Source organism: Klebsiella sp. SYXHC3, assembly GCF_057196925.1.
Window position 1 is genome coordinate 1 of sequence record NZ_JBXUNG010000001.1, and the last position, 115343, is coordinate 115343.

General features: G+C 55.2%; 105 protein-coding genes, 3 tRNA genes and 2 pseudogenes (1 of these 110 running past the window's edge). 49 read left to right on the forward strand and 61 right to left on the reverse strand.

Annotated elements, in window-relative coordinates; translation table 11 throughout:
• A partial coding sequence (locus AC2CGP_RS00005) for an IS3 family transposase (protein WP_484502314.1) occupies window positions 1-132 on the forward strand: 132 nt, incomplete at its 5' end.
• Here the strand turns inward: AC2CGP_RS00005 and AC2CGP_RS00010 are convergent.
• Entirely contained in the window at window positions 129-947 is an 819-nt protein-coding gene (locus AC2CGP_RS00010; RefSeq protein WP_213759698.1) for a phage integrase SAM-like domain-containing protein, read from the reverse strand. The two genes, AC2CGP_RS00005 and AC2CGP_RS00010, sit on opposite strands and share 4 nt — an antisense overlap.
• A 130-nt stretch (window positions 948-1077) precedes the next feature.
• Here AC2CGP_RS00010 and AC2CGP_RS00015 point away from each other — a divergent pair, with 130 nt between their 5' ends.
• Together AC2CGP_RS00015 and AC2CGP_RS00020 are read left to right on the forward strand one after the other, a co-directional pair.
• Window positions 1078-1794, forward strand: a complete 717-nt coding sequence (locus tag AC2CGP_RS00015; protein WP_126027474.1) for an amino acid ABC transporter permease — start codon at window positions 1078-1080, stop codon at window positions 1792-1794.
• Window positions 1781-2503 carry an amino acid ABC transporter ATP-binding protein gene (locus AC2CGP_RS00020; RefSeq protein ID WP_047740733.1) on the forward strand — a complete coding sequence of 241 codons (723 nt, stop codon included), beginning with the start codon at window positions 1781-1783 and terminating at the stop codon, window positions 2501-2503. Before AC2CGP_RS00015 ends, AC2CGP_RS00020 begins: the two co-directional genes overlap by 14 nt.
• Before the next feature lie 54 nt (window positions 2504-2557).
• On the opposite strand, the gene AC2CGP_RS00025 is transcribed toward AC2CGP_RS00020, so the two are convergent.
• Window positions 2558-3757 carry an MFS transporter gene (locus AC2CGP_RS00025; protein WP_026612337.1) on the reverse strand — a complete coding sequence of 400 codons (1200 nt, stop codon included), beginning with the start codon at window positions 3755-3757 and terminating at the stop codon, window positions 2558-2560.
• Between the two features lie 257 nt (window positions 3758-4014).
• Here AC2CGP_RS00025 and AC2CGP_RS00030 point away from each other — a divergent pair, with 257 nt between their 5' ends.
• Window positions 4015-5178 carry a M20 aminoacylase family protein gene (locus AC2CGP_RS00030; protein ID WP_015366979.1) on the forward strand — a complete coding sequence of 388 codons (1164 nt, stop codon included), beginning with the start codon at window positions 4015-4017 and terminating at the stop codon, window positions 5176-5178.
• A gap of 55 nt (window positions 5179-5233) precedes the next feature.
• Window positions 5234-5725, forward strand: a complete 492-nt coding sequence (locus AC2CGP_RS00035; protein WP_015705161.1) for a 2-thiouracil desulfurase family protein — start codon at window positions 5234-5236, stop codon at window positions 5723-5725.
• Window positions 5726-5829: 104 nt separating this feature from the next.
• Here the strand turns inward: AC2CGP_RS00035 and AC2CGP_RS00040 are convergent, their stop codons facing one another.
• The 3 genes from AC2CGP_RS00040 to AC2CGP_RS00050 form a co-directional block, all read right to left on the reverse strand.
• On the reverse strand, window positions 5830-6576 hold the full coding sequence (locus tag AC2CGP_RS00040; RefSeq protein ID WP_015705162.1) for an SDR family NAD(P)-dependent oxidoreductase: 747 nt from the start codon (window positions 6574-6576) through the stop codon (window positions 5830-5832).
• Between the two features lie 70 nt (window positions 6577-6646).
• On the reverse strand, window positions 6647-7336 hold the full coding sequence (locus tag AC2CGP_RS00045) for a helix-turn-helix transcriptional regulator (RefSeq protein ID WP_015705163.1): 690 nt from the start codon (window positions 7334-7336) through the stop codon (window positions 6647-6649).
• A gap of 39 nt (window positions 7337-7375) precedes the next feature.
• Window positions 7376-8275 (reverse strand): LysR family transcriptional regulator, encoded by a 900-nt coding sequence (locus AC2CGP_RS00050; RefSeq protein ID WP_100279862.1) that lies wholly within the window; start codon window positions 8273-8275, stop codon window positions 7376-7378.
• Between the two features lie 295 nt (window positions 8276-8570).
• On the opposite strand from AC2CGP_RS00050, the gene AC2CGP_RS00055 reads away from it, so the two are divergent.
• From AC2CGP_RS00055 to AC2CGP_RS00070, 4 genes are all read left to right on the forward strand, one after another.
• Entirely contained in the window at window positions 8571-9800 is a 1230-nt protein-coding gene (locus tag AC2CGP_RS00055) for an MFS transporter (protein ID WP_045361216.1), read from the forward strand.
• Window positions 9801-9813: 13 nt separating this feature from the next.
• Window positions 9814-10842 carry an alpha/beta hydrolase gene (locus AC2CGP_RS00060; protein WP_047036654.1) on the forward strand — a complete coding sequence of 343 codons (1029 nt, stop codon included), beginning with the start codon at window positions 9814-9816 and terminating at the stop codon, window positions 10840-10842.
• A 204-nt stretch (window positions 10843-11046) separates the two neighbouring features.
• Window positions 11047-11700 carry a LysE family translocator gene (locus AC2CGP_RS00065; protein ID WP_015366973.1) on the forward strand — a complete coding sequence of 218 codons (654 nt, stop codon included), beginning with the start codon at window positions 11047-11049 and terminating at the stop codon, window positions 11698-11700.
• Between the two features lie 236 nt (window positions 11701-11936).
• Window positions 11937-12833, forward strand: coding sequence for an alpha/beta fold hydrolase (locus AC2CGP_RS00070; RefSeq protein ID WP_047066577.1), 897 nt, complete (start codon window positions 11937-11939; stop codon window positions 12831-12833).
• A gap of 190 nt (window positions 12834-13023) precedes the next feature.
• Here AC2CGP_RS00070 and AC2CGP_RS00075 read toward each other — a convergent pair whose 3' ends face one another.
• Window positions 13024-13914 (reverse strand): GNAT family N-acetyltransferase, encoded by an 891-nt coding sequence (locus AC2CGP_RS00075; RefSeq protein ID WP_045361265.1) that lies wholly within the window; start codon window positions 13912-13914, stop codon window positions 13024-13026.
• A 330-nt stretch (window positions 13915-14244) separates the two neighbouring features.
• Here AC2CGP_RS00075 and AC2CGP_RS00080 point away from each other — a divergent pair, with 330 nt between their 5' ends.
• The gene (locus AC2CGP_RS00080; protein ID WP_101739697.1) at window positions 14245-14865 is read left to right on the forward strand and encodes a histidine phosphatase family protein; all 621 of its coding nucleotides are present in this window, start codon (window positions 14245-14247) and stop codon (window positions 14863-14865) included.
• Between the two features lie 322 nt (window positions 14866-15187).
• The gene (locus tag AC2CGP_RS00085) at window positions 15188-15772 is read left to right on the forward strand and encodes a helix-turn-helix domain-containing protein (protein WP_117025648.1); all 585 of its coding nucleotides are present in this window, start codon (window positions 15188-15190) and stop codon (window positions 15770-15772) included.
• Window positions 15773-15791: 19 nt separating this feature from the next.
• On the opposite strand, the gene AC2CGP_RS00090 is transcribed toward AC2CGP_RS00085, so the two are convergent.
• Both AC2CGP_RS00090 and AC2CGP_RS00095 read right to left on the reverse strand, forming a co-directional pair.
• Complete coding sequence (locus AC2CGP_RS00090) at window positions 15792-16235, reverse strand: acetyltransferase (protein WP_047036659.1); 444 nt, start codon at window positions 16233-16235, stop codon at window positions 15792-15794.
• Window positions 16236-16602: 367 nt separating this feature from the next.
• A complete protein-coding gene (locus AC2CGP_RS00095; RefSeq protein WP_020079038.1) occupies window positions 16603-18204 on the reverse strand; it encodes an aldehyde dehydrogenase family protein in 1602 nt (533 codons plus the stop codon).
• Window positions 18205-18483: 279 nt separating this feature from the next.
• Between AC2CGP_RS00095 and AC2CGP_RS00100 the strand changes: the two genes are divergently transcribed.
• Window positions 18484-19491: an AraC family transcriptional regulator gene (locus AC2CGP_RS00100; RefSeq protein WP_072259371.1), complete on the forward strand. Its 1008-nt coding sequence runs from the start codon at window positions 18484-18486 to the stop codon at window positions 19489-19491.
• A gap of 216 nt (window positions 19492-19707) precedes the next feature.
• Here AC2CGP_RS00100 and fdhF (AC2CGP_RS00105) read toward each other — a convergent pair whose 3' ends face one another.
• Window positions 19708-21858, reverse strand: a complete 2151-nt coding sequence (fdhF, locus tag AC2CGP_RS00105; RefSeq protein WP_015705180.1) for a formate dehydrogenase subunit alpha — start codon at window positions 21856-21858, stop codon at window positions 19708-19710.
• Between the two features lie 244 nt (window positions 21859-22102).
• On the reverse strand, window positions 22103-23194 hold the full coding sequence (locus AC2CGP_RS00110) for a malate/lactate/ureidoglycolate dehydrogenase (RefSeq protein WP_015705181.1): 1092 nt from the start codon (window positions 23192-23194) through the stop codon (window positions 22103-22105).
• A gap of 486 nt (window positions 23195-23680) precedes the next feature.
• Between AC2CGP_RS00110 and AC2CGP_RS00115 the strand changes: the two genes are divergently transcribed.
• The 4 genes from AC2CGP_RS00115 to AC2CGP_RS00130 all read left to right on the forward strand — a co-directional run bounded on the left by AC2CGP_RS00115 (window position 23681) and on the right by AC2CGP_RS00130 (window position 28216).
• A complete protein-coding gene (locus AC2CGP_RS00115) occupies window positions 23681-23947 on the forward strand; it encodes a hypothetical protein (protein WP_020079035.1) in 267 nt (88 codons plus the stop codon).
• Window positions 23948-24169: 222 nt separating this feature from the next.
• The gene (locus AC2CGP_RS00120) at window positions 24170-25258 is read left to right on the forward strand and encodes an ABC transporter substrate-binding protein (RefSeq protein ID WP_020079034.1); all 1089 of its coding nucleotides are present in this window, start codon (window positions 24170-24172) and stop codon (window positions 25256-25258) included.
• A gap of 125 nt (window positions 25259-25383) precedes the next feature.
• Window positions 25384-27153, forward strand: coding sequence for an ABC transporter permease (locus AC2CGP_RS00125; protein ID WP_020079033.1), 1770 nt, complete (start codon window positions 25384-25386; stop codon window positions 27151-27153).
• On the forward strand, window positions 27146-28216 hold the full coding sequence (locus AC2CGP_RS00130) for an ABC transporter ATP-binding protein (protein ID WP_086557273.1): 1071 nt from the start codon (window positions 27146-27148) through the stop codon (window positions 28214-28216). The genes AC2CGP_RS00125 and AC2CGP_RS00130 overlap by 8 nt, the downstream gene beginning before the upstream one ends.
• 7 nt (window positions 28217-28223) lie before the next feature.
• Here AC2CGP_RS00130 and AC2CGP_RS00135 read toward each other — a convergent pair whose 3' ends face one another.
• On the reverse strand, window positions 28224-28595 hold the full coding sequence (locus tag AC2CGP_RS00135; protein WP_045361196.1) for a VOC family protein: 372 nt from the start codon (window positions 28593-28595) through the stop codon (window positions 28224-28226).
• A gap of 511 nt (window positions 28596-29106) precedes the next feature.
• On the opposite strand from AC2CGP_RS00135, the gene AC2CGP_RS00140 reads away from it, so the two are divergent.
• From AC2CGP_RS00140 to AC2CGP_RS00160, 5 genes and pseudogenes are all read left to right on the forward strand, one after another.
• On the forward strand, window positions 29107-29856 hold the full coding sequence (locus AC2CGP_RS00140) for a gluconate 2-dehydrogenase subunit 3 family protein (protein ID WP_026612334.1): 750 nt from the start codon (window positions 29107-29109) through the stop codon (window positions 29854-29856).
• A gap of 2 nt (window positions 29857-29858) precedes the next feature.
• Complete coding sequence (locus tag AC2CGP_RS00145) at window positions 29859-31643, forward strand: GMC family oxidoreductase (protein ID WP_015366945.1); 1785 nt, start codon at window positions 29859-29861, stop codon at window positions 31641-31643.
• Between the two features lie 10 nt (window positions 31644-31653).
• Window positions 31654-32997, forward strand: coding sequence for a c-type cytochrome (locus AC2CGP_RS00150; RefSeq protein WP_026612333.1), 1344 nt, complete (start codon window positions 31654-31656; stop codon window positions 32995-32997).
• Between the two features lie 79 nt (window positions 32998-33076).
• Window positions 33077-35236, forward strand: a pseudogene (gene ccmI, locus AC2CGP_RS00155) (c-type cytochrome biogenesis protein CcmI); the annotation flags it as partial.
• 27 nt (window positions 35237-35263) lie between these two features.
• Window positions 35264-35782: a tetratricopeptide repeat protein gene (locus AC2CGP_RS00160; RefSeq protein WP_484502315.1), complete on the forward strand. Its 519-nt coding sequence runs from the start codon at window positions 35264-35266 to the stop codon at window positions 35780-35782.
• A gap of 184 nt (window positions 35783-35966) precedes the next feature.
• Here AC2CGP_RS00160 and AC2CGP_RS00165 read toward each other — a convergent pair whose 3' ends face one another.
• Genes AC2CGP_RS00165 through budA form a run of 3 tightly spaced genes read right to left on the reverse strand, consistent with a single transcriptional unit; the run spans window position 35967 to window position 39228 of the window.
• On the reverse strand, window positions 35967-36737 hold the full coding sequence (locus tag AC2CGP_RS00165) for a (S)-acetoin forming diacetyl reductase (RefSeq protein WP_213759691.1): 771 nt from the start codon (window positions 36735-36737) through the stop codon (window positions 35967-35969).
• Between the two features lie 22 nt (window positions 36738-36759).
• Window positions 36760-38439: an acetolactate synthase AlsS gene (alsS, locus tag AC2CGP_RS00170; RefSeq protein WP_015366941.1), complete on the reverse strand. Its 1680-nt coding sequence runs from the start codon at window positions 38437-38439 to the stop codon at window positions 36760-36762.
• A gap of 9 nt (window positions 38440-38448) precedes the next feature.
• Entirely contained in the window at window positions 38449-39228 is a 780-nt protein-coding gene (gene budA, locus AC2CGP_RS00175; RefSeq protein ID WP_015366940.1) for an acetolactate decarboxylase, read from the reverse strand.
• Between the two features lie 106 nt (window positions 39229-39334).
• On the opposite strand from budA, the gene AC2CGP_RS00180 reads away from it, so the two are divergent.
• A complete protein-coding gene (locus AC2CGP_RS00180) occupies window positions 39335-40207 on the forward strand; it encodes a LysR family transcriptional regulator (RefSeq protein ID WP_015366939.1) in 873 nt (290 codons plus the stop codon).
• Window positions 40208-40299: 92 nt separating this feature from the next.
• The gene (locus tag AC2CGP_RS00185; RefSeq protein WP_015366938.1) at window positions 40300-40692 is read left to right on the forward strand and encodes a cell envelope integrity TolA C-terminal domain-containing protein; all 393 of its coding nucleotides are present in this window, start codon (window positions 40300-40302) and stop codon (window positions 40690-40692) included.
• Window positions 40693-40740: 48 nt separating this feature from the next.
• Here the strand turns inward: AC2CGP_RS00185 and AC2CGP_RS00190 are convergent, their stop codons facing one another.
• The 6 genes from AC2CGP_RS00190 to AC2CGP_RS00215 are packed head-to-tail and all read right to left on the reverse strand — an operon-like array spanning window position 40741 to window position 46465.
• Window positions 40741-41511, reverse strand: coding sequence for a 3-hydroxybutyrate dehydrogenase (locus AC2CGP_RS00190; protein ID WP_015366937.1), 771 nt, complete (start codon window positions 41509-41511; stop codon window positions 40741-40743).
• A 23-nt stretch (window positions 41512-41534) separates the two neighbouring features.
• Window positions 41535-42926, reverse strand: coding sequence for a GntP family permease (locus AC2CGP_RS00195; protein WP_015705189.1), 1392 nt, complete (start codon window positions 42924-42926; stop codon window positions 41535-41537).
• 47 nt (window positions 42927-42973) lie between these two features.
• Window positions 42974-43897: a 3-hydroxyacyl-CoA dehydrogenase family protein gene (locus AC2CGP_RS00200; protein WP_015366935.1), complete on the reverse strand. Its 924-nt coding sequence runs from the start codon at window positions 43895-43897 to the stop codon at window positions 42974-42976.
• A gap of 11 nt (window positions 43898-43908) precedes the next feature.
• Entirely contained in the window at window positions 43909-45090 is a 1182-nt protein-coding gene (locus AC2CGP_RS00205) for an acetyl-CoA C-acetyltransferase (RefSeq protein ID WP_125992036.1), read from the reverse strand.
• Window positions 45087-45755, reverse strand: a complete 669-nt coding sequence (locus AC2CGP_RS00210; RefSeq protein ID WP_015366933.1) for a CoA transferase subunit B — start codon at window positions 45753-45755, stop codon at window positions 45087-45089. Before AC2CGP_RS00210 ends, AC2CGP_RS00205 begins: the two co-directional genes overlap by 4 nt.
• Window positions 45756-45757: 2 nt before the next feature.
• Entirely contained in the window at window positions 45758-46465 is a 708-nt protein-coding gene (locus tag AC2CGP_RS00215) for a CoA transferase subunit A (RefSeq protein ID WP_047739843.1), read from the reverse strand.
• A 140-nt stretch (window positions 46466-46605) separates the two neighbouring features.
• Here AC2CGP_RS00215 and AC2CGP_RS00220 point away from each other — a divergent pair, with 140 nt between their 5' ends.
• Window positions 46606-47496 (forward strand): LysR family transcriptional regulator, encoded by an 891-nt coding sequence (locus AC2CGP_RS00220; RefSeq protein WP_015366931.1) that lies wholly within the window; start codon window positions 46606-46608, stop codon window positions 47494-47496.
• Window positions 47497-47542: 46 nt separating this feature from the next.
• Here the strand turns inward: AC2CGP_RS00220 and AC2CGP_RS00225 are convergent, their stop codons facing one another.
• Entirely contained in the window at window positions 47543-47683 is a 141-nt protein-coding gene (locus AC2CGP_RS00225; protein WP_015705194.1) for a hypothetical protein, read from the reverse strand.
• Between the two features lie 354 nt (window positions 47684-48037).
• On the opposite strand from AC2CGP_RS00225, the gene AC2CGP_RS00230 reads away from it, so the two are divergent.
• On the forward strand, window positions 48038-50437 hold the full coding sequence (locus AC2CGP_RS00230; RefSeq protein WP_411303286.1) for a membrane-bound PQQ-dependent dehydrogenase, glucose/quinate/shikimate family: 2400 nt from the start codon (window positions 48038-48040) through the stop codon (window positions 50435-50437).
• Between the two features lie 329 nt (window positions 50438-50766).
• On the opposite strand, the gene AC2CGP_RS00235 is transcribed toward AC2CGP_RS00230, so the two are convergent.
• From AC2CGP_RS00235 to AC2CGP_RS00270, 8 genes are all read right to left on the reverse strand, one after another.
• On the reverse strand, window positions 50767-51312 hold the full coding sequence (locus AC2CGP_RS00235; RefSeq protein WP_015366928.1) for an anti-virulence regulator CigR family protein: 546 nt from the start codon (window positions 51310-51312) through the stop codon (window positions 50767-50769).
• A gap of 123 nt (window positions 51313-51435) precedes the next feature.
• A complete protein-coding gene (locus AC2CGP_RS00240) occupies window positions 51436-52404 on the reverse strand; it encodes an ABC transporter ATP-binding protein (protein ID WP_015366927.1) in 969 nt (322 codons plus the stop codon).
• Window positions 52401-53381, reverse strand: a complete 981-nt coding sequence (locus tag AC2CGP_RS00245) for an ABC transporter ATP-binding protein (protein ID WP_015366926.1) — start codon at window positions 53379-53381, stop codon at window positions 52401-52403. The genes AC2CGP_RS00240 and AC2CGP_RS00245 overlap by 4 nt, the downstream gene beginning before the upstream one ends.
• On the reverse strand, window positions 53378-54325 hold the full coding sequence (gene opp4C, locus AC2CGP_RS00250; protein ID WP_015366925.1) for an oligopeptide ABC transporter permease: 948 nt from the start codon (window positions 54323-54325) through the stop codon (window positions 53378-53380). Before opp4C ends, AC2CGP_RS00245 begins: the two co-directional genes overlap by 4 nt.
• A 2-nt stretch (window positions 54326-54327) precedes the next feature.
• A complete protein-coding gene (locus tag AC2CGP_RS00255) occupies window positions 54328-55284 on the reverse strand; it encodes an ABC transporter permease (RefSeq protein WP_020079022.1) in 957 nt (318 codons plus the stop codon).
• 43 nt (window positions 55285-55327) lie between these two features.
• Entirely contained in the window at window positions 55328-57031 is a 1704-nt protein-coding gene (locus AC2CGP_RS00260; protein ID WP_484502224.1) for an ABC transporter substrate-binding protein, read from the reverse strand.
• 183 nt (window positions 57032-57214) lie between these two features.
• Entirely contained in the window at window positions 57215-57865 is a 651-nt protein-coding gene (locus tag AC2CGP_RS00265) for a CatA-like O-acetyltransferase, family 1 (protein ID WP_047040997.1), read from the reverse strand.
• A 29-nt stretch (window positions 57866-57894) separates the two neighbouring features.
• Window positions 57895-58278, reverse strand: a complete 384-nt coding sequence (locus tag AC2CGP_RS00270) for a glyoxalase/bleomycin resistance/extradiol dioxygenase family protein (RefSeq protein WP_015366921.1) — start codon at window positions 58276-58278, stop codon at window positions 57895-57897.
• A gap of 92 nt (window positions 58279-58370) precedes the next feature.
• Here AC2CGP_RS00270 and AC2CGP_RS00275 point away from each other — a divergent pair, with 92 nt between their 5' ends.
• The 3 genes from AC2CGP_RS00275 (at window position 58371) to AC2CGP_RS00285 (ending at window position 63148) form a co-directional block, all read left to right on the forward strand.
• Window positions 58371-59141, forward strand: coding sequence for a DeoR/GlpR family DNA-binding transcription regulator (locus AC2CGP_RS00275; protein ID WP_015705204.1), 771 nt, complete (start codon window positions 58371-58373; stop codon window positions 59139-59141).
• A 289-nt stretch (window positions 59142-59430) separates the two neighbouring features.
• Entirely contained in the window at window positions 59431-62646 is a 3216-nt protein-coding gene (locus tag AC2CGP_RS00280; RefSeq protein WP_411303287.1) for a molybdopterin cofactor-binding domain-containing protein, read from the forward strand.
• A 43-nt stretch (window positions 62647-62689) separates the two neighbouring features.
• Window positions 62690-63148: a (2Fe-2S)-binding protein gene (locus AC2CGP_RS00285; RefSeq protein WP_015366918.1), complete on the forward strand. Its 459-nt coding sequence runs from the start codon at window positions 62690-62692 to the stop codon at window positions 63146-63148.
• Window positions 63149-63336: 188 nt separating this feature from the next.
• Here AC2CGP_RS00285 and AC2CGP_RS00290 read toward each other — a convergent pair whose 3' ends face one another.
• The 4 genes from AC2CGP_RS00290 to AC2CGP_RS00305 are packed head-to-tail and all read right to left on the reverse strand — an operon-like array spanning window position 63337 to window position 67362.
• On the reverse strand, window positions 63337-63564 hold the full coding sequence (locus AC2CGP_RS00290; RefSeq protein ID WP_225672919.1) for a hypothetical protein: 228 nt from the start codon (window positions 63562-63564) through the stop codon (window positions 63337-63339).
• A gap of 37 nt (window positions 63565-63601) precedes the next feature.
• Window positions 63602-65749, reverse strand: a complete 2148-nt coding sequence (fdhF, locus tag AC2CGP_RS00295) for a formate dehydrogenase subunit alpha (RefSeq protein WP_080624896.1) — start codon at window positions 65747-65749, stop codon at window positions 63602-63604.
• Between the two features lie 11 nt (window positions 65750-65760).
• On the reverse strand, window positions 65761-65889 hold the full coding sequence (locus AC2CGP_RS00300; protein WP_015366915.1) for a hypothetical protein: 129 nt from the start codon (window positions 65887-65889) through the stop codon (window positions 65761-65763).
• Window positions 65890-65892: 3 nt separating this feature from the next.
• Window positions 65893-67362 carry a nucleobase:cation symporter-2 family protein gene (locus AC2CGP_RS00305; RefSeq protein WP_015366914.1) on the reverse strand — a complete coding sequence of 490 codons (1470 nt, stop codon included), beginning with the start codon at window positions 67360-67362 and terminating at the stop codon, window positions 65893-65895.
• Window positions 67363-67894: 532 nt separating this feature from the next.
• Here AC2CGP_RS00305 and ygfT point away from each other — a divergent pair.
• Complete coding sequence (ygfT, locus tag AC2CGP_RS00310) at window positions 67895-69832, forward strand: formate-dependent uric acid utilization protein YgfT (RefSeq protein ID WP_020079017.1); 1938 nt, start codon at window positions 67895-67897, stop codon at window positions 69830-69832.
• A complete protein-coding gene (locus AC2CGP_RS00315) occupies window positions 69832-70308 on the forward strand; it encodes a 4Fe-4S dicluster domain-containing protein (RefSeq protein WP_020079016.1) in 477 nt (158 codons plus the stop codon). The genes ygfT and AC2CGP_RS00315 overlap by 1 nt, the downstream gene beginning before the upstream one ends.
• Before the next feature lie 133 nt (window positions 70309-70441).
• On the opposite strand, the gene ssnA is transcribed toward AC2CGP_RS00315, so the two are convergent.
• From ssnA to AC2CGP_RS00330, 3 genes are all read right to left on the reverse strand, one after another.
• The gene (gene ssnA / locus AC2CGP_RS00320; protein WP_020079015.1) at window positions 70442-71776 is read right to left on the reverse strand and encodes a putative aminohydrolase SsnA; all 1335 of its coding nucleotides are present in this window, start codon (window positions 71774-71776) and stop codon (window positions 70442-70444) included.
• Window positions 71773-74877, reverse strand: a complete 3105-nt coding sequence (gene ygfK / locus AC2CGP_RS00325; RefSeq protein WP_047064262.1) for a putative selenate reductase subunit YgfK — start codon at window positions 74875-74877, stop codon at window positions 71773-71775. The genes ssnA and ygfK overlap by 4 nt, the downstream gene beginning before the upstream one ends.
• 269 nt (window positions 74878-75146) lie before the next feature.
• Window positions 75147-75716: an NTP transferase domain-containing protein gene (locus tag AC2CGP_RS00330; protein ID WP_032707889.1), complete on the reverse strand. Its 570-nt coding sequence runs from the start codon at window positions 75714-75716 to the stop codon at window positions 75147-75149.
• 34 nt (window positions 75717-75750) lie between these two features.
• Between AC2CGP_RS00330 and yqeC the strand changes: the two genes are divergently transcribed.
• Window positions 75751-76509: a selenium cofactor biosynthesis protein YqeC gene (yqeC, locus tag AC2CGP_RS00335; RefSeq protein WP_047064261.1), complete on the forward strand. Its 759-nt coding sequence runs from the start codon at window positions 75751-75753 to the stop codon at window positions 76507-76509.
• 42 nt (window positions 76510-76551) lie between these two features.
• Window positions 76552-78177: a selenium-dependent molybdenum cofactor biosynthesis protein YqeB gene (gene yqeB / locus AC2CGP_RS00340; RefSeq protein ID WP_042892307.1), complete on the forward strand. Its 1626-nt coding sequence runs from the start codon at window positions 76552-76554 to the stop codon at window positions 78175-78177.
• An 80-nt stretch (window positions 78178-78257) separates the two neighbouring features.
• Here yqeB and arcC read toward each other — a convergent pair whose 3' ends face one another.
• From arcC to ygeW, 5 genes are read right to left on the reverse strand one after another with little or no spacing between them, the layout of a single operon-like run.
• Window positions 78258-79190, reverse strand: coding sequence for a carbamate kinase (gene arcC, locus AC2CGP_RS00345; RefSeq protein WP_015366905.1), 933 nt, complete (start codon window positions 79188-79190; stop codon window positions 78258-78260).
• 11 nt (window positions 79191-79201) lie between these two features.
• A complete protein-coding gene (gene hydA, locus AC2CGP_RS00350) occupies window positions 79202-80608 on the reverse strand; it encodes a dihydropyrimidinase (protein ID WP_020079013.1) in 1407 nt (468 codons plus the stop codon).
• Window positions 80609-80659: 51 nt separating this feature from the next.
• Window positions 80660-81871, reverse strand: a complete 1212-nt coding sequence (locus AC2CGP_RS00355) for a YgeY family selenium metabolism-linked hydrolase (RefSeq protein ID WP_015705213.1) — start codon at window positions 81869-81871, stop codon at window positions 80660-80662.
• A gap of 54 nt (window positions 81872-81925) precedes the next feature.
• Entirely contained in the window at window positions 81926-83125 is a 1200-nt protein-coding gene (dpaL, locus tag AC2CGP_RS00360) for a diaminopropionate ammonia-lyase (protein ID WP_015705214.1), read from the reverse strand.
• A gap of 59 nt (window positions 83126-83184) precedes the next feature.
• Window positions 83185-84372 carry a knotted carbamoyltransferase YgeW gene (gene ygeW / locus AC2CGP_RS00365; RefSeq protein WP_015366901.1) on the reverse strand — a complete coding sequence of 396 codons (1188 nt, stop codon included), beginning with the start codon at window positions 84370-84372 and terminating at the stop codon, window positions 83185-83187.
• Window positions 84373-84857: 485 nt separating this feature from the next.
• On the opposite strand from ygeW, the gene AC2CGP_RS00370 reads away from it, so the two are divergent.
• The 4 genes and pseudogenes from AC2CGP_RS00370 to AC2CGP_RS00385 all read left to right on the forward strand — a co-directional run bounded on the left by AC2CGP_RS00370 (window position 84858) and on the right by AC2CGP_RS00385 (window position 90135).
• Window positions 84858-86636 (forward strand): sigma-54 interaction domain-containing protein, encoded by a 1779-nt coding sequence (locus tag AC2CGP_RS00370; RefSeq protein ID WP_015366900.1) that lies wholly within the window; start codon window positions 84858-84860, stop codon window positions 86634-86636.
• Between the two features lie 280 nt (window positions 86637-86916).
• Window positions 86917-88566, forward strand: coding sequence for an OFA family MFS transporter (locus AC2CGP_RS00375; RefSeq protein WP_042892316.1), 1650 nt, complete (start codon window positions 86917-86919; stop codon window positions 88564-88566).
• A gap of 148 nt (window positions 88567-88714) precedes the next feature.
• Window positions 88715-89350, forward strand: coding sequence for a carbonic anhydrase (locus tag AC2CGP_RS00380; RefSeq protein WP_015366898.1), 636 nt, complete (start codon window positions 88715-88717; stop codon window positions 89348-89350).
• Between the two features lie 110 nt (window positions 89351-89460).
• Window positions 89461-90135: pseudogene (locus AC2CGP_RS00385) on the forward strand (carboxymuconolactone decarboxylase family protein).
• Between the two features lie 89 nt (window positions 90136-90224).
• On the opposite strand, the gene AC2CGP_RS00390 reads toward AC2CGP_RS00385, so the two are convergent.
• The 3 genes from AC2CGP_RS00390 to AC2CGP_RS00400 all read right to left on the reverse strand — a co-directional run bounded on the left by AC2CGP_RS00390 (window position 90225) and on the right by AC2CGP_RS00400 (window position 91607).
• Entirely contained in the window at window positions 90225-90434 is a 210-nt protein-coding gene (locus tag AC2CGP_RS00390; protein ID WP_015366896.1) for a YdgH/BhsA/McbA-like domain containing protein, read from the reverse strand.
• Between the two features lie 114 nt (window positions 90435-90548).
• Window positions 90549-90899, reverse strand: coding sequence for an antibiotic biosynthesis monooxygenase family protein (locus tag AC2CGP_RS00395; RefSeq protein ID WP_015366895.1), 351 nt, complete (start codon window positions 90897-90899; stop codon window positions 90549-90551).
• Between the two features lie 21 nt (window positions 90900-90920).
• On the reverse strand, window positions 90921-91607 hold the full coding sequence (locus tag AC2CGP_RS00400; protein ID WP_020079008.1) for a B3/B4 domain-containing protein: 687 nt from the start codon (window positions 91605-91607) through the stop codon (window positions 90921-90923).
• A 43-nt stretch (window positions 91608-91650) separates the two neighbouring features.
• Between AC2CGP_RS00400 and AC2CGP_RS00405 the strand changes: the two genes are divergently transcribed.
• A complete protein-coding gene (locus AC2CGP_RS00405; RefSeq protein WP_042892320.1) occupies window positions 91651-92253 on the forward strand; it encodes a cupin domain-containing protein in 603 nt (200 codons plus the stop codon).
• 101 nt (window positions 92254-92354) lie between these two features.
• Window positions 92355-92672, forward strand: a complete 318-nt coding sequence (locus AC2CGP_RS00410) for a putative quinol monooxygenase (RefSeq protein WP_020079007.1) — start codon at window positions 92355-92357, stop codon at window positions 92670-92672.
• Window positions 92673-92725: 53 nt separating this feature from the next.
• Here the strand turns inward: AC2CGP_RS00410 and AC2CGP_RS00415 are convergent.
• The 3 genes from AC2CGP_RS00415 to AC2CGP_RS00425 form a co-directional block, all read right to left on the reverse strand.
• Window positions 92726-92802 (reverse strand) — tRNA-Val (locus AC2CGP_RS00415).
• A 3-nt stretch (window positions 92803-92805) separates the two neighbouring features.
• Window positions 92806-92882: transfer RNA gene (locus AC2CGP_RS00420), tRNA-Val, on the reverse strand.
• 3 nt (window positions 92883-92885) lie between these two features.
• Window positions 92886-92962: transfer RNA gene (locus AC2CGP_RS00425), tRNA-Val, on the reverse strand.
• 249 nt (window positions 92963-93211) lie between these two features.
• On the opposite strand from AC2CGP_RS00425, the gene AC2CGP_RS00430 reads away from it, so the two are divergent.
• Window positions 93212-93781, forward strand: a complete 570-nt coding sequence (locus AC2CGP_RS00430; protein ID WP_015366891.1) for an LOG family protein — start codon at window positions 93212-93214, stop codon at window positions 93779-93781.
• A gap of 55 nt (window positions 93782-93836) precedes the next feature.
• Here the strand turns inward: AC2CGP_RS00430 and mdtK are convergent, their stop codons facing one another.
• A complete protein-coding gene (gene mdtK / locus AC2CGP_RS00435) occupies window positions 93837-95210 on the reverse strand; it encodes an MdtK family multidrug efflux MATE transporter (RefSeq protein ID WP_015366890.1) in 1374 nt (457 codons plus the stop codon).
• 230 nt (window positions 95211-95440) lie between these two features.
• Between mdtK and AC2CGP_RS00440 the strand changes: the two genes are divergently transcribed.
• Window positions 95441-96076 carry a riboflavin synthase gene (locus tag AC2CGP_RS00440; RefSeq protein WP_015366888.1) on the forward strand — a complete coding sequence of 212 codons (636 nt, stop codon included), beginning with the start codon at window positions 95441-95443 and terminating at the stop codon, window positions 96074-96076.
• Window positions 96077-96127: 51 nt separating this feature from the next.
• Here AC2CGP_RS00440 and cfa read toward each other — a convergent pair whose 3' ends face one another.
• Both cfa and punC read right to left on the reverse strand, forming a co-directional pair.
• The gene (gene cfa / locus AC2CGP_RS00445) at window positions 96128-97276 is read right to left on the reverse strand and encodes a cyclopropane fatty acyl phospholipid synthase (RefSeq protein ID WP_020079006.1); all 1149 of its coding nucleotides are present in this window, start codon (window positions 97274-97276) and stop codon (window positions 96128-96130) included.
• Window positions 97277-97574: 298 nt separating this feature from the next.
• The gene (punC, locus tag AC2CGP_RS00450) at window positions 97575-98759 is read right to left on the reverse strand and encodes a purine nucleoside transporter PunC (RefSeq protein ID WP_032711519.1); all 1185 of its coding nucleotides are present in this window, start codon (window positions 98757-98759) and stop codon (window positions 97575-97577) included.
• Between the two features lie 112 nt (window positions 98760-98871).
• Between punC and punR the strand changes: the two genes are divergently transcribed.
• Window positions 98872-99783, forward strand: coding sequence for a DNA-binding transcriptional activator PunR (gene punR, locus AC2CGP_RS00455; RefSeq protein WP_015366885.1), 912 nt, complete (start codon window positions 98872-98874; stop codon window positions 99781-99783).
• 19 nt (window positions 99784-99802) lie between these two features.
• On the opposite strand, the gene purR is transcribed toward punR, so the two are convergent.
• Window positions 99803-100828, reverse strand: coding sequence for an HTH-type transcriptional repressor PurR (gene purR, locus AC2CGP_RS00460; RefSeq protein WP_015366884.1), 1026 nt, complete (start codon window positions 100826-100828; stop codon window positions 99803-99805).
• 295 nt (window positions 100829-101123) lie between these two features.
• On the opposite strand from purR, the gene cydH reads away from it, so the two are divergent.
• Both cydH and AC2CGP_RS00470 read left to right on the forward strand, forming a co-directional pair.
• Window positions 101124-101213 carry a cytochrome bd-I oxidase subunit CydH gene (gene cydH / locus AC2CGP_RS00465; RefSeq protein ID WP_032705726.1) on the forward strand — a complete coding sequence of 30 codons (90 nt, stop codon included), beginning with the start codon at window positions 101124-101126 and terminating at the stop codon, window positions 101211-101213.
• A 159-nt stretch (window positions 101214-101372) separates the two neighbouring features.
• A complete protein-coding gene (locus AC2CGP_RS00470) occupies window positions 101373-102539 on the forward strand; it encodes an MFS transporter (RefSeq protein ID WP_020079003.1) in 1167 nt (388 codons plus the stop codon).
• A gap of 50 nt (window positions 102540-102589) precedes the next feature.
• Here AC2CGP_RS00470 and sodB read toward each other — a convergent pair whose 3' ends face one another.
• A complete protein-coding gene (gene sodB / locus AC2CGP_RS00475; RefSeq protein WP_020079002.1) occupies window positions 102590-103171 on the reverse strand; it encodes a superoxide dismutase [Fe] in 582 nt (193 codons plus the stop codon).
• A 478-nt stretch (window positions 103172-103649) separates the two neighbouring features.
• On the opposite strand from sodB, the gene AC2CGP_RS00480 reads away from it, so the two are divergent.
• Window positions 103650-104105 (forward strand): helix-turn-helix domain-containing protein, encoded by a 456-nt coding sequence (locus AC2CGP_RS00480; protein ID WP_015366880.1) that lies wholly within the window; start codon window positions 103650-103652, stop codon window positions 104103-104105.
• Here AC2CGP_RS00480 and AC2CGP_RS00485 read toward each other — a convergent pair.
• On the reverse strand, window positions 104102-104977 hold the full coding sequence (locus AC2CGP_RS00485; protein ID WP_026612328.1) for a C40 family peptidase: 876 nt from the start codon (window positions 104975-104977) through the stop codon (window positions 104102-104104). The two genes, AC2CGP_RS00480 and AC2CGP_RS00485, sit on opposite strands and share 4 nt — an antisense overlap.
• A gap of 339 nt (window positions 104978-105316) precedes the next feature.
• Between AC2CGP_RS00485 and AC2CGP_RS00490 the strand changes: the two genes are divergently transcribed.
• On the forward strand, window positions 105317-105664 hold the full coding sequence (locus AC2CGP_RS00490; protein ID WP_015366878.1) for a Grx4 family monothiol glutaredoxin: 348 nt from the start codon (window positions 105317-105319) through the stop codon (window positions 105662-105664).
• Window positions 105665-105717: 53 nt separating this feature from the next.
• Here the strand turns inward: AC2CGP_RS00490 and rnt are convergent, their stop codons facing one another.
• From rnt to AC2CGP_RS00510, 4 genes are all read right to left on the reverse strand, one after another.
• On the reverse strand, window positions 105718-106362 hold the full coding sequence (gene rnt / locus AC2CGP_RS00495; RefSeq protein ID WP_015366877.1) for a ribonuclease T: 645 nt from the start codon (window positions 106360-106362) through the stop codon (window positions 105718-105720).
• 104 nt (window positions 106363-106466) lie between these two features.
• Window positions 106467-106874 carry a lactoylglutathione lyase gene (gene gloA / locus AC2CGP_RS00500; protein WP_015705221.1) on the reverse strand — a complete coding sequence of 136 codons (408 nt, stop codon included), beginning with the start codon at window positions 106872-106874 and terminating at the stop codon, window positions 106467-106469.
• 79 nt (window positions 106875-106953) lie between these two features.
• On the reverse strand, window positions 106954-108051 hold the full coding sequence (nemA, locus tag AC2CGP_RS00505; RefSeq protein WP_015366875.1) for an alkene reductase: 1098 nt from the start codon (window positions 108049-108051) through the stop codon (window positions 106954-106956).
• Window positions 108052-108103: 52 nt separating this feature from the next.
• Window positions 108104-108703 (reverse strand): TetR/AcrR family transcriptional regulator, encoded by a 600-nt coding sequence (locus tag AC2CGP_RS00510; RefSeq protein ID WP_015705222.1) that lies wholly within the window; start codon window positions 108701-108703, stop codon window positions 108104-108106.
• Between the two features lie 133 nt (window positions 108704-108836).
• Between AC2CGP_RS00510 and AC2CGP_RS00515 the strand changes: the two genes are divergently transcribed.
• The 3 genes from AC2CGP_RS00515 (at window position 108837) to sodC (ending at window position 110616) form a co-directional block, all read left to right on the forward strand.
• Window positions 108837-109079 carry a DUF1289 domain-containing protein gene (locus AC2CGP_RS00515; protein WP_161799874.1) on the forward strand — a complete coding sequence of 81 codons (243 nt, stop codon included), beginning with the start codon at window positions 108837-108839 and terminating at the stop codon, window positions 109077-109079.
• Between the two features lie 48 nt (window positions 109080-109127).
• Complete coding sequence (locus AC2CGP_RS00520) at window positions 109128-110024, forward strand: aldo/keto reductase (protein WP_020079000.1); 897 nt, start codon at window positions 109128-109130, stop codon at window positions 110022-110024.
• 70 nt (window positions 110025-110094) lie between these two features.
• Window positions 110095-110616 (forward strand): superoxide dismutase [Cu-Zn] SodC, encoded by a 522-nt coding sequence (gene sodC / locus AC2CGP_RS00525; RefSeq protein ID WP_015366871.1) that lies wholly within the window; start codon window positions 110095-110097, stop codon window positions 110614-110616.
• On the opposite strand, the gene AC2CGP_RS00530 is transcribed toward sodC, so the two are convergent.
• The 3 genes from AC2CGP_RS00530 to AC2CGP_RS00540 are packed head-to-tail and all read right to left on the reverse strand — an operon-like array spanning window position 110609 to window position 113776.
• Window positions 110609-112633 carry an FUSC family protein gene (locus tag AC2CGP_RS00530; protein ID WP_411303049.1) on the reverse strand — a complete coding sequence of 675 codons (2025 nt, stop codon included), beginning with the start codon at window positions 112631-112633 and terminating at the stop codon, window positions 110609-110611. The two genes, sodC and AC2CGP_RS00530, sit on opposite strands and share 8 nt — an antisense overlap.
• Complete coding sequence (locus AC2CGP_RS00535; protein ID WP_015366869.1) at window positions 112633-113529, reverse strand: efflux RND transporter periplasmic adaptor subunit; 897 nt, start codon at window positions 113527-113529, stop codon at window positions 112633-112635. The genes AC2CGP_RS00530 and AC2CGP_RS00535 overlap by 1 nt, the downstream gene beginning before the upstream one ends.
• A 10-nt stretch (window positions 113530-113539) precedes the next feature.
• Window positions 113540-113776 (reverse strand): DUF1656 domain-containing protein, encoded by a 237-nt coding sequence (locus tag AC2CGP_RS00540; protein ID WP_015366868.1) that lies wholly within the window; start codon window positions 113774-113776, stop codon window positions 113540-113542.
• 172 nt (window positions 113777-113948) lie between these two features.
• Between AC2CGP_RS00540 and slyA the strand changes: the two genes are divergently transcribed.
• Window positions 113949-114389 (forward strand): transcriptional regulator SlyA, encoded by a 441-nt coding sequence (gene slyA / locus AC2CGP_RS00545; RefSeq protein ID WP_020078997.1) that lies wholly within the window; start codon window positions 113949-113951, stop codon window positions 114387-114389.
• 37 nt (window positions 114390-114426) lie between these two features.
• Here the strand turns inward: slyA and AC2CGP_RS00550 are convergent, their stop codons facing one another.
• Window positions 114427-115343: the 3' portion of a sensor domain-containing diguanylate cyclase gene (locus tag AC2CGP_RS00550; RefSeq protein WP_032707903.1), read on the reverse strand. 442 nt of this gene lie beyond the right edge of the window; only the last 917 of its 1359 coding nucleotides appear in the window; its start codon lies beyond the right edge, outside the window; the stop codon is at window positions 114427-114429.

Here is a 115343-nt window from a genome sequence, read left to right on the forward strand (position 1 = left end):
GAAGAAGCCCGCAGCGATATTTTTGATTACATCGAAATGTTTTATAACAGTAAGCGTCGGCATGGTTCAAGCAATCATATGTCACCGACAGAATATGAAAACCAGTATTATCAACGGCTCGGAAGTGTCTAGATTATCCGTGGCGATTCATGATGCATTACAGCCATCATCCATTTAATAGGCTTCTCTGCGTCATGCTGAAGCAGGTTAAACACATGCTCAAAGTCATTGTGATTCATTGGCGTTTTGATGTTGATCACTTCAGCGCTTTTGAATGCAAGCCCATTAAACGGATTCTTTTCAATCCATTCTTTATCGTTCACCATGTAATTAAACCACTGCTGATTTTTATTGTAGTAGCTCTTCTTACTTCCCGGTGCAAAGTCTGAATCATCAAGGTATTGCTTAAAGCCTCTTACGTGATCTTTCGTCACATCCTCTACGTACATCACGCCATTAGTAGCAAGATAGGCCATCAGCTTGTTAGAGCTATTCTTAAAGCCGTTTAAGGTCTTAGGCCGCCAGTCTGATAGGTTAGCGTCTATCCATGCCTGTTTTGCTTCTTCAAAGCCGTGTTTAGTGTTAGCCGCTTGTGCCTGTTCAGCAACGTGCAAAGCCACCGCTGATACTTGCGCCACTGCCGGGATCGGCATAGCCGGATTATTCAGATCGTATCCTGTAGCCGCTAAGGTGGCTCGTAGCTGGTTCATCTTGTCTGCTGTAGTCATGGTGTCACGATATTTCTTGAGCGTCTCAGCCATCGCAGCAAAGCCCCATTCATGCGCGGCGTATTCGATGAACTTCATGGTGAGCAAGGTAGAACGTCTTACTGCTGTGTTGTGATCTTTGGTCAAAAGGGCAATGCTCATGGTGCTACCTACGTAGCGCTTACGCCACGTATAACCGTTTTTAGCTGTGTAGGAAGTGTGCTCAATTTTTGCAGTCATCGTAAGGCCTCATAAAACAAGGGATATAGCTTAACCCTTGCCATTGCTGGATTCTAAGCCCTGCGTGTTGTCCTGATTATGTAGTGGCCTCTTTCGTTGGGAGATCATCGAGGAGTACGGCCCGCTGTTTATGGACGGCGCCTTGATGACGATTAAATGTACCATTATCTGCGTGATCCTCGGGACGTTGTGGGGGTTAACGCTTGGGCTGGGGCGGATGGCGAAGGCCGAACACGGGCCATGGAAATATATTCTGCGTTATCTGGTGCAGTTTCCGGTGCGCTTCTACGTCAGCGCCTTCCGCGGTACGCCGCTGTTTGTGCAGATTATGGTGGTCCACTTTGCGCTGGTGCCGCTGTTTATTAACCCGCGCGACGGCCTGCTGGTCACCAGCGGGATAATGAGCGCCGATTTCGCCCGCGAACTGCGTTCTAACTACGGCGCGTTCCTCTCCTGTATCGTGGCGATTACCCTTAACGCCGGGGCCTACGTGTCGGAGATTTTCCGCGCCGGGATCCAGTCTATCGATAAAGGGCAGATGGAAGCTTCGCGCGCGCTGGGTATGCCGTGGTGGAAAACCATGCGTAAAGTGATCCTGCCGCAGGCGTTTCGCCGCATTCTGCCGCCGCTTGGCAACAACGCTATCGCTATTGTTAAAGACTCATCGCTGGCCTCGGCGATCGGGCTTGCCGATCTGGCCTACGCGGCGCGAACCGTCTCCGGCGCTTACGCCACCTACTGGGAACCCTACCTGACGATCTCGCTGGTCTATTGGGTGATTACCTTCCTGCTGGCGCAGCTGGTTAACCGTCTGGAAAAGAGGTTTGGCAAAAGTGATTCACATTAATAATTTACATAAGCGCTTTGGCGATAGTCACGTGCTGCGCGGCATCAGTTGCGATATTAAACCGCAGGAAGTGGTGTGCATTATCGGGCCCTCCGGCTCGGGCAAAAGCACCTTTTTGCGCTGTATGAATGCGCTGGAAACCGTGAGCGAAGGCGAAGTGGTGGTCAACGGCTTTGCCGCCCATGACCGGACGACCGACCTCAACAAGATGCGTGAAAGTGTTGGCATGGTGTTCCAGCGCTTTAACCTGTTTCCGCATATGACGGTGCTGGAAAACCTGCTGATGGCGCCGATGAATTTGCGCAACATGCCGCGCCAGCAGGCGGTCGACCTGGCGGATGCCTTGCTGGCGAAGGTGGGACTCAGCGATAAGCGTGACGCCTGGCCTTCCAGCCTCTCCGGCGGTCAGCAGCAGCGGGTAGCGATTGCCCGCGCGCTGGCAATGAAGCCATCGATCATGCTGTTTGATGAGCCCACATCAGCGCTGGATCCGGAACTGGTAGGGGATGTGCTGGAAGTGATGAAAAATCTCGCCAGCGAAGGGATGACGATGGTGATCGTGACCCACGAAATGGGCTTTGCCCGCGAAGTGGCCGACCGGGTGATTTTCATCGATCAGGGGGTGATTCAGGAAGAGGGTAAACCGTCGCAGATCTTTAGCGCGCCGACCAATCCGCGCACCGCTGCCTTCCTCAGTAAGGTGCTGTAGCCATAAGCAAAACGGGCAGGTGGATCCCCGCCTGCCCGTTATCAACAACCTCCGCTATTGCGCGGTCTCGGTAGCCTCTTCCATGTCTTCTTCCTGCTCATTGGCGAGCAGCGTTTTTTCATTCTTGCTAAGGCACTGGATTAGCAGGAACAGCACGCCGCTGGCGAACAGGGTGATGATCAAGCCGTCATAGCCGGAGACGCCAATCAGCATGCCGCTGACAATCGGCCCGGCCACGCTACCGGCGGACCAGAAAAAGCCAAACAGGGCGTTAATCATGATGAGCTTTTGCCCGCTAAAGGTTTTCCCCGCTCGCACCAGCGACAGGGTGTAAAGCGCGCCCGCCGCGGCGCCGAGCAGCAGGCAGATAGCCATCAGCTGTACGCGCGAGGCGAGCATAAACGGCAGCGCCAGTAGCGACAGGCTAAAGACAACCGCGCAGATAAGATGCACGCGACGGATGCCGAAGCGGTCGGCAACCCAGCCCAGCGGCGCCTGAAACATGGCGTCGCCGGTGAGGACGACGGTGACCAGCAGTACCGCCATCGTTTCATTTAAACCTTTATCGATGCCGTACAGCGGCAGTAGCGCGAGAATACTGGCGTCGAAGAAGGCAAAGCAGAATACCCCAGAGGCCAGCACCGGCAGAAACGCCCCCAGGCTGCGCCAGCTCGCGCGCTCGGCAAGGCTTTCGCGACTGCCGCGCGGCAGATGACGCAGCATTAGCAGGCAAACGGCGGTAATGGCGACAATGGCCATCAGCGCCGCGTGTTGCCAGGCGGGGCCGACGGAGATAAGCAGCGGGCCGGCGAGCTGGCAGCCGGTAAAGGCCGAGGCATAGATGCCGGTGAGAGTAGCGCGATTACTGCCCGCCGCGCCGCCGGTTATCCAGCTTTCCCCCAATACGATAATGACGCCGGAGGCGAGTCCGGTCAGCAGACGCGGCACCAGCAACAGCGTCATGTCGGTGGTCATGCAGGAGGCGATGGTCGCCAACGCCAGCAGAATCAGGCTAACGCTGAGCAACGCACCCATTTCAAAACGACGGCACAGCGCGGGAGAAAGAAAAGAAGAGAGCATCATTCCAGCGGGCGGCAGCGCGGCCAGCAGGCCGACATAAAGCGGAGCAACTTGCTGCTGCGCCAGCTCGAGGCTGATTAATGGCACCGTATAGCCGGTGATAAATCCCACAAGTGAAGCGGCCATGATCATCGCCAGCGTGGGGGCCAGGCGATTCTGGTCTGGGTTAAACATTGTATTCCCGATAACGGAAGGTTGCAGGTGGATAATCCGGCAAGACGCCGACCAGTCTGCATGATAATTAATCAGCTGACGGAAGTCACCGCTGAAATAGCTACTATTTTTGATATCGATAAAACGATCCGCTGGTGAATAGACAAAAATCATCATCGCTGAAGTTGTCAGCCGCGGGGGCGAAAGGATATAACGAAGGGTGCCGCCTGGAAGCAGCAGGACGGGGACCACTCATTCAGTAATGGAAGGAACAGGACATGGCGGTATCGTCTTCACTGATTGCCGAAGCTATCGGCTGGCGTCGCGATTTTCATGCTCATCCGGAGCTCGGGTACCAGGAGCAGGAGACCTCGCGTCGGGTTGCCGGGCTACTGGCTTCGTTCGGCCTGCAGGTACATGTCGGGCTGGCAGGTACCGGGGTCGTCGCGACGCTTGAGAACGGCCCGGGGCCGGTGATTGGCCTGCGCGCCGATATGGATGCGCTACCGATCGCTGAACAGGGGACGGTGGAATATCGTTCGCGTCGTGCTGGCGTGATGCATGCCTGCGGTCATGACGGCCACACCGCCATGCTGTTGGCTGCCGCCGCGCACCTTGCCCAGACCCGCAACTTTGGCGGCACCGTGCATTTTGTCTTTCAGCCCGCGGAGGAGAACCTCGGCGGCGCGCGCAAAATGGTGGAAGAGGGGTTGTTCGAGCGCTTCCCGATGGACGCCATTTACGCGTTGCACAACTGGCCAGGCTTGCCGCTGGGGCATGTGGCGGTGAATCCCGGGGCAATGATGGCCTCGCTTGATGCCTTCGAGATAACGCTCACCGGTAAAAGCTGCCATGCGGCGATGCCGGAGAGCGGCGCCGACCCTATCGTCGCCGCCGCACAGCTGATTATGGCGCTGCAGACGATTCCGTCACGCCGCCTGTCGCCGCAGGATTCCGCAGTGGTCAGCATTACCCAGATCAACGGCGGTGAGGCGATCAACGTGCTGCCGGACCGCGTGGTGTTGCGCGGGACTTTTCGCTGCCTGAGCAATACGGTGCGCGAGCGGGTAAAAAACCTCATTGAGCAGTACGTGCATACGCAGCCGCAGGTTTCCGACGTTGACGGTCAGATTGCGTGGTATCCGGGCTATCCGGTGACCAAAAATGATGCGCAACAGGCGCTGAAGGTGCGCGAGGTGGCGCAGGCCGAGCTCGGCGAAGCCGCGGTGCGCTGGCAGATCAATCCTTCCATGGCGTCGGAGGATTTTGCCTGCATGCTGGAAGTGTGTCCCGGCGCCTATTTCTGGATAGGGACAGACGGCGAAACGCCCTCCAGGCCGCTACACAATGCCAGCTACGATTTTAACGACGATCTGCTGGCGCCCGGCGTGGCGCTGTGGACGGCGCTGGTGGAATCACTGCTGCCTGCCGGGCAGGGCTAAGTTTTCGTGTGCCGCGGAAAGCGCGGGTGAACGGTCTCCGGGGGCCAACAAAGAAATGATAAATAAAATATTGGTCAGTGCCTGCCTGATGGGCCTTAAAGTCCGTTATAACGGAAAAGAGAAAGCGCAGATGACCCATCAACTTGCTCGCTGGCAACGGGAGCAGCGCCTGGTAATCCACTGTCCTGAGCTGGCTGCCGGGCTACCTGTTCCGCGACCACCTGCCGAGATCGTGTCGGCTGATGGGAGAGACGTAATGAGTGGACAAGCCAGAATAATTGAAAATACGGGAAGGGATGTTACGCCGCATTATCAACTGGGAGCCTGGCTGGCTCTGCGAGCAGCACAAGAAGCAGGTTGTACCGCCGCATTGTTAACTGATGGTAGTCCTACGTGCGGCAGTCAGTTTATCTATAATGGTTCTTTCAGTAATCAGCGTAAATCGGGTATGGGAGTGGCGGCGTCACTGCTCAGTGAGCATGGCATCGCGGTATTTTCAGAAGCTCAGTTTGCGGAGCTTGTGAGCTGGATAGAAGAACGGGAATGAGCGGTTCCCCAGGGTTAACGTCGAACTGTATGAGGTTCACACCTCGACATAGCCGACGTTAAAGCCTTATGAAACTCTTGCGGTTTAAAAGCACTGGGGGAGTTTCACTCAGCTAAATAACCACCATCGATGGGATAAACGCCGCCGGTACAGAACGCCGCATTTTCTGACAGCAAAAACAGTATGAAGTCTGCTATTTCCCGCATTTTTGCCATCCTCTTCATAGGGTGGCTATTGGCGAAACTACGTACGATATTGTCAGGAAATTCACTCATTCGTGGCGTTTGGACATAGCCCGGAGCGACGGCATTGATTCGAATGCCTTGCGTTGCAAACTCTAATGCTGCGGTTTGGGTCAAACCGATGATACCGTGTTTAGCCACGGTGTAGGGCGCTAATCCTGGAATACCAACCAGACCATTGACTGCAGATAAATTAACGATAGAGCCGCCAAACTTCATCATTGCAGGTATTTCGTATTTTAGGCAGTAAAAAACGCCGCTCAATGAAGTGGCAATAACTTTGTCCCAGTTTTCAACCGTCTGTTCTGTTATATTTTTACCATGCTCACCTGTTATGCCCGCATTATTTACAGCATAATCAAGTCTGCCGAAATGTTTGATCACTTCAGCAATCATTTTCTGTACTTGTTCAGGTTGCGACACATCGCATCCGATCCCCAGCGCCTGTTGCCCCTGTGAAGATAATTGTTTCGCTTTTTTGATGGCCTGCTCTGGCGAGCGGGAGACAATAACGACCTTAGCACCATGTTGGTGTAATTGCTCTGCGACTGCCTCACCTATCCCTGTCGTGCTTCCTGTGATGACAGCAACTTTATTCTGGAAATTCATCATTCCCCCTATGATGTAGAATTGAGTTTTGCATCAGAGGGAGTATACAAAATAGCTGTGACAGTTTTTGTCAGTACTCTTTCTCCTCGGCGATCCCTTCTTTTATTCTCCATTTTTTCAATAAAGCCATCCGGCTTTCCCTGTATATAGAGTCCAGTTGTGCCATCTCTGCAATTTTGTCAGTTCTAAAATGACGAAAATCATTTCTCATCTCACACCATGCGACCAAAAGCCAACATGACTGCATATATGCCAATCCGATGGGCCATATAACACGAGAAGAGTCAGTGCCTTTCTTGTCACAATATTTTATTTGGACTCTCTTTTGCTTTTTAATAGCATCGCGAATGTCTTTGAAAAAGACCTCATTACTTTCTGAAGGGCCGATTAAATAAGATTGGCTTTCGATAAGGCTTTTTAATTCGTCGGGGATGACGGCGTGTATTTTAGCAAGCGCATTCCTTGCTGTGTTTTTGAAATCATCATCTGTGTTATGAGATACCCAATTTAGCCCAAGGGTAATAGCATTGATTTCTTCATGCGAAAAATTTAAGGGTGGCAAATGAAAGTCAGACTTAACGATATAACCCATTCCGGCCCCACCTTCAATGCGCACCCCTTGATGCTGCAGCGTTTTTATATCTCTATAAAGTGAACGTACGCTTATCCCTAATCTTTCTGAGAGCGTGGATGCCGTGATGGGATATCTTTGCGCTCTTAATATCTGTAGTAACTCGAGAAGCCTCTCTGTTCTGGTCATTTGATAAGTCCATTCTGATACAGCGAAAAAATCTTAAACCTAAAGTTTCCCGTTCATGCGCAGCGCATCAACAACGAGTGAGAAGGCTGGGGAAGGCTGTTTGCGGCTAGGATAATAAAGATAGTAGCCCGGAAAAGGATGACACCAGGACTCAAGCACGCGTACGAGACGACCTTCTCTGATGTGTGAGCCGAATTCCTCTTCAGGTAAAAAGGCGATGCCTAACCCTGCCAGGGCGGCGTCGACAACATGATCCGACGTGTTAAACGTCAACTGTCCATTAACCCGGACCTTCAACTCTCCTCCCTCGTGATCGAATTCCCAGACATAAATCCCGCCGGAGCGGACCATGCGCATATTAATACACTGATGCTGCGTCAGATCATGAGGCGTTTTCGGCACCGGGTATCGTGCGAAATAATCTGGCGAGGCGGCTGCTGCCATGCGCAGTTTCGGGCCGATTGGCATCGCTATCATATCTTTATCAATCGTATCGCCAAGCCGCACGCCCGCATCAAACCGATCCGCCACGATATCCCGGAATCCGTGATTAGCATCGAACTCAATATGAATATCCGGATATTCGCGGAGCAGCGGCGCCAGCTTGGGCAGCAGAGTCGTTTTCAGCACGTTCGGCCCGCAGGTGATGCGGACGATTCCTGCAGGCTTGTCCCGCAGTTCAGTCAGCATGTCCAGCTCAGCCTCTATCTCATCAATACGCTGGCCCACCGATTGCAACAGGCGTTCCCCGGCCGCCGTCGGGGACACACTGCGGGTGGTCCGCGTCAGCAGGCGGATTTGCATTCGCTCTTCCAGCCCGGAAATCGCCTGGCTCAGCGCAGGCTGGGTCACGCCAAGCTGCGCGGCGGCACGCGTGAAGCTGCCTTCCCGCGCCACGGTGACGAAAGAGAGTAAATCGTTGAGGTTGCGTCTTGCCATATTGGTTTCCGGGCTATTTATAAATTTTACTTATAAGGCTGTTAAGCATTCATTAGCTAGTTTCACCGCTGCCTATTGGTAACAATAATGCGATGAAAAAGTCAACGCTAAACGAGATGGAAAATGCTCACCGTAAGACGTCCCTGCTGATGCTCCTCTCTGCCGGGCTCAGGGCTGCGGATTGAGCCGTCGCGCCTTCCATATCCATCGTTCTCTTTAACTCACGCGCTTATCCCCCACGTCGCCGTTTCAGAAGGGGAAGGGCATTCCATTATCAACGGAAAAGAAAGGCTAAATGCGTAATCAGAAAACTGAAACCAAAAACCAGAACGGAGCAAGTGAAAAACAACAGGCGCACTGGGGCGGCGTGTTTGCTATGACGCTGTGCGTCTTCGCCCTGATCGCCTCCGAGTTTATGCCGGTCAGCCTCCTGACATCGATGGCGCAGTCCCTAAACGTCACCGAAGGCATGGCCGGGCAGGGGATCGCTATTTCCGGCGCGTTTGCGGTGGTGACTAGCCTGTTTATTTCCCGACTGGCAGGCACGCTTAACCGGAAAAACCTGCTGCTTGGCCTGACGTGCATCATGGCACTTTCGGGGGGCGTCATTGCGATGGCACCTAATTACCTGACCTATATGACCGGCCGGGCCCTGATTGGCATCGTGGTCGGCGGGTTCTGGTCGATGTCGGCGGCGACAGCGATGCGTCTGGTGCCGGTGCACCGTGTTCCGCTGGCCCTGGCCATTTTTAACAGCGGCAATGCGCTGGCAACCGTTGTGGCCGCGCCTCTGGGCAGCTGGCTGGGTTCCGTCATCGGCTGGCGGGGAGCCTTTTTCTGCCTGTTACCCGTCGCCATCGTCGCGTTTATCTGGCAATTGCTCAGCCTGCCTTCCATGCAGGTTACCCGCCAGCCAGCGGGGGCCGGCAACGTCTTTGCACTGTTACGCCGTCGGGTGGTCATGCTGGGCATGCTCGGTGTGGGGATCTTCTTTATGGGGCAGTTCACGCTCTTTACCTATATCCGGCCTTTCCTTGAGACGGTCACGAAGGTGGACGCCTCAGCGGTGACTCTCATCCTGCTGGTCATCGGGAGCGCGGGTTTCATCGGCACCACGCTGATTGGCCGGGTATTGAAGCGCGGATTCTACCCGACGCTAATGGCCATTCCTGTGCTGATGGCGACCGTCGCGCTGGCCCTGATCGCGTTTGGCAGCCAGGCGGCCATCGTGACGGCCTTGCTCGGGCTGTGGGGGTTTATTTCAACTGCCGCGCCCGTGGGATGGTGGGCATGGGTTCCACGCACGTTCCCGCAGAATGCCGAAGCGGGCGGCGGGCTGATGGTGGCGATGGTGCAGTTGTCCATTGCGCTGGGATCCACCGTGGGGGGCGTGCTGTTCGACCATCATGGCTACCAGAGCACCTTTCTGGCTAGCGCCGCGATGTTGATTATCGCAACCGTACTGATTTTCCTGACCTCACGTGCAGACGCCTCTGCCGAGGGTCTTTCATCACACTCGTCCTGACAAGGAAACTATCATGAATAAATTTGCGTTAGCCCTGGGAATGTTCATTAGCGCATTTGCCGCCTCGGCGGCGGATATGTCCAGAGGCGCTGATAACTTTTATAAAAGCGAAAAAGTGACGCAGCAGAAAGTCACTTTTAAAAATCAGTATCAAATGAACGTGGTCGGCAATCTGTTTATCCCGAAAACGATGAATCAGAACGCCAAAAACCCGGCGATCGTCGTTGGCCATCCAATGGGCGCGGTTAAGGAACAAAGCGCAAACCTGTATGCGCAGAAGCTGGCGGAGCAGGGGTTTGTTACGCTGGCGATCGATCTCTCGTTCTGGGGGGAAAGCGAAGGCAAGCCGGGGCACCTGATTTCACCAGAAATCTACGCGGATGATTTCAGTGCGGCGGTGGATTACCTCAGTACACAATCGTTTATTGATCCAGAAAATATCGGCGTGCTGGGCATCTGCGGCAGCGGAAGTTTTGTCATCAGCGCCGCGAAAATTGACCCGCGTATGAAAGCTATCGCCACCGTCAGCATGTATGACATGGGAGCCGCGTTTCGTAACGGCCTTAACCACTCCCAGACTCTGGAACAGCGTAAGGCCTTTATCCAGTCGGCCATTGAGCAGCGGTTTGCCGAGTTCAAAGGAGGAGAGAAAGCATACATTCCGGGCACGGTGAATAAGCTGGATGCTTCCACGCCGGAAATTCAGCGCGAGTTCTTTGATTTCTACCGTACCGAACGCGGCGGTTATACCCCGCAGGGCGAGAAAGAGGAACTGACGACAAAACCGATGCTGAGCAGTATCGGTAAGTTTATGAACTTCTATCCATTTAACGATATTGAAACCATTTCGCCGCGTCCGATGCTCTTTATTACCGGTGACCAGGCCCATTCAAAAGAGTTCAGCGAGGACGCCTTTAAACGCGCCGGTCAGCCTAAAGAGCTGTATGTCGTTCCGGGGGCAGGGCACGTCGATCTGTATGACCGCACTGACGTGATCCCTTTCGACAAGCTGACGGACTTTTTCCGCAACAACCTGAAATAACGCGTGGTAATGGGTTGTATCAACAGCTACCGGCCTTCGGGTCGGTAGTGGGGCGTAATTTGATCAAAAGGACAAAATGCTGCCGCATCACTGAGAGTTGAAATGTCTGTGTAGCGCCACAGGCGGACGCTGCAATATATTCCGCTTTCGGCATGAATCGGACTGAGGTAACGTAGCGGAAATATTTTTCTGGACTCAATCACGATGCCTTCCATCGAAACGTTTATAACTTTCCTTCTCGCGCTGACGCTGCTGGAGATTTCTCCTGGGCCAGACATGATGCTGACTATCGCCAGAGGTGTCGGTCAGGGAAGACGTATTGCGCTGCTTACGGTCCTGGGCAATGTATTTGTAGCAGGTTTTGTGCAAGTTTCTTTTCTTGTCCTCGGGCTGGTAACCGTTGTTCATGCCTGGCCGGTTGCGCTGGATCTGTTACGGTGGGTCGGTGCGGCTTATCTGATGTGGCTGGGCATAAAAATGATTGCGACTTCAGGTACTGATACGCGGCTGCGAAAAACGGCAAAAATTTCTGACTGGAATGCCGTTAAGGAAGGCGCTCTGAACAGCCTGACTAACCCAAAATCCCTGCTGTTCATGTTTGCTTTTCTTCCTCAATTTGTTGATCCCGCAGCGGGTCCAGTTTGGCTGCAATTGCTTGTCCTTGGCAGTATCCAAAAGCTGGCAGGAATCGTGTCTCTGGGGTCAGTCGCGATGGCATCAGGCACATTTGGTAACTGGCTAGGTAAACACCCTGGCGTTATCAAATGGCAGGAACGATTTACAGGTGTTGTCATGATTGGCCTGGGTATCCGCATGTTGTTTAGCGGGTCCGGCATAGTATCAAAATCTATCCGTTAGGTTATACAGAACCGGTAAATCCTGTGTCCGCTTCTCGCTCAGACAGGATTTTAAATTCAGTTGGTTGGTTCGCTTTGTACCAGGAGCGGAAGTTGAAGATAAGGAGCAAGAAAGAAGTTAGGAGGAATTTTTTGAAGAAAATTCCCCCAGTATGAGTTCTGAAGAAAAAAAAACAGTGCATACTTTGAGCAAAACATTCTTAGGATACCGAACTTCATCTGCATGGATTTTTTGACGTGATTGATTTCATAAATTTTAACGACCGCTATAAACAACTCAGAACTTTATTACCACTTGCTAAAAATGTAGCTGAATATTTGATAGCAGGACTAAACATTCGCATCTTTGAACCCGCAAGCGCAGTTGAGGATGTTCTTATCGTTTACCACGGTGGTGGAGTCAACTCAAATGCTGGTTACGATATCCTTGCTCATCAGATAAGTCATCGTGGAGCTATTTGTACATGCCTCATAGATATCCGTGGACACGGGAACTCATTGGGTAACAAAGGTAGCGTTTCTAATCCGGAGCAGGTCTGGCAGGATATCGACACTGTTCTTGCACATGTTCGCGTAAAGTTCCCCTGGGCCAGAGTTCACTTGCTTGGCCATTCAAGCGGAGGGGGGATGTTGATCAATTATTTTACTCGCTTCACCCCCTCTCAACAAAGTGACAGCCTGATTTTACTTGCGCCTGAGTTTGGGCCTTTTGCGCCAGCTAAAATTTGCAGAAGAACAATGGTTCCATTCGCGTCGGTGAGCAAGTGGCCTTTCGTACTAAATGCGCTCAGTTTGGGATTACTATGCGGTAACCGTTATGCAGTGACTCTTAATTTTCCCAATGAGGTTATGCTATTAAGACCTGAATTTGTTCAGCGATACAGCGTGAATATGGCGAATGCTTTGACGCCGCGTCAACCTGCAAGGCAAATTGCAGCATTGCCATTACCTGTAACTGTTCTGATAGCTGAAAAGGATGAGCTATTTGATGCAAGACAAATGTCAGAGTTTGTAGAAGGATGTGGTAACCCGAATTTACATAGTAGAATTATTGAGCACAGTAAGCATTTAGACTGCATCTTTTATATTAGTGAAGAAATTCTTCAACATTTGAATAGATGTACGTCAAATTAAAGCATATCTTAAGTATTTAGTTCTGCTCAATACGTACTGATCATTATTGAAAACTATTCCCGTGTCCGCTTCTCGCTCATAGCGGACCTTAACGCTACTTATCTTGTCTGCCTTGTGCAGCAAGAAAAGAGTTATATAGACATATTTCATATCACACGCAGCAACAGATTTAACGTTCAGGTTCAGCAGATTAACTAAACATCACAGGTAAATACTCAAATCTGAGAATGCATGTCCGCCCCGCTTTTTCAGCTGTCTTTATCGACGGCAAATTTTCCGGAATGATAGTCCCTATCATTAGGCAGGGTTCCCGGCTGGAGCGTTGAAGATGGTTACAAAGCAGGCGCTGAGCCCGGGAGGCCAGAGAGCGTCCGCGAAAGGCAGGAAGGATTACCTCTTCAGAAATCCTGTGGCCACTTAAAAAAGCGACGCCTCCTTTTTCGCAAATTATTAGTCCGACGCGCACTCCTTCTTCATAAACAATATGTGCAACGCCTTCTGAAATATAATCACTGAGTTCTTCGTCATCGACAGAGCACAGATTGCCTCTTAAGGCTGGGATAGCTGACAACGAATTCTGATAGGCATCCATGAGCGCCTTTCGACACCATTCAAAATCGGCGTGTTTAGCCAGCCTCAGGGTTACTGTGTCATCCTGATATTCTGAGGCACCTGACAGGCAGGATGCATAGATGAATTGATCTGTTATACCCTGATTTTTATGATGGCCGGGCGTGAGAATTCGAATGTACAGCGGCTTTAGCTGCGCCCACTCTTGGCAAACGTATTTGAGTACAGAACAATCTATACTGGAGTCTGAAGCGACAATGTCAATGAAAGGGCTATTGATATCGCCCCCACGGTAACGCGGACCAGTAAGAAAATGCTGTCCATCAATATTAAGTTTTCGCTGTAAAAAATACTCCTGTGGCAAGCCAGTTTCTTTCCACGGGAACCTTGCTGAAAAGGTGCTATCCACACAGTATTTTTCCTGCTCAGAAATCCATTTTTCAAGCCAGCTATGGAGAATATCCTGTGGTACGGGCAGTTGAGCATACTGAGAAAGCATGAATTCTAGCATCATATTTGTCTGGCATAATTCCATGGTTCAGCTGAGGCTACACAGATTGCACTACCTTTCGCTCAAATAGCAAGCAGCTTTCGGAACTAAAGAATCCACTTCTGGTCTATGGCGCGTTGCGCCGCTAAAGTTCTGTCCGCTTCGTGCCAAAAGCGGAAGTTAACTACGGATAAAATTCAGCGCCCCACACCCAGAGCCGCTGCATAACGGCAATAAGCTACACTTGTTCATTATTTCCACAACAGAAAAGCCTTCCGCTGCTTCAACGGTGTGTGTTTGACATCGCGCAGTTGGGACATTTTGATCAACAACGAGCATGGCCAGCTAACAATGAAATTGATACTTGTTCGACACGCAGAAACAGAGTGGAATTGGGAAGGAATTATTCAGGGGCACAGCGATAGCTCCTTGACCTGTCGGGGTTTGCGTGAAACATCCCTCCTACTAGCAGCGTTTAGTGCAAGTGAGTATCAAATAGAGCGTGTTTACGCTTCTCCGCTTGGGCGTGCCTGGCAAATGGGGCAAAGCCTGGCTGAACACTTTCATTGTTCACTGACGGCTGAACCGGCCCTTAAAGAGCAGGCCTTTGGTCAGTTTGAAGGTATGCCGTTAGAACTACTCAGACAAAAACATCCAAACTATGCAAATGCATTATTCAGGCTTGATGCAGAGTATTGTCCACCAGGGGGGGAGTCACTGGCGCATGCTTCTCAGCGAGTTATGCGTTTTTTACAAAACCTGGAAGATACCTCATCACATCAACAAACAATATGTATTGTGTCTCACGGGCATGTCAGTCAGGGCACTCTGGCAATTCTTAAAGAAGGGACTGTCAATAGTTTCCCTCGCTATGCTCATCCCAATGCAAGTTATTCTGTTATCGACCTGATTAATGGAAAATGTATTGGCCTAAAGTGGGGGATTGCTACACATTTACGTCACCTGAATTAGTGGCTACCTTCCAGGCATTGAAAACCCATCCTGCCAGAGTCATCATTATTTAAGCACAATGTTCACTCCTCGCTGTGAGTTCAACGGGTCGATGCAACGCTATCCTTAATCAAGGGGGGACGTTGCTATGAAACGAAGAACTCGGATTAACTTACCCGCGTTGTGCCGGGAGTGCGCATCGCAAACTCATGCTCTTCTGATGACGTAGGTACTTAAAATGATTGTCCAGCTATTGAAACCTGACTTTTTCACACTGACACAATCAATGATTCCAGCCTAATTTAGGTAATGGCATAATCAGGCTGGCGAAAGTGAGGGTGAAATGGATAAAACAGCGAAAAATCAGATAGTAGATAGCGACATTGCACAGTTATTACTAAAGCACAGGAAAGCTCGTAACTGGACGGTAACGGAACTTGCTCAACGCTCAGGCGTCAGCCAGGCGATGATTAGTAAGATTGAACGAGGCGTGTCAAGTCCCAGCGCGACTATCCTTAGTCGTTTAGCCAACGCCATGAATATTACGCTATCAAAACTTTTCGCCGAGCTTGAGCAACATCAGAATTCGCTGGTTCGTTTCGCTCACCAGCAGCAGCATTGGACAGATGAACAATCAGGCATTATTCGTTGGACATTGTCCCCGGCGGGCGCCAGCCCGGAACTGATAAAAGTTGAAATCCCTGCACTGGGTCAACTGACGATCCCCGCTTCCGCTATTGAGCATCTTTGTGGGCAAACACTTTGGATGCTGAGCGGCAACCTTGATTTTAGGATCAATCATCAGACTCATCATTTGCAAGCGGGTGATTGTCTTGCTCTTACCTTTGCAGGCGAGTGCCAAATGACTAACCCGGATAGCGAACAGAACTGTACATACATCGTTGCGTTTAGCCAAAAAAACAGATGATATTTCCCCTGCTAAACGGTTAGACGCCATTCCCTTTACGCAGGTGCAGCAGGGGATAAGGTCTTCCCTGACTATCCTGCCCGGAGCGTCCTGAAACCTGAAAGCCCATATGGTGATAAAACCCGACAGCCTGTTGGTTTTGTTCATTGACGTCGACGCTTAAATCAGGATGAAGAGCAAGGGCATGGGATATCAACTGTTTTCCGACGCCAAGCCCGCGAGCAGCAGCATCTACGAACAGGGCCTCCAGGTGACCATCATGTAAGAACATAAATCCGAGTGGCTGGTCTTCATCATTTGTGGCTACCCATACAGGAGTTTCCGAAAAAAAGCCGACCACCTCTTTTTCGATCTCTTGCCGGTCGTGTGCTGACAGAAAATCATGCGTAGCATCGACAGAACTTTTCCAAATTTGGATGATGTCTTCCGCTTCAGAAGGTCGTGACATTCTGATTTTTATCATCTTTTTTTCCTTAAAATGGACATGTTTTTGGGTAATTACCTACAAAATGAATTCACGTAATTTACTATGGTATAATTAAATTCACAATAGTGAAGGTGTCGTCAAGTCTATCGTTGCTAGACTCACTTTCAGGTGCAGAATGCCACGACCGGCGCTGGCCTGATAGCGCTCGAACTGGCGTACAAGCCGTTCGAGCACCACGATTTATTGTGGAAAGCCGCGATGAGTTCCGATTTATTGTTGTGGAGCTCACCCTATGCATGTCCTTAAGGTCACATTCACTGCTCAGGCTATGAAGCAGACTCGCTAGAAGATAGTCGAGTAAGGGGCAATGGATAAGGCCTTTCAGGCCGATGCGTTCTACTACTCAGAAATCTTTTTTACGGAAGCTATCGCGGATGGCGTCCCCCATCAGACAGGTCAGGTTCATCCAGGTAGGCTCGACTGCGAAATTCGCCATGTTTCCAGCCATATTGTCGAACGCTCGCTTGTTGGTGTACAGCATGTGCCCTGGTGACATAAACTTTGCCTCCATGATCGATTTCTCAACGTTCTCGTAATTGAGTAGGTTGCCAAAGTTGCCGCGACCAGAAACGAACGTCTTGCCTGCCTCATTTCCACCCCAGGTCAGATAGGGGTTGAGAAAAATGAAGGACGGCATGCTGTTGATGGCGACCGCACCATATTCCAGGTCAGACACCGCCTGCTCAAGTAATTTCTGATGGGCCTTTCTGGTGTCCTCATCGATAAGTATCGCACTGGCGAGCGTGCCCAGGAGCTGGGTGTTGGCGAACTTGACGGCGCCGGGGAGGAAGTGCGCGGCAGTGGCTGGCAGGTCAAGCGGCACCTCAGCGAGCACCAGGCTGAACGCTTCATGTGAAGTGGCGTAGCCACCGGGCTCAACGTCTGTTAGTAATATGACATCGGTATGCGGATACTTGCCGCCCTCGGGGCTTAGTACTTCCGCATCGGGATAGGCCTGTCGAAAACCATCCACGACCTTGTCGGCGCCGGGGTAGTACATACCCATGGCCGGAGTAGTCTCCGAGATAGCGACCCGCAGCGCGTCGAGGAATTCCTTGCGCTGCGGCCAGAGCTTGCTTGTCACCAGAGTTTGGGGACGACCGCAGTTCGCGCCACCATTGAACTTTGCCATGGTGGCTATCTGCACTGCCTGGTGTTCAATTTCCTTCTTTGTCCATGGCCGGTCGCCCGGCACGATGATGCATGGGTTATTACCGCCGCATTCGGAGATCAGCGGCGTCTCTGTCGCTGACATGATAGCCTCGGCCGTTGCGGTTCCACCAGTAAAGTAGATCCTGGAGAGGCGGGGGTCTACTGTCAGATCTTGTCCCCGATCGGCATCGCAGAAGCTCAGAACGCGCCGATCAATCAGCGGCTGCATGATCTTTGCCCAAATCCTGTCGGTTTCTTCGTTCAGGTGATGCGGTTTGTGTACGATCGCACAGTTCTCGAAGAAGATCGCTTTCAACACCTCGAGCGCTGAGCTGTAGTTACCGGCACCCAGCACGGCAATAATACCCGCGGGCTTTTCCATCGGATTGATTTGTTTCGGTGCGCCTTTCACACGAATGCGACTCTTCTGATCCGCGTACATCAACTTGTCTTTCCGCTCCTGCGGAAAGACATAAATGTCGTAGAGATCCTCACTCACTTTTTCCACGCTCAGCGGCTGTGGCATCTTGCCGTCGAGAATGGATTCATAAAGGATGATGGCTGCCGAGACGGTACTCGCCATAGGAACGACGGTAGCAACCTTAGACATTGGGTATGAAAAAAGAGGCGCCCCGAGGATGCCATTCTTCATCTTGCTGTCGGCGAAGGCGAGGTCATCACCGTACTTCTTCAGGTTTGCACGGATTTCCTCCAGCAGACGCAAACGTTCTGCGGGAGATGTTGTGGTCCATTTTTGGGGATCCAGTTGGTCGATAGCTTCGGTAGCATTCATGGGGATTTCTCTATTGTTCAGATTGGACCGCCAGGACAGGTGGAACGTGTCCTGGCTGGTGTGATGTTTACATCTCACTATAGGAAGCAAGCCACGACAACGCTCTGGCAATCCGCGCCAATTTTAATGCGAGAGATGCCAGCACAGGGAGTTGAGTCGCGGATGTTACAGATTGGCGCAACGTGCAGTCATTGTGGCGCGGTTTGACGGGGGTTAAGCGCACGACTGCTCTATACTCTGAGCGTCGGTTGAATGAGCAATAGTGACGGAGTTCTGAAGGTGCAAAACAAAACTTTTCCCATGGATATTGGCTGGCTGGCAATACTGAAGGACTTAGGTGTTCAGCCTGGCCATGTATTACGTCGGGCCGGCCTTCCAGACGATTTACTCTCCCGTACAAGACAGGGGCTTTCTGGCGAAGACTATTTTCGTTTCTGGCGCGCTTTAGAGGCTGAGGCAAGTGATGCCATGTTTCCCTTACGCCTCGTCGAGACTCTCTCGGCTGATTCTTTCAACCCACCACTGTTCGCTGCCCTGTGCAGCGCGAATCTGGTACAGGCTTTGCAGCGCCTCGCCAAATACAAGCAACTGGTGGCGCCCATGAGCCTGGAAGTCAATACGGGTGACGCAGGCGAGCTGGTCGTGACGCCTCGCTGGTTGTCGATACAAACCGAGGTACCTTACTCGCTGCAAGTGGCCGAGATTGCGTTTTTCGTGCGACTAGCCAGACTGGCTACCCGTGAGCACATTAAGGCGCATCGCGTTATCCTGCCGCAACTTCCGTCCAGTCGTTATCTCCGGCGTTACGAGAATTTCTTCGGCGTACCTGTGCAAAAGGGAGAGTATCCAGTTATCGCTTTCGCCGCTGTGGATGCTTTGCGTCCATTCCTGACGGTCAACGAAAGCATGTTTCACGCGTTCGAACCCGATCTTCGCCGACGGCTCAGTGAACTTGATTCGACGGCGTCGACGGCGGAACGCGTGCGTGCTGTCTTACTGGAGCTGTTGCCTGGTAACGCGGCTACCATTGAGAAGGCCGCGGAACGACTGGGCTTGAGTAAGCGTACGCTTCAACGTCGGCTTGAGGAGGAGGGGGAAAACTTTCGCGCCCTGGTCAATATGGTGCGGGAGAGCCTTGCCCGACACTACCTGGCAAATACCACGATGTCCGGCGCAGAGATCGCTTTCCTCCTTGGATTCGAAGATCCCAATTCCTTTTATCGCGCATTCCAGGGGTGGACTGGAAAAACACCTGACAGCGTCCGTCATGCCATGCGCTTGAATTGAGGAAAACACACCATGTCTAAACTTACCGAACAGGAGAAAACCCTGTTTGCCGGCGTCACAGGACGGGGGGGGCGGCTTCATACTTCAGTCCCTGCTGGCAGCTCCCTGAGCGGTACAAAAGATTTTCAGCTGTCCTGCCAAAGAAGACCTATTTTTATGTCAATCCGGTCAACGTCAGATATCAGGGAGAAGCTAAGCCTCTCCCTGAATTCACCCTCAGGCGTTAGCTGCCGCCTTTAACCGCGCCTTCATCAGGCTATAGGTCGTCCACGCGTACCGTTCCGCCCAGTCCTGGTCGGCAATAGCCTCTACCTTCACCGCGCAGTACTTGGTTTCCGGGGTTTTCGAGATAGGATCCAGATTATCCTGGGTCAGCTCGTTACAGGCGCCAACCCACCACTGGTAGGTCATATACACCGCGCCGGGGTTGATTCGCTCGCTGAGATCGGCGCGAGTCATCACTTTGCCGCGCCGCGAACTCACCCATACCAGCTGACGATCGGCGATACCTGCCCGCTCGGCATCGGCAGGGTGCATCTGGATCCGGCCAGGTTCGTCCGCCAGCGACTGCAGCGCCGCGCAGTTGCCGGTCATTGAACGGCAGGAGTAATGGCCGACTTCGCGCACCGTGCAGAGCACCAGCGGGAAATCATCGTCCGGCGTTTCCGCCGGCGCGCGCCACGGCGCGGCGAACAGTTGCCCTTTGCCCGATGGAGTATCAAAGTGATTATCCTGATACAACCATGGCGTACCGGGGTGATCGAGCGTTGGGCACGGCCACTGCACGTGGCCCATGTCGCCCATTTTCTCCCAGGTTACGCCGTAGAACAGCGGACAGAGTTCGCGCATTTCATCCCAGATTTGCTGGTTACTGGCGTAATGCATTGGATAGCCCATCTCGCTGGCCAGCAGGCTGATAATTTCCCAATCGCGTTTCACGTTACCTGTGGGCGGAATAGCCTGTTCGAAACGCTGGAAGCCGCGGTCGGCGCAGGTAAAGACGCCGCCGTGCTCGCCCCAGGACGTCGCCGGCAGCAGCACGTCAGCCACTTCCGCCGTTTTGGTCATAAAAATATCCTGCACTACCACAAAATCCAGCGCTTCCATCCCTTTGCGTACCAGACCCAGATCGGCCTCGGTTTGCAGCGGATCCTCGCCCATGATGTAGTAGGCTTTGATTTCTCCCGCCAGCGCTTTATGCGGGACTTCGGTGATACGGGTGCCGATTTGCGTATCCATCAGCGCCGGATCGATGCCCCAGGCATTGGCGAATTTGGCGCGCACCGCGGCGTCGGTGACGTCCTGATAGCCCGGGAACTGGTTGGGTAACACCCCCATATCGCAGGCGCCCTGAACGTTATTTTGTCCACGGACCGGGCCGACGCCGACGTTAGCCCGCCCGAGGTTGCCGGTCAGCAGCGCGAGGCTGGCGAGACCGCGGACGACATCAACCGCCTGGCCAAACTGGGTTACGCCCATTCCCCACATAATGGTGGCGGAAGGGGCGGCGGCGAAGGTGCGCATCGCCCGGCGAATGGCCAGCGCCGGGACGCCGACCAGCGCTTCCACGGCTTCGGGAGAGTAGTCTTTCACCGCCTCACGATAGGCCTCAAGCCCTTCGGTATAACGCTCAACGTAATCGTGATTGTAGAGATCTTCTTCCAGCAGGACATAGGCGAAGGCGTTGACCAGCGCCATATTGCTGCCGTTGTTGAGCTGCAGATGCTGGTCGGCGATGCGGGCGGTTTCAATGCGCCGCGGATCGCAGACGATGATTTTCGCGCCGTTGTCGCGGGCTCTCAATACCCTTCGCGCCACGATAGGGTGAGAATCGGCGCAGTTATAGCCAAAGACCAGCAGACATTTTGAGTTCTCAATATCGCTTATCGAGTTGCTCATCGCGCCATTGCCGAGCGAAGCCTGCAGCCCGGCGACCGACGGCCCGTGGCAAACGCGGGCGCAGCAGTCGACGTTATTGGTATTGAGTACCGCACGGGCGAATTTCTGCATCACGTAATTGGTTTCATTCCCCGTGCCGCGGGACGAACCGGTGGTCATGATGGCGCGCGGGCCATATTTGGCCTTGATCTCGCGGAGCTTAGCGGCGGTGTAGCGAATCGCTTCTTCCCAACTGACCGGAGTGAACGGGCCGCCTTTCTGATAACGAATCATCGGCTGCTTCAGGCGAGGCGTGAGAAGCTGCGTGTCATTGAGGAAATCCCAGCCGTAGTAGCCTTTCAGACATAGCTGGTTTTGATTGGTGACGCCGTCGGCGGCCTCGGCGCGAATGATTTTATCATTTTCGACAACCAATTTGAGTTTACAACCCGCCCCGCAATAGGGGCACACGCTGGTAATTTTATTCATCAGTAACAGACCTGTTAACAGTGAAGATAGGGCGATAGCGCGCCGGGCCCGGCAGGCTACCGTCAGCAAACGCGCGACGTCGATCGTCGTGCGATGCAAATCGATTGCATAATGCGTGCCAAAGTGAAGATAGCGCTGATGACGCGGGATGAAGGTGATGAAGACGCGGGAAAATCATGGATGTCGTCATAAGTGACGATGACGCGGGACGCTGTGGCTGACGATCGCCCCGCGGGGATTGAGGTTAAGCGTTGACTTCCATGTTCTGCTGCAGTTGATTCAACGTCTCCTGCGACATCCCGGCCTGCCGCGCGGCGGCGCAGATCGCCTGCCAGCTACTGGCATCGAGCGGAATACCGTTTGCCAGCCGCTGCTGACGATTGGCCGCTTCCCACTCACCCGGCGCCAGAATAGGTGTATCGGCATCGTGCGGCGACTGTTTACACCAGTCGATAAAGGCCTCGGTTTCGCGCTGCATCTGCGGCGCATCGAAGGCTTCCGGGCTGAGAATAATGGTAGTCATGCAGTTGAAGATGGCGTCGACGCAGCCCTGCAGGCTATCCTGGTGGGTCGTTTGTCCGCCCGAGACCGCACCGCCGAGCACCTCGCACAGCGTCGCCAGGGCATAGCCTTTGTGTTGGGCAAAGGTGAGCAGGGCGCCAAGCGGCGAGGTCTGCATCACCGCCGGATCGGTGGTCGGTTCGCCGCGAGAGTCAATCAATGAGCCGGCAGGCACCGCTTCGCCTTTATGCCATGCGACGCGGGTTTTGCCAAAAGCGATGGCGCTGGTGGCGTAATCGAGCAGCAGCGGCGGGTGGCCTTCACGCGGGAAGACCACGCAGAGCGGGTTGGTGCCGAAGCGGCTATCTTTGCCACGAAATGGCGCCACCATCGGATCGCCGACGACGCTAACGAAATGAATGGATATTAACCCCTGCGCGGCGCACTGTTCCGCCCAGTAACCGATGCGCCCGATATGGTGAGCATTGCGCAGCGCTACCGCGGCCAGGCCGTGCTGTTTGGCTTTTTCAATCCCCAACTGCATGGCTTCATGGGCAACGACCTGACCGAAGCCGGCGTTACCGTCAAGGGTGACGACGGCGCCGGCGTCTTTCATCACGCTGGCATGGCGGTTAAGCTGTAAAAATCCTTCGCTATGGGATTTTACGTAACTCGGGATCATGCCGACGCCGTGCGAATCGTGTCCGGCAAGGTTGGCGGCGATCAGGTGGTCTGCGACCAGCGCGGCTTCGGTTGGTGTACTGCCCAGCTGCGTGAACAGGGTGGTGACGAAGTGGTGCAGCTCCGTGGGGCGAAAGCGATGTCCTGTAGGCACGAATAGTCTCCTCGATGTATGTTGTTGTTTTGTTGCGTTTGCCATTCCATGCTGCGCCGCAAGGCGCAGAAGATCAAGGCGATAAATATCTCTCACTGAATAGGGAGATTATTGGCATGGTTCATTTTGACGAAACCGCCCGGCAAAATGGTGTTGAATGTAATATGAGGTGAATATGTAAAAGGTTCATCTATTATTATCAGGGAAAAATTAAATATTGCTTTGAATAGCGTTATGTGATGGTTCTTTATTTGAGCAATTTTATTGTGATGGAGCGATAAAAGAGGTATTGTATTGATTCCGTTCAGTTGATGTAATAAATACCAAGCCTGATAGAGTAATGGAATACATGTATAACATTTGTGGATAGAAATGATTTTTATAATGTTAGGCAAACATTATTGAGAACATCTAAAGTGAAAGTACCGGGTTCTCGATCGGGTTTATTGGCTTATGGTTACGTAGATGTTCAGGGGAGCCGAGACTATGCCAGTTGTGAAGTACATTAAGAATTCATTACTATTTGCGGTATGTTTTCTTTTTGCCTTATGGCTCAGCAGCTATGGTAAACCTCTAAATGGCATCACGCTTTGGGTGATAGATCATACCTGGTGCCTGTTTAACTCCCGTCTCAGTCAACCATATGAATCAGGAGCAGATCCCATTTCTTTTATTACCATCCTGGTAATGGCGCTGCTGTATGCGCTGCTCCTGTTTTTCTTTATTCGAATGGTCCTGAAGAAATGCAAATAAAAGGCTTTGCCATTGGCGGTAATCGCTTCGTGACGCTGCGGCATTAATCTGTGACCTCGCTCGCTGTTTTCTCTATTCGCTGAATAAACTCCATAAACACCACTTTTTAAACTACGCCACTGTCACAAAAGCCATAAAAATCCTTCCCCCAGCGTTGCAGAGGGGGTTGTAGCACTATATGTTAAATTTGTGTTTAATTATTGATGCTTAAGGGTTGATTTTATGTATAAGAAAATCGGCGGTTTAGTGGTTTCACTGACGACAGTCTTCTCGTACTCCGCGCTGGCGGAGGTGCCGCAGGGCTACCCGGCAGATTATCAAAAAGTCGTTGATGCCGGGGTGAAAGAGGGCAAAGTCGTGGTTTATTCCACAACGGACACCAAAGCGGCAGGGCCGTTAATTAAAGGCTTTGAAGCGCAATATCCTGGGATTAAAGTTGAATATAACGATATGAACAGCACCGAGCTGTACAACCGTTATATTAGTGAACAAGCTGCCGGCGGCGGGAGCGGCGACGTGGTGTGGAGCTCTTCCATGGACACGGCGCTGAAATTAGCCACTGATTATGCGCAAGAGTATGCTTCACCAGAAGTCGGCAAGCTGCCGAAATGGGCGGTCTGGCAGCAAAAAGCCTACGGCACAACCTATGAGCCGGTGGTCTTTATCTATAACAAACGGCTGATCCCACAAAATGAAGTGCCGGATTCACATACCGCATTGGCCAAACTTATCGCCGGGCAGGCTGATAAATTTAAAGGCAAAGTCACCACCTACGATATCGAGAAATCGGGGCTTGGTTTTATGCTGGCGGTGCAGGATAGCAAGGCTGACGGCAATTACTTTGCCGACCTGGCGAATATCGCCAAAGGCGGCCTGACGGTGCAATCCTCTACCGGCACCATGATGGAGCGCGTCTCCTCCGGTGAAAACCTGATCGGCTATAACATCCTGGGATCCTATGCCGAAGCGCGCGCTAAAACCGACCCGTCATTAGGCATCGCCTATCCGAAAGACTACGTGCTGGTGCTGTCCCGCGTCTCATTTATCACCGCGGAAGCAGGGCATCCTAATGCGGCGAAACTGTGGTTCGACTATGTACTGTCGGAAAAAGGGCAAACGATTCTTGCCTCTCAGGGCGATATCCCGTCAATTCGCAACGACATTGAAGGTAAAAATGATATCGACGGGATGACCAAATTACTGGGCAATGCGCTGAAGCCGATTCCGGTGGATGAAAGCCTGCTGCAATATCTGCAACCCAAACAGCGTCTGGAATTTATTAAGCAATGGCGCGCCGCTGCTGCGAAATAAAGTAATTACCTGTGAAACTTCCCCTGGAATGTATCCGGGGGAATGATCGTATCAGTATTCAGTAAATAAGTACTCATTATCTCTTCTTGATAATTTATCTCTGCACTTTGCCAGGGGAATTAAAGATGAACATTTTACGCAGAAAGTGGCAAGGGCTACCGCGTGGCATGGTGGTATTGATAGCGGCACTGGTAATTTACGTTCCGCTATTATTTATCGTGGCGCAAAGTTTTCTTTCCGCACCATTTTTTGCCCGCTCGAAAGAGTGGAGCCTCGAAGCCTTCGGTTTTATTTTTACCGACCCGGATTTTTACCTGGCCTTACGCTCTGGATTTATCCTCGCTTTTGGTCTGGTCATTATCGCGATTCCGCTGGGCGGCATTCTGGCCTTTTTAATGGTACGTACCGATTTACCCGGCAGGCGCTTTATTGAGCCGCTGATCCTGGTGCCGATTTTCGTCTCGCCGATGGTGCTGGGCTTTGGTTACGTGGTGGCCGCCGGGCCGGTCGGTTTCCTGTCGCAGTGGGCGCAAGCGTGGCTTGGTTTTGTGCCCTGGAATATCTACTCGATGTTCAGCATCGTGGTAATCGCCGGTTTAACGCACGTCCCGCATGCCTATCTTTATATCTCCTCGGCGCTGCGCAGCGTCGGTTCGGATGTGGAAGAGGCGGCGCGTACCGTCGGCGCCACGCCGCTTCAGGTGATGACCTCGGTGAGCCTACCGATGGTACGGCCGTCCATCCTCTACGCCTGCGTGCTGCTGTTCTTCCTCGGCCTTGAGGTCTTTGGCCTGATGCTGGTGCTCGGCGATCCGGAAGGCAACATGGTACTGGCGACCTATCTCTATAAGTTGACTAATAAACTGGGAACGCCTTCTTACCATCTGATGGCGGCGGTCGCGGTGGTGTTAATCTGCATTACCATTCCGCTGGTGATGTTGCAGCGCCGGTTGATGCGTACCGCCAACCGCTTCGTGACCATGAAAGGTAAAGCGTCGCAGTCGCGCGCCTTGCCGCTGGGGAAATGGCGTTGGGTCGCGGGCGCGGTCGTGGTGGCGTGGTTAACCGTGACCATCGGCGTCCCGCTACTGGGTGTGGCGCTACGGGCCTTTATTTCCAATTGGGGCGTTGGCGTTTCGCTATGGGATGAGCTGTCGCTGGCGACTTTCCGCAACATCTGGCAGCAGCCGAACCTGCTGCGGGCGATCGTCAACTCGATGGCGATCGGGATTATCGGCGGCGCGCTGGCGGTGGTCTGCTATCTGTTTGTCGGTATCGCCATGCACCGTAAACCGGATAACGTCACGCGCTTTCTCGACTACAGCGTGCTGGTACCGCGCGCGGTGCCGGGCCTGTTGGCTGGTCTGGCGTTTCTGTGGGTGTTTCTGTTTGTGCCGATGTGGCTCGATCAGTCATTGAAAAACGGCTGGCTCTCGGCGCTGCCGATCGCCGACTGGCTGCGCGAACACCTTATCGTGCAACTGCGCGCGCTGCGCAACACCATTTTCAGCGTCTGGTTGGCCTATACGGTGGTGTGGATGGCCTACGGCCTGCGCCTTATCTCATCAACGCTGCTGCAGGTGGCGCCGGAGCTGGAGGAGGCCGCGCGCAGCACTGGCGCCTCTCGCGGGCAAATCACCCGCCACGTCACCGTTCCGCTGGCGCGCTACGGGCTTATCGGCTCCTGGCTGCTGATGTTCCTGATCTTTGAACGCGAATATTCAACCGGCGTTTATTTGTTGTCGCCAGGCACCGAAACGATCGGGTCGATGCTGGTCTCTCTGTGGGCGGCGGGCGCCATTGATATCGTCGCGGCGCTATCGTTTATCAATATTCTGCTGGTGGTAGTCGGTCTGGGTATCGCCCTGCGCTTTGGAGTGAAATTACATGATTGAGTTATCGGTAGACAATCTGCATCTGACCTATGGCGACAACCCGGTGCTGAAAGGGGTGTCGATGGAGCTCAAACGCGGGGAGGTGGTGTCGCTGCTTGGCCCTTCAGGTAGCGGGAAAACCACGCTGTTACGCGCGGTCGCCGGGCTGGAGAAACCGACCGCCGGGCGGATCACCATCGGCAATAACGTGGTTTATGACGGCAGTCCGCGTAGCGAGATCCCGGCGGAAGAGCGTAATCTCGGGCTGGTGTTCCAGTCCTACGCCCTGTGGCCGCATAAAACGGTATTCGACAACGTGGCCTATCCGCTGAAACTGCGTAAGGTGGCCAGCGGCGAGATTAAACAGCGGGTGCAGAGCGTTCTCGAGCAGCTAGGTCTGGGACATCTCGGTAATCGGCATCCGCATCAGCTATCCGGCGGCCAGCAGCAGCGCGTGGCTATAGGACGGGCGCTGGTGTATAACCCACCGGTTATTCTGCTGGATGAGCCGCTATCTAACCTCGACGCCAAGCTGCGCGAAGAGGCGCGGGTATTCCTGCGCGAGCTCATTATTAAGCTGGGCCTGTCGGCGCTGATGGTCACCCACGATCAGAATGAAGCGATGGCGATCTCCGATCGCATTTTGTTGCTTAACAACGGCGTGATTGAACAGCAGGGGACGCCGCAGGAGATGTACGGCAATCCGGCCACCCTGTTCGCCGCCGAGTTTATGGGCAGTAATAACCGCCTGCACGGTAAGGTGACGGCGCTGGAGGACGGACGCGCGCGAGTTGAAGGCGCCAGCTGGGCGCTATGGGGACGCGCGGGCGAGGGGGTCAGCGTCGGTCAGCCGGCGACGGCGGTGATCCGCGTCGAACGGCTGCGCCTTGACTGCTCGCCGCAGGATAACAGGCTGGAACTTCCGCTGCTGACCAGCATGTACCTCGGCGATCGGTGGGAATATCTGTTCCGCACCGAGGGCGATGACTTTGCCATCCGCGCCTACGGCACGGCCCTGCGTGATGCCGAACATTGTCATCTGACGCTGCCCGCGGATGATGTGTGGGTTTTTCCGCAGCGATAAACTTTGCTCAGGGCGTCAGATGACACACCGCTTCGATATTGTGTCCATCTGGCGCAATGACAAAGGCGGCGTAGTAATTGGCGTGGTAATTAGGTCGTAATCCCGGCGCGCCGTTATCCTTGCCTCCGGCGGCCAGCGCCGCGTGCCAGAAGGCGTCAACCTGCTCGCGGCTCTCGGCGCAAAAGGCGATATGCAGCGGCGCGGGTTTATCTTCGCTTTGATAGAGGCATAAAGAGGCATCGTTCGCCCCGGCTAGCTCCGCGCCGTAAGCCGGCTCGCCTTCGCCCGCCAGCGTCACGCCGAGCGGCGCCAGCGCCTGTAAAAAGAATGCCTTGCTCGCGGCATAATCACTGACGCCAAATTTGACATGATCGAACATAAATTCTCCTTGTGGTTGGGAATATCTGTACGACATCACCGTGTCGTTAAATTGATAAGGGAACCAGTATCGATTTAATTAACAACGGTGATTAACTAATTTAACAGCTCGAATTGTTTAATTATTCATTAAGCGAGTATTTACAGGTGCTTAATCTGCCATGTACCATAAACAAAAAATAACAAATGTGATACATATCACCCTTTATTGGCGCTTTGGTAAAACCAAAGGCGCGAAATTTCCGCATGACTTACCGCACTCAGGTTATTAAATGCCCGATCTTATCGTGACAACCCGGTGAATATTTGCGCCATTTTCCCGCGTTGCGTTGAGAATCGTCTAATATCCAAACGATAACCCTATAAATCTTATCGCTATTGGCGATTTATTGTACGTCTTATTGGCCAAAGCCAGACGGTCTGTTTCGCAACAGTTCAATGGTATCGGTACCAGAGCGGGATTTGCTGGGCTTGTAAGCGACAAAACAGTATTTTTAATTGACAGGAATGTGATTATGTCGAGCGAGAAAACCAACAATTCAAGGCGTGATTTTTTAGTAAAATCAATGGCCTTGATTCCAACGGTAGTCATCGGCGGCGGCAGCGTGGGCGCCATTGGCGTGGCGGCGAGCGCCACGGCACAGGCGGCCTCCGCACCCTCAGCCGGTGGCAACGCGACATCCAGCGACTGGAAGCCGCAATTCTTCAACGATCGCGAGTGGCTGTTTATCAACGCCGCCGTCGCTCGCTTAATCCCGGCCGATGAACTCGGTCCCGGCGCCAAAGAGGCCGGTGTGCCGGAGTTTATCGACCGCCAGCTTAACACCCCTTATGCCACCGGTTCCATCTGGTATATGCAGGGGCCATTTAACCCCGACGTGCCGAAAGAGATGGGCTACCAGCTGCCGCTGGTACCAAAACAGATTTATAACCTCGGTATCGCCGATGCCGAAGAGTGGTGTCAAAACCAGTATCACAAGAGCTTTGCTGAACTGAGCGGCGAACAGCAGGATGAGGCGCTCGGTCTGTGGGAATCCGGCAAGGCGCAGTTCAAACAGCTGCCAGCCTCGCTGTTTTTCTCCTATCTGTTGCAAAACACCCGCGAAGGCTTCTTCAGCGACCCTATCCATGGCGGCAATAAAGGCATGGTCGGCTGGACGCTGATTAATTTTCCCGGCGCGCGCGCCGACTTTATGGACTGGGTTGAACGAGGCGAACGCTATCCCTTCCCGCCGGTATCAATTAATGGGGAGAGGGCGTAATCATGGCGACCGTATTGAAAAAAACCGATGTAGCGATCGTTGGCTTCGGCTGGGTTGGCGCGATCATGGCCAAAGAGCTGACGGAAGCGGGGCTCAACGTCGTCGCGCTGGAGCGCGGCCCGATGCGCGATACCTGGCCGGACGGCGCTTATCCGCAGGTTATCGATGAGCTGACCTATAACATCCGCCGCAAGCTGTTCCAGGATCTCTCTAAAAGCACGGTGACGATTCGTCACAACACCAGCCAGCAGGCGGTACCCTATCGCCAACTGGCCGCCTTCCTGCCGGGCACCGGCGTTGGCGGCGCGGGTCTGCACTGGTCCGGCGTGCATTTCCGCGTCGATCCGATCGAACTGCGTATGCGCAGCCATTATGAAGAGCGTTACGGCAAAAACTTCATTCCCCAGGATATGATCATCCAGGATTTCGGCGTCACCTACGACGAACTGGAACCGTTCTTCGATAAAGCGGAAAAAGTCTTTGGCACCTCCGGTACCGCCTGGTCGGTTAAAGGGAAGGTTGTCGGTAAAGGCCGCGGCGGTAACGCCTTTGCGCCGGATCGCTCGGACGATTTCCCGCTGCCGGCGCAGAAAAATACCTGGTCGGCGCAGCTGTTTGAAAAAGCGGCGCTGGAAGTGGGCTATCATCCCTATAACCTGCCTTCCGCAAACACCTCCGACTCCTATACCAACCCGTATGGCGCGCAGATGGGGCCGTGTAACTTCTGCGGTTTCTGCAGCGGCTACGCCTGCTACATGTATTCGAAAGCCTCGCCGAACGTTAACATTCTGCCGGCGCTGCGCCAGGAAAAACGCTTTGAACTGCGTACCAACGCCAACGTGCTGAAGGTCAATTTGACCGACGATAAATCCCGCGCCACCGGTGTGACCTATGTCGACGGTCAGGGCCGTGAAATGGAACAGCCGGCGGATCTGGTGATTATCGGCGCCTTCCAGTTCCATAACGTGCATCTGATGCTGCTTTCCGGGATCGGTAAACCGTACAATCCTGAGACGGGCGAAGGGGTGGTCGGGCGTAACTTCGCCTATCAGAACATGACCACTATCAAGGCCATTTTCGATAAAGATACCTTCACCAACCCGTTCATCGGCGCGGGCGGCAACGGCGTCGGCGTCGATGACTTCAACGCCGATAACTTCGATCACGGCGCGGCGGGCTTCGTCGGCGGTTCGCCGTTCTGGGTCAACCAGGCGGGGACCAAGCCTATCTCCGGCGTGCCGGTGCCTCCGGGTACCCCTGCGTGGGGCAGTAAATGGAAATCGGCGGTGGCCGACACCTACACGCACCACCTGTCGATGGATGCTCACGGTGCGCATCAGTCCTATCGGCAGAACTATCTCGATCTCGATCCGAACTACAAAAACGTCTTTGGTCAGCCGCTGCTGCGCATGACCTTCGACTGGCAGGAAAACGACATCAAGATGGCGCAGTTTATGTTCGACAAGATGGCGCCGATCGCCAAAGCGATGAAGCCGAAATATATGCTCGGCAGCCCGAAAAACGCCAATAGCCACTTTGACACCACCAGCTACCAGACCACCCATATGAACGGCGGCGCGGTGATGGGCGAAGATCCGAAAACCAGCGCGGTGAACCGTTATCTGCAGAGCTGGGACGTGCATAACGTCTTCGTCATAGGCGCTTCCGCTTTCCCACAGGGGCTGGGCTACAACCCGACGGGGACCGTTGCCGCGCTGGCCTACTGGTCGGCGAAGGCTATCCGCGAACAGTACCTGAGAAATCCGGGTCCATTGGTGCAGGCATAAGGGAAAGCAAATCATGAAAATGCAATGGTTATCGGCACTGGTTCTCGGTGCGTTAAGCTGCGCGGCGTTCGCCGAAGAGGCGCCTGCGGACAGCAATCTGATTAAGCAGGGCGAATATCTGGCGCGCGCCGGCGACTGCGTGGCCTGCCACACCAACGGTAAAGAGGGCAAACCTTTTGCCGGCGGTCTGCCGATGGAAACGCCGATCGGCACCATTTATTCCACCAACATCACGCCGGACAAAGCGCACGGTATTGGCGGTTATACCTTCGAAGAGTTTGACGACGCGGTGCGTAAAGGCGTGCGTAAAGACGGCTCAACGCTCTATCCGGCGATGCCGTATCCTTCCTTCGCCCGTATCAACGAAGCGGATATGCGCGCCATGTACGCCTACTTTATGCACGGCGTGGAGCCGGTTAACGTCGCCAACAAAGACACGGACATTCCGTGGCCGCTGTCGATGCGCTGGCCGCTGGCGTTCTGGCGCGGCATCTTCGCTCCGTCCCCGAGCGACTTTGTCGCCAATCCGCAGGTGGACCCGGTACTGGAGCGCGGCCGTTACCTGGTGGAAGGCCTTGGCCACTGCGGCGCCTGCCACACCCCGCGTAGCCTGACGATGCAGGAAAAAGCGCTTAGCGAAAGTGAAGGCGATGATTACCTGGCGGGTAGCAATGCGCCGATTGACGGTTGGGTGGCATCCAGCCTGCGCGGTGAAAATCGCGACGGGCTGGGGAGCTGGAGCGAAGCTGAACTGGCCGAGTTCCTTAAAACCGGGCGCAATGATAAATCCGTGGTCTTCGGCGGCATGAGCGACGTGGTTGAGCACAGCCTGCAGTATCTCTCGAATGACGATATCACCGCTATTGCTCGCTATCTGAAGTCGTTACCGCCGCGCGGCGGTAAACAGACGCCAGCTCCGGTGGAAGATAGCGTGGCGAAAGATCTGTGGAAAGGCGATGACAGCAAAACCGGCGCGGCGCTGTACGTCGATAACTGCGCTGCCTGCCACCGTACCGACGGCGTCGGTTATAAACGCGCGTTCCCGTCGTTGAAAGGCAACCCGGTGGTACAGACCGAAGATGCGACCTCGCTGATTCACATCATTCTGACCGGCAACACCACGCCGGCGGTGAAGGATGCGGTCTCGAACCTGACCATGCCGTCATTCGGCTGGCGTCTTGACGATCAACAGGTTGCGGATGTGGTCAACTTCATCCGCACCAGTTGGGGCAACAACGCGCCGCCGGTGAGCGCCAGCGATGTGGCGAAAGTACGAAAAGATAAGTCGATGATTCGCGATGAGAAGGCGTTAGGTAACGCCGACGTCTCGAAACTGCCGGCTGCTGCAGAGTAACTGGGCCGGGGCGGGGCACTGGATTCGCCCCGCCTGAGGTAAAAAACGTGATGACACCTGAACAACAGGGGACACAGCCATGATGCCGGAACTGGGCAACTACCTGCTGTGTCTGGCGGCAGGGCTGGCGCTGCTGCTAAGTATCTTTCCGCTATGGGGCGCAGCGCGCCAGGAACGATGGCTGATGGCATTAGCCCGGCCGCTGGCCTGCGCGCTGTTTATCTGCATCATCGGCGCGTTTGCGCTGCTGGTGCATGCCTTTGTAATCAATGATTTCACCGTGCGCTATGTGGCGGAAAACTCCAACAGCGCGCTGCCGGTGTGGTACAGGGTGGCGGCCACCTGGGGAGCGCACGAAGGCTCTTTGCTGCTGTGGGTGCTGCTGCTCAGCGTGTGGACGTTCGCCGTCGCGCTCTTCAGTCGCCAGATGCCGCCCGACGCGGTAGCGCGGGTGCTGGCGGTGATGGGAATGATCGCCTTCGGTTTCCTGCTTTTTATCCTGTTCACCTCCAATCCGTTCAGCCGCAGCCTGCCGCTGTATCCCGTAGATGGCCGCGATCTCAATCCTATGCTGCAGGATATCGGGATGATTTTTCATCCACCGATCCTCTACATGGGCTACGTTGGCTTCTCGGTGGCCTTCGCCTTCGCGATTGCGTCGCTGCTGGCGGGGCGGCTGGATACCGCGTGGGCGCGATGGTCGCGCCCGTGGACGCAGGCGGCGTGGATGTTCCTGACACTTGGGATCGTGCTGGGCTCGGCGTGGGCCTATTACGAACTGGGCTGGGGCGGTTGGTGGTTCTGGGACCCGGTGGAAAACGCCTCGTTTATGCCGTGGCTGGTCGGCACCGCGTTGCTGCATTCGCTGGCGGTGACCGAAAAGCGCGGCAGCTTCCGCGCCTGGACGGTACTGCTGGCGCTGGCGGCTTTCTCGCTGTGCCTGCTGGGGACTTTTCTTGTGCGTTCCGGCGTGCTGGTATCGGTGCACTCCTTTGCCTCCGATCCGGCGCGCGGGATGTTTATACTGGCCTTGTTGACCCTCGCGATTGGCGGCTCGCTGCTGCTGTATGCGGTGAAAGGTGGGCGAGTGCGGGCGCGAGTGGAACATACGCTCTGGTCGCGCGAGTCGTTCCTGCTTGGCAACAATATTCTGCTGATGGCCGCGATGCTGGTGGTGCTGTTAGGCACGCTGCTGCCGTTGGTGCATAAAGCGTTGGGGCTGGGGACGATATCGATCGGCGAACCGTTCTTCAATACCATGTTCACCGCGCTGATGGCGCCGTTTGCGCTGCTGCTGGGGCTGGGGCCGCTGATTCGTTGGCGCCGCGATGAGCCTGGTAAACAGCTTAAACGATTGGCGATATCACTTGTCGTGACGTTGTCACTTTCACTGGCGTTACCATGGCTTCTTCAGGACCGCATCACCGCGATGGCGTTCATCGGCCTGATGATGGCGCTGTGGGTGCTTATCTTCGCGCTGATTGAAGTCCATGAACGGGCCACGCATCGCCACGGCTTCTGGCGCGGCCTGCGCACCTTAACGCGTAGCCAGTGGGGAATGGTGCTCGGCCATGTCGGCGTGGCGGTAACCGTCATTGGCATCACCTTCAGCCAGAACTACAGCATCGAGCGCGATGTCCGCATGCGGGCTGGCGACAGCCTCGATATTCATCGTTATCACTTCGTCTTCAAGGGCGTGCGTAATATCGTCGGGCCGAACTGGAACGGCGGCGAGGGGGTGATTGCCGTCAGCCGCAACGGTCGCCCGGAAGCCACGCTGTATGCCGAAAAACGCTTTTACACCGCCAGCCGGATGATGATGACCGAAGCGGCCATCAGCGGCGGGTTTACCCGCGATCTTTACGCCGCGCTGGGTGAAGAACTGGATGATGGCAGTTGGGCGGTGCGTCTGTACTACAAACCATTCGTGCGCTGGATCTGGTACGGCGGCGTACTGATGGCGCTGGGTGGGCTGTGCTGTATGCTCGATCCGCGTTACCGCCGGTCGCGGCAACAGAAAACAGCAGCGGATCGCAATGACATTAACCGCTCGCTGTACCAGTCCCGACTGCGCGAACTGGAGCAGGAGCATACTGATAGTAATGAGGCGATGATCGTCGAGCTGCAACGTACGCTGCTGGCGGATATCTCGCCGCAGGAACAGACGCGCGTTCGGCCGCTTAGCCGCTGGTTGCTGCTACCGGGGGCGCTATTATTGGTCTTTGTCAGCGGCGGGCTCTATCTGAAAACCAGCGATGTGGGTCAGGTGCTGCTGTGGCGACAGAGCGAGCGCCATTATCCCGCGTTGCTGGCGCAGGCGAAAGATCCATCCGCAGCGCCGCTGCGGATGGATGAGTTGGCCCAGCTGAGGCTTGGGCTGCGCAGCCATCTGCAGGCTAGCCCTGACGATCTCGCCGGCTGGCAACTGCTTGGGCGGCTCGGTCTGCTGCTAAACGATGGCGAGACGGCGATCGGCGCGTTCGGGCGGGCGCATAAGCTGGCGCCGGATGACCCGGCGGTAGGCTTTGATTATGCCAGCGCGCTGGTGCGGGCGGGCGATAACGCGCAGATGCGGATGGGCGAGCTGTTGCTGCGCGATCTGCATCAGCGGCAGCCGAAAAACCTGCCGGTGCTGGAGATGCTGGCGCTCAGCGCGGTACGCAATGAAGACTATCCGCAGGCGGTAGCGGCGCTACAGCAGTTGCTGATGTTGTTGCCGGAGGGCGATGCCCGCCGCGAGGCGATTGCCCGCCAGCTGGCGCAGGCGCAGCAGCAGGCGCGGTAAATATTTGCTTTTTCTGCACTACTCCCCGGTCGCGCTGTCGCTTACCGGGGCTACAAATGGCAGTGACCGCGCGAACGGTAGGCCGGGTAAGGCGTAGCCGCCACCCGGCAAAATAACGGCGTAACAGACGAAAAAAAGCCCCTGCGAACAGGCAGGGGCAAACCATGTCAGAGCTTATTTTTTATTAATTGAATACCATCCCGCCATCGATCAGCAGCGATTGACCGGTCATATAATCGGAATCCGGGCTGGCGAGATAAGAGACGCAGGCGGCGACATCTTCTGGCTCAGACAGGCGGCCGAGGGTGATGCGTTTGGCGAATTCGGCAGTTCCGTAGCCCAGAGGTTTACCCGCCGCTTCGGATACCTGACGATCGATCTCGGCCCACATCGGGGTTTTCACAATCCCCGGGCAGTAGCCGTTAACGGTAATACCCAGCGGCGCCAGGTCGCGAGCGGCGGTTTGCGTTAAACCGCGTACGGCGAATTTGCTCGAGCTGTAGACCGCCAGTTCCGGGTTGCCGACGTGTCCGGCCTGCGAACAGGCGTTGATGATTTTGCCGCCGTGCCCCTCTTTTTTAAAGGCCTCGACTGCCGCCTGAATCCCCCAGATCACCCCTTTAACGTTGATGTTGTAGACCTTGTCGACAATCTCCGGCGTAATGGATTCGATAGGCGTTGATGGCGCGACCCCGGCGTTATTGACGATGACGTTGAATCCGCCCAGCGTTTTTCGCGCCTGTTCGACGGCGGCAAACACCTGCTCACGGTCGGAAACATCGACTTTGACCGCGATTGCCCGGCCGCCGTGCTGGTTGATTTCATCCGCCACGGCTTTCGCTGTGACGTCATTGTAATCGGCGATCGCCACGGCAAAACCGTCCTTCACGAGGCGTAACGCGATAGCTTTACCAATGCCCTGACCGGCGCCGGTGACAAGTGTGACTTTTTTCATTTCCATTTCCTTTTGTGATGACTTAAAGAATTTGACTCAGGTGTAGCTGGCCCATCAGCAGCGGGTTATCACGGTAATCCACGGGGATGGCGACCACCGCCGGGCCGTCGACGTCCATCGCCGCGCGTAGCGTCGGCTCCAGCGCCTCAGCGCTTTCCACCGCAAACCCTTTCGCGCCGAAGGATTCGGCATAGGCTTTAAAATCCATAGGACCGAACTCGACGCCGGACAGGCGTTGATATTTTTTCTCTTCCTGGATAGCGACCATGTTGTAGCCGTTATCGACCCAGATAAGATGCAGGATGTTGGCTTTCAGGCGGACCGCCGTTTCCAGCTCCATGCTGGATTGCAGAAAACCGCCATCGCCGGAGACCGAGACCACTTTGCGCTGCGGATTGACCAGCCAGGCCCCGATGGCCCACGGCAGGGCGACGCCCATGGTCTGCTGACCGTTGGAGATCATCACCTGACGGGCGCGGAAGCTGTAGAGATAGCGGGCGATCCAGATATGGAAGCTCCCCATATCGACCGTCAGCGTGACGTCGCTGTTGACGATATCCTGCATGGCGCGAACGATACGCAGCGGGTGCAGGGCAAACTGATTCAACTGCGCTCCGCGGCGGTCAAGCAGTTCCCGCTGATGCTGGCGGTCGTGGAGGATTTCAGCAGCCTGCGGCGAGAGCACCAGCCGATGATCGATATTTTGCGCCAGCTTGTTCAGCGTGCCGGCGATGTCGCCCACCAGCTCGACATCCGGCGTGTAGTTACGCTCTTCATAGGCGGGCAGTACGTCGATATGTACCAGCGTCGCGTTGCCGCTGTTCCACATCGCCGGTTCGTATTCCACCGGGCTATAGCCGATGCAGATAACCAGGTCGGCCAGTTGCAATAAGCGGTCACCGGCCTGATTGTTAAACAGCCCGACGCGCCCGGCGAAGCGCGAGAAGTTATCCTGATTGACCGCCCCGGCGGCCTGATAGGTGCTGGTGACCGGAATATGGCTGGTTTCCAGCAAACGATGCAGCGCGGCGCTGTTTTCCGTCTGGCTGGCCATTAATCCAAGCAGGAACACCGGATTCTTCGCCTGGGCAATCAACTTCGCAACCTGATTGATTGCCTCGTCAGGCGCGGCGCCCATCTGCGGCGCGCTGCTGGCGGGCAGCACTTTGCCGGTCGCCGGGCCATCGACCACATCCTGCGGCAGGCTGACGAAGGCGCTGCCCGGGCGACCCTGCTCGGCGGCGCGAAAAGCGTTAGAAACCACTTCCGCCAGCGCATCCGGCGAGGTCACTTCTACGGCGTATTTGGTGACCGGGCTGAACATCGCCACCGTGTCCATACTCTGGTGTACCTGTTTGGCTTTATCCGCGCGTTTGACCGCGCCGCCCAGCGCCACCACCGGGTCGCCTTCGCTATTGGCGGTGGCCATCCCGGTTATCAGGTTGGAACAACCGGGTCCGGAGGTCACCAGCGCGACGCCCGCTTTGCCGGTAATGCGCCCGACCGCGGCGGCCATAAAGGCGGCGTTGGCCTCGTGGCGCACCGGAATAATGCGGATTGAGGAGTCCAGCAACGAGTCGAAAACCTTATCGATTTTAGCGCCGGGGATCCCGAAGACCTGCCGTACGCCTTGCGCTTCCAGTTGGCTGACGACCAGATCGGCGCCGTGCGCCCACTGGCGCTGCGGATACTGTTTGTCCATGTGAATCTCCTAACTTTCTACTGAACGGATGGCGGCATCGAGATTGTCGGGATGCAGATTGGCCTGCAGGAACGCGCTGTCGGCGGGAAGGTCGATCATCAGCTTATGAATTTCGCCGAAGGTCAATACCCCACGGTCGAGCTGGTAGTCCAGCAGGTGGCCGCCGCCCTGGCGGTCATCGGTAATGAAGTGTTCGTGATAGCCGGCGACGTTAATTCCCTGCATATGCTGCGGGGTACGAAAACCGACCAGTACGCCGTCACGCTGGTTAAAGCGGAAAACCGGCTGATCGTCGAGCACGTCGGTCATCGCCCGGTAGGGCGGCGTCTGACGAGGCACGGTGCGGGTATGGGCGTGGCGGAAATGACCATCGATTCGCAGCGCGCAGAACAGATTGTCGGAAGGAATTTGCTGGTCAATAACCTCATGCAGCTGCTGGCGGCTGACCGGATGGTCAAAGGTTTTACGGTACTGCGGCTGAAACCAGGTCATCACCGCAAACGGCGTTTTCTGTTCCGGGCGCGCTTTACGCGCGCTGCCGTCGGCACGCAGTTGATAAACCTGGCTGCTAAACGCGATCAGCTCGCCGTCGAGTTCATTAAAAGTGCCGAGCCCGAAATCACCGTGCTTCAGCAGGTCCGCAATGGTGGTGGTACCTTCGTAGACGCCGCTGAGCAGGGCGCTCATCAGCGAAGTTTGATACAGCACGCTATCGGGATGCTGAGCGGAAAACGCGCGTAGCGTTTCACACAGACTCTCTTCACAGGTGCAATCTGAAGCATGATTCATGAGCCACTTCCTCGTTCAACAAATATAAGAAAGGTTAAATAAAGGTTGACCCGATTCAGCTCACAGTTCCAATATAGAAACCATGCTGGTTTGAGACGTTTTCGATATGGAACTTCGTTATCTACGCTATTTTGTCGCCGTCGCCCGCACGCGGCACTTCACCCGGGCAGCGAAAGAACTGGGTATCTCACAGCCACCGTTAAGTCAGCAAATTCAGCGGCTTGAGCGAGAGGTTGGCACTCCGCTGTTGCGTCGGCTAACCCGCGGGGTGGAGCTGACCGAAGCCGGGGAGTCCTTTTATGAAGATGCCTGCCAAATCCTCGCGCTGAGCGATGCGGCGCTGGAAAAGGCCAAGGGCATTGCCCGCGGAATGAACGGCAGCCTGTCGTTAGGCATTACCAGTTCTGATGCTTTCCATCCACAAATCTTCACCTTGCTGCACCGTTTTCAGCTCGATCACCCAGGCGTCATCCTCCATCAACGGGAGGGCAACATGGCAAATTTGATGGCGGCGCTGAGCGAGGCGGAGATCGATATCGCCTTTGTCCGTTTGCCGTGTGAAAGCAGTAAGGCGTTTAACTTGCGTATCATTGATGAAGAGCCAATGGTCATTGCGCTCCCGCGCGATAATCCATTGTCAGCGGAACCGACGCTGGCGCTGGAACAGTTGCGGGACGTCGCGCCGATCCTCTTCCCGCGCGAAGTGGCGCCGGGTTTGTATGAGCTGGTGTTCAATAGCTGCCTGCGCGCCGGGATCGATATGAACCGCGCCAGGCAGTCGTCGCAGATTTCATCGTCGCTGAGTATGGTTAACGCCGGATTTGGTTTCGCGCTGGTGCCGCAGTCGATGACCTGTATCGCGCTGCCCAACGTCAGCTATCAATCGATACAGGGGACGCCGGTCAAGACCGATATTGCCATCGCCTGGCGGCGCTTCGAGCGTTCGCGCACGGTGAAGCGATTTTTGGAGATGTTTTGATTATTGCCCCTGAGAAATAGCAGGCTGCGATCGTTCCGGTTTGCGGTACAGTAATGGCAGTTTTTTATTGCTGAAACCAACAGGGATGTATGATGAAAAAAGCATGGATATTTGTCGCGGCAGTCGTTGCGCTAAGCGGTTGTGCGCCGCTACACCCGTCGGATTGTCATAAAACCTCTGCCCTCGGTAGCTGTGACTCCGGGCGTTTTAGCGATGAGGATGAGTATGGTCAGCAGGCGAGGGGGATCAAAGAAGCCTTCGAGTCGCAACTTGCTGACCGCTACGCGTGGCGGGGAAAAAAGTGCCGCCTGCATTTAGAATTCGCCCAGGATGGCACTCTGGAAAAGATGAATACGGCTGAGGGAAATAAAGCCTATTGTGCCGCGCTGCGTGAGGCGGCAAAAAGTGCGACCTTCCCGCCGTTTACTAACGATAAAGTCTACAAGGCCTTTGCTCAATCGCGGTTTGATATGAAGGGTGAATAGCACGAACCAACCGGGGAGGAACAGACAGGCTCCCCGTTGGGAAGATAATTACTGCGCCACCCAGCCGCCATCCATATTCCACGCCGCGCCGCGAACCTGCGCGGCGGCGTCGCTGCATAAAAATAGCGCCATTTCCCCCAGTTGCTGAGGCGTCACGAATTCGCCGGAGGGTTGTTTTTCGGCAAGCAGCTGCGCTCTGGCCTGCTCAGGGTCGGCCCCCTCAGCGATACGTTTATCGATCTGCTGCTGAACCAGCGGCGTCAGTACCCAGCCGGGGCAAATCGCGTTGCAGGTAATGCCGGTACGCGCGGTCTCCAGCGCCAGCGTTTTGCTAAAGCCAATCACCCCATGCTTGGCGGCAACGTAGGCGGATTTCTCTTTCGAGGCGACTAACCCATGCACGGAGGCAATATTAATAATCCGCCCCCAGTTGCGCTCGCGCATGCCCGGCAGCGCCAGTCGGCTGGTGTGGAAGACGCTGGACAGATTTATCGCCAGAATATCGTTCCATTTTTCCACCGCGAACTGCTCCACTGGCGCCACATGCTGGATACCGGCGTTATTAATCACAATATCGACGCCGCCAAATTCGCTTTCGGTATAACGCATCATCGCTTCAATTTGCCCGACGTCGCGCAGGTCGGCATCGTGATAGCCGGGAATTTTACCCAGCGCGGCAACCTCGGCTCGCGCGCTCGTGCTGTCGCCAAAACCATTCAACACCAGCTGCGCGCCGGCCTGCGCCAGCACTTTGGCAATGCCTAAACCAATACCGCTGGTGGAGCCGGTGACCAGCGCTGTTTTACCGTTTAAATTCATTTCGTTACTCCTTAAATCAGGCATCAGACAATACCGGTTAAATAGAACACGGCAATGACAAACAGAACCGCGAGACTTTTGATAAGCGTAATGGCGAAAATGCCGCCGTAAGCCTGGCGATGACTTAAGCCGGTGATTGCCAGCAGCGTGATGACGGCGCCGTTATGCGGCAGGGTATCCATGCCGCCGCTGGCCATTGAAGCGACGCGGTGGAGTACCTCAAGCGGAATATTAGCGGCGTGGGCGGCGGCCACGAAGGTATCGGACATTGCCGCCAGCGCGATGCTCATCCCGCCGGAGGCGGAGCCGGTGATCCCCGCCAGTACGGTTACGCTAATCGCCTCGTTTAACAGGGGATTGGGAATGGCGGTCAGTGCTTTCGACAACACCAGAAAACCCGGCAGGGCGGCAATCACCGCGCCGAAACCATATTCCGAGGCGGTATTCATCGCCGCGAGGATCGCGCCGCCGACCGCCGTACGGCTGCCTTCCGCCAGACGGCCGCGAATATTACGAAAACCGAACACCAGCACCACGACGATACCGGATAGCAGCGCGGCCTCGACGGCCCAGATAGCGGTGATTTTGCCGACCTCGGTGACGATGGGTTTGGCAAGCCCTGGCAGCGTTAGCTCGTGGCTGGCGCCGTACCATTGCGGGATCCAGCGGGTAAACAGCAGGTTCAGCAGGCCAACCAGCAGCAGCGGGGCAATGGCGATCAGCGGATGCGGCAGATTGATGTTATCCGGCGTCTGCGGCTCGTTTTGCAGATCGGTACCGTATCCCTCGCCATTCGCGAGCGCTTTCCGCCGCTGTCGTTCCAGCCACAGTAAACCGAAGGTGATGATAAACAGTGAACCTATCAATCCAAGCCAGGGGGCTGCCCAGGCGTTGGTGCCAAAAAAGCTGGTGGGGATAATGTTCTGAATCTGCGGGGTGCCCGGCAGGGCATCCATGGTAAATGAGAATGCGCCCAGCGCGACGGTTGCCGGGATCAGTCGCTTCGGGATTCCGCTTTGGCGAAACAGTTCGGCGGCAAAGGGATAGACCGCAAAAGCCACCACGAACAGCGAAACGCCGCCGTAGGTTAGCAGGGCGCAGACCAGCACGATCACCGGGATCGCATGTCGACGCCCGAGAATTTGAATCGCGGCGGCGACGATGGAACGCGAGAAGCCCGATAGTTCAATCAGCTTGCCAAAGACGGCGCCGAGCAGAAATACCGGAAAATAGAGCTTCACGAAACCGACCATTTTTTCCATAAACAGGCCGGTAAAGGTCGGGCCTACCGCGCTCGGGTCGGTAAGCAGGACCGCGCCAAGCGCGGCGATAGGGGCAAACAGGATAACGCTGTATCCACGATACGCAGCCAGCATCAGTAATGCCAACGCGGCCAGGGCAATCAACACACTCATTACGACTCCTCACTATCATTGTTATTGTCGGGGTACAAAACGAGAAGTTACGGTTTCAGGGCGTAGCGCAGCTGATGCTCACGGCGCGACTGTATTCGTTTCTGCCGGGTCTCATCCCAGTGATAAAAACCTTGCCCGCTGCGGGCGCCGGTAGCGCCTTGCGCAACCTTGTCGGCGACCAGCGACATCATGTCGCTGCCTGTGGCCAGTTCCGGCAGCAGGTGTTGGCAGATATCCTGGACGGTCGCCAGACCGGTCATATCGGCGGCTTCCAGCGGCCCGACCATCGCGTAGCGGCGGCCGAGCGAGGCGCGCATCACTTTGTCGACCACCTCCGGCGAAGCGATGCCGCTCTTAACGATATGCAGCGCTTCGCGCAGCAGGGCGAACTGTAGTCGGTTGCCGACGAACCCCGGCGCGGCGCGGTTGAGTACTACCGCTTCCAGCGAGCAGGAGGATAAAAAATCGCTGACCTGGTTGGCGAGATGCGGCAGGGTTGCGCTGCCCGGCACCACTTCCACCAGCGGGATAAAATGCGGCGGATGCCAGAAGTGGGCGATTAACAAGCGTTCCGGATGCCGCATACCCTGCGCCAACCGATCGGGCGGTAGTCCGCTGGTGTTGCTGGCGATAATGGCTTCGTCGGCTATTAAGGTTTCCAGTTCGCGGTATAAGGCGTGCTTGAGCGCCAGACGTTCCGGAATCGCTTCGATCAGCAAGGTCGCGTCAGCAAGATCGCCTAATGCCGTGGTGCCGGAGAGGCGCGAGAGCACCGCCGTACGCTGAGCGGCATCAAACTGCTCGCACTCTTCGAGCTCGCGCAAAATGGCGGCGGCGACGCCTGGAATCTCGCTAACGCGCGCCGGGTCGGTGTCGTAGAGGCGTACGGTGTGGCCGTGGCGGGCAAAATGACAGGCGATGCCGACGCCCATCAGGCCGGCGCCCAGTACCGCCAGTTGTGGTGTAAACATAGTGGCTCCTGTTAACGTTCGATGGTCATCGCGATACCCTGACCGCCGCCGACGCAAAGCGTCGCCAGGCCTTTGCTGACATCGCGGCGCTGCATCTCGTGCAGCAGACTAACCAGAATGCGACATCCTGAGGCGCCAATCGGATGGCCGAGCGCGATAGCGCCGCCGTTGACGTTGACTTTCTGGCTGTCCCACTCCAGCAATTTGCCAACGGCCAGCGCCTGCACGGCAAAGGCCTCGTTGGCTTCGATGAGATCCACCTCGTTCAGCGACCAACCGGCGCACTGCAGCGCCTTCCGGCAAGCGCTTACCGGGCCGATACCCATCACGGACGGATCGACGCCGGCCACCGCAGAGCTGACAATCCGCGCCAGCACCGGCAAGCCAAACTGCCGCGCTTTATCGACGCTCATCAATAAGACTGCCGCGGCGCCATCGTTGAGCGAAGAGGCATTGCCCGCGGTGACGCTGCCATCCTCCGTGCGAAAGGCAGGGCGCAACTGCGCCAGCTGTTGTTCGCTGGTTTCCGGGCGCGGCTGTTCGTCTGCGTCCACCATGCGCGGCGCTTTTTTACCTTGAGGGACGCTAAGCGGCACTATCTCAGCCTGAAAGCGCCCGGCGGCTATCGCGGCGGCGGCTTTGCGTTGCGAAAGGGCGGCGAAGGCATCCTGCTGGGGGCGGGAGATATCAAAGGCGTCGGCGAGATTCTCGGCGGTGATGCCCATGTGATAGTCGTTAAACGCATCCCATAATCCGTCCTGAATCATGCTGTCCTGCATGCTGGCATGGCCGAAGCGCAGGCCATCGCGCGCGCCCTGAACCAGATATGGGGCATTGCTCATGCTCTCCTGGCCGCCGGCGATCACTATCTCCGCCTCGCCGCTGCGAATGGCCTGTACCGCCTGTTGCACGGCTTTCAGCCCGGAACCGCAAACCAGATTGACGGTAACGGCCGGAGTTTCAACCGGTAGCCCGGCGCGCAGCGCGGTTTGTCGCGCCGGATTCTGTCCGCAGCCGGCGGTTAATACCTGGCCAAAAATCAGTTCGTCAACGGCGCTGGCCGGTAGCTGTGTGCGTTCAAGCAGACCACGCACTACGGCGGCGCCAAGCTCGACGGCGGAAAGGGAAGACAAGGCGCCGCGAAAACTGCCGATTGGCGTACGTAGCGCGCAGACGATAGCGACTTCTTTCATATTGCCTCCTTAGTGAAGCGCATTTCGCGGACGTCATCGGCAATGACCAGCCGTCCCGCCGTTTTACGGGCAATTTCGTCAATGCTGACGCCAGGGGCGTATTCGCGCAGAACAAAGGCGCCGTCGCTAATTTCCAGTAGCGCGAGATCGGTGAGTACCCGGCGAATACAGCCCGCGCCGGTGAGCGGCAGGGTACATTGCGGGAGCAGTTTGGATTCGCCGTTTTTCGAGGCGTGCGTCATCACCACGATGATGTTTTGCGCGCCGGCCACCAGATCCATGGCGCCGCCCATGCCTTTCACCATTTTTCCCGGGATCATCCACGAGGCGATATTACCCGCGACATCGACTTCAAAAGCGCCGAGGACCGTGAGATCGACGTGGCCGCCGCGGATCATGGCGAAGGACTGGGCGGAGTCAAAAATTGCCGCCCCGGTTTGGGCGGTAACGGTCTGCTTGCCGGCGTTAATCATGTCGGCATCAATCGTTGACTCATCGGGAAATTCGCCCATCCCCAACAGGCCGTTTTCCGACTGCAGCATCACTTCAATACCGGCTGGAATATAGTTAGCGACCAGCGTGGGAATGCCGATACCGAGATTGACATAATCGCCGTCGCGCAGTTCCTGGGCGACGCGCATCGCCATTTGTTCGCGAGTTAACATGTTCAGTTCCCTCCGGCGCGCAGCGTGCGCTGTTCAATACGTTTTTCGAATTGCCCGACGATCAGCCGGTCGACATAAATACCGGGCGTGTGGATGGCGGAAGGGGGGAGTTCGCCCGGCGCGACGATTTCTTCGACTTCCACTACCGTGATGCGTCCGGCGGTGGCCATCAACGGGTTAAAATTTTGCGCGGTATGGCGGTAGACCACGTTGCCGTACCAGTCGGCTTTCCAGCCCTTCACAAGGGCGAAATCACCGCGAATGGCTTCTTCGAGAATGTAATTTTTACCGTCGAACTGACGCACCTCTTTGCCTTCCGCTACCGGCGTGCCGTAACCGGTCGAGGTATAGAATCCGGGGATCCCGGCACCGCCGGCGCGAATTTTCTCGGCAAGCGTACCTTGCGGGGTCAGTTCCACCGCCAGTTCGCCGCTCAGTACCAGTTGTTCAAAGAGAGCGTTTTCGCCAACGTATGAGGCCACGACTTTGCGTACCTGGCGCGTTTCCAGCAGCATGCCGAGACCAAAGCCATCAACGCCGCAGTTATTAGAAACTACCGTCAGGCCCTGTACCTGGCGGCGTTTGACCTCGGCGATTAAGTTTTCCGGGATGCCGCACAGGCCGAAGCCGCCGGCCAGTAACGTCATGCCATCGGTTAATCCGTCCAGCGCCGCTTCATAGCTGGCGACGCGCTTATCCAGTCCTGCCATCATTTTTCTCCTGCCTTGCGATGGCTCTATCATTAAGGGCGCGGACTGATTTGATAATTTTGAATTTGTGACCCACTCATTTGGTTTTTTTATTAATTTATCGTTAACTAAATTCTTTCAATTAGTTAACAGGTAGAAAAATGAGAATGAGTGTCAAACAGTTACGCGCGTTTCTAGCGGTAGCTCACACTCTTAACTTCGCCCACGCCAGCGAGCGTCTGAACCTGTCGCAGCCGGCGCTGAGTTTGACCATTAAGGGGTTGGAAGAGGCGCTTGGCGGGGCATTGCTGCAGCGCAGCACCCGCAAAGTGACCTTAACCCAGGAGGGAGAAACCTTTCTGCCGATGGCCCGCCAGCTGCTGGCGGACTGGGATAATGCCGAAGAGGCGATGCGGCAAAGTTTCACCCTGCAGCGGGGAAAGATCTCCGTCGCCGCGATGCCGTCGTTTGCCGCTAACGTGCTGCCGGAAGTGCTTAAAGCCTTCCGCGACCGCTATGCGGGAGTCAACGTAACGGTGCATGACGTGATTAATGAGCAGGTCATTGAGATGGTGCGCGAAGGCCGGGTGGAGATGGGGATCGCGTTTGAGCCATCGCCCGTCAACAATCTGCTGTTTACGCCGCTGGCGGTGGATCGCTTCGTGGCGATCGTGCCGAAAACGTCGCCTTTGGCGAGTAAAAAGCAGTTGAGCTGGCGTGAACTGCTGACGCTGGATTTTATAACCCTGCAGCGGCCATCGGCGGTGCGTTTGATGCTGGAAGAAGAGTTGGCGCGTAGCGGTAGCCAGTTGGACGTGGCGCTGGAAAGTCATCAGTTGGTCACCGTCGGGCGGATGGTCGCCAGCGGTCTGGGCGGCAGCGCGGTGCCCGCGTTATGCCAGTCGCAGATGCAGTCGCTGGGAGCGGTTTGTCTACCGTTAAGCGATCCGCCGATTGAAAAGTGCATTGGCGTTATTCATGCCGGACATATGCAGTTGTCGAAGGCGGCGCAGGCGCTGCTGGAAACGCTAAAGGGCTTTTTGCCCGCTTAGGCAGTTACAGGCGAAAAAAAACCGGCCTGGTTAGCCGGTTTAATCATTAGATTTTGCAGGCATCGCCGCAATCATCATCGGCAACAATCGCCTGCGCTTTTTTATCCGCTTCATCCAGGCGTTCAGCGTTACGCTCTTCCGCTTCTTCCAGGCCGCTAAAGACCAGGTTGTCGAGATCAATTTCCATGAGTTACCCACATAAGTTCAGTTTTAACCGTCATCAATTATAGGGCAAAGCGTAGGGCGATGCATCTCATCGGCCGATTGCCGCACATTACGTTAATACCGTGCCCAGACTGAGTATTTCGTAGTTTTCAACGATAAGAGCTATCAAATTCATTTTATGAATTAAAAAATTCTAAACATTTTATGCGGTTAAATTTTACATAAAATTTACATGTCCATATACTTTCTTACGTTCTTCGCCCTGGTTTGGGGCGTCCAACCAACAGGTTAACTGCGCTGAGCGGCATCGTTTATCGATCGGCGCTTTAAAAATAAATGCTTTGGTTATATCGACATCTGTCGAATGGGATGAAATATGGACGAACAAAAAGGTCATGGTCGAAGGATTTTCTTCACCATCTACCGATTGCTTTTTGTGTTACTGAGTTTTGGCATTGGGATTTTCTTAACTATCTGGGGGGGCAAGCTGCTCTCGCTCGGCGGCAGCGCCTGGTATCTGTTAGCCGGTCTCGCTTATCTTATCATCGCCGTTGGGTACTTCACTCGTAGTCAATACGCGCTGCCTCTTGCTGTTATTACCTTCCTGTTAACGCTGGTCTGGGCGCTGTATGAAGTGCAGCTCAGCTACTGGGGCCTGATCCCTCGTCTGGTGGTTCCTGCGCTGATGCTAATGCTGGCCCTGTGGCTGGCGGCGGCGATGCCGGTGGCTCGCGTGCGTCTGGCGAACTGGAGCGCCACGGTTATTTTTATCGTGCTGCTGGCGACGCTGGTTTCGGCGTTCTATCCGCACGGCGGCATCCACAATGGCGTCGTGAAAGCGGCGAGCGACAATAGTGCGACGCAGGCGGCAAAAAGCGATAACTGGGAGTTCTTTGGCCGCGATGCCTCCGGCACCCGTTTCGCGCCGTATACCGATATTACCCCGGAAAATGTTCATAAGCTGAAAGTCGCCTGGACCTACCACACAGGCCGCCGCCTGACCGGCCCGGCCATTGGCGTTGACGAAAATACGCCGTTGCAAATTGGCGATACGCTCTATTCCTGTACGCCGCTCAACGTGGTGACCGCCATTGATGCCGATACCGGCAAGGCGCGCTGGCGCTTTGACCCGCACGCGCAGACGGCGGAACATGTGACCTGCCGCGGTGTGGGTTACTATGACGTGCAGAGCGACGATACGCTCAGCGCGGAAGAAAAAGCGAGCCCGGCGCTGCAACAGTGTCCGCAGCGGATCATGGTATCGACCGTGGATGCGCGCCTGCTGGCGCTGAATGCCAAAACCGGCGAACTGTGCGCTGATTTCGGCGACCACGGTAGCGTGGATCTGAAGCAGGGCATGGGCGACACCGAAAACAGCAAACGCTACCATCCGACTTCAACGCCGGTGATCATGGGGCATATTGCGGTGCTGGGCGGCTGGGTACGCGATATCGTACACGGCGAGCCATCCGGGGTCGTACGCGCTTTTGACGTACGCGATGGTAAAGTCGTCTGGGCCTGGGATGTAGGCAAGCCGGAAAATATCACCGACCCGGAAAAAAGCCGCGTTTATACCCTCGAAACGCCGAACGTGTGGACCATTCCCGGCTTTGATAAAGAGCTGAATCTGGTCTATCTGCCGACGGGCAACGGTCCGCCGGACTACTGGGGCGGCGATCGTAATGAAGCGAAAGAGAAATATGGCTCCGCGGTGGTGGCGGTGGATGCCAGTACCGGTAAAACAAAATGGGTTTTCCAGACCGTTCACCACGATATCTGGGATTATGATCTCCCATCGCAGCCGGTACTGTACCACATGAAAAACGAGCAGGGCGAGGACGTCCCGGTGCTGATCCAGACCACCAAAACCGGACAGATTTACGTGCTCGATCGCCGCACTGGTAAACCGGTGACCCGTGTTGAAGAGCTGCCCGTCGCTCATCAGGGGGCGGAGGGCGAACATCTGTCTGCCACCCAGCCGTTCTCTACCGGCATGCCGCAGTTAGGCGTCGAGCCGTTGAGCGAAAAATCAATGTGGGGCGTGACGCCGTTCGACCAACTGATGTGCCGTATCGATTTTAAAGAGTCGACCTACCTTGGCATGTATACGCCGCCGTCAGAGAAACCGTATATCGAGTGGCCAAGCCTGCTCGGCGGCATGAACTGGGGCGGCATCACCATCGATGAACGTACCGGTACGCTGTTCGTCAACGATATGCGTATGCCGTTGCGGATGTCGCTGGTGCGCAAGGAAGAGATGGCGAAATACAAAGTTTCCACCGACGAAGTTCCTGGCTTTATGGGCACCGTTCGCCCGCAAGTGGCCGGGCCTTACGGCGGCGTGCGTATCGACATCCTGCAGTCCGCGCTGGGCGTGCCCTGTAATACTCCGCCGTTTGGTACCATGAGCGCCATTGACCTGAACAGCCGTCAGCTACTGTGGCAGGTACCGATGGGCTCGGTGGAAGATACCGGTCCGCTGGGGATGAAAACCCATCTGCATATCCCGCTGGGAATGCCGACCCTGGGCGGCCCAACCTCTACCGCCTCTGGGCTGGTTTTCTTCGCCGGTACCCAGGATAACTACCTGCGGGCGCTGGATTCCGCCAGCGGTAAAGAGCTGTGGCGCGCTCGCTTGCCGGTTGGCGCGGTAGCAGCGCCGCTGGTCTACAAATCGCCGAAAACCGGCAAAGAGTATGTGCTGATTTCCGCCGGCGGCGCCAGCCACTCGCCGGACGTCGGGGACGATATCATCGCCTACGCGCTGGAGGAATAACCTCTCTAAACGAAACAGGTCCCGGTAAACGGGACCTGTTCCTGGCTGACAGCCGGGGGAGGTAGCAGGGGGCAATGCTGGACTTTTACTCTCTGAATATCACTCTGCGCAATACGCTGCCCTGCGGCATTGACGTAGGCCAGAGACATCGGCGAACCCGTGGTTTTCTCTACTCTCAAATCATTAAAATCCATTGCACGGCAATATTCTTAGCGCTTTCCGCCAGTCCGGCTGGATCCTCATTATTCCCTGTCGCATGAAGCAAAAAAAAGCCCATCCTGGTGATGGGCCTTTTTGACGTTCGGCGTGTAGCCTGAAAGGTGAAAAAATTAATCAAAAACGCCGTTAATGACGGAAGTGACGATTGCGGTACTTAACGCAACCAGCACTAAATCATCGCCCACTGCACGCCATTCATAACCCGGGTAGTAAGGCAGATCGTTAATCATAGATGCCGGCAACGTTTTTTTGGCAATACCTGGAGGTAATGGTTTGCCGCGAACCACATTTTTTGCAATACCCGGCGGTAGCGCCTGATAACCTACCAGACCATAATTCACCGCCAGAGAACGGGCTCGCGAGAAGCTAATATCAGAGTCGACATGGTCGGGTTTGCCGTAGTTTTTACGGTTACCGTGATCCTCTTTCGACTTATCATTTCCCTGGCCTTTGTTGCTGTGGTCACTGCTGTTGCCATGGTTACCGCTATTGCCGTGGTTTCCACCGCTATTACCGTGGTTGCCACCTCCGCCGCTATTGCCATGACCTCCGCCACCCCCGTTGCCATTACCAGGGTTGGCATAAACTGGCGCGGCAAGGACGGCGAGCGAAATAACCGCCGCAAGTGCAGATTTGAGAGTGCGACGCTTAATCATAAGGGTGTTCCTTAAAGTGAAGTACACGCTTTGAAGATATGACGTGCGCATAACCTTAACAATGTCATGTTTTCTTATTTTTATACTCCGCAGAAAATATGCCTCGCCTCTTGCTGGTCATCGCTATCCTGCCCAATGACAGGCGACCAGGTGTCCAGGCGAAATTTCACGAAGCGTCGGCGCCTGACGGCGGCAGTGGTCACTTGCCTGCGGGCAGCGTGACGAAAACCGGCAGCCCTCAGGCGGGCGCGACGGATCCGGGATTTCTCCCTGGACGACCGCCTGCGGTTCGCTTTCGGGATCGAGGGTGGGTACCGCGGCCAGAAGCGCCTGGGTATAGGGATGAAGAGGGCGGCTAAACAGCGCATCGCGGCTGGCGGTTTCCACCAGTTGACCGAGGTACATCACCGCCACGTCGTCGCACAAATGCTCTACAACTCCAAGGTCATGGGAGATGAATAGAAAGGTGACGCCACGCTCGTCGCGCAGGTCGGCAAACAGATTGATAATCTGCGCCTGAATCGACACATCGAGTGCGGAAATGGGTTCATCGGCGACGATAAAGTCCGGATTGAGGATAAGCGCGCGGGCGATGCCGATGCGCTGCCGCTGACCGCCGGAAAATTCATGCGGAAAACGGTGGTAATGCTGAGGCGCCAGCCCGCATATCTTCATCACCGCAATGACTTTCTCATAGAGTTCAGCGCGCGTGCATAGTTTATGCTGCAGCATCGCCTCGCCAATCGCCTCGCCGACGCGGATGCGTGGATTCAGTGAACTATAGGGATCCTGAAACACCAGTTGAATTTTCGGTCGTAGGGCCTGCATTGCCGCCGCTGACAGTTCGGATAACTCCTGACCGCGGAATTTAATGCTGCCGGCGGTCTTTTCATACAAGCCAAGCAAGGTGCGGCCAACGGTGGTTTTACCACTACCGGATTCTCCGACGAGGCCGAAAATCGTTCCCGGACGGATATTAAAACTGACGTCATCGACCGCGCGCAGTTCCCCGGTCTGCTGGCCGAACAGGCCGTCGCGCAGCGGGAAATACTTTTTCAAGCCATTAACTTCAATTAAATAGGGCTGGTTCATGCCACCGACTCCGCGAATTGACTATAAAAACAGGCTGCCTGATGCGAGGACCCAAAAAGTGGCGGGGTGTCCTGACGGCAGCGTGCTGTTGCCTGTTCGCAGCGATCGGCAAACGCGCAGCCCGCAGGCAGTTGCGCGAGATCCGGCACCTGACCGGGAATGGAGTAAAGCCGCCGGCGGCGCGCGCCCGGCACCGGACGCGAGGCGATAAGTCCGCGGGTATAGGGGTGCTGGGGCTGGCGCAGCACCTCGACGGTGGTTCCCTGTTCGACAATCCGCCCGGCATACATTACGACGACCCTTTCGGCCATCTGCGCGATTACCCCCAGATCGTGGGTGATCAGCAGCATCGCCATCTGGCTTTCGCGCGCGCGGTCCCGTATCAGACGCAGGATCTGCGCCTGCACGGTGACATCCAGCGCGGTAGTTGGTTCATCCGCTATCAATAATTGCGGCCCGCAGCTCAGCGCCATGGCGATCATCACCCGTTGCAGCATACCGCCGGAAAGTTGATGCGGATAGTACGCCATCAGGCTTTCGCTGCGCGCCAGTCCCACCTCGTTCAACAGGTGTATTGCACGCTGCCAGGCGGCTTTCGGCGAGTCGCCGCGGTGGCGGATGAGCGGCTCGCAGAGCTGTTCGCCTATGGTCAGTACCGGGTTGAGCGCCGACATCGGCTCCTGGAAGATCATCGCCAACTGGTTGCCGCGCAGGTCGGCCATGTGACGGGCTTTCAGCTTGAGCAGATCGCGTCCTTCGAAATGGATCTCGCCGCCGTCAATGCGAGCGGCCTGGGGAGGCAGCAGGCCCATTAACGACATGGCGGTCACGCTTTTGCCGCAGCCGGACTCACCGACGATACCTACCGTTTGCCCGGCCTGAATCGAAAAAGAGACCTCCTGTACCGCGCGCACCCGGCTACCTTCAGCAGCGAAAGAGACAGAAAGTTGCTTAAAAGAAATTAATGGCGTGCTCATTTCAGCCTCTGTTTCATTTTCGGGTCCATTGCGTCGCGCAGGCCGTCGCCCAGCACATTAATAGCAATCACAGTAATAAAGATGGCAATCCCGGGAGGCATCCATAGCCACGGTCGCCGCTGAAAATCAATCAGGCTGTTAGCAGCATCCATCATGTTGCCCCACGATGGTGTCGGCGGTACCACGCCGAGGCCGAGATAGCTCAGCGCCGATTCGCTCAGAATGGCGTTAGCGACCGCCATTGTCGCCATCACCACCAGAATCGGGATGGTATTGGGCAGCAGGTGACCGAACAGCCGGCGACGCGCCGACAGTCCCAGAACCTGCGTCGCCAGCATAAAATCGCGCTCGCGTAGCGACAGGCACTGCCCGCGCACCAGCCGCGCCAGCTTCGGCCACTCCAGCAGGCTGAGCATAATTACGACCATCCAGATGCGGGAATCCGGCGAAAAGTCGAGCTCGGAGAGCATCGCGCCGGCGACGATTAATAATGGCAGGCCGGGTATCGTCATCACCAGATCGGCTAGCCGCATGATCAGTTTATCGGTGAGCCCGCCGACATAGCCCGACAGCGCTCCCAGCAGGTAGCCCAGCGTTACCGATAGCAGCATAGTCAACAGGCCGATTATCAGTGAAATGCGCCCGGCCAGCAGTAAACGCGTATAGATATCGCGGCCAAGAAAATCGGTACCTAACCAGTGTTCGGCGCCGGGTGGTTTGTTGATCATCAGCGCATCGGTGGCGTCATCTTTCCACGGCGACCACATCGGCCCGAGCGCGCACCACAGGGCCATCACCGCAAGCAGGATTAAACACAGCATTGCCATCCGGTTGCGGCGCAGTTGGCGCCATGCCTGACGCCATGGAGAGGGGGTTATTTGCGCAAGCGCGGGGATTGTCGCCTGGCGCAGGCGGCGACGGTAACCAAACAGGGAAGTTATCATCATTACCTCACTCGAATGCGCGGATCGGCCCACGCGTAGAGCACATCGGCCAGTAAGTTACCGATGATCGTCAGCACCGCCAGAAACAGGGTAAACCCCATCAATACCGGATAATCGCGAGCGGCCAGCGAATCGATATGAATGTGCCCGGCGCCCGGCCAGTTAAATACTTTTTCGGTAATGATGGCGCCAGAGAACAATCCCGGCAGTTCGAAGCCAAGCAGGGTGATGACCGGCAGTAGCGCATTGCGCAGCGCGTGTTTCATGATAACCGTGCGTTCTCGCAGCCCTTTAGCTCGGGCGGTACGAATGAAATCCATCTTCACCACGTCAAGCATGCTGGCGCGAAAATAGCGCGTCAGGCTGCCGGCCTGCAGCATCACCAGCGCCAGTACCGGCAGTACCAGATGAGCGGCGACCTGCAGCACATACCGCCAGCCGCTATCGTCGCTACCGGTATTGGTCATCCCGCCTACCGGCAGCCAGTGCAGGTCGACGGCAAACCACTTAATTAGCAGCAGGCAGAGGAAAAAGGTGGGAAAGGACATGGCGGCGAACACCGCGATACTCACCAGATGATCAAACCAGGAATTAGGTCTGAGCGCGGAGACTACGCCAACCGTCAGGCCGATACCCCAGTAGAAGACCAGCGCCACGCTTGCCAGCAGGAAGGAGTTCCAGATGTACTGGTTCAGTAACTGGCTGACCGGAATTTGGTATTGCAGCGAGAAGCCTAAATCCCCGCGCAGCAGTTGCCCCAGCCAGTGAAGGTAGCGGGTGAAGAGCGGCTGGTCGAGGCCGTATATCGCCTTCAGTTCGGCGGCGCGGGCGGCCGTCAGGGTAATGTTGCCATCGATAAAGTCGCCGGGGGTTTTGGCAAAGAGCATAAAAATGATAAAGGAGGCCAGCAGCAGCATCGGCAGCGTTTGCAATAGGCGCCTCAGGATGAAATTTTTCATAACATTCTCACATCAGCCGCCGGGGGGCCGGCGGCTGGGGGATTTACTTCACGATTTTCACATCCGGCAAACTGCCGGTGAGGCCGTTATAGATATCCGGCTTAAAGCCGGTCACCCGGGCGCTGCTGGCGGAAAGAATCTCCCGGTATCCCAGCAGGATAACCGGCGGATCCTCGGCCAGCACCTGATACAGCTGGTGATAGATAGGCTTGCGTTGTTCGACATCCAGCACCGCGTTGCCCGCATTGATAAGCTTATCGACTTCAGCGTTGTGGTAGCCCGACTCTTTGGCCTCGCTGCTGTAGAAGTCCCACACGCCGTCATGCGGATCGTTGAGAGTGCTGGTGCTGAACGACGCCAAATCGTAATTACCCGCTTTGCGCTGCGCCATCAGCGCGTTGAAATCAACCACCTGCGGTTTCAGCAGCACGCCTATCTGCCGCCAGTTCTCTTTGGCAATCGGGATCAGCGCATCGTTAATGACTTTTTTGCTCGCCAGCAGGGTCAATTCCAGTCGCTTACCGTCTTTCACGCGGATGCCATCGGCGCCAGGCAGCCAGCCCGCTTCATCGAGCAGTTTTTTCGCTTGCACCGGATCGTAATGGTAGGGGTTGACGCCCTGCGCATTGAAGGCCCAGGAAATAGGCGCGATCGGTTCAATGGCTACCTTACCGTATCCCTGATACACCACGTCGATTAACTTCTGGCGGTCCAGTCCGTAAATCAGCGCCTGACGCACTTTTTTATCCTGCAGCGCCGGGCGATGGAGGTTGAACTCCACCTGGCTGTAGTCGCTGGAGCCGTACAGGTTGATATTGGCAAAACCGAGCATCTTAAGCTGCTCAATATCATCCGGGCGCGAGGTGAAGGCGTCGTAGTCGGTTTCGCCGGTCTGGAATAACTGGAAATTGGTAGACGGATTGGTCACGCGATAGATAAAGCGCGGCGTTGGCGGCGTACCGCGATAAAAATGCGTGTTGGCGTGGAAGCGAATCTCCTGACCGGGAATATATTTATCGTAGACATAAGGACCGTTACCCAGCGGTTTTCCGTGTAGAGAACGCAGATAATCCAGATTTCCACGTTGATACCCTTTTCCGTACCAGGCTTTCGATAATACCGGACCGCCGATTTTCGCCAGCGTTGTCGCGCCCGGCTGGGTGGTAGTAACCTGTAAGGTCAGCGGTTCGATAACTTTCAGGCCGCTCACGCTATCGGCTTTGCCGGCTTTATATTCCGCGCCGCCGGCGATATTGGCCAGAGTGATATCGGTATCGCCGTCATATTTCGGGTCGAGCAGAACGGTCAGCGTAAAAGCGACATCCTCCGCGGTGAGTGGCGATCCGTCGCTGAAGGTCAGGTTTGGGCGTAATTTGATGGTATAGACTTTGTTATCCGCGCTCACCGTCCAGCTCTCAGCCAGCCCCGGCACCAGCTTCCCCTGACTGTCCCAGTCAATCAGGCGCGAGAAAATAACGTTGGTGACGTTCTCATCCCAACCGTTGACGAAGAAGTAAGGGTTAAAGATCCCCTGCGGTTCGGAAATGCCGGCCACTACCGTGTCTTTACGCAGTTTGGCGCTGGCCGGGATCTGGCTGGCATCGGTTGCGGGAGTGATCCCTTCTTTAAGAATATCGTCGGCGTTGGCGACAGAAGAAAATGCCACCATGCTACCGAGTAGCGCCACTTTCAGCGCCAGCGCGAAGCGCGTTTGTCTGGTTTTTAATCCTTGCCGTAATCTGGACAAAAGTGCTACCTCATCAAATGATTGCGTTGTTATTTACAATTCATGACGAAGATAAGAGGCGCGCTGAATACTGTCTAACAACGAAACGCTATGGGTTATAGCCATTTCGCATTAGCAAAAAACCGGCAATATAATGCCGGTTTTCGGGGAAGTCATAGTAGATTGTTCTTTGTGCCGCGGCAGCTAATCGCCGGCCTCAACCGGCAGCCACAGGGCCTGCGGGTTAGCGAAATAATATTCGACTTCGGCATAAAAACGGCTGGCGTGCAGGCCATCAACAAAAGCGTGATTAAATCGGCCGGCAACCGGAATGATGCCATTTTTCAGTTTTCCCCACGTCAGGGCGGGTACCGCCGCGCCAACGTAGTATTCCGCATGGGTCATGGCGCTGAAGTGCAGCCACGGCAGACAACTGGCGCAAAAGAAATTTTCTTCTTCCACGATAAGCGGTGAGGGGTTGGTGCTTCTTGCGGCCTCAATGCGCGGCGTCGCGGCGGCGCTAAACGCGGGGAAATCAGCGGCGTTATCGCACCATACCTGGCGAAAACCTTCGCTGGCGGTCATGATCGGCGTCATCACCGAGATGGCGTCATATTCGATGATATCGTCGTTGCGCAGGCGCTGTTTTAGCTGCGGTACGGCGTTGGCCGCGCGCAACAGGCCGAATAATGCCAGTTGAAAGAAGGAGACGCCCCGGTCCTTCGCGCAGGTATACAACTGTTGCGCTTCTACCGGCACGCACAGATTGAAGCTGGGATTGGCAAAGGTACGGTAGAACGTAAAGTGATCCAGGCGAGGCCAGCTCGCTTTATCAATAACGCGATAATGTGCCACGGTCGACTCCTTCATGTGGATTTGCCTTACTATGCGACGATTTCCACCAGGTTTCCATCAGGGTCTTTGATAACCGCCTCATAATAGCCATCGCCGGTGGTGCGTGGGGCAGAGACTAAAATTCCCGCCATTTCAGCGCGTTTGGCTAACGCATTCACCTGTTCCGTGCCGCCGACGGCGATCGCCAGATGCACCCACCCCGTATGGTTGTTATCGTGGGTCGAGTCATGTAAACCGGGTTTGGTCATTAACTCAATGGCCACGTCAGAGCCAATTTTTACAAAGTAGGATTCAAAACCAGGATTGGTTTTACTACGGTATTTTTCGTTGATTTCACCGGCAAAAAACTCCACCCAAAAGCGTGCTTGCTGCTCAAGATGGCGGGTCCAGAGAGCGATATGGGCAACTTTCATGGTTTACCTCGTAAAGGGTTGGGTTGACAGCATGCGCATAAGTGAACGATTATGCTCTTTTCTGCTCGTTATGTTTATTTTAAGGAGTTGTTGTGCTCGATTATGCAGCTTTCCCTCAGCAACGACAAGCGCTGATTTGTCAGATCCTGCAGGAGGACGGTAGGGTCGTCTGCGCCGATCTGGCCCAGCGCTTACAGGTCTCTGAACACACTATTCGCCGCGATCTTCATGAGTTGAGCAAAGACGGATATTGTAAGAAAGTCTACGGCGGCGCGGTGATGACCCTGCCGGAATCCATGGAGTACAACGAACGTAAAGAGAAAAACAGGGCAACAAAGAGCAGAATCGCACAGAAGTGCGCACAGCTAGTGAAACCGGGCGGCTGTATTTTTATTGATACCGGCACCACCAATCTGGCCATGGCGGAAGCGCTACCGGGCGAACTGGCCTTAACCGTGGTTACCAATTCTCCGGAAATCGCGGCGGTTCTGCTTAAAAAACCGCTTTACGAGGTTGTGATGCTCGGAGGTTTGGTGCAACGCGCGGCAGGCGGTTGTGTCGGCGCATCGGCGGTGGCCCAGGTGCAGGGGATCCTCTTCGATCAGGGATTTATTGGCGGCTGCGCAATGGCTCCGGAGTCAGGTCTAACCGGCTTTGATCACGCCGATTGTGAATTTAAGAAAGCGGTTATCAAACAGTGCAGTGAAATTATCGTTGGCTTAACCTCAGATAAAATCCCCGCCGTCGCCCGTTTTGTGGTAGCTGAAAGCAGCGCCATTGACGTGCTGGTCGTTGAGGAAAACATTAGCCGTAAATACCGGGATGCTTTCCGTGAACACGAGATCCGTATCTATACCGTCTAGTACACAGGCAAATTATTAATTTGAGAAAACCGGGCTATCACTTTGATAAAAATGGCGGCGAAATGTTTCTGGCCTGCGGGCCGCGGCCTTAGTAGCGCTATTTTCTCCGTACTTTAGCCGCATTTTGCGCGACGACTCACAAAAACGAATCTTAAACGGCACCTCATTGATTTCTGGCACAAATCTTGGATTTGTTATCGGTGATGTGGCTTTTCCCATGGGTTATGGATAGCGCGACGTTTAGCAAACCCGGGATTGCCCGCAACGGATAATCATTGAGGGGACTGTTATGTGTGCTTCACCTTCAGCGCCGCTACGGCGCGTGGATGGACTGGCGAAAGTCAAAGGAACGGCCGTTTATGGCGACGATATTACCTTACCGGGCATGCTGTATGGCGTTTGCCGCTTTGCGGATATACCCGCCGGGAAAATCGAGGCGATAGATCTTAGCGAGGCGCTGAATGTTGCAGGCGTGGTAAAAATTGCCACCTGGCAAGATATTCCCGGTACTCCGGTCGTGGGGATTATCGTCAAAGATTATCTGCCTATCGTCAAAGACGAGGTAGTCTTCCACGGCGATGTCGTCGCTGTGGTGGCGGCAACCAGTTATGAAGCCGCCTGCGAAGCGGCGGATAAAATACATGTGCGCTATACGCCCTATGAGCCGCTAACGGACGTAGAAGCCGCGCTGGCGCCGGACGCCCGGCGAATTCACCCGGACCGCAGCGATAATATCGCCGCCCATCACCACACCGTTAAGGGCGACATCGCCATAGGCTTTGCCGAAGCCAGTCACGTGATTGAACGTGAATATGAAGTGGGCTTCCAGGAACACGCTTACATTGAACCGGAAGTTGTACTGACCTGGCTTGACCCCACCGATGGTAGCCTGATTATCTCCGGCTCCATTCAGAACCCGCACCGCGTACGCAGCTTCGTGGCTAAGTTTATGGGCTGCCCGCAGAGCCAGATTAACGTCAAACGCGCGGTGATGGGCGGCTCGTTCGGCGGCAAAGATGACATCATCGATCATCTGGCCTGCCGTTCCGCATTGATGACGCGCCTGACCGGTCGTCCGGTGAAATTTACCTACACCCGCGAGCAGTCCATTATCGAAAGCTGTAAGCGCCACCCTTATAAAATGAAGTATCGCGCCGGGGTGGACGACAACGGACGCATTCTGGCGATCAAAATCGATATTCTTGCCGACAGCGGCGGCTATGCGGCGTCCTCCCCGTTCGTCACATGGCGTTCTTCGGTGCAGGCCGCTGGGCCGTACAATATTGATAACGTCCATATCGACGTTAAAGCCGTCTATACCAACAACAGCTATACCTCGGCGATGCGTGGTTTCGGTTCACCACAGGTGGTTTACGCCAACGAATCCTTTATGGATGAAATTGCCGAAGCGCTCAATCTCTCGCCGGTGGCGGTGCGTGAAGTGAACGCGCTGCGTCAGGGCGATACCTCGGTCACCGGGCAGCGGTTTGATAAACACACCGTCTCGGCGATTGAAGTCCTGACTAAGGCGGTGAATGCCTCGGAATTTGCGGCAAAACGCCAGCACTATCGTGAATTGAACCAAAAAGGCGGTGTTTATCGCTATGGTATTGGCCTGGCGCTGAGCTACCGCGGCTGTTCCATCGGCGCGGAAGGGGTAGATACCTCGACGGCGCTCATTCAGGTGAATGAGGACGGCAGCGTCAATCTGGCGACATCGGTTTCTGAAAACGGTCAGGGTCTGCAAACCGCGATGTCGCTAATCGCCGCGGAAGCCTTTGGTATTCCTCTATCGGAACTGCATTTTATGGAACCGCCGACCTCGGTTATCGGCGACGGCGGATCGACGGCGGCAACCCGTGGGACTATGGTCGGCGGTGGGGCGATTCTTGACGCCGCGGACAAGATAAAACGCCGCATTCTCAGCGTCGTCGGCGACAGCATCGGTACCCGCAAGTTGGCTGAAACCTTGTGGCAGGATGGCTTTATCATCAACGTCCAGGACAGTGAACGGCGTATTGATTTCAAAACCGCGGTTAATAAAACCAAATGGGCTAGCGTCAGCCTGACCGAGTACGGCTGGTTTGTGCCGCCGCCCATTCATTGGGATGAAGAAAAAGGCTGCGGCAGCCCGTACTTTACCTGGGTCTACGGCTGCCAGGTGGCGGAGATACGGGTGAATACCAGCACCGGTAAAACCGATTTGCTGCATGTTACCGCCGCCCATGACGTGGGCCGGGTACTCAACCCGGTGGGGTTTGAAGGTCAGGTTTACGGTGGGGTGGCGCAGGGTTTTGGCTACGCGCTGCTGGAAGACTTCAACATTGAAAATGGCCAGGTCAAATCGGAAAACTTCGACAGCTACCTGCTGCCGACGATGAAAGATATTCCGCCGATGACGATTATCGGCGTAGAAAACCCGGATATCGCCGGGCCTCTGGGGGCGAAGGGGATCGGCGAGCCAGCTACTGAACTCGCGGCGGCGGCCATCAATAACGCGGTGAGTTTTGCCCTAGAGACGCGGTTTAATAAATTACCGTTGACCCTCGAACAGGTGATCCTCGGCTACAACCTGAAAAAGCCGGTTCGCCAAAGCGAAATGATGCTGGAGGCGGAAAACAAGAAGCAGGTGCTGCGCCTCACTGATGTGGAAGTGACCCGAGCGAAAAGCCTGCAGGAGGCGTTAACCCTGCTGGCGCAAGAGGGCGTGACGGCTATCGCCGGCGGTACCGATGTAATTGTGCAGGGGCGTCTGCAAACCCGCGCGCTGCGGTTGGTTGATATTTCCCGTCTGCCGGAGTTGACGCAGGTGAGCGAAGATCCGGCCAGCCATGAGGTCATCATTGGCGGAGCGATGACCTTTAACCGTATTACCGATCATCCGCTGCTGCGCGAACGTTACCCGCTGCTGGCGCAGGCCTGTCATACCGTCGGTTCGCACCAGATCCGTAATCGCGCCACCATCGGCGGCAATATCGTCAACGCCGCGCCCTGCGGCGATTCCATTCCACCTGCCATCCTCTATGACGCGCGCATCGAGCTGCGCTCGCTAAATGGCGTACGCACCCTCGGTCTGGGCGAGTTTTTGCTGTCCGGCTACAAGACCCAGCGCCAGCCGGATGAACTTTTGACCAAAGTGATACTGCCGCCGCCGGCGCGCCCGCGGGCTAAAGGTTTCTATCACCAGTTAGGGCGGCGCAACGCGCTCAACATCACCCGTCAGAGCCTGAGCGCGCTGCTCGATTTTGCTGATGATGGCACGGTGAGCTACTGCCGTCTGGTGGACGGCGCGCTGTTCAGTAAGCCGCAGCGGTTACTAGATATTGAACGCTGCCTGCTAGGGAAACCGTTAAATAGCGACACGATTAACAGCGCCTGCGAGGTGCTGGACAAGCTTATCTATGCGGCCATCGGTAAGCGCTGGTCGGCGGCATATAAGCAGCCGGTGTTCGTCAATATGTTCCGCGACATGATGGCCGAGGCGCAACGGGCCTCAGGGATTTAATGATTCAATCAGGGCGCCAGAGCGCCCTGTACAGGATAGAGCTATGAGCACAATTAAAGTGAAGGTAAACGGCAAGCTGGTGGAAGCAAAAGTAGAAGGCAATATGCGCCTATTGGATCTGGTGCGGGATACATTGCATCTTACCGCCACCAAAGAGGGATGTTCGATTGGCGAATGCGGCGCCTGCACGGTGCTGATGGACGGTAACGCCGTTTGTTCTTGTCTGGTACTGGCCGAACAGTGTGATGAAGCGGAGATCGAGACGCTCGAAGGGTTAAACGATAATCCGATTACGCAAAAATTACAGGATGCATTTATTGAGAAGGGCGGCGTGCAGTGCGGGTTCTGTACACCGGGAGTACTGGTCAGCGCCACCGAATTATTAACCAAAGAGCCGCATCCGGACGAAGCGCAAATAAAGGATGTATTAGAAGGCAATATGTGCCGCTGTACCGGCTATCAGCCGATTATTGACTCCATTCAACACGCGATTAAATCGTGATCTTGTAACGGGGCTGCTGTTTTGCGCGATTTGCTGGCCAGATAAGGCGCCACCGGGGGAGGGTTCCCGGATAGCGGCGCATCGCGCCTTATCCGGGCTACGATTCGGTAGTCGGTCGGTAGCCCCGGTAAGCGTAAGCGCCACCGGGGGAGGATTCCCGGATAACGACGCATCGCGCCTTATCCGGGCTACGGTTCGGTATTCGGTTGGTAGCCCCGGTAAGCGTAAGCGCCACCGGGGGAGAATTCCCGGATAGCGGCGCACAGCGCCTTATCCGGGCTACGGTTCGGTAGTCGGTTGGTAGCCCCGGTAAGCGTAAGCGCCACCGGGGAGGGTTCCCGGATAGCGGCACATAGCGCCTTATCCGGGCTACGGTTCGGTAGTCGGTTGGTAGCCCCGGTAAGCGTAAGCGCCACCGGGGAGGGGCCGGATATCGGGTAAGGCCGCCGAACCTTAACCCATCGCGCTTTCGCGCAGGCGGGCTTTCAGTTTGTTGTACTCCTCGATCACGTACTGCTCCGCCGCGCGCTGATCGGCAATCCGTTCAACGTTAACCGCGCAGTACTTGTACTCCGGCGTTTTGGTTATCGGGCTCAGGTTCTCTGACACCAGCTCGTTACAGGCGCCGATCCACCACTGGTAGGTCATGTACACCGCGCCTTTATTCGGCCGATCGCTGACCTGCGCGCGGGTGATGATGCGGCCCTTACGCGAATTGACCCACACCAGCGCGTCATCCTCGATACCTAACCGTTCGGCGTCGGCGGTGTTGATTTGCGCATAGCCTGGTTCATCGGCAAGCCTGGTTAAGGCCGCGCAGTTGCCGGTCATCGAACGGCACGAGTAATGGCCGACTTCGCGCACCGTCGACAGCACCAACGGATACTGTGCAGAGAGTTTATCTCCCGGCGCGACCCAGTCGCAGGTGAAGAACTGGGCTTTACCGCTCGGCGTAGAGAACTTCTCTTTAAACAGATACGACGTCCCCTGGTCGGCGTCGGACTCATCGCGGCATGGCCACATGACATAGCCGAGCTCGCCCATTTTTTCATAGGTGGCGCCGTAGAAGTCCGGGCACAGATGCCGCAACTCATCCCAGATCTCCTGGGTGTTGTTGTAGTGCATCGGATAGCCCATCCGGGTGGCGATTTCGCTGATAATCTGCCAGTCGGTTTTCAGGTCCCACTTCGGCTCCACCGCTTTAAAGAAGCGCTGGAAGCCGCGGTCCGCTGCGGTATACACGCCTTCGTGCTCGCCCCACGAGGTGGACGGCAGGATGACGTCGGCCGCGGCGGCGGTTTTGGTCATGAAAATATCCTGGACGATAACCAGTTCCAGCTGTTCAAACGCCTTGCGCACCGCGGAAAGCTCGGCATCGGTCTGCAGCGGATCCTCGCCCATAATGTACGCCGCGCGGACTTCACCGTGTTCGGCGCGGTGCGGCAGCTCGCTGATGCGATAGCCGGTATGTTCCGGCAGGCTGTCGACGCCCCAGGCTCTGGCAAACTTCTCGCGGTTTTCCGGGAACTTAACGTACTGGTAGCCCGGATAGGTATCCGGCAGTGCGCCCATGTCGCAGGCGCCCTGGACGTTGTTCTGCCCGCGCACCGGGTTGACGCCGACGCTCGGCTTGCCGAGGTTGCCGGTAAGGATCGCAAGGCTGGTCAGCGACCGTACGGTCTCCACGCCCTGGTAGAACTGGGTGACGCCCATGCCCCACAGGATGGCGGCGGATTTGGCGCTGGCGTACATCCGGGCGCAGGCGCGGATCTCCTGAGCGCTGACGCCGGTTATCTCTTCCACCGACTCCGGCGTATAGCCTTCGACGATTTTGCGATACTCCTCGAAGCCTTCGGAACGGCTGGCGACGAAGGATTTATCGTACAGATCCTCTGCAATAATGACGTGGCCAATGGCGTTGAGCAGCGCGATATTCGAGCCGTTCTTCAGCGCAATGTGCATGTCGGCGATGCGCGCGGTTTCAATCTTGCGCGGGTCGCAGACGATGATTTTCGCCCCGTTACGTTTGGCGTTAATGACGTGATTCGCCACGATAGGGTGGGAATCCGCCGGGTTGTAACCGAAGATAAACACCAGATCGGTGTTATCAATCTCCGTGATGGCATTACTCATGGCGCCGTTACCGACCGACTGGTGCAGACCTGCAACCGAAGGGCCGTGTCAGACGCGAGCGCAGCAGTCGACGTTATTGGTGCCAATAACGGCGCGCGCGAATTTTTGCATCACGTAGTTGGTTTCATTACCGGTCCCGCGGGAGGAGCCGGTGGTCTGGATCGCGTCCGGGCCATATTTTTCTTTAATGGCGCCAAGGCGGGTGGCGACGTAATCGAGCGCCTCATCCCAGGAGACGGCTTCCAGTTTGCCGCCACGTTGGCGACGGATCATGGGGGTTTTGAGACGCGGGGTCAGGATCTGGGTATCGTTAATGAAGTCCCAGCCATAATAGCCTTTCAGACACAGGGTGCCCTGATTGTTTTTCCCCATGGCCGCTTCGGCGCCGACGACCATGCCGTCGTCCACCACCAGCCGCAGCTTACAGCCAGCGGCGCAGTAGGGACAGACGGTGGTGACTTTTTCCATCGTGTGACTCCTTAAAAATAGTACGGCAACAGATAGATAAAACGGCTGTTAATTCCGAGGGTAATGGCGTCCTGGATGGCGGGAACCGCCATCAGGGCCATCATCAACAGTGCAAAAAGCAGACGTTGCGACATAGACATGAATCACTCCTGGCCGTCAGCGGCGGTTTGACCTTTCTGTACTTTGCGCAGCAGCAGCCACATGCGTACCGTACGCACGGCCATGTTGCGGGCAGCCGCGCTCGGCGGCGCCGGGTCCGGTTCCGGGACATCGTGAGAAATACGGAACGGCACGCTGCCGTTCAGCGTCAGGTTGGCGACAATCGCCGTCAGGGTGCCGATAGTGATGCCGCTGTGCAGAAACAGCTGCATCATTGGCGGGAACTGGGTAAACAGATTCGGCACCAGCACCGGCATCATGCCGAGACCAAGGGTGAGCGCGACCACCATCCCGTTGTTATTGTTGCGATAGTTGACCTGACCGAGAGTACGAATACCGGAAACGGCAACCATGCCGAACATAACGATACCGGCGCCGCCGAGGATCGGTTTCGGAATCAGTACCACCAGCGCCGCCATTTTGGCGAAAATGCCCATCAGCATCAGAATGACGCCGGAGACCGACACCACGAAACGGCTGCGTACGCCGGTCAGGCCAATCAGGCCGACGTTTTGCGCAAAGGCCGCGTAGGGAAACAGGTTGAAGAAGCCGCAGATCGTCGTCGCCAGTCCGCAGGTATTCAGGCCGTTACGCAGCATGCTGGCCGTGACCTGTTTACCGACGATATCGCCGGTCGCCATGATGGACGACATGGTTTCGACCATCACCACCACCATGACCATCGACAGCAGGGCGACGGGCACGATATGAAACTCAGGCCGGGCGAACTGCATCACCTGTGGCAGATGTAGCCACGGCGTAGCGTTGACGAGGTTAAAATCCAGCGGCTTGAAGAAGCTCCATAAAATAGTGCCGATCACCAGCCCAATCAGCACCGAGGTGTTTTTGACCACGCCGGTAGCGAAGGTATACAGGTTAAGAATAATGACCAGCGTGATGGCCGCCATCAGCAGCGAGAAGAGATCGCCGAAACCGGCCATCTCGCTGCTGCCGCCGCCAATCCATCCTCCCGCGACCGGCATAATAGAGAGGCCGATCAGCGTTACAATGCCGCCCATCACCACCTTTGGAAAGAAGCGAATCAGGCGGCTAATCCACGGCGCGCAGCAGAGGATAAAAATGCCGGAGACGATAACCGAGCCGGAGATCGCCCCGATACCGTACTCTTTACCAATAAGCACCATCGGGATCAGCGCGGCGAAAGTACAGCCCTGGATCAGCGGTAGGCGGCAGCCCAACCACTGCTTGATGCCCATCGATTGTACGATGGTCGCGGCGCCGCAAATAAACAAATCGGCGCTGATTAATAAAATAATATGCTCCGCAGGCAAACCGACCGCGTTACCCACCACCAGCGGTACCGCCACCGCCCCGGCGTACATCACCAGCACGTGCTGCAATCCATAGAGAATCATTTGCGTAATTGGCAGGACCTCATCGACCGGCGCGACAGTCGCCGTATTGCGTGAGGCCGGAATGGCAAAATCTTTCATGAAGTAGTTGTCTCCTTTACGACTTCTTCCCGTGCCGAACTGAAAGGGCAGAAGTTACGATTCGAAGGCCATTGCCTCCCTCTGCTGATGATGTTCACCAGCGTATAACGCGCACGGAGTTGCTTATGCGTTAGAAGGGTTATGCGTAAGCTGTGCCAAAAATGAGCGATTCGGCAGTGGAGTAATATATTTGTGAAATCAATCACGGGTTGGCTTGTTTATTTCTTGCTGGCCTGTTTAACGTTGCGAGCGGGCATCAGAAATAAAAATGGCGAATATCAGTTTGAGATATATAGCGTCTCATTTTGGTAGGCGAAATAAGCGCTAAGAAGATAAAAATGATAAAAATTCAGAGCGGAGTTGAGATGCCATCCCGGTGATTTGATGAGGTTTTATTTATTCGAGAGCCACAGGAGAGTAATAATTTGAGCTGACTCGCAAAAATGAATGGCTACATAAGTTGAGCGCCAAATATCGCCCGAATATTGCAATCCATCCCTAAGACTATTCCAGAAGAATAAAAGGGAAGCAAATGAATCGATTTATTGTGGCCGATGTTGCGAACTGTATTGGATGTCATGCCTGCGAAGTGGCCTGCGTCACGGCGCATCATCAGGATGCCTGGCCGGCACAGCGCAGCGCGTTTGTTCCGCGCATCCATGTTGTCTTCCACCGGAATACCAGTACTGCGACCACTTGCCACCATTGCAACGACGCGCCTTGCGTCACCTCCTGCCCGACCCAGGCGCTGTATGTCGCCAACGACAGCATCCAGTTTACCCAGTCCGAGTGTATCGGTTGCAAAAACTGCGTCGTCGCTTGCCCATTTGGCGCAATCGAGATGGTCGCCAGCGGGGAAGATGGCCCGCAGCTGGCGCAAAAATGCGATCTTTGTCGCGATCGCCCCTCAGTAGAGCAGGCCTGCGTGGCCAGTTGCCCGACTCAGGCGCTGCGCGTAATGGACGAGAGCGCCCTGAAGCGGTTGCAGCGAGAAAGACAAATCCGCTCTGCCCAGGGGCAGCCGCTGGCCGAGCGTCGTGGCGCAAGGCGCGAAGCGATCCTGGATAAAGCGCCGCGGGTGGGGGCGAAGAAGCTTGCCGCGGAAGAGCGAAAAGCGCATTTTGCCGAGATCTACCAGCGCCTTAGCGAATGTGATGCCGAATATGAAAGCGAGCGTTGCCTGTACTGTGCGCAAAAAGCCTGGTGCAACTGGACCTGCCCGTTACACAACCATATTCCTGATTTCATACGACTGGTGCGTGAGGGCAAGATTATTGAGGCCGCAGAACTCTGTCATCAAAGTAGTTCGCTGCCGGAGGTCTGCGGCCGGGTCTGCCCACAGGACAGGCTATGCGAGGGTGCCTGTACGCTGAAAAACGAAGGCGGCGCGGTGGCGGTTGGCAATCTGGAACGCTATATCACCGATACCGCGCTGGCGATGGGCTGGCGGCCAACCACAGGCGAGGTTGCCCCGCGTCAGGAACGCGTGGCTATTATCGGCGCCGGCCCGGCGGGACTGGGCTGCGCGGATATTCTCGCGCGCGCCGGGGTACAGGTTGATGTTTTTGATAAACATCCTGAAATTGGCGGGCTGCTGACTTTCGGCATTCCGTCTTTCAAGCTGGAAAAAACGGTAATGGCGCTGCGGCGCGAGATCTTCAGCGATATGGGGATTCGTTTCCATCTCAATCAGGAAGTGGGGCGCGACGTGGACTTTAGCGAACTGCTGGCTAACTACGATGCGGTCTTTTTAGGCGTCGGCACCTATGGGCTGATGGGCGCGGGTCTTGATGGCGAAGACGCGCCGGGTGTTATTCAGGCGCTGCCGTTCCTGATTGCCAATACCCGTGAGGTGATGGGTATTGAAGAGAGCGCCGAATATCCGTTAACCGACATTAAGGGTAAGCGGGTGGTGGTGCTGGGCGGCGGCGATACGGCGATGGACTGTTTGCGCACCGCGGTGCGTCGCGGAGCCGAGAGCGTAACCTGCGCCTATCGTCGCGATGAGTTAAGCATGCCAGGCTCGAAAAAAGAGGTGGTGAACGCGCGGGAGGAGGGCGTGGCGTTTCAGTTTAACGTTCAGCCGCAATATATCCTGCGTAACCGTAAAGGCCAGGTCAGCGCCGTCGGGATGATCCGTACCGAAATGGGTGAACCAGGGCCGGATGGCCGCCGGCGCCCGCGGCCAATTGCCGGTTCAGAATTCGAACTCCCGGCCGATGTGCTGGTGCTGGCGTTTGGTTTCCAGGCTCACGACATGCCGTGGCTGCGGGGGCATGGCATCAAACTTGACCGCTGGGGGCAGATTGTAACGGGCGGCAAAGGTCGCGGCACCACACAGACCAGCCATGACAAAATCTATGCCGGCGGCGATGCGGTACATGGCGCCGATCTGGTGGTGACGGCTATGGTTGCCGGGCGCCAGGCCGCAAGCGAAATGCTGGCGCGATTTGATCATAAGGAGCGGTGATGACCCATTTTATTCTTGCCAGTTCACAGGCCTGTATCGGCTGTCGTACCTGCGAAGTCGCCTGCGCACTGGAGCATGTGGCGGAAGGGGCGGAATTTCATCCGCGATTGAAGGTGATGCGACTCGACACGTTGAGCGTGCCGGTGATGTGCCATCAGTGTGAAAACGCGCCATGCGTAGGGGTCTGTCCGACCGGCGCATTGGCGATGGGCGCCGAGCGGGTAGAAGCCGATGCCGGGCGCTGCATTGGCTGCCAGAGCTGCGTCGTCGCCTGCCCATTTGGCGCGATTACTATCGAAACATCGGCGGCGCATCCGCCGGTTATTGTGAAGTGCGATCTCTGCGAGCAGCGAGATGGTGGCCCGGCCTGCGTATCGGTGTGCCCAACGGCGGCAATATCGCTGATGACCGGTGAGGCCCTGGCGGCGCTGCAGAAACAGAGAACGATCGCCAGCGCCAGCTTGTTGAACGTGTAAGCGATCCCCGGATGGCGACGCGCTGCGTCTTATCCGGGCTACCCGATCGATGTTTCTGTGCTATTTATAGCCCCGGTAGAAGCCAAAAAATAAACCCGGTACAGCGACCGGGTTTTGTTTTGCCGTGATGGGTTTACGGCAACGCATCCATCCGCTGCCACATCTTCTTCGCCACCTTTCGCGCTTCGGCGAAAATCGTATCGCAATCAATAGCGAACTGCCGATCCTCATAGACCATGACGCCATTTACCATCACGCTATGAACGTGGCTGGCCCCCAGACCGAAGGCGATGTGCCCGGCGAGATTCGCCGCCAGCAGCGGCGTCGGCGGAATATAATCGCTGATGGTTAAATCCGCCTTATAGCCTGCCTCAATACGGCCAAAACGGTCGTTAAAGTTGCGGCTAAGCAGCGTGTTACCGTTGCTTAATGCCCGCGCAAAGCTATCCGGCCACAGTGGCCCGCCGGCATCGCGGTGTTTAAAGAAAGCGAATTTGAGTTCTTCAAACATATCGGAGCCGATGCCGTCGGTGCCCAGCGCCAGGTTGCGAAACGCCGTCAACTGCTGGTTATAACCAACGTGGTTGTTCATGTTAGAGCGGGCGTTATGGACAAGGAAACCATCGTGCGCGTTCAGCAGTTCAATATCAGCTTCCGACAGATACAGCCCGTGCGCTACCAGCGTTTTACTATCGATGAGATCGAACTCCGCCAGGCGTACCAGCAGATCTTTACCGTAGTGATGGTGGCTGTGAGAAACGTCGTAACGGTCTTCCGCCATATGAATATGCAGGCCGCGCCCGGTTGTTTTTAATGCTTCGCGAAGCATTAATAGCCCCTCATCAGGAACCGTAAACGGCGCATGGGCGCCGATATGCGCTTCTACCAGATATGGCTCGTCGCCGCTTTCCCGCGCCCGATCGATTTCGCGGGCAAAGCGGATATTTTCCTCGACGCTTGCCTGAAGTTCCTGCAACCCGCCGTTACGGTCGGTGGTTTCAAAGCAGGTCATGCCACGCAGGCCGACCTTGATGAAAGCGTTACGTAACTGACTTAATGATCCAGCGATATAGTTCGGCGACGCGCTGTGGTCAATGACGGCTGTGCAGCCGCTGCGAATGGCCTCCAGCGAACAGATAAGCCCGCTGTAGTATAAGGACTCCTCATCCAGAGCGCGGTCCAGGCGCCACCACAGGTTTTTCAGCGTGGAGATAAAATCGGGACTCGGCGCGATATTGGCCTGAATTCCGCGCGACAGTCCGGAATAAAAATGGTTATGCGAGCAGACCATTCCCGGCATCACCAGTCGGCCGTGCATTTCTTTAATACGCGCCTGCGGGTAACGCGGGCTCAGGTTCGCGCCTGTTTCGATAATTCTGTCATTTTCGATGACGATATCGACACCTTCTTCCACTTTTTCCGGATGAAGCTGGGCAAGGGTGGCATTTTTAAGCACTAAGATACTCATACTTCGACGACTCCCAGCAAATAGTGATGATGTTGATGAACGTGGCTGATGATGCGGCACATGGCATCCAGCTGCGGCGGTACTTCAGCGAACTGACCTCGCTGGTCGATATCCAGCAGCCAGGTCATGCCATCCTGACGCACGTGGACGCGCTGTTGCTCCACGAGAAAACCCGGATTACTGCTGTTGTTGAAATCCTGTTCGAGGCTAAAGACGGTGACCTTGTCCTTATAGGGTTTTCCCTGCCATGGGCAGAACTGCGCGCAGTTGCCGCATTCGTTGCAGTACGCGTCGAGGTGCAGCGTCTGAAAGCGGTTGTCGAACCCCGGTACCGCAATGGAGACGTTGGCGCGGTTCGGGCAGACATCAACGCATTTGCTGCAGACGTAATTACATTCGAGGCAGCGCTCCGCCTCCTGCGCGACAAAGGCATCGCGGTCGTCTTTATCAACCTGAGCGATAGCAATGGTCCCTTTACGGCGGTAGATGTCCGCGGGATCGACGTTATTCCACTGTTTATCGCCGAAGTGGCTGCGGATATTCTCGCGCTTGAGGATTGCATCGCTGGCGCGACGGGCGTTGCCTATCGCCGAGACGATAGAAGAAGGGCCACGCTGTACGTCGCCAATCAGGAATACATTAGCCAGCCGGCTTTCGCCATCAGCGTTGACTTCAGGCCAGCCGCGATCGTTGAGCGGGATCCCCATCGCCGCCAGCGCTTCGCCATCCTGCTGTTCGCCGATAGCGGTAATCAGCGTATCGACCTGCAGCGTCCAGGTTTCATCGGTGGGCATTGGGCGACGTCGACCCTGTTCATCAGGCTCGCCGAGGGCCATGGTGCGGACGGTTAGCGTGCCGTCAGCGGCGAAGTATTCCGGGTTGCTGAGAAAACGGAACGTAACGCCATCCTGGAGGGCTTCTTCGTACTCCTCGCGCCATGCCGGCATCTCCTGCTGCGAGCGGCGATAAATCACCGTCGCTTTCTCAACGCCGGGGATGCGCAGCGCCGCGCGGGCGCAGTCCATTGCGGTGTTACCCGCGCCGACAATGGCCACATGTTTACCCACGTTCAGGCGATCGCCGCGGTTGAACGCGCGCAGGAAGTTGAGCGACTTATGAATATTCGGGTTATCGCCGCCAAGCTTCACGCCGCTGTTTTTGTCGGTGCCGGTGCCGATCAGTACATAGCGATAACCCTCCTGACGGAGTTTTTCGACGGTGAGATGCGGGTCGCAGCCGTAGACAATGTTGACGCCGTGATTAACAACGAACTCAATATCCTGCTGGATAAGTTCAGCGGGAATGCGGAAATGCGGAATGATATTTTTTACCACTCCGCCAGCGTTGGCTTCGCGCTCAAAGAGCGTGACCGGGTGGCCGGCGCGGGCGAGGAAGTAGCCCGCCGCCAGCCCCGCCGGCCCTGCGCCAATCACCGCCACCGGGTTTCGGCTGCCGGAACCCGCCGGTTTATGCCAGCGGCGTTGGTATTCAGGCCAGCCTTTCTCAAGGGCGATTTTTTTCAGCTCGCGGATATTTAACGCACTGTCATAATCAAGACGCGTACAGTTGTACTGGCACTGGTGATCGCAGATGTGACCGGTAATCGCCGGCAGCGCGTTACGTTGATAGATAAGCTCCAGCGCATCGGCATAGCGCTGCTCGCCCATCAGGCGAATGTATTCCGGAATATCCTGTTTGATGGCGCAGGCGCTGACGCAAGGGGCGACGTAGCAGTCGGTTAACGGCAGCGGCTCACCAACGTCGATGCGATCGTCAGGCTTCCAGTGTTTTTGCGTGTACTCCATGCTGACCGCTTTTTCCGCCAGCGCGTTCAGGCGCTTGACGTCGACCTGATTCATCTCCCAGCCATCGGCCTGCTCCAGCTCGCGCATGCACTGGCTAAGACGCAGGTAACCACCGGGTTTTAGCAGATCGGTCGCCATGGTAATGGGGCGGATCCCGGTTTCAAAGATATCGCGAATATTGAGCTGGCTGGCGCCGCCGGAGTAGGAGATCGGGAGTTTGCCGTCGAATTCACGCGAGAGCAGCGCCGCAACGTTGATGGAGAGCGGGAACAGCGCGCGGCCGGACATATACATCTCATCGCCGGGCAGCGCGCCTTTATTGTTGACCGTGCCGAGGGTGTTGGTCAGCTTCACGCCGAAGCCAAGTTGTTTACTTTTCGCCAACGCCATCAGGCGCGTCAACATTTCCAGCGCCTGGCCGATTTTAAGATCGTGTTCAAAAGATTCTTCATTCAGACCGATATAGTCAAAGCCGCAGGTGTCGAGAATTTCGCGTACGCGCGGGTAGCCCAACAGCGTCGGATTGAGCTTCACGAAGGTGTTGAGCTGTTTCTCTTCCAGCATATAGCGGCAGATGGCTTCGATTTCATCTGGCGGGCAACCATGCATGGTGGAGAGGGTAACCCCTTGTACCAGTTTTGCAGGAATGCGTTCCGCGAGCGTCGCCAGCCGTGGGCGAATATCATCCAGCGACAAGCGGGTGAGGAAGGCGTCATCATGCAGCCAGCGGTTCAGCGTGTCGCGGTACTGGGTAAATTTTGGCTGCCCGGCGGCGTTCATCATATTATCGATAAACTGCTGCATCGGCGGTTGCTTGATCCCTTCCAGGTTATAACCGACGCTCATATTGAAAATAAAGGACTTACCGTTCTTCGCCGGCGTGAACGGGAAAACCTCTTCCAACAGATGCAGAATAAACCATGCTTTAAGATACTCATCCCACGCTTTTTGCAGCGTAAATTCCGTAGACCATTCGGTGTTAAAGCATTCGTCTTCGGCATCGATGCAGGGTTTTTCCAGCTCAAGCCGGTCGAGAATCTGTACGGTTTTCAACTCGATAAACCGCCCACCGGTGAGCCAGGCGGTGATGATATTCTGCGCCAGTTGGGTATGTGGCCCGGCGGCGGGGCCGATTGGGGTGGCGCAGCTTTCGCCGAAGACGCTTACCCGGCGTTGGTTGGCAGGCGAATAGAACTGCTGCTCAGGAATACCAAAAATGGAATGGTGTTGTTGATACTCATCGAAAATGCGCGTCAATAATTCCTCAAACGGGACGGGACGCATGATATCCCCCATAACCCTCTCCTTTATTTGTGCAATCAAATTTGCCGGTTAGTGGTACTTATTCCGACGGATAGTTAAGGAGGAGCAACAATCGAACCAGTTATTAAAGACAGGAGGGAGAAATAATTAAAAATGTGAGAGAGGTCTAAAGAACGCCGGGCTATGTGAATGGGCTCACGCTATGGTAATGAGAATTAAAATCACTCTATATTTTTATCCGTCGGGATTTCTCAAAATAAACGGCGAAATATCACAATGATAATTTCCCGACAAAGACATGATTAATCCTGGTTTTGCAGGCGAATAAAATCAGCAGGGGTATCGATATCCCAGACCATTTGCGGAAAATCTAACTCCAGGCAGCGATGGCGGCTCTGTAATAACCGTTTGCGCATTGAGTCAGGTCCATCGTAAGTGATAAGTTGGCGCAGCTGTGTGCCGGTAATAAGGATGGGATGACCCGGTACGCCTTGATATTGCGGAAGAAGGGCGCTGTCGCCGCGTTGTTGCCAAAGCCGCTGGAAAAGCGCTGGCGGCAGGCAGGGTAAATCGCCGAGGGTGATAAAACAGAAGTTGTTTCGCACCTGGCTCGCGCCAGCGCAAACAGAAGTAAACAGACCCTGTTGATAGTTGGGATTATAAACCAGGGTTATTTGCGGATGCGCCGAATAGCGTTGATGTAGCTCCTCTGCGCGAAAACCGCTCACCAGAATAATACGCGAGCAGAATTGCAGGGCGTTTTTTATACTTGCATCAAGTATTGTCGTTCCGCGCCAGGGTAACATCATTTTCCACTGTCCCATCCGGGAGGACAATCCGGCGGCGGTAATAATACAATCGACCTGTTTCATACTCCTCCCTGAATAATGGAATCCTGGCCAGCGCATGGAAAATATACCGCATCTGCAATCGCTGTTTTGTGATTTAGGCGTAAATGATGGTCCGCTGCTCATTTCCGCCGTCGGCGCGGGAGGCAAAACCAGTACCTTAATGTGGCTGGCGCAGCGTTTTCTGGAGGCTGGCCGACGAGTTCTGATCACCACGACCACCCATATGTATCTCCCGGCATCACTACCTGTGGTGATTTGCCGCGAACCGCTGGCGCTGCCTGTCGAAGTTTGGCGGCGGCCGCTGCAGGCCTGCTACGCCTCGTGGCTCGCCCCTGCGGGTAAGGTTCGTGGGTTTAGCCCGCAACAGCTTGATGCGCTGGTTGCCGCGGGGCGCGTGGATGTGGTGCTGGTAGAAGCTGACGGGGCTCACGGTTTCGCCTTAAAAGCGCCAGCTGAGCACGAACCTTGCATACCTCAATCCTGTTGCTGCGTTATTGCCGTCATGGGGGCCTGGAGGCTCGGGCAAAACGTTGGGCCAGCGACCGTTCATCGCTGGCCCCTTTTTTCCCGGATCACCGGCGCGGCGCCGGATACGGCGCTGAGTTGGCCAATGCTGCATCGCTTAATTACGCATCCGCAGGGAGCGTTTAAAGGTGTTCCGCCCGCCAGTCGCCGGATCCTGCTGCTGAATCAGCTTTCTCAAAATGAGAATTTACCGGAGCAGGCGCTGTTGCAGCAGTGGGGGGTTAACGCACTGTGGGCGGGAGCAGTACAAGAGCAGCCCGCGATAACGCGACGACGAACAACAGAGTGACGCCCCGGCTTGGGCGCATAGCGGATATCCATTGAGGTTGTTATGAATATTTTCTCTGAAGCGGCAAAACTCGAAGCACAGAATCGCCCGTTTGCACTGGCGCAGATTGTCGATAGCCGCGGCTCAACGCCGCGCCATTCGGCGCAGATGTTAATTCGTGAAGATGGTTCGATAGTCGGCACCATCGGCGGCGGCATGGTTGAGCGCAAAGTGATTGAACAGGCGCTGGAAGCGCTCAGCGAAAAAGCGTCGCGCATGTTTCATGGGCGGATGGCGCGTAGCGGCAGCGATGCGGTCGGCTCCGATTGCGGCGGGGCGATGTCGGTCTATATTAGCGTACATGGCCTGCGCCCGCGTCTGGTGCTGATCGGCGCCGGGCACGTGAACCGCGCGGTGGCGCAAAGCGCGGCGCTGCTGGGTTTTGAGGTGGCGGTGGCCGATATCTATCCAGAGAGCCTGAACCCCGACTATTTTCCGCCGACAACGCAGTTGCTGCATGCTGAAACCTTCAGCGAGGCGGTGGAGAATCTGGCGATCCGCGGCGATGACTTTGTGTTAATCGCCACCAATAACCAGGATCGTGAAGCGCTGGATACACTGATTGAACGGCCGGTCGCCTGGCTTGGGCTGCTGGCCAGTCGCCGTAAAGTCCAGGTGTTTTTACGCCAGATGCGGGAAAACGGCGTTGCCGCAGAACATATTGCCCGCCTGCATGCGCCGGTTGGCTATAACATTGGCGCCGAAACGCCGCATGAGATAGCGATTAGCATTCTGGCGGAAATCCTGCAGGTAAAAAATCGCGCGCCAGGCGGCTTGCTGATGGCGTCAGCCACGCCTGCGCAGCAGCAGTTGGTCGCTATTCGCGGCGCCGGCGATATCGCCAGCGGCGTGGCTCTGCGTCTGTGGCATGCGGGGTTCAAAGTGGTGATGTTGGAAGTCGCGAAACCGACGGTGATCCGCCGCAGCGTCGCTTTTGCCCAGGCCGTCTTCGACGGTGAAATGACGGTAGAAGGGGTGATGGCGAAGCGGGTGTCATCCGCTCATGAGGCCATCCGGGTAATTGAAAATGGCGCGATCCCGGTATTGGTGGATCCGCTATGCGAATCGCTGAATGAACTGCGCCCTGTCTGCGTCGTGGATGCCATACTGGCGAAAGAGAATTTTGGTACGCAGCGAGAGATGGCGCCAGCGGTAATTGCGCTAGGCCCTGGTTTTTGCGCCGGTGTGGATTGCCATGCGGTGATTGAAACCAATCGCGGCCATTGGCTGGGGCAGGTGATTTACGATGGCAAAGCGCAGGAGAACACCGGGGTTCCTGGTAATATTCTTGGCCATACTTCACGACGGGTGATCCGCGCGCCGGGAGCCGGGGTGATGCGCGCGAAAGTGGCGCTGGGTGATATTGTGAACGAAGGCGATATCATCGCCACCGTCGGCGAGGCCGAGATTATTGCGCCACTAAGCGGTATGGTGCGTGGTTTGCTCAGCGATGGGTTAGTGGTTGATAGCGGCTTTAAAATTGGCGATATCGACCCGCGTGGCGCCAGCGCCGATTTTACCAGCGTCTCCGATAAGGCTCGTGCCATTGGCGGCGGGGTGCTTGAGGCGCTGATGACGCTGATGAATAAAAGAGTAAAAGAGAAGAGTGAGTTATTGTCGGTGGCGTAGATAGCAGCACGAAGCCGGTGTAGATGGCCTCAAAATCCCCGGTGGCGCTACCGCTTACCGGGGCTACATTCGGTGCCTTTTTACCCTTCAATGACCGTACCGGTTTTTCCTTCAATCCCTTCTTTGGCTTTATTTAATACGGTGATCAGCGCTTTGCGCCCCGGACGTGAACGGGCGAATGAGGCGGCGGCCTCAACTTTCGGTAGCATCGAACCCTTAGCGAAGTGCCCCTCACGAATGAACTGTTCGGCATCGCTGAGCGACAGCTTATCCAGCCACTGCTCGTTGGGTTTGCCAAAGTTGATCGCCACTTTCTCGACCGCGGTCAGGATGATCAGCATGTCGGCGTCGATCATCGCCGCCAGTTTAGCGCTGGCCCAGTCTTTATCAATTACCGCGCTGGCGCCGCGCAGATGATTGCCTTCGCGGATTACCGGGATCCCGCCGCCGCCCGCGGTGATCACTACGTGGCAGGCGTCCATGAGAGCTTTGACCGTCTCTTTCTCAATAATATCCACCGGCTGCGGCGAGGCGACAACCCGGCGATAGCCGCGTCCGGCATCTTCTTTCATAGCGTACCCCTGACGCGTCAGCTGTTCTGCTTCCTGCTCAGTGAAAAAAGAGCCGATAGGTTTGGTCGGATTTTTGAACGCCGGGTCGTTGGCGTCGACTTCCACCTGGGTGATGATTGTTGCCACCGGGATATGCATCGATCGCGACAGCAACTCCTCGCGCAGGGCGTTTTGTAGGTCATAGCCGATATAACCCTGGCTTAGCGCCACACAGACCGACATGGGCAGCATCGGGGTATGGGCCTCGGTTTTGGCTGCGGCTTCGAAGGCCAGATTAATCATCCCAACCTGCGGGCCGTTGCCGTGGGTCACGACTACCTGGTGGCCCTGGGCTATCAGGTCGACGATGGCCTGCGCGGTTTGTTTGACGGCCTGCATTTGTCCGGCCAGATCCTCGCCGAGCGCGTTACCGCCGAGGGCGAGTACAATTTTCTTACTCATGAATACCTCACTTAAGATGTGATTCCGCTGACCGGAAGGTGAGCGGTAGAAAAGGGATCGCGGCGTAAAAAACGTCCCTGACCAGCGCTGCCGGTAAAGGTGCCGTTATCAAAAATGACCCGGCCATGCGATAAGGTCTGGCGAATCGCGCCCTGGCAAATAAAGCCCTCCCAGGGTGAATAGTCGGCGTTGTCATGCAACATCTCATGGCGGATCGTGGTGGTGCGCTGCGGATCGATAATGACGACATCGCCATCTGCGCCGGGCGCCAATCGTCCTTTTTTCGGCCACAGGCCAAATAGCTTCGCGGGAGTGGCGCTGGTGAGCGCGACGAAACGCTGCGCTGAAATCCGCCCGGTCATGACGCCGTGGGAAAACATGAGCAACAGGCGGTTTTCCACCCCCGGTAGGCCGTTCGGACAGCGGCTGAAATCGCCGCCGGAGAGCTGCTGGCGTTGGGCCATCGAGAAAGCGCAGTGATCGGTCGCCACCACGTCGATCGAACCATCGGCGATACCACACCACAGCGCATCATTGTTGCTGGCGTTGCGCAGCGGCGGGCTTAACAGATATCCCAGAGCGTCTTCGCGTTCATAGCAGCGGTCGTCAAGCAACAGATATTGCGGACAGGTTTCAATCCACACCGGCTGGTGCCGCTGCTGCGCGAGACGCAGATAATCCAGCCCCAGGCCGTTGGAGAGATGAACGATATACAGCGGCGCGTTGTCGGCGAGCTGGGCGAGATTGATCATTCGCGCGATAGCCTCCGCTTCACACTCCAGCGGGCGACTAAGGGCGTGGTAGCGCGGCGCGGTTTTGCCGGCCGCCAGAAATTCGGCCCGTTTACGGGCGATAGCGGCGTCGTTTTCCGGATGAACGGTGGTTAGCGCGCCAGCGCGATGGAGATGGCGCATCGCCTGAAGCACTTCATCATCGTTCAACTTATACTGGTAGGTCAGGTAGAGCTTGAAGCTGCTAATCCCGGCTTCAACCATCATCGGGATTTCATCGAGGATGGCATGGTTGATATGCTGGATAACGCCGTGAAAACTGTAGTCGATCACCGCTTTGTAGGCGGCATAGCCGTGATAGGCCTCTAGCTGGTGACGAAGGCGGCAGCCGGCGGGGCCGAAGCCCATATGGTCGACGATAGTGGTGGTACCGCCGCAGGCGGCGGCGCGGGTGCCGGTGAAGAAATCATCGCAGCTGCGGGCGTGCCCGGTATCGATATTAAAATGAGTATGAACATCAATGCCGCCGGGCATGACATAGCAACCTGCGGCATCGATAGTCTGGCAAGGTTCGGTCGGGGTTATCCGTTCGGCGAGCTGGCTGACCAGGCCGTTTTCAATCAGCAGATCCTGTTTTGCCTGGCCGTCGGCGTTGACCACGATGCCGTTTTTAATCAGTACGCGCATAAAAACTCCAGACTCCCGCCGACGCGCGGCGGGAGGAATAACCGTATAAACTTACTCTGTGGCCAGCCAGCTCAGCGGGATTGCGGCGTACATCGCGGCACAGGTCACCAGATGCTGTTTCCAGGTTTTTTCATTTGGCGCATGGGCTTCCGGCTCTTTACCTGGCCCGAAACCGATAACCGGGATGCCGTGACGGCCCATGATGGAAACGCCGTTGGTGGAGAAGGTCCATTTATCGACCACCGGCGCTTTACCGAACAGCCCTTCATAAGCGTTGCTGAGCGCGCGTACGGTGAAATGATCCTCTTCTACTTTCCAGGTCGGGAAGTAGCATTCCGTTGGATAAACCAGCCCGGTCCATGACGGGCGTTCATAGTTGTACATTGAGACCACTGCGCCGGCCTTCTGTACGGCAGGCAGGGCGCGGATCTCATCCAGCGCGCCTTCCCAGGTTTCGCCCCAGGTCAGACGGCGGTCGATAGAGACCGCGCAGCTGTCGGCAACCGCGCAGCGGCTTGGCGAGGTGAAGAAAATTTCTGAGACGGTGAGGGTGCCTTTACCCAGGAACTCATCGTTGCCCAGGTTATGGGAGAGCTCCTGCAGTTCGTTAAGAATTGGACCCATTTTGAAGATGGCATTATCGCCGCGCTCCGGCGCCGAGCCGTGGCAGCTCACTCCCTGGACATCAACGCGAATCTCCATACGCCCGCGCTGGCCGCGATAGATTTGGCAATCCGTCGGCTCGGTACTGACCACGAATTCCGGGCGAATGCCGGACTGTTCGATGATGTACTGCCAGCACAGACCGTCACAATCTTCCTCCTGAACGGTACCGGTCACCAGCAGGGTATATTCATCTTCCAGACCGAGGTCCTTGATGATTTTCCCAGCGTAGACCATCGACGCCATCCCGCCTTCCTGGTCGGACGCGCCGCGCCCGCCGATCAGCTCATCGGTTTCCATCCCCTGATAGGGGTCGAAGGTCCAGTTCTTGATGTTACCGATGCCAACGGTATCAATATGCGCGTCCATAGCGACCAGCCGCGGGCCGTGGCCGATATAGCCCAGCACGTTGCCCATCGGGTCAATCTCGACTTTATCGAAGCCGACTTTTTCCATCTCTTCTTTAATACGATGCACGACGCGTTTTTCGTCACAGCTTTCGCTGGGGATAGCGATCATATCGCGCAGGAAGCGGGTCATATCCTGCTGGTAGTGGTTTGCTTTTTCGACAATCAGTTTGAAAGGAATGTGCTTAGCCATGAATTAACTCTCCGGTCCTGGTTTCCCGCTTCGCGGGATGAATATGTTGAACGTTTATTGTGCTGCCGGCAGCTTGCCTTCCCAGACGACTTCGCGGTAATGCTGCACGTCGGTGTCGCCTTCGGTGCTGATGACCAGCACCACGGAGTGGCTATCAAGCCCCAGTTTGTTCATCAGCGCCTGGCGCTGCGGATGGAAGTGAACAGCGGCCAGCGTCCCGAGCCCGACGGCGCCGGATTCACCGGAGATAACCCGGTGGTCATTGCCGACAGGATTACCGAGTACGCGCATACCGAGGGCGGCAACGGCATCCTGGCAGGAGATAAATTGGGTGGCGCAGTTGCGCAGAATTTCCCAGCCCAGCGGGTTAGGTTCGCCGCAGGCCAGTCCTGCCATGATGGTGGCCATGTCGCCGCCGACGTTGACGATGTCGCCTTTTAACCCGGAGCGATAGATGCAGTCCGCCAGTTCAGGCTCCACGATCACCGAGTGCAAATCGCGGGCGCCGAAAACGTCGACCAGATAACCGAGCACGCCGCCTGCCATCGCGCCGACACCGGCCTGCAGGAAGACGTGGGTAGGGCGAGCAATGCCCATCGCCGCCATTTGTTCTACCGCTTCATCGGCGAGGGTGGCGTAACCTTGCATAATCCAGGTTGGAATTTTGGTGTAGCCTTCCCATGCGGTGTCCTGTACCACTTCCCAGCCGTTTTTCTGTGCGGTTTGCATGGTAAAGCGCACGGTATCGTCGTAGTTCATATCGGTAACGATACATTCCGCGCCGAGGCGTAAAATGGCGTCCACGCGTTCCTGCGCTGAACCTTTCGGCATGTACACCACCGCGTTTTGCCCAAGCTGCTGGGCGGCCCAGGCGACGCCGCGCCCGTGGTTGCCGTCGGTGGTAGTGGCGAAAGTCATCTTCTCTTTGATGGTGGATTTCAGGGTCTCAAACGAGAAGGCGTTAATATCGAGATGGTATTTTTCACACAACAGTTGGGCGATGGCGTAGGCGCCGCCGAGCATTTTGAAGGCGTTGAGGCCAAAGCGCTGGGATTCATCTTTTACCAGGATGTTCTTTACGCCGAACAGCGTCGCCAGTTCCTTCAGGGCATACAGCGGCGTCGGTTGGTAACCGGCGATTTTTTGATGAAAATGGCGCGCCTGTTGTGCCTGCTGACGAGAGAACAGCGGCGAGGTTTCACCGGTAAAGAAACGGTTGTCGGCAATATCCATTTTCAGCGAAAAAGCAGACATATTCTGTCCTTATCCTTCTTTGGAGTCGGGGAAGCCGGCCCGCAGACCGGCTCGCGAGGTTATTTGATGCGTTTTTGCGCGTCCTGCAGCAGTTGCTCCAGCAACTGACCGGGTTTGGCATATTTGCGACAGAGGATCATGGCGGCGATGATGTACGGCTTCCAGCTGGCCTCTTTATAGGTGGCGATACGATATTTCTCGAACACCGCTTCGGTGACTTCGCCTTCCTCGCAGGAGACGCCGGTAATATCCGCCGGCAGGCAGTGCATATACAGCGCGTCACCGTCTTTGGTGTGCTTCATCATCTCTTCGGTACAGTGCCAGTCTTTGTGATTGGCGTTCTGGGCGAGACAGGCTTTTTCCAGCGCTTTCAGCCCGTCATGGTCGTTGGCGCGCAGTAGTTCTGTGCGTTGTTCCATCACTTTGTATGGCGCCCAGGATTTCGGGTAGACAATATCGGCGTCTTTAAAGGCTTCCGCCATATCGGTGACCTGGCGGAAGCTGCCGCCGGAAGCCGCGGCGTTTTTCTTCGCCACTTCGATAACGTCCGGGATCAGATCGTAGCCCTCTGGATGGGCGAGGGTGACGTCCATACCGAAGCGGGTCATCAGGCCGATGATTCCCTGCGGGACGGAAAGCGGTTTGCCGTAACTTGGCGAGTAGGCCCAGGTCATGGCAATTTTTTTACCTTTCAGATTTTCCAGCGAGCCGAAGTGCTCACGCAGCCAGGCCAGATCGGCCATCGCCTGCGTCGGATGGTCAATGTCGCACTGCAGGTTAATTAATGCCGGGCGCTGCGGCAGTACGCCCTGTTTGTGGCCGTCATCCAGCGCTTCACCGACTTCACGCATATAGGCGTTGCCGGCGCCGAGGTACATATCGTCGCGGATACCGATAGCGTCTGCGCAGAAGGAGATCATATTGGCGGTTTCGCGCACCGTTTCACCGTGGGCTATCTGCGACTTGCCCTCGTCGAGGTCCTGCTGCGCCAGGCCGAGCAGGTTTAACGCCGAGGCATAAGAGAAGCGGGTGCGGGTAGAGTTATCGCGAAAGACCGAAATACCCAGTCCGCTGTTAAAAACTTTGGTTGCGATGTTTTCCGCCCGCAACGTTTTCAGCGCCGCGGCGACATCCAGCACCTGCTTCAGCTCGTCCGGCGATTGCTCCCACGTCAGCAGGAAATCTTTTTCATGCAGGTTAGAGTTGAGCTTATTGATATCCTTGATCAGTTCGTTAACAGTTTTCATATTTCGATCCTGGTAGTGAATGACGGCTTATTGATTGCTGTGCAGTCGAAATGACATTGATGTAAGTGGCGACGGCCAGCGCTGTATTACCACTAACAATAAGCGTGCCAGTTATAATTCAGTCGCGGTGGGCGAGTGGAAAAGTCGGGGATTATGCGAGGCGGGTCACGAAAAATGGCTTATAACGCTCAACTGATGGAAATGAAATTCATTTGCCAGTTGTCACGGTAAATTTACTTTGAGCCGTCAGACAAGCGTGGATATCGTTCTGCGACGGTGATTTCAACACCAAAATGATAATTTTGCCCTGCGGATTATCATATTGAGAGGAAAATGTGATACCTCTTCCATATTTTCTTTAAGCTGTAAAAAAGCGCAGGGTTGGCACCTTTTTTCAGCCTGGGCGGCGGTAGTATGATAAACGCAGAATAAAAAGAGTCGATCTTCAGCATTTTCTTTCGGCTACTGATATTAAAAGGTCAATTATGATTCCCTCCAATTCGCTATCCGTTTTAATGCAGATTCAGCCAACGATTCAACGTTTTGCCCGCATGCTCTCCAGCGTGTTACAACTCGAAGTCGAGATTGTCGACAATACGCTGTGCCGGGTCGCCGGTACCGGCGCCTACGGTAAATTCCTGGGGCGAAAATTAAATACAGATTCGCGACTTTTACGTTACATAATAGAAACAAAAAAAGAAAAGGTCGTGACTCATTCGCGTTTTGATCCCTTGTGTAAAGACTGTACCAATAAAGAGAACTGTAAAGAAAAGGCATTTCTGGGTACCCCGGTGATTTATCAAGAACAGTGTGTCGGGGTTATTAGCCTGGTCGCCTTAACTCGCGAGCAGCAGGAGCGCATTAATGACAACCTTCACGAGTTCTCAGATTATGTACGCCATGTTTCTTCAATATTTGTCTCCCGCCTGTTAGAGGACCAGGGCGGGGGAGATAATATGCTTAAAATGTTTTCCACCATGATTGAAAACATGGATCAAGGCGTGCTGGTGGTTAGCCAGGATCAAAAAGTGAAATTTGCCAATCAGGCGGCGATGAAAATCCTTGGCGCGAATCATGGCAGTATGATTGGCAAAACTATTCATTTTCGTCCGCTGACTTTTGCGCAAAACTTTATTCGCGGTCACGTACAGCACGTCATTTCTTTTGATGATAAGAAAGAGCTTATTATCGGTCAGCTGCACGCTATTCAGGATCAATGGCTGTTCTTAATGGCCTTCCATCAGTCGCATTCGTCGGCCGATCTGGCGCCACCGCAGGATGGCCCGCAGATTGAACAGATGGTTGGCGAATGTCGGCCAATGCGTCAGCTGAAAAAACTGATTACCCGCGTGGCGCCAAGCCCGTCGAGCGTGATGATCGTCGGCGAAAGTGGAACCGGCAAAGAGGTGGTCGCTCGCGCGGTGCATAAACTCAGCGACCGTCAGGCGAAGCCTTTCATCGCGATCAACTGCGCGGCCATCCCCGAACAGCTACTGGAGAGCGAACTCTTTGGTTACGTCAAAGGCGCATTTACCGGGGCCTCGGCCAATGGCAAGACCGGTCTGATTCAGGCGGCTAATCACGGCACGCTGTTTCTTGATGAAATCGGCGATATGCCATTAACCCTACAGGCCAAGCTGCTGCGGGCGATTGAATCGCGCGAAATTCAGCCGGTGGGCGCCAGCCATCCGGTGCCGGTCGATATCCGCATTATTTCGGCCACTAACCAGAACCTTGAGCAGTTCATTGCCGAAGGGAAATTCCGCGAGGACCTGTTCTATCGGCTTAATGTCATCCCACTACGCCTGCCGCCTTTGCGCGAGCGTCAGGATGATATCGAACTGCTGATTCACTATTTCCTGCATCTGCACACCCGTCGGCTGGAGCTGGTCTATCCCGGCGTGTCCCCGGAAGTCATCGCCTTACTGAAGAACTACCGCTGGCCGGGCAATATTCGCGAGCTGAGTAACTTGATGGAGTATCTGGTTAACGTGGTTCCCTCCGGCGAGGTGATTGATCTGTCGCTGCTGCCGCCAAATCTTATCAGCAGCGGCAAAGTCAACGAGCGCGAAAGCAGCCGGGCGGCACCAGCCAGCGTTGCGAAAGAAGAAGAGGGGGGAACGGCGCTGGAGGAGATGGAAAAACAGATGATCCGCGATGCGCTGACGCGCTATAGCAATAAAAAGCAGGCCGCCGATGAGCTCGGGATCGGCATTGCGACGCTATATCGCAAAATTAAAAAGTATGAACTGGTCGGGGTCTGATAAGCCGTATCACTCTGAGAGCAACGTTTATCAAAATCGCCGATCGTTATTGATCTGGCAACGAAAACACCTCGATGTCCGGGAAAGAGAAAATCACTACCGATGATTTTCTCTTTTTTTACAGCTTTCAACTCCCTCTCCTCATGGCTTATGGGTTGTGCTTGCTCGCTTCAGTCGCCATTTTCTGTTCGTTTTTTCAGCAGGTGGCATTTTTCTTGCCTTTACCGTTTGCCGTCGGCTACTGCGATAGTCGGCAAACAAACATGATAAGGACAGGAATATGGTGCAGATAAATGAGAATCTCGCGACTCCGCCCGTTTCATCGTTGAGTCGTTTTTTTGCTAAGCCCCGCATTATTGCTAAACCTGGATTTAACCGCTGGTTGGTCCCTCCCGCGGCGCTGGCGGTGCATTTGTGCATTGGCATGGCCTACGGCTTTTCCGTCTACTGGCTGCCAATGTCGCAGCTGATTGGCGGCAGCGTGCCGCTGCAGTGTCCGGTCGATATGTCATTCTGGCAGCAACTGGTGACCCGCCAGTGCGACTGGAAAATTTCCCTGCTCGGCTGGACCTATACGCTGTTCTTCGTTTTTCTCGGCTGCTCCGCGGCGCTTTGGGGGAGCTGGCTGGAGAAGGTTGGCCCGCGTCTGGTGAGTTTTGTCGCCACCCTCTGCTGGTGTGGCGGCCTGGTGCTGGCGAGCGCGGCAATCTATTTTCATCAGCTGTGGCTACTGTGGTTGGGCGCCGGTGTGATTGGCGGCATTGGCCTGGGGCTTGGCTATATCTCGCCGGTCTCAACGCTGTTGCGCTGGTTCCCCGATAAGCGAGGGATGGCCGCGGGAATGGCGATCATGGGCTTCGGCGGCGGGGCGCTGGTGGGAGCGCCGCTGGCGAATTGGCTGATTAATTTTTTCGCCGATGGTCAGGGAAGTGGGGTATGGCAGAGCATTCTGGCGCTGGCGGTGATATATGCGCTGTTTATGCTCTGCGGTACTTTTGGTTACCGTCTGCCGCCTATGGGCTGGCATCCGGTCGGCGCGAAGGCGCAGCAAGCCATCAGCAAACAGCCAACCGTTCAGGTTCACGTCAGCGTCGCGTGGCGCACGCCGCAATTCTGGCTGCTGTGGCTGGTGCTGTGGCTCAACGTTACCGCCGGGATTGGCATTCTCGGCATGGCCTCGCCGATGCTGCAGGAGATTTTTGCCGGTAAGCTACTATCCCTGGATCTGGGCTGGCAGGAACTTAATACAGAACAGCTGAAGCGCATCGCGACGATGGCGGCGGGATTTACCGGGCTGCTCAGCCTGTTTAATATTCTGGGGCGCTTTTTCTGGGCTTCTGTTTCCGATATGTGCGGCAGGAAAGCCACCTTCGCGCTGATCTTCTTTCTGGGAACCCTACTTTACGGCACGTTGCCGTTGATTAACCACGGCGGCTACGTGGCGTTTTTTGTTTGTGCGCTCTGTGTGATTATTTCTATGTACGGCGGCGGTTTCGCGACCATCCCGGCGTATCTTGCCGACGTATTTGGCTCACAAATGGTTGGCGCGATTCATGGCCGTCTGCTGACTGCCTGGTCGGCGGCCGGGATCAGCGGCCCGGTGCTGGTCAACTATTTGCGCGAGTACCAGCTGGCGCAGGGGGTGGAACCCGCGAGAATTTATGACATCACGCTGCTGGCGTTGACCGGGTTGCTTATCATCGGCTTTATTTGTAATCAGCTGGTTCGGCCGATTCCGCAGAAATATGCCATGACCGCGGAGCAACAGCAGCAGGCGAGGGGTCTGTATACTATCAATAAAGATGCGCAGCTGAGCTGGGAACCGACGCCCGCGCCGCTGCTGCTGACGCTAAGCTGGCTGGCCGTCGGTATACCCTTGCTGTGGGGAATGGGCACCACCTTGCAACAAGCGGTGAAGTTCTTTATGTAGACCCACAGAGGCAAGCACCCAAAGGACAGGTTGGGTGCTTATTGCACAGCTATTATCAATAACGATTCCCATTCTGCGCTTCGGTGATACACTAGCTAAATGTGATCTTTGTCATATCGTAATTACTACAGAGAAAAGAGACACTGCTATGCAACATATCATTGAGGGCTTCCTCAACTTCCAGAAAGAGATTTTCCCGCAACGCAAAGAGCTCTTCCGCAGCCTGGCGTCGAGCCAGAATCCAAAAGCGTTGTTCATCTCTTGTTCTGATAGCCGCCTGGTCCCGGAGCTGGTTACCCAGCAGGAGCCAGGGCAGCTGTTCGTTATTCGTAATGCCGGTAATATTGTGCCCTCTTTCGGGCCGGAGCCGGGCGGCGTGTCAGCCACCATTGAATATGCGGTTGTCGCCCTCGGTGTGACGGATATTGTCATCTGCGGCCACTCCAACTGCGGCGCGATGAAAGCCATCGCCACCTGCCAGTGTCTGGAACCAATGCCTGCCGTTTCCCACTGGTTGCGTTATTCGGACGCGGCGAAAGCGGTGGTTGAGAAGAAAACCTGGGCCAGCGAGACCGATAAAGTGAACGGTATGGTGCAGGAAAACGTCATTGCCCAGTTGAACAACATTAAAACGCATCCATCGGTCGCGGTTGGCCTGCGCGACAAAACCCTGCGTCTGCACGGCTGGTTCTATGATATCGAAAGCGGCGATATTCGCGCGCTGGATAAAGACACCAAAACCTTCGTTTCACTGTCGGAAAATCCGGAAGTCTACTTCGAATAATATTCCCCAGGGCAAGGAAGCCCTGTGCATCGTAATGGATAATTCATGAGCCCATCTCATAGGTCTGTTCGTTTTTGCCTGGCTAATCAACCCCCTGCCAAGTTTCTATAATCTTTTTCTCCTGTCGATACTTTCCGTTTGGAGAACAAACGATGCAAAACCCATTGAACGCGCGCCAACAGGCGCTGATCCCGGTTGCCGCCCTGGCCGCCGAAGGCAATATCGCGGCGCTGGCCCATGCGCTGGATACCGCGCTGGACACCGGCCTGACGATAAATGAGTTAAAAGAGACGCTGGTGCAGCTGTACGCCTACTGCGGCTTTCCGCGTAGCCTGAATGCGCTCTCCTGCCTGATGAAGGTGATAACCGAGCGTCAGGCGCGAGGCGTTATTGATAACGAGGGGGCGACAGCGACCCCGTTACCGGAGAATTGGGATAGCCTGCAGGCCGGTAGCCGTAATCAGACACAACTGGTCGGGTAAACGGTCAGCGGACCGCTATTTGAATTTGCGCCAGCTATCGACTGCTATCTGAAGGCGCATCTGTTTGGCGATATTTTCCAGCGTGACGTCCTGGATTGGCCGACGCGCGAGCTGGCGACGATCTCAATGCTGGCCGCACTATCGGGCGTGGAAAGCCAGCTGAAGAGCCATTACGCGATTAGCCTGCACAACGGCCTGACGGCGCAGCAACTGCGTGGATTTATTGACGTGCTGGCGACAAAAGTCAGCGCCGAAATAGCAGCAAAGGCCTCGGCGGTGCTGGAGCAAGTGGCAGGTAGTTGAAGCATCGGTGGAGAGGACAACGACACTGTCGTAGCTGAAAAGCAGCGCGGCGCGCCAGAGATAAAGCCTGGCGCGTCACACTCGCACTATTATTTGCTCAGTTCGGCAGTCATATAGACGCGGTTATTGAACTGGGCGCTGGTAATTTTATAAGACGCGCCTTGCTCCGCAGCCTGGGCGGCAATTTTCGCTTCCGCACGGTCGAGGGTTGAAGCGGTTGCCGTCACGCTCTGGGCGAAAGCACCGAATGACATCAGGGACAGCACGGTAACTGCAGCAAAAGTTTTGATGGATTTCATGGTCATATTCCTTAAAGATTTTGTTTGGCGAGGAGCGCTGTTGCTCCGATGTGATAAGAATAGAACCAATGATGATTGTTTAAAATCGAAACAATTTGCCTATCTTGTTCAAAATCACTGATGTTTTGATTGGTAGCGTAGTGGATACTCCGCAAGTGGATGGGGCAGGTTCATATTGTGGCTGCCCTCAATCTCGGCAACGATGGTTTGATACCCGGCGATCCAGCGTTGCCCCTGAGCTTTGGCCTGCTGGTGTTGCAGATGGTTCATCATCATTTCCATAGACTGTCGGTCGCGCCAGTAGTAGTTGTTGATGATTCGGCCGCTGGCGGCATCATGATAGCTCTCCATACCGATAAATCCCTCCAGCGACTGGGTATAGCGCTCGATCTCGCCGTCCAGTTGATAAAAGTCATCGTCGTACTCTTTCTTCTCAAAGATAAAACTGGTTAAAAATAGTGACATTACCTGCTCCTGTGTCTGACTTTATAGGCTGATTAGCGTGGACTGGTGGCTCAAGCCGGGCATCATCTGCTCCAGCCCCCCGGTAAGCATGCGGCCGGCCTCATGCAGCGCTTCGAGCGGCATCTCTGGCAGGCTTTCCAGAATAAACCACATATGTCGATCGCGAGCGCTCAGGCGGGTACGAACTCCCTGTCGCCAGTTCCAGCGGCGGCAGGTCACACCGCGATCGTCACGCCAAATGACTTCTCCCGGTTCCGGTGATTCAACGGCGGCTAAGCCTTCCTTCATCGTATCAAAGGGCTCAGAGCCGTCGGCGATGACCAGACGCGGCGCGCCGCAATAGGCGGCGATGTTCTCGCCGCCGACGGGAATGGCATACCGCAGACTGACGGCATTGTAGAGGTCAACGACCGGGTCAATTGCCGGCATGGCGCCATCGCGAAGTACGCGTTTACGCAACGCCTCTGCGGAACAGGGCGTACGTTTCGGTTTAGCGCCAAACGCTTTGAATACCGTAGACCATGCCGCGAGATGGTCCTCCGCCCATGCGGGTTCTCCGGCTAATACTGCCTGACAGGCTGACGCCAGCGCGGCTTCACCGATAGAAGCATCACTTAGCGGCGCAGCGTTGACGGTAATACTCAGCGCCCGAAACCCAGGAGCGATCCCGGCTAACTGTGGGCTAATTGACGGTAATGGGTGAGACATTGCATAATCCTGTAATGACTGATTTAGAGCATAATATCGACCGATGAATGATAAAGTCAATATAACGACCGATAACAGCAACGATCTAAGCCGCATTAATGAGGCGGTATCGCGGCGTATTAAGCAGTTTCGACGCGAAAAGAAGATCTCTCTCGACGAGCTTTCCCGTCGCGCCGGCGTCAGTAAAGGGATGCTGGTGGATATCGAAGGGTGTAGGGCGAATCCCAGTATCGCGCTGTTGTGCAAAATCGCTGCGGCGATGGGGGTGTCGGTGGCGGAGTTTGTCAACGTTGCCAGTGAGCCGATGGTTCATCTTATCGACCGTGATGCGATTCCGGTATTATGGCGCGGCGAGCAGGGCGGCAGTGCCAGGCTGCTGGCCGGCACCAGCGGACCGGATATGCTTGAACTCTGGCAGTGGCGGATGTTGCCTGGCGAATCGTTCCGTTCGCCGGGGCATCCGGCCGACACCTGGGAACTGCTATACGTGACCGAGGGAGAACTCACCCTGACGGTGAATAATGACCCATATCAGGTGGCTGAAGGGTGTTCTGCGGTAGCACGTACCGATGTGCCACATGAATATTGTAATTTCAGTCAGTTGCCCGTCGTCTTTACCATGACGGTGTATGAGAAAGGGCGCTGACGCGGACTCTGGCGTAATGCTGGCTTCACCACTACGCTGAATAATTCACGCCCTGGATAGATATAGCCTCCAGGGGAACGCGGTGAGCCAGAGGAAACCTTATGAGTGAAGTCAAAATTGTTGCCACGCTGACCCCCCATCCTGAATATATCGATACCATCAGAGAGGCGGCATTAGCCATGGTGCCGCCGACGCACAGAGAAGCAGGGTGCCTGCAATATGACCTGCACGAAAGCCGGGAGATCCCTGATGTCAGGCAGCTTTCCCGGCAAGGAAAGATCTCATTTGTGTTTATTGAGCGTTGGCGCTCGGAAGACGATCTAAAACAGCACGTTGCGATGCCGTATCATGACGATTTTCTGGCGATTCTGGAGGGGAAACTGGAGAGTATTCAGGTACAGCGACTGATGTCGTTATAGATAAAAGCAAGAGGAAAGAAGAGAAGTGCGCACCAAATCAATAATGATTGAAATGGTGCGTCCGAGTGGACTCGAACCACCGACCCCCACCATGTCAAGGTGGTGCTCTAACCAACTGAGCTACGGACGCATATGGTGCGTTTAATTGGACTCGAACCAACGACCCCCACCATGTCAAGGTGGTGCTCTAACCAACTGAGCTATAAACGCGAATGGTGCGTTCAATTGGACTCGAACCAACGACCCCCACCATGTCAAGGTGGTGCTCTAACCAACTGAGCTATGAACGCAATGTTGTGGTGACAACGGGGACGCATATTAACGGCAGGGAGGCCGTGTGGCAAGAGGCAAACGTCACTTTTCTTGCAGAATAGACGCGTTTGCAGAACTTTTATCCATATCGCCCATATTTTACTGATGATAAAGGATATTTCTTCAGCAATGTCCTGCTCCGTTGCATTTTTCTGCCCGGATTGGCAGGGGAGACGCTCACCGACTTTATGCTAGAGTGTGCGGCAAATAAACGACGGAGCGCAGTAATGAAAGCAATTGGCATTTTTTGTGGTTCTTCTACCGGGGAAAACCCGATTTATCAGGTTTACGCGCAACAGGTTGGCAAGGCGCTGGCGCAAGCCGGGGTGGAGCTCGTGTATGGCGGCGGTAAAGTAGGACTTATGGGCGCGGTGGCAGATGCTGCATTAGAACACGGCGGGCGGGTCATTGGCGTGATGCCGCGCGGGCTGGTGGAGCGTGAGATTGCGCATAGCGGATTAAGCGAGCTGCATGTCGTTGAGAATATGCATGAGCGCAAAAACAAAATGTCGCTGCTGGCGGATGGCTTCATTGCCATGCCGGGTGGAGCCGGAACGCTGGAAGAGATTTTTGAACAGTGGACCTGGGCGCAGCTCGGTATTCATGAAAAGCCCTGTGCTTTCCTGAACGTGAACGGCTATTACAACCCGCTGCAGGCGATGGCGGAAAAAATGGCCGCCGAAGGGTTTATGCATCGCCGCTATGCTGAGATGCTGACTTTTAGCGATGATGTACAGGAGATTTTAACCGCATTCCATCGCTATACGCCGCCGCAGCGCAAATGGCTTGCGAAGTAGCGCTATTAAAGGGCAAACCGTTTTAACGGCTTGCCCTTTTCTTTAGCGTTTCTGGTTAACGCGCGGCGCGCTGCAGGATCACGCTTGATGGCTGACGTTGCAGGAAGCGCATGCGCAGCATCATCATGATGGCAGCGGAGGTCAGGCCGATGATAAAGCCGCACCAGAAGCCCGCAGGCCCCATCCGCGGCACCACAATATCCGTCAGCGCCAGCAGATAACCGCTTGGCAGGCCAAGTACCCAGTAAGCGGTGAAGGTAATAAAGAAGATCGACCGCGTATCTTTATAACCGCGCAGAATACCGCTGCCGATCACCTGAATGGAGTCGGAAATCTGATAAATCGCCGCCAGCAGCATCAGCTGTGAGGCCAGTAGCACCACCTCAGGGTTATCGTTATACAGCAGGGCAATCTGCTTACGCATCAGGATCGTGAAAATCGCGGTGATCATTGCCATGCAGACGCCCACGCCGACCCCGGTACGCGCGGAGGTCTGTGCATCCAGCGTCGAGCCCTGGCCGAGACGAAAACCAACGCGTATTGTTACCGCCGCCGCCAGCGAGAGCGGAAGAACGAACATCAGCGAACTGAAGTTAAGGGCGATTTGATGCCCTGCGACATCGATAATCCCCAATGGCGAAACCAGCAGCGCCACAACCGCGAACAGCGTGACTTCAAAAAACAGCGCCAGCGCGATTGGCAACCCCAGCTGTACCAGCCGTTTTAATACCGAAAAATCAGGTTTACTGAAACGCTCAGCGCAGCGGATATCGCGCATTGAGCGCGCGCGGCGCACCCAGGTCAGCATGCTGGCAAACATGACCCAGTAGACCGAGGCGGTCGCGACCCCGCAGCCGATGCCGCCAAGTTCCGGCATACCGAAATGACCATAGATAAAAATGTAGTTCACTGGAATGTTGACCAGCAGGCCGATAAAACCCATCACCATTCCGGGCTTAGTTTTTGCCAGCCCTTCGCACTGGTTACGCGCGACCTGGAAGAACAGATAGCCTGGCGCGCCCCATAGCAACGCACGCAGATACCCCACCGCTTTGTCGGCAAGCTGTGGGTCGATGTTGTGCATCGAGCTGATGATATAGCCTGCGTTCCACAGCACCACCATCACCAGTACGGAGACAAAGCCCGCCAGCCAAAAGCCCTGGCGTACCTGCTGGGCGATACGATCGCGGCGACCGGAGCCATTGAGTTGGGCGATAACCGGCGTTAACGCCAGCAGCAGACCGTGGCCAAACAGGATAGCAGGTAGCCAGATCGAGGTGCCGATAGCCACGGCGGCCATATCAGTTGCGCTATAGCCGCCGGCCATCACCGTATCGACAAAACCCATCGCCGTCTGGGCGACCTGCGCCAGAATGACCGGGATAGCCAATGCTAATAACTGACGCGCTTCTATAAAGTACTTCTGCACGTGAACACCTTTATATTGTTGTTATTTTGAGACTAAAAAAGCCGCCTTAAATGGCAGCAAGAAGAAAAAACAGGAGGAATTTCCAGTCTATTGTAGCGAGGATTAGCCATTAAGCCAGTGAAAAAATGGTGGGGGCACGATGCGCGCTGGCAACCTGTTTGGCCAACTGTTATTGTTCCGCGTATATATAACGGTAATGATACCGTCACGATTCTCAACAGGAGCAAAGTATGTTTACTGGTATTGTACAGGGGACTGCGAAAGTGGTGTCCATCGATGAGAAACCGAATTTCCGCACCCACGTGGTGGAGCTGCCGGCGCATATGCTCGATGGCCTGGAGACCGGTGCTTCGGTGGCGCACAATGGCTGTTGCCTGACCGTTACCGAAATTGACGGCCCGCGAATCAGCTTTGACTTGATGAAAGAGACGCTGCGTATCACTAATCTTGGCGCTATCCATGAAGGCGATATGGTCAACGTCGAGCGAGCGGCGAAATTCAGTGATGAAATCGGCGGCCATTTGATGTCCGGCCATATTATGACCACCGCCGAAGTCGTTAAAATCCTCACCTCGGAAAACAATCGCCAGATTTGGTTTAAGGTGCAGGACCCGGCGCTGATGAAATATATCCTGTATAAAGGGTTCATCGGCGTGGACGGTATTAGCCTGACGGTTGGTGAAGTGACCCCGACTCGTTTCTGCGTGCATCTTATTCCGGAAACGCTGCAGCGCACCACGCTTGGGGTGAAAAAACTCGGCGATAAAGTAAATATCGAAATCGATCCGCAGACTCAGGCGGTGGTGGATACCGTGGAACGCGTGCTGGCGGCAAAAGAAGCGGCGCAAAAAAGCGCGGAAGAATAATAAAAAAGCCCCCGTAGAAATGTATTTCTGCGGGGGCTTTTTTTAACGAGTCTAGCGGGCTACGCGCAGGCCATGTTCAACACCGCGCGAGAAGACGACCTGCCAGAGCTGAATATCGCGGGCGCGGAAAGCACCCGCGCAGGCATTCAGATAATAGGTAAACATGCGTTTGAAACGCTCTGAATAGTTATCGGCAATATCCGGCCAACTGGCAAGAAAACGCTCGTACCAGGCCATCAAAGTGGTGTCATAATCGGCACCAAAGTTATGCCAATCTTCCATCACAAAATGCTTCTCGCTGGCATCGGCGATATGGCGTACCGACGGCAGGCAACCGTTAGGGAATATATATTTATTAATCCACGGGTCGACGTTGTGATCGGTAATCTTTGAACCAATGGTATGTAGCAGAAAACGACCGTTTGGTTTTAAATTACGATCGACAACTTCAAAATAAGTGGCGTAATTTTTAGGCCCAACGTGCTCGAACATCCCGACGGAGACGATACGGTCAAAACTTTCGTGAAGATCGCGATAGTCCTGCAGCAGAATATTGACATCTAATCCTGCACAGCGCTCCTGTGCCATTTTTTGTTGTTCGGCCGAAATGGTCACGCCTGTCACACTGACGTTATAGTTTTTGGCCATGTAATAGGCCAGCCCACCCCAACCGCAACCGATATCCAGCACTTTCATTCCCGGCTCAAGCTGCAGTTTGCGACAGATAAGATCTAATTTATCCTGCTGCGCCTGTTCCAGATTTTCGGCCTCTTTCCAGTATCCGCAGGAATATTGCATATAGGGATCGAGCATGCGGTGGAAAAGGTCGTTGCCTAAATCGTAGTGTTCTTTACCAACAATCCAGGCGCGTTTTTTGCTTTGCAGATTAAACAGGCGAGCGCCAGCGATACGTAGCGTATCTTTGAAGTGGTGGGGGAGTTGCTTATCCAGCCCGGCGCGCAATACCTTGTGAAAGAATATATCCAGGCGTTCGCATTCCCACCAGCCGTCCATATAGCTTTCGCCTAATCCGAGAGACCCTTCCTGTAACACGCGTTTAAAAAAGAGCGGGTTTTTTACCCGGATATCGGAGGGTGCGGAACCATTGATCTCAATTCCGGCACGGCCCAATAATTCAGCTGCAATCCGGTACCAATCATCGTTTGGTACACTTACTTCTTCTATACACGATGAACTCATAGCTTCTCCATCACGCCCAAGTGATCAGAACCTTAAAACAGCGTAGACGCTTTTTTGGCTTTGTGAGAAATCTCACGAAAAAATCGTGAGGGTGCTATCCGACGTAGAACAGAGGAAGGGAGATAACCCTTGCCGAAAGGCCTTCCATGGTGAAACGGGCTGCTTCCTGCCCCCGTTAATATCTAAAAAACTTTCTATTTATGTGATGCCGGATCCAGTATAGGCCGCTAAAAACCGCCTTTCAATAAAAATATATTAGCAGGCTAATTACTGGTCCGGGAGATGCTTTAAAAAATCATCAAGCGTGAGACGATTCGTTCACTAACTGCACGCGTCGTTGCTGCATCCAGAAACCGATGCCTGCCAGAACGATGGAAATCAGCATCACGCTGGTGGTGGTCAGAAGCGGAGTGGCGATAAGGCTTGAGACCAGCAGGCTTGCCAGGAAACAGAGGCCAAGCTGCAGCGTATTCTGCAGGGCGGCGGCGCGCCCGGTTGCCTGTGGAAAAGGTTTCAGCGCCTGGGCGACGACGATAGGGTAAATCCCGCCATTCACAATCGCCATGATGCAAAACGGAACCATTAGCGCAACCAGTGACGGATGATCCTGTATCCCGGCAAGCCAGGTCGCCGCCACGCTCAGCGCAAAAACAACCAGCAGCCAGGGCAGCATCTGATGACCCTGCCATTTTTGCAGCGCCGCGCGGCAGCCGTAACCACCGATCAGGAAGGCGATAGTTTGCGGCACGTAGCTAAGACCAATCACCGTTGGGCCATAGCCCATTTCATGGAGGATAAACGGCGAACCGGTGAGCCAGGCGAAGAAGCTGGCGGAACACGCCGCATAAATGAGTACGTTACCGCTATATTCACGTGAACGCAGCAGGGCCATAAAGGTAAGTTTCTGCTGGGTTTCGCCAGCAGGTTTGACGACCGCCTTCAGACGAAAAGCCGGCAGCATCAACAGTAAGGTGATAGCGAACAGGGTGGCGAAGATAGCCTGCCATTCCAGATGAACTAACAGCCAGCTGCCGAGTAACGGCGCCAGCGCCGGAGAGAGCCCGACCAGCGGCATGATCGTTGCGAAAATGCGGTTGGTGCGCTGGGCCGGATAGTAGTCGGTCACCATCGCCTGCCAGGTCACCGCGGCGGCGCATACGCCGATCGCCTGGACAAAACGCAGTACCAGCATCAGCGTCGCGTCGCGTACCCACAGCATCCCAAGGCAGCCAAGAGCGAAGATAGCCAGCCCGGCGAGCAGAATCGGTTTCCGGCCATAGCGGTCCGACAGCGGCCCCCAGAACAACTGGCCGAGCGCGAAGCCCGCGAGGAATAAGCTCAGGCTGGCGCTAACCGATGCGGCAGAGGTGTTGAGGTCTTGCTGAATGGCGGCAAAGGCCGGTAGATACATGTCGGTGGCCAGAAAGCCAAGCACGCTCAGGCCGCCCAGCCACACTAAAAATCCTTTCCCAGGTTGTTGCATAACGTTCTCTTTCTACTGATGCAGGTACGATGCCGCAGAGTGTAGGGAGTGTAATCCGCCTTGTGAAACGCTATTATTTGTCACATGCATTCAAAAATTTTGCAGGCAGAATATGTGGTCTGAATATTCCTTAGAAGTGGTTGATGCTGTAGCGCGTAACGGGAGTTTCAGCGCCGCGGCGCAGGAGTTGCACCGCGTACCTTCGGCGGTGAGCTATACGGTGCGACAGCTGGAGGAGTGGCTTGCGGTTCCGCTTTTTGAACGTCGCCATCGTGATGTTGAATTGACCCCCGCCGGGCACTGGTTTTTGCAGGAAGGGCGTTCTGTTATCAAAAAAATGCAGATCACCCGCCAGCAGTGCCAGCAAATTGCTAACGGCTGGCGCGGCCAGCTGTCCATTGCGGTGGACGATATCGTTAAACCGGCGCGGATGCGCCAGATGATCGTTGATTTTTATCGCCATTTTAGCGATGTCGAACTGATCGTTTTTCAGGAAGTTTTCAACGGCGTCTGGGATGCGTTAGCCGATGGGCGGGTAGAACTCGCTATCGGCGCGACGCGTTCGATACCGGTGGGAGGGCGTTACGCTTTTCGCGATATGGGGATGCTGAACTGGCACTGTGTCGTCGCCAGCAGTCATCCGCTGGCGCAGATGGAAGGGCCGCTCAGTGATGACGTGTTGCGCAACTGGCCGTCCCTGGTGCGCGAAGATACCTCGCGCTCGCTGCCGAAGCGCACAACCTGGCTGCTTGATAACCAGAAGCGGGTGGTGGTGCCGGATTGGGAATCTTCAGCCACCTGTCTATCGGCAGGATTGTGCGTCGGGATGGTGCCAGGCCATTTCGCCCGCCCGCATATCGATAGCGGGGAGTGGACGGCCTTGACGCTGGAAAACCCATTCCCGGATGCCGCCTGCTGCCTGACCTGGCAACAAAGCGATGCTTCACCCGCTTTAAGCTGGCTGCTTGACTATCTTGGCGACAGCGAAACGTTGAATCGGGAGTGGTTGCGGGCGCCGGAATAACCGGCGCCGGAGGAGGGTGTTAACGACGATAATCGACGAACGGGCCGTCGGCAACCGAGCGGCGCTCGATAAGACGTGGATGCACCTCGATGGACTGCGACTCTTCGCGTTTATTAACAATGCGATCGAGCAGCATATTGAATGCCGCTTCTCCGAGCGAGTCCTTGGGTTGATGTATTGTGGTCAGCGCCGGGCTGAAGTAGCGGGCGTTGCGCACATTATCATATCCGATCAGCGAAATATCCTGCGGCACGCGCAGGCCCATTTCGTCGGCGGCGCAGATAGCGCCCATCGCCATGATGTCGCCGCCGCAGAACACGGCGGTTGGGCGATGCTGCTGATTAAGGATCTGCTGCATGGCGCGGTAGCCGGATTCCGGTTCAAAGTCGCCCTGAACAATCCAGTTTTCCGGCACATTGATATGCGCTTCTTTCATCGCCTGCATGAAGCCGGCAAGGCGCCCGGCGCCGGTGTTGCGCTCAAGCGGGCCCGGAATAACGCCAATTTCACGATGGCCGCGTTCAATCAGGTAACGGCCGGCGATATAGCCGCCTTCAAAGGCATTATCAATAACCGAGTCGGTAAAGTCCGCTTTGGCTTCGCCCCAGTCCATCACCACCATCGGAATATGACGATACTCTTCGAGCATACTGAGCACCGACTCAGGGTACTCGGAACACATCACCAGCAGGCCGTCAACGCGCTTTTGCGCCATCATCGACAAGTAGGCGCGCTGTTTTTCCGGATCGTTCCAGGCGTTGCCCAGAATCAGGGTATAGCCTTTCTGGAAGCAGCTCTTTTCTACGGATTCGATAATTTCAGCGAAATAGGCCGCTTCGCTGCTGGTGGCCAGCAGACCGATCGATTTAGTGTGATTGACTTTCAGGCTGCGAGCCACGGCGCTTGGCGAATAGTGGAGTTCTTTAATTGCCGCCCACACCGCATTGCGCGTCTCTTCCGCCACGAAACGGGTTTTGTTAATCACATGTGATACAGTTGTAGTGGAAACGTTTGCGCGTTTCGCTACATCTTTAATAGTTGCCATTACTTCTCACTCCAGACCTTGACCTGATCGTCTGATTATCGATACGTAAACGTTTGCCTATACACACCCTGTATACAATGCTCAACATTGCAACACCTGGGAAAACGACACAGAACGACAGGAAGGGGTCAATGGCCGATACGCTTTCAAATTAGCGTGGGATTTTGTCCTATCTCGCGGCAAAGGGGAAGAGCAAAAATGTGCATCACTCTAAATCCGGGAAGATTTTTGCATATTTTTGTGCAAAAATGAGCAAGCTCACTTTCTATGTGGGGATAATCAGGGGAGAAAATTGATGGACACAAATTTAAAGTTTTCGCTGACAACGACGGTTATTGTTTTGGGTCTGATCGTCGCCGCCGCGTTGACCGCGGTACTGCACTGATTCCAGCAGGGAGGGGGCTTCCCCTCCCATCCCGCCATTATTAGCAAATCTGCAAAAATCTTTTGTCATTTCGTTTACTTCTGTTTTTCTGTGATTGATGTCATGCTTTTGGCTTCTGATGTAATGCCGTGTCCTGAATCGGCCTGATGGAGTCTCTGAATGAAAATCAACTTTCCCTTACTCGCGTTGGCGATCGGTGCCTTTGGTATCGGTACCACCGAGTTTTCCCCGATGGGATTACTGCCGGTTATCGCCAAAGGCGTCGATGTTTCTATTCCGGCCGCGGGGATGCTGATTAGCGCCTATGCCATTGGCGTGATGGTCGGCGCGCCGTTAATGACGTTGCTGCTATCGCATCGCGCTCGCCGCAATGCATTGATCTTCCTGATGGGGATCTTCACCCTCGGCAACGTGCTCTCTTCTATTGCGCCGGATTACACGACGCTACTGCTGTCGCGTATTATCACCAGCCTCAATCATGGCGCGTTCTTCGGCCTTGGCTCGGTCGTTGCCGCAAGCGTGGTGCCAAAACACAAACAGGCCAGTGCGGTCGCGACCATGTTTATGGGGCTGACCATTGCCAATATCGGCGGCGTACCGGCTGCCACCTGGCTTGGCGAAACCATCGGTTGGCGAATGTCTTTCCTCGCCACGGCGGGTCTGGGATTAATTGCGATGGTCAGCCTGTGGTTCTCCCTGCCGAAGGGTAGCGCCGGCGAACGTCCGAACGTGAAGCGCGAGCTTTCGGTGTTGATGCGTCCTCAGGTACTCTCTGCGCTGTTGACTACCGTGCTGGGCGCCGGGGCGATGTTCACGCTGTATACCTACATTTCTCCGGTACTGCATACCATCACCCACGCTTCACCGCTGTTTGTTACCGCCATGCTGGTGTTGATCGGCGTCGGTTTCTCGCTTGGCAACTATCTGGGGGGTAAATTTGCCGACCGTTCAGTCTCCGGAACGCTGAAAGGGTTCCTGTTGTTACTGATTGCCATCATGTTGGCCATTCCGTTGCTGGCGCAATCGCAACTGGGTGCTGCCGTCAGCATGGTCGTGTGGGGCGCGGCAACCTTCGCGGTGGTTCCACCGTTGCAGATGCGGGTAATGCGCGTGGCGCACGAAGCGCCGGGCCTGTCATCGTCGGTTAACATTGGCGCTTTCAACCTCGGTAATGCGTTGGGCGCGGCGGCGGGCGGCGCGGTGATATCCGGCGGTCTCGGTTATGCTTTTGTGCCGGTGATGGGGGCGATTATTGCCGGGCTGGCGTTGGCGGTGGTGCTGTTTGGCGGGCGTTCACAACCAGAAGAAGCGTTAGCGAATAACTAAGTCGCACTAAGAAAAAACCGCAGCGGGGTAACCCTGCTGCGGTTTTATTTTTATGCTGCCAGGTTGGCGGCAACAAATTTCCAGTTTACCAGCGCCCAGAAGTGTTCCAGATAATTAGGACGGGCATTGCGGTAGTCGATGTAGTAGGCGTGTTCCCAGACATCAACGGTCAACAGCGGCGTCGCATCGGTAGTCAGCGGGGTGCCGGCGTTGCTGGTGGAGACGATAGCCAGGCTGCCGTCACCGTTTTTAACAAGCCAGGTCCAGCCTGCGCCGAAGTTTTTCGCCGCGGCATCGGTGAATTTCGCTTTAAAATCAGCGAAGCTACCGAAAGATTTGTTAATCGCTGCGGCCAGTTCGCCTTCCGGCTCACCGCCGGCATTCGGCGCCAGGCAGTTCCAGTAGAAAGTGTGGTTCCAGACCTGCGCTGCGTTATTGAAAACGCCGCCTTCAGAAGAGCGAACGATCTCTTCCAGAGATTTGCCTTCAAAAGCGGTGCCTTTGATCAGGTTGTTGAGGTTGGTCACGTAGGCCTGGTGATGTTTACCGTAATGGTATTCCAGGGTTTCTGCGGAAATGTGCGGCGCCAGGGCGTCTTTTGCATATGGTAATGCAGGTAATTCGAACGACATTGCTACTCTCCTTATAACTTTTTGTTTTTTCTCACATTAATTAGGTGAATGTTCACCTGAATATCGTATTTACTGTGTAACGCTGTCGCGAGTGTTACATGTTATTGTGTTGAGAATGTTAACATTTGCTGAAGTCAGTTAAAAGACTTACAACAACAAAGGTTATTCATTGCTAATGCGACTGATTAAGCCTTCGCCAGTCTGGCGCATGGTGAGCGATATGATTCGCAAAGTCCCCATCGATGCCCCTGCCTACGACTAAAACGCTGCGTATCCTCACCCCTTGTTATCTTTTTAAAATGGTATAAATCATTAGCTTGTGAGCATTATGCGCAATGGGAATGACTTTCATGCCCAATAATCATTGGGATTAATTTTAATTGTATGACAAATATAATTGTCTCTGCAGGCAACGAACCTCGGAGTAAGAAATCGTTATTGAACAAGCATAAAGCTCATAATTGATGGATGAGAAGAGATGGCGCATAAACATGAAATGGTCAGCGGACATATTATTCCGATCGTCATAGATATCATCGAGTGGATCGAAGACAACATCTTTACCGCGCTACCCGTCACCGCAATCTCAAGGAAATCGGGTTATTCGCACTGGTACTTTCAGCGCCAGTTCGCGCTGATTACCGGTTATACGCTGGGAACATATGTTAGCCGACGCAAAATGACCATTGCCGCCGGTATTCTCAAACAGACGCAGGATTCGGCGTTGAGTATCTCATTGCTGCTCGGGTTTGAAGGCCAGGCGACATTTTGCCGTACTTTCCGTCGTCATTTTGGTATGTCGCCGACCAGCTACCGCCGTCACCCCGCGCAACTGGAGGAACGAATGCAGTATCCGCTGAATCTGGAAGAGGAGGGGAATGTACAGAAGAGCGGTTTGCCGGCGCAGCGGCAAACCGGGGTCTGCGCCTCTTAACGAATGGTTTTTGGCGTCATTACGCGGCGCGCGCCGACGTAGTGACGAACCCAATAATCTTCGCTTAGGGAGGTTATCTGAATATCACGGCCGGTACGCGGCGACTGGATAAACTTACCGTTTCCAACGTAAACGCCTACGTGGTCGGCGGTGCCGCGTCCGCGGGTGCGGAAGAAGACCAGATCGCCGCTTTGCAGTTCATCGCGGTCAACCGGGCGGGCATCGCGCAGGTGGTACATTTCGTTAGCGGTGCGCGGAATATGAATTTTTACCAGATCTTTATAGGCGTAATAAACCAGCCCGCTGCAGTCGAAACCGGTACGCGGTGAGGAGCCTCCCCAGCGATAAGGTTTGCCTAGCTGATCCATGAGTTTATTCATGGCAGTGCTTTGCGCTTTTTGCACTCGGGCTTTGTGCGCATCGGCAATCGTCAGATTCGGTTCATCAGCGACAGGTTTACAACGTTTTTTGTAGCCTTTACGCACCACGCATTTGCTTTTCACGCTGTTCAGCGCCAGCGTCGATGCTTCGCTGGATTTTACCGTTTTCGCACACTGCTTTTTATAGCCTTTACGCAACACGCATTTTTTAGTGGCGCCGGCGACTTGACGATTAAGCGCGGTTTGGCTTGCTGCGGTAATACGAGTAGGGGACTTCGCGCTTGAGGTTTTTTTACGGGTAGTTTTAGCGGTGGATTTGGATTTATTTTGCGTTGCTTTCTTCTTACGCTCGGCGGTGGAGCCTTTCGCCGGGTGCGCCTTCGGCGTAGCCGAAGCGTGCGTATGCCCTGAAGCATGCGCCAATGGCGTAAGCGAGATAGATGTAAACAGTAATGCACAGAGCGATATCGCGATTTTATTGAGCCGCGCCACTGAGCAATCCCCTGATTAAATTACAGACATATACTAATGCCTGACGGTGAATGACAAACCGGAATGATTCTAAAGCATAAAAAGCCAGAAAGTTAATACTCTTTTGTATCTAAAATGTCGTTTGGTTAACGATTGCAAAAAAATGAGTCAGACAATCACCGCCTCGTACAGAAAGTGCGCAACTCGCCCCGCGGTGACGTTACAAAGTGATATTTTTAAGGCAACTTCAGACGACAGAAGATAAAATGTGGCGAGTGAAAAAAATGTTATTATCGGTCCTGCGTCCAGGACGCTACAATGACAAATTACTGCCGTAAAGATGTTTAAGGAAGCACGACAATGAGCACCACTCTAGAAACGATCCAACGTCAAATCGCTGAAAACCCGATCCTGCTGTACATGAAAGGCTCTCCGAAGCTGCCGAGCTGCGGTTTCTCCGCTCAGGCAGTGCAGGCGCTTTCCGCTTGCGGCGAACGTTTTGCCTACGTAGATATCCTGCAGAACCCGGATATTCGCGCTGAACTGCCGAAATACGCTAACTGGCCGACCTTCCCGCAGCTGTGGGTTGACGGTGAACTGGTTGGCGGTTGCGACATCATCATCGAAATGTATCAGCGCGGCGAACTGCAGCAGCTGATCAAAGAAACGGCTGCAAAGCACAACGCTGACGAGCCGAAAGCAGAGTAATTCTTTGCTGCAAAAGAAAAAGCGACTTCTCCGGAAGTCGCTTTTTTTATCGCTTACGCTTCAGGTACAGGTAACGGCCAGCCGCCAAGGCGCTTCCAGCGGTTGACGATTTCGCAGAATAGCTGGGCGGTTTGCTCGGTATCGTACAACGCAGAATGGGCCTTGCTGCCATCAAACTCCATGCCGGCGGCGATGCAGGCTTTAGACAATACCGTTTGCCCTAAGGCCAACCCGCTCAACGCGGCGGTATCGAAGGTCACGAAAGGATGGAACGGGTTGCGTTTCAACCCGGCGCGCTCGGCGGCGGCCATCGTAAAGCTGTGATCGAAAGTCGCGTTATGCGCCACCATAATCGCGCGGCTACAATCGCTCTCTTTCATTCCTTTGCGAACCATTTTAAAAATGGCGTGCAGCGCATCGTATTCACTTATCGCGCCGCGCTCCGGATCGTTTGGGTTAATTCCATTGAAAGCCAGCGCTTCCGGCTGCAGGTTGGCCCCTTCGAAGGGAGCCACGTGAAAATGCAGCGTTTCGTCCGGCATCAGCCAGCCCTGCTCATCCATCTTCAACGTAATAGCGGCGATCTCCAGCAGGGCGTCGGTTTTGGCATTAAACCCGGCGGTTTCAACATCAATTACCACAGGATAAAAACCGCGAAAACGGCCGCACAGACCATTAAGTTGAGCGTTCTCGGACATCAGATTCTCTTAGCTGGAAAAAAGTAGCGCGCATTATGGCAAATTTTGCCGCGGCTTGCAGCAGGAAGGGAGAAAACATCGGGCGCGAACGCGCCCGAATTAACTTAGTTGCCGAGACCTTTTCCGGCATCTTTCTCTTCGATCAGCTCAATTTTGTAGCCGTCCGGATCTTCAACAAAGGCGATAACCGTGCTGCCGCCTTTAACCGGGCCAGCTTCGCGAGTGACGTTGCCGCCATTCTGGCGAATACGCTCGCACGCTTGCGCCGCGTTGTCGACGCTCAGCGCAATATGGCCATAGGCGGTACCGAGTTCGTAGCTATCCACGCCCCAGTTATAGGTCAATTCGATAACCGCGGTATCGCTCTCTTCGCCGTAGCCGACGAAAGCCAGCGAGTATTTATATTCAGGGTTTTCGCTGGTACGCAGCAGCTTCATGCCCAGCACGTTGGTGTAAAACTCAATAGAACGTTGCAGGTCGCCAACGCGCAGCATGGTGTGAAGTAAGCGCATAATTTCCCCTATGCAGTTTGTTTTGATACATCAGAGTCTTGAGTATAGCGGCGTTGGTACGCCGCTATCAATGGAGGGATTACAGGGTTGGATAATCGGTATAACCTTCCGCGCCGCCGCCGTAGAAGCTTTCCGGGCGCTGCGGGTTAAGCGCAGCTTTCTTCTGCAGACGCGCCACCAGATCCGGGTTAGCGATGTAATCGCGGCCAAAGGCCACGGCATCGATCAGTCCTTTATTGATAAGGTCGTTGGCTTTCTCCACCGTATAGGCGCCAGCGCCGATAATCGCGCCCGGGAAGCGATCGCGAACTTTCTGACGGAATTCGTCGCTGTACGGCTGGCCGCCGGCCCAGTCTGGTTCGGACATGTGCAGATAAGCGATACCGCGTTTTGCCAGCTGCTCAATAAGATAGAGCGCATCGGCTTCTTCGTTCGGGCCGTTATCGACGTTCTGGAAACTACCGATTGGCGACACGCGAATGCCGATACGATCGGCGCTCCACTCTTTACTGACGGCATCGACCACTTCCAGCACCAGGCGGGCGCGATTCTCGACGCTGCCGCCGTACTGGTCGGTACGCTGGTTAGAAGAAGGCGACAGGAACTGGTGCAGCAGATAGCCATGCGCGGAGTGCAGCTCTACCAGATCGAAGCCGACATCGCGGGCATTGCCTACCGCCTGACGGAAGTCATCCACGATCCCTGGGATTTCGTCTGTTTCCAGCGCGCGCGGCATCGACGTATCGACGCGAATGGCATGACCGTTTTCATCACGCAGCGAAGTACGCGTACCTGCGCTCAGCGCCGATGGCGCAACCGGCGCCGCGCCTCCCGGCTGCAGGCTGTTATGGGAAATGCGGCCGGTGTGCCACAGTTGCACGGCGATATGACCGTTTTCAGCATGAACGCCAGCGGTGATTTTTTGCCATGCGGCCATTTGCTCTGCGCTATGTAGGCCCGGCGCGCCGGCATAGCCTTTCGCCTGGGCGGAAATTTGCGTCGCTTCGGTGATAATCAGGCCGGAGCTGGCGCGCTGACGATAATACTCAGCCATCAGCGGAGTAGGGATGTCGCCTGGTTCGATGCTGCGCAGACGGGTCAGCGGAGCCATAAATACGCGGTTAGGTACGGTCACCGCACCGACTTTTAACGGGCTGAACAATTTAGATTCTGACATAATGACTCCTGAGTAGACCGGTCGTCTTGTAACTGGTTAAATAAAACGCCTGTTAAACCGCAGGCGCTGCAATGATTTGTTTGGCGTGAGCAAGGGCGCTTTCCAGCGGCGTTGCGCTACGCGTAATTTTGGCCTGTAAATTGGCTCCCAACCACAACGAGTACAGCACCTGTGAAAGGGTGATAGCTTCCCCCTCAAACAACAGGCTACCCTCCAGACGGCCCTTTTCCAGCGCTTCGCCCAATAGGGCGATAATCTGGCTGGCGCCTTTATCCATGGCAGTACGCATATCTTCCGACAGGTCGCACACCTCCGCCGACAGCTTCACGGTTAAGCAACCGCTGATAATGCCCTGTTGGCAAAACTGATTCAGCGTGTGCTGATAGTAGGCCAGCAGTCGGTCGCGGTAGTTGCCTTCGCCATGGTCAAAGTGATCAACCAGGCGCTGCAGATAGCCGGTGTAGTGATGTTCAAGCAGCGCGACGCCGAAGGCTTCTTTTGAGCGAAAGTAGTGATAGAAAGAGCCTTTCGGCACTTCCGCCGTTTTCAGAAGTTCACTTAAGCCCATGCCGGTAAAACCACGATGCATGCATAGTTGCTCGCCGGTGATGAGGATGTGTTCTCGGGTATCGCATTCGCTGTGTCTGTTCATGGAGCACACTGTAGTAGACCGATTGGTCTAATGCAAGCAAAATGATCGTTAGCGCGAATACGAAGACAACAAAAGTTGCGCACTGGCGGTGGAACGTCTTCAATGAGAGACAGAGAGAAAATACAGGAGAGCGGTGGTGGCAGAGCAGCTGGAGTTTTTCCCGGTACAAAGTCCGTGCCGGGGAATATGTCAGTCCGATGAACGCGGATATTGCCGCGGCTGTTTTCGTAGCCGGGATGAGCGCTTTAACTGGCAAAAGCTGAGCGACGCGCAAAAACAGGAGGTTCTGCGTCTGTGCCGCCAGCGTCTGCTGCGTAAAATTCGCGCGACTAAGCAGGAACCGGCGGAAGAACCGCAGCAACCCTCACTGTTTTGACGACAAATATGCGTATACTCAGAACACTTTTTTGTCGAGGAAGCGTTTATGGTTCAGCGTATTGCTATGGCTCCGCAGGGGCCGGAATTTTCACGTTTTGTAATGGGCTACTGGCGTCTCATGGACTGGAAGATGTCCACCGACGCTTTGGTTGGCTTTATTGAGCAGCACCTGGATCTGGGGGTTACGACCGTCGACCACGCCGATATCTACGGCGATTATCAGTGTGAAGCCGCGTTTGGCGAAGCGCTTAAACGCGCCCCGCACCTGCGTAACCGTATGGAAATCGTCAGCAAATGCGGTATTGCGACCAAGGCGCGCGCGGAAAATACTATTGGCCACTATATTACTGACCGCGACCATATCATTCTCAGCGCCGAGCAATCCCTGCGTAATCTGGCGACCGATCATCTCGATTTACTGCTGATTCACCGCCCGGATCCGCTGATGGATGCCGATGAGGTCGCTGAGGCTTTCCTCGCGTTACATCATAGTGGGAAAGTGCGCCACTTTGGTGTATCTAACTTTACGCCGGCGCAGTTTACGCTTTTACAATCGCGCCTGCCTTTTACCCTGGCCACTAACCAGGTCGAGCTCTCGCCGGTACATCAGCCGCTGCTGCTTGACGGCACCCTCGATCAACTCCAGCAGTTGCGCATTCGCCCGATGGCCTGGTCCTGCCTCGGCGGCGGACGCCTGTTCAACGACGAAAGCTTCCAGCCGCTGCGCGACGAGCTGGCGCAAATTGCCCAGGAGCTCAACGCAGAAAGCATTGAGCAGGTGGTTTACGCCTGGGTATTGCGCTTGCCGTCGAAACCGCTGCCGATTATTGGCTCGGGGAAAATCGAGCGCGTGCGCTCAGCTATTGTGGCGGAAAAACTGCATATGACGCGCCAGCAGTGGTTCCGCATTCGTAAAGCGGCGCTGGGTTACGACGTCCCGTAAGCCAGATTACGCCTCCGGATGTCGCTACCTGGTTTACACTTATCAGGGATACGGCTAATCCGGAGGTGTTATGCAACGATGTTTACTCGCTATTTTCACTCTCGCATTTTGCGCTGGCGCTCAGGCCGCCAGTGAAGATGTCTCCCTCAATCTTGTCACCAGCCAGAGCGTTGGCCAGGCCGTCGGCAGCGTTAAAATCACTGAAACCGACAGAGGCCTTGAGTTTACGCCTGATTTACGCGCGCTTCCGCCGGGCAAACACGGCTTTCATATCCACGCAGAAGGGAGCTGCCAACCGGCGATAAAAGACGGTAAAGCGGTCGCCGCTGGCGCGGCGGGCGGTCATTTCGACCCACAACATACCGGCAAACATGAAGGGCCATTAGGGGCAGGGCATCTCGGCGATCTTCCTTTGCTGGTGGTGAACGACGATGGCGTGGCTAACCAACCGGTTATTGCCCCGCGCCTGAAAACGCTCGCGGAAGTGAAGGGCAAAGCGCTGATGGTGCATGTCGGAGGCGATAATATGGCCGATAGTCCGCAGCCGCTGGGCGGCGGCGGCGAGCGTTTTGCCTGCGGGGTGATTAAGTAGTCCGTTCGGTAATGGTGCCGGCAATCGGCGCCTGTTCTAACTGCGATAGCGAGCAGTATAACCGCCAGATAATCGCCGCCAGCTCTTTAGCCGCCGGCTGATGATGGTGGTTAAGGGTATCGCATATCCGCTGCAGCTCCAGCAACGTCGAGGCAAGTGGGCGTTGCTGGACGCCGCGTTCACTCATGACGTCGCGTAGCAGGCTGATACACAAGTCGCGCACCTGTGAAAGTGGATCGGAGCGTGTCTCCCAGTCGCGTAGTTGCCACACGACATGCGAACAGTTGAGCAGCACCACGCCCCAGCGCAGCAGCCAACGTCGCGCCAGCGCGTCCTGGCTGCTACTTAACTGGCTAATGTGGTGGTACACCAGTGACTCAAATTCATGCTCGCTGTGCTGCGGGCGTCGGCTCAACTGATCGACAAAGTGACGCCGTAACGCACGAATATGGCGGCGGCTTTTCCGCGCATCCGAGCCGGGGCTGATAATCGCAAAGGCAAGCCACGCAAGACCGACACCAATGATTTTGCCGAGGTTATCATTAAGGAACGAGGCAAAGTCGTAAACCGGAGGGTTGGTGACCGAAATAAACGATCCCATAAAGACGATTAACTGCCCCCACAGCCCTGCGAGCTTCGGCATCTGGAGTTTCAATAACTGCATGGTGGTGAGCAGCGGGAAGAGAAACAGTAAAAACTGCCACAGGTCGGTTATCTGCACCATTAGGCCAAACTTCACCACAAAGCTGAACAGCGACAACAGCACCAGCGTACGCATCAATAAGGTGAGCGATTTAAAGGGCGAAGGCGATATCGAGTAGAGTACGCAGCTAATGGCGGCGAGGGTGAGCGCGGCGGCGCAGGCCTGCCATTGGGTGCTGATACCCCAGGCGCCCACGACCACCAGCGCGCAGAAGGTCCGTAAGCCGTTCCATAACGCTTCCGCCTGATCGGTATGGCGCGACAGCGCGGGTGCCGAAGGCACATTGAACACCGTGATAGCGCTGGCGTTCTCGATGCGGCGGATCCAGCGGCTGCTTTCGAGATAGATACGACAGAAATAACGCAGCCGTTTCCAGAACGCCAGATGGCGATAGTCGGCGTTAGGGCCGGGGGCTAGCGGCACCAGAATTCGCGCCACGCTATAAACATTTGCGTGCGGATTGGCGAGCTCGCTAAGTAACGTTTCCAGCACCGCCCGCGTATTACCCGGCGCATCCGGCCAGTTCAATAACATTCGCCGCAGGCTGGAGATGACGCTGGTCATTCGCAACTGCTGATGCAGCAGATAATTCAGCAAGGGATTCTGCCGTCTGAAACGGTAGTGGCTCCAGAAGGCCTGGATACGCAGTAGATTCATAGTCAGGATCTGACCGATGACGCTTTCATGAGCGCTACGAATCGCATCGGTGGTTTCCGGCACCCACAGCAGGCTGGCATGCTCTAATAACCGGGAGTGCATATTCTTCAGTGCCGTCAGCAGCGTGACGCCATCCGAGGTACTGGGCAGGATCATCATCATGAATCCGCCGGACAATATCCCCACAATCACTTCACAGACCCGCGACTGAGCGATAGTCCACAGTTCATTTGCGTCGGTAACATTTATAACCGGGAAGGCGATGATTGCGCAGGTATAGCCCGCCAGTTGAAAAGCGTAGGCGACGTTATTGGTAAACATCGCGCAAGCCCAGGTACAGAGCGCAATCCAGGCTGAGATACTGAATAAGAATAGCCACGGGTCGTTAAGGGTATGGCCCGCCAGTAACAGGGCGGCGCAGGCGCCGAGCAGGCTGCCGGCGATACGGCCAAAACTCTTACTGATAACGCCGCCGACGGTCGGGAAGCTCACGACTGCGGCTGATGTCATTGCCCAGTAGGGTTCATCAAGATCCAGCGCATAGGCGATGCTAAGCGCCAGACACATGGCTATCCCATTGCGCAATGCGTAGCGCCATTGCGGGCGGCTGGCTTTAAACCACGGCAGTGATTGCCAGCGCAGAGCCTGCAGCTTCATTATTGTCCGCCAATTGACACGGTACAGGTGGTACCTGAAACCAATGTGACATCCGCAGGGAGTTTATCGAACTCGATACGTACCGGTACGCGTTGCGCGAGGCGCACCCACGGAATATTGGGTTTAATATTAGCGACTAACGCCGAACCGCCTTCGACGCTCTGGTCGACAATAGCGCGGCCAATGCTGGAAACGTGACCCTGTAACGTTTGTTTGCTGCTGTAAAGAACGACCTGGGCGCTATCACCTTCGCGGATGTGACGTAGTTTGGTCTCTTCAAAATAACCCAGGACATAGAAAGAGTGGCTGTCGACAAGGGCAAATACGGGATGGCCGACGGAGGCATAGTCCCCGACCCGCGTTGACAAATTAGTTATCCAGCCATCAACCGGGGCTTTAACCACGGTTTGCGACAGCTGCCACTGCGCATGCTCCAGCGCGGCTTGCGCCACGCCAACGACCGCTTTAGCCGCCTCATAAGTCGTATTGGCGGTATTCAGCGCGGTATTGACGGTTTCCATATCTTCAGCGGAGATGAAGTTTTGCGACAGACTGCGGCGGCGAGTAACGTCGCTGGCGGCCTTGGTTTGCTCGGCTTTGGCTTTTGCCAGTTCCGCTTTGGCTTTTGCCAGCTGCGCCTGAGCGTTTAATACCGCAATGCGATAAGGCGTATCGTCAATACGGAACAGCACGTCGCCGGCGTTGACCAATTGGTTATCTTTAACATTCAACTGCAAAATACTGCCGGAGACCTGCGGGGTGATGCCGACCTGTTCGGCGCGGATTTTACCGTCGCGGGTCCATGGCGACTGAGTGTAGTAGTTCCAGACCAGCCAGGCGGCGATGATTGCGCAGGCGGCGATAATTAAGGTTGAGAGATATTTTAGTTTCTTCATGAAATGAGCATCACAAGAGAGTCAGGAGAACCAGCGCCAGGCAAACGGCCAGCGCAAACAGGGAAAGGTCCATCAGCAGGGGATGCCAGATTTCGCCGGCGTACATCCAGTCGCGCAACTGACGATGAACTATTAGCCAAATAAAGAAACCAAGCACGACGGCTTTAAATAACGGGGGAAAATAGATAGAAGCGCCGAACACCAGGTCCTGTAGCGACAATCCGGGAGTGTTAAGACTCAGTTTCACAAGCAAAAATCCTTTGCCGTTGCAGGGATAATGTTCCTGGTGATGAATTAGTTCACATTGTAAATCATTGTTTTGAATTTAGTGAATCAAGTAATTCATTTGTTTTGGTAATTTAAATGCTGCACACTATTCTAAAAGCAGTATAATAACTTAGCAAGCTAATTATAAGGAGATGAAATTGGAATCGCCACTTGGTTCTGATCTGGCACGTTTGGTACGCGTTTGGCGCGCGCTGATCGACCATCGCCTGAAACCTCTGGAGTTAACGCAGACGCACTGGGTCACGCTGCATAACATTCATCAGCTACCTCCTGAGCAGTCGCAAATCCAGTTGGCCAAGGCAATTGGTATTGAACAGCCCTCTTTGGTGCGCACGCTGGATCAACTGGAGGAGAAAGGGCTTATCTCTCGCCAGACTTGTGCAAACGATCGCCGGGCGAAACGTATCAAGCTAACGGAAAAGGCTGAACCGCTGATCAACCAAATGGAAGACGTGATCGGCAAAACGCGTGATGAAATCCTTGCAGGTGTATCAAAGCAGGAAGTCGAAACGCTGCTCAACTTAATCCGTAAACTTGAAAACAATATCCTCGATCTTCAGGCTAAAGACTAGCCAGGAACAGGGCTCTGCGCTTGCAGAGCCCTTTCAATTATTTATTCTGCCAGACCACCACGCGATTGCGGCCACCGTTTTTCGCCGCGTACATAGCCGTATCCGCGCGCTTAACGCACTCTTCAGCCTCAATGAGCGAGCTTGTCGCCGTGTAGACACCCATACTAATGGTCATTTGTTCCGGCAGTGAATCCTGCCCGGCGCTGACCATCTGGCGAATTCGCTCGGCTATCGCCAGCGCATCATCAGCATCAGTATTTACCAACAACAGGGCAAACTCTTCGCCGCCGATGCGCGCGGCAATATCCTCACGACGGACATAGGTTTGTAATACGCTGGCGGCAAACTGAATCACCTTGTCACCCTGGACATGACCGTAGTTGTCGTTGATACGCTTAAAGTGATCGAGATCGCTGACGATGACGGAAAGCGGTTGTGCTGCTGAAGTATGCGGCAATAGTCCATTCAGCGTGTCGTAAAAGTAGCTGCGGTTGTACAGCCCGGTTAACGGGTCACGGATAGAGTTCTGATATGAATTGATGTATTTGTTGTTAGAGTCGCGATAGAGAAGAAAAACGTCGCTTAACAGGACGAACAGCATAAATAAGGTACTTAAGGTTTCGAACAGGCGCGCCTGATTCCAGGCGATAATATGCTGACTACCTGTCGCTGTGAGTAATACGTTTAGCGTAAATATATAGGCGGCACAGAAAAATGCGCCGCTGTACCAGAAGATATTACGTAGCCGGGTTAGCATAATCAATAATATCAACGTACATACCCAGGCTAAAAATAGCAGCCAGCCCATCCAGTTATGCCATAACGGAGTAAAAGTGCTGGTGATATCGTCGATAAAATCGATGCTTAATAACGGACTATTACTGGAGTGTAGCCAGGATAAAATAAGAATGGCGGCACTGAATAGAAAGCATACCGTCAGTATTATAGCATGTG

Coding starts and splice junctions, on each gene's coding strand:
- AC2CGP_RS00010 (WP_213759698.1), bottom strand. CDS start 947: ATGACTGCAAAAATTGAGCACACTTCCTACACAGCTAAAAACGGTTAT.
- AC2CGP_RS00015 (WP_126027474.1), top strand. CDS start 1,078: ATGGACGGCGCCTTGATGACGATTAAATGTACCATTATCTGCGTGATC.
- AC2CGP_RS00025 (WP_026612337.1), bottom strand. CDS start 3,757: ATGTTTAACCCAGACCAGAATCGCCTGGCCCCCACGCTGGCGATGATC.
- AC2CGP_RS00030 (WP_015366979.1), top strand. CDS start 4,015: ATGGCGGTATCGTCTTCACTGATTGCCGAAGCTATCGGCTGGCGTCGC.
- AC2CGP_RS00035 (WP_015705161.1), top strand. CDS start 5,234: ATGATAAATAAAATATTGGTCAGTGCCTGCCTGATGGGCCTTAAAGTC.
- AC2CGP_RS00040 (WP_015705162.1), bottom strand. CDS start 6,576: ATGAATTTCCAGAATAAAGTTGCTGTCATCACAGGAAGCACGACAGGG.
- AC2CGP_RS00045 (WP_015705163.1), bottom strand. CDS start 7,336: ATGACCAGAACAGAGAGGCTTCTCGAGTTACTACAGATATTAAGAGCG.
- AC2CGP_RS00050 (WP_100279862.1), bottom strand. CDS start 8,275: ATGGCAAGACGCAACCTCAACGATTTACTCTCTTTCGTCACCGTGGCG.
- AC2CGP_RS00055 (WP_045361216.1), top strand. CDS start 8,571: ATGCGTAATCAGAAAACTGAAACCAAAAACCAGAACGGAGCAAGTGAA.
- AC2CGP_RS00060 (WP_047036654.1), top strand. CDS start 9,814: ATGAATAAATTTGCGTTAGCCCTGGGAATGTTCATTAGCGCATTTGCC.
- AC2CGP_RS00065 (WP_015366973.1), top strand. CDS start 11,047: ATGCCTTCCATCGAAACGTTTATAACTTTCCTTCTCGCGCTGACGCTG.
- AC2CGP_RS00075 (WP_045361265.1), bottom strand. CDS start 13,914: ATGCTAGAATTCATGCTTTCTCAGTATGCTCAACTGCCCGTACCACAG.
- AC2CGP_RS00080 (WP_101739697.1), top strand. CDS start 14,245: ATGAAATTGATACTTGTTCGACACGCAGAAACAGAGTGGAATTGGGAA.
- AC2CGP_RS00085 (WP_117025648.1), top strand. CDS start 15,188: ATGGATAAAACAGCGAAAAATCAGATAGTAGATAGCGACATTGCACAG.
- AC2CGP_RS00090 (WP_047036659.1), bottom strand. CDS start 16,235: ATGATAAAAATCAGAATGTCACGACCTTCTGAAGCGGAAGACATCATC.
- AC2CGP_RS00095 (WP_020079038.1), bottom strand. CDS start 18,204: ATGAATGCTACCGAAGCTATCGACCAACTGGATCCCCAAAAATGGACC.
- fdhF (WP_015705180.1), bottom strand. CDS start 21,858: ATGAATAAAATTACCAGCGTGTGCCCCTATTGCGGGGCGGGTTGTAAA.
- AC2CGP_RS00115 (WP_020079035.1), top strand. CDS start 23,681: ATGCCAGTTGTGAAGTACATTAAGAATTCATTACTATTTGCGGTATGT.
- AC2CGP_RS00120 (WP_020079034.1), top strand. CDS start 24,170: ATGTATAAGAAAATCGGCGGTTTAGTGGTTTCACTGACGACAGTCTTC.
- AC2CGP_RS00125 (WP_020079033.1), top strand. CDS start 25,384: ATGAACATTTTACGCAGAAAGTGGCAAGGGCTACCGCGTGGCATGGTG.
- AC2CGP_RS00130 (WP_086557273.1), top strand. CDS start 27,146: ATGATTGAGTTATCGGTAGACAATCTGCATCTGACCTATGGCGACAAC.
- AC2CGP_RS00135 (WP_045361196.1), bottom strand. CDS start 28,595: ATGTTCGATCATGTCAAATTTGGCGTCAGTGATTATGCCGCGAGCAAG.
- AC2CGP_RS00145 (WP_015366945.1), top strand. CDS start 29,859: ATGGCGACCGTATTGAAAAAAACCGATGTAGCGATCGTTGGCTTCGGC.
- AC2CGP_RS00165 (WP_213759691.1), bottom strand. CDS start 36,737: ATGAAAAAAGTCACACTTGTCACCGGCGCCGGTCAGGGCATTGGTAAA.
- alsS (WP_015366941.1), bottom strand. CDS start 38,439: ATGGACAAACAGTATCCGCAGCGCCAGTGGGCGCACGGCGCCGATCTG.
- budA (WP_015366940.1), bottom strand. CDS start 39,228: ATGAATCATGCTTCAGATTGCACCTGTGAAGAGAGTCTGTGTGAAACG.
- AC2CGP_RS00180 (WP_015366939.1), top strand. CDS start 39,335: ATGGAACTTCGTTATCTACGCTATTTTGTCGCCGTCGCCCGCACGCGG.
- AC2CGP_RS00185 (WP_015366938.1), top strand. CDS start 40,300: ATGAAAAAAGCATGGATATTTGTCGCGGCAGTCGTTGCGCTAAGCGGT.
- AC2CGP_RS00190 (WP_015366937.1), bottom strand. CDS start 41,511: ATGAATTTAAACGGTAAAACAGCGCTGGTCACCGGCTCCACCAGCGGT.
- AC2CGP_RS00195 (WP_015705189.1), bottom strand. CDS start 42,926: ATGAGTGTGTTGATTGCCCTGGCCGCGTTGGCATTACTGATGCTGGCT.
- AC2CGP_RS00200 (WP_015366935.1), bottom strand. CDS start 43,897: ATGTTTACACCACAACTGGCGGTACTGGGCGCCGGCCTGATGGGCGTC.
- AC2CGP_RS00205 (WP_125992036.1), bottom strand. CDS start 45,090: ATGAAAGAAGTCGCTATCGTCTGCGCGCTACGTACGCCAATCGGCAGT.
- AC2CGP_RS00210 (WP_015366933.1), bottom strand. CDS start 45,755: ATGTTAACTCGCGAACAAATGGCGATGCGCGTCGCCCAGGAACTGCGC.
- AC2CGP_RS00215 (WP_047739843.1), bottom strand. CDS start 46,465: ATGGCAGGACTGGATAAGCGCGTCGCCAGCTATGAAGCGGCGCTGGAC.
- AC2CGP_RS00220 (WP_015366931.1), top strand. CDS start 46,606: ATGAGAATGAGTGTCAAACAGTTACGCGCGTTTCTAGCGGTAGCTCAC.
- AC2CGP_RS00225 (WP_015705194.1), bottom strand. CDS start 47,683: ATGGAAATTGATCTCGACAACCTGGTCTTTAGCGGCCTGGAAGAAGCG.
- AC2CGP_RS00230 (WP_411303286.1), top strand. CDS start 48,038: ATGGACGAACAAAAAGGTCATGGTCGAAGGATTTTCTTCACCATCTAC.
- AC2CGP_RS00235 (WP_015366928.1), bottom strand. CDS start 51,312: ATGATTAAGCGTCGCACTCTCAAATCTGCACTTGCGGCGGTTATTTCG.
- AC2CGP_RS00240 (WP_015366927.1), bottom strand. CDS start 52,404: ATGAACCAGCCCTATTTAATTGAAGTTAATGGCTTGAAAAAGTATTTC.
- AC2CGP_RS00245 (WP_015366926.1), bottom strand. CDS start 53,381: ATGAGCACGCCATTAATTTCTTTTAAGCAACTTTCTGTCTCTTTCGCT.
- opp4C (WP_015366925.1), bottom strand. CDS start 54,325: ATGATAACTTCCCTGTTTGGTTACCGTCGCCGCCTGCGCCAGGCGACA.
- AC2CGP_RS00255 (WP_020079022.1), bottom strand. CDS start 55,284: ATGAAAAATTTCATCCTGAGGCGCCTATTGCAAACGCTGCCGATGCTG.
- AC2CGP_RS00270 (WP_015366921.1), bottom strand. CDS start 58,278: ATGAAAGTTGCCCATATCGCTCTCTGGACCCGCCATCTTGAGCAGCAA.
- AC2CGP_RS00280 (WP_411303287.1), top strand. CDS start 59,431: ATGTGTGCTTCACCTTCAGCGCCGCTACGGCGCGTGGATGGACTGGCG.
- AC2CGP_RS00285 (WP_015366918.1), top strand. CDS start 62,690: ATGAGCACAATTAAAGTGAAGGTAAACGGCAAGCTGGTGGAAGCAAAA.
- AC2CGP_RS00300 (WP_015366915.1), bottom strand. CDS start 65,889: ATGTCTATGTCGCAACGTCTGCTTTTTGCACTGTTGATGATGGCCCTG.
- AC2CGP_RS00305 (WP_015366914.1), bottom strand. CDS start 67,362: ATGAAAGATTTTGCCATTCCGGCCTCACGCAATACGGCGACTGTCGCG.
- ygfT (WP_020079017.1), top strand. CDS start 67,895: ATGAATCGATTTATTGTGGCCGATGTTGCGAACTGTATTGGATGTCAT.
- AC2CGP_RS00315 (WP_020079016.1), top strand. CDS start 69,832: ATGACCCATTTTATTCTTGCCAGTTCACAGGCCTGTATCGGCTGTCGT.
- ssnA (WP_020079015.1), bottom strand. CDS start 71,776: ATGAGTATCTTAGTGCTTAAAAATGCCACCCTTGCCCAGCTTCATCCG.
- ygfK (WP_047064262.1), bottom strand. CDS start 74,877: ATGGGGGATATCATGCGTCCCGTCCCGTTTGAGGAATTATTGACGCGC.
- AC2CGP_RS00330 (WP_032707889.1), bottom strand. CDS start 75,716: ATGAAACAGGTCGATTGTATTATTACCGCCGCCGGATTGTCCTCCCGG.
- yqeC (WP_047064261.1), top strand. CDS start 75,751: ATGGAAAATATACCGCATCTGCAATCGCTGTTTTGTGATTTAGGCGTA.
- yqeB (WP_042892307.1), top strand. CDS start 76,552: ATGAATATTTTCTCTGAAGCGGCAAAACTCGAAGCACAGAATCGCCCG.
- arcC (WP_015366905.1), bottom strand. CDS start 79,190: ATGAGTAAGAAAATTGTACTCGCCCTCGGCGGTAACGCGCTCGGCGAG.
- hydA (WP_020079013.1), bottom strand. CDS start 80,608: ATGCGCGTACTGATTAAAAACGGCATCGTGGTCAACGCCGACGGCCAG.
- AC2CGP_RS00355 (WP_015705213.1), bottom strand. CDS start 81,871: ATGGCTAAGCACATTCCTTTCAAACTGATTGTCGAAAAAGCAAACCAC.
- dpaL (WP_015705214.1), bottom strand. CDS start 83,125: ATGTCTGCTTTTTCGCTGAAAATGGATATTGCCGACAACCGTTTCTTT.
- ygeW (WP_015366901.1), bottom strand. CDS start 84,372: ATGAAAACTGTTAACGAACTGATCAAGGATATCAATAAGCTCAACTCT.
- AC2CGP_RS00370 (WP_015366900.1), top strand. CDS start 84,858: ATGATTCCCTCCAATTCGCTATCCGTTTTAATGCAGATTCAGCCAACG.
- AC2CGP_RS00375 (WP_042892316.1), top strand. CDS start 86,917: ATGGTGCAGATAAATGAGAATCTCGCGACTCCGCCCGTTTCATCGTTG.
- AC2CGP_RS00380 (WP_015366898.1), top strand. CDS start 88,715: ATGCAACATATCATTGAGGGCTTCCTCAACTTCCAGAAAGAGATTTTC.
- AC2CGP_RS00390 (WP_015366896.1), bottom strand. CDS start 90,434: ATGAAATCCATCAAAACTTTTGCTGCAGTTACCGTGCTGTCCCTGATG.
- AC2CGP_RS00395 (WP_015366895.1), bottom strand. CDS start 90,899: ATGTCACTATTTTTAACCAGTTTTATCTTTGAGAAGAAAGAGTACGAC.
- AC2CGP_RS00400 (WP_020079008.1), bottom strand. CDS start 91,607: ATGTCTCACCCATTACCGTCAATTAGCCCACAGTTAGCCGGGATCGCT.
- AC2CGP_RS00405 (WP_042892320.1), top strand. CDS start 91,651: ATGAATGATAAAGTCAATATAACGACCGATAACAGCAACGATCTAAGC.
- AC2CGP_RS00410 (WP_020079007.1), top strand. CDS start 92,355: ATGAGTGAAGTCAAAATTGTTGCCACGCTGACCCCCCATCCTGAATAT.
- AC2CGP_RS00430 (WP_015366891.1), top strand. CDS start 93,212: ATGAAAGCAATTGGCATTTTTTGTGGTTCTTCTACCGGGGAAAACCCG.
- AC2CGP_RS00440 (WP_015366888.1), top strand. CDS start 95,441: ATGTTTACTGGTATTGTACAGGGGACTGCGAAAGTGGTGTCCATCGAT.
- cfa (WP_020079006.1), bottom strand. CDS start 97,276: ATGAGTTCATCGTGTATAGAAGAAGTAAGTGTACCAAACGATGATTGG.
- punC (WP_032711519.1), bottom strand. CDS start 98,759: ATGCAACAACCTGGGAAAGGATTTTTAGTGTGGCTGGGCGGCCTGAGC.
- punR (WP_015366885.1), top strand. CDS start 98,872: ATGTGGTCTGAATATTCCTTAGAAGTGGTTGATGCTGTAGCGCGTAAC.
- purR (WP_015366884.1), bottom strand. CDS start 100,828: ATGGCAACTATTAAAGATGTAGCGAAACGCGCAAACGTTTCCACTACA.
- cydH (WP_032705726.1), top strand. CDS start 101,124: ATGGACACAAATTTAAAGTTTTCGCTGACAACGACGGTTATTGTTTTG.
- AC2CGP_RS00470 (WP_020079003.1), top strand. CDS start 101,373: ATGAAAATCAACTTTCCCTTACTCGCGTTGGCGATCGGTGCCTTTGGT.
- sodB (WP_020079002.1), bottom strand. CDS start 103,171: ATGTCGTTCGAATTACCTGCATTACCATATGCAAAAGACGCCCTGGCG.
- AC2CGP_RS00480 (WP_015366880.1), top strand. CDS start 103,650: ATGGCGCATAAACATGAAATGGTCAGCGGACATATTATTCCGATCGTC.
- AC2CGP_RS00490 (WP_015366878.1), top strand. CDS start 105,317: ATGAGCACCACTCTAGAAACGATCCAACGTCAAATCGCTGAAAACCCG.
- rnt (WP_015366877.1), bottom strand. CDS start 106,362: ATGTCCGAGAACGCTCAACTTAATGGTCTGTGCGGCCGTTTTCGCGGT.
- gloA (WP_015705221.1), bottom strand. CDS start 106,874: ATGCGCTTACTTCACACCATGCTGCGCGTTGGCGACCTGCAACGTTCT.
- nemA (WP_015366875.1), bottom strand. CDS start 108,051: ATGTCAGAATCTAAATTGTTCAGCCCGTTAAAAGTCGGTGCGGTGACC.
- AC2CGP_RS00510 (WP_015705222.1), bottom strand. CDS start 108,703: ATGAACAGACACAGCGAATGCGATACCCGAGAACACATCCTCATCACC.
- AC2CGP_RS00520 (WP_020079000.1), top strand. CDS start 109,128: ATGGTTCAGCGTATTGCTATGGCTCCGCAGGGGCCGGAATTTTCACGT.
- sodC (WP_015366871.1), top strand. CDS start 110,095: ATGCAACGATGTTTACTCGCTATTTTCACTCTCGCATTTTGCGCTGGC.
- AC2CGP_RS00530 (WP_411303049.1), bottom strand. CDS start 112,633: ATGAAGCTGCAGGCTCTGCGCTGGCAATCACTGCCGTGGTTTAAAGCC.
- AC2CGP_RS00535 (WP_015366869.1), bottom strand. CDS start 113,529: ATGAAGAAACTAAAATATCTCTCAACCTTAATTATCGCCGCCTGCGCA.
- slyA (WP_020078997.1), top strand. CDS start 113,949: ATGAAATTGGAATCGCCACTTGGTTCTGATCTGGCACGTTTGGTACGC.